The sequence below is a fragment of the Pseudomonas protegens genome (genome assembly GCF_013407925.2).
GTDB classification, from domain to species: Bacteria; Pseudomonadota; Gammaproteobacteria; order Pseudomonadales; family Pseudomonadaceae; genus Aquipseudomonas; species Aquipseudomonas fluorescens_AP.
Genome location: NZ_CP060201.1, coordinates 2,362,663 through 2,476,940, shown reverse-complemented (window position 1 = coordinate 2,476,940; position 114,278 = coordinate 2,362,663). Strand labels below are relative to the sequence as shown.

The 114,278-nt window shown below is 62.6% G+C and carries 95 protein-coding genes, 2 tRNA genes, 3 rRNA genes and 4 pseudogenes (2 of these 104 only partly in view); 54 read left to right on the top strand and 50 right to left on the bottom strand.

The window, feature by feature from the left end; translation table 11 throughout:
- Positions 1–2,253, bottom strand: the 5' portion of a protein-coding gene (locus tag GGI48_RS11540) for a PAS domain-containing sensor histidine kinase (protein WP_179598388.1). The gene continues 513 nt to the left of window position 1, outside the view; only the first 2,253 of its 2,766 coding nucleotides appear in the window; its start codon is at positions 2,251–2,253; its stop codon lies off the left edge, out of view.
- A complete protein-coding gene (locus GGI48_RS11535) occupies positions 2,250–2,699 on the bottom strand; it encodes a TadE/TadG family type IV pilus assembly protein (protein WP_016964318.1) in 450 nt (149 codons plus the stop codon). The genes GGI48_RS11540 and GGI48_RS11535 overlap by 4 nt, the downstream gene beginning before the upstream one ends.
- Positions 2,700–2,772: 73 nt before the next feature.
- Between GGI48_RS11535 and GGI48_RS11530 the strand changes: the two genes are divergently transcribed.
- Both GGI48_RS11530 and GGI48_RS11525 read left to right on the top strand, forming a co-directional pair.
- Positions 2,773–3,243 carry a prepilin peptidase gene (locus tag GGI48_RS11530; RefSeq protein WP_179598386.1) on the top strand — a complete coding sequence of 157 codons (471 nt, stop codon included), beginning with the start codon at positions 2,773–2,775 and terminating at the stop codon, positions 3,241–3,243.
- A gap of 125 nt (positions 3,244–3,368) precedes the next feature.
- Complete coding sequence (locus tag GGI48_RS11525; RefSeq protein ID WP_016964316.1) at positions 3,369–4,160, top strand: response regulator transcription factor; 792 nt, start codon at positions 3,369–3,371, stop codon at positions 4,158–4,160.
- 59 nt (positions 4,161–4,219) lie between these two features.
- On the opposite strand, the gene GGI48_RS11520 is transcribed toward GGI48_RS11525, so the two are convergent.
- From GGI48_RS11520 to cpaB, 5 genes are read right to left on the bottom strand one after another with little or no spacing between them, the layout of a single operon-like run.
- A complete protein-coding gene (locus GGI48_RS11520; protein WP_179598384.1) occupies positions 4,220–5,104 on the bottom strand; it encodes a type II secretion system F family protein in 885 nt (294 codons plus the stop codon).
- 1 nt (position 5,105) lies between these two features.
- Positions 5,106–5,987 (bottom strand): type II secretion system F family protein, encoded by an 882-nt coding sequence (locus GGI48_RS11515; protein ID WP_016964314.1) that lies wholly within the window; start codon positions 5,985–5,987, stop codon positions 5,106–5,108.
- Positions 5,988–6,003: 16 nt separating this feature from the next.
- Positions 6,004–7,278: a CpaF family protein gene (locus tag GGI48_RS11510; protein ID WP_047301489.1), complete on the bottom strand. Its 1,275-nt coding sequence runs from the start codon at positions 7,276–7,278 to the stop codon at positions 6,004–6,006.
- Positions 7,275–8,462, bottom strand: coding sequence for a CpaE family protein (locus GGI48_RS11505; RefSeq protein ID WP_047301491.1), 1,188 nt, complete (start codon positions 8,460–8,462; stop codon positions 7,275–7,277). The genes GGI48_RS11510 and GGI48_RS11505 overlap by 4 nt, the downstream gene beginning before the upstream one ends.
- A 39-nt stretch (positions 8,463–8,501) precedes the next feature.
- Positions 8,502–9,440, bottom strand: coding sequence for a Flp pilus assembly protein CpaB (cpaB, locus tag GGI48_RS11500; protein ID WP_047301493.1), 939 nt, complete (start codon positions 9,438–9,440; stop codon positions 8,502–8,504).
- A gap of 330 nt (positions 9,441–9,770) precedes the next feature.
- Between cpaB and GGI48_RS11495 the strand changes: the two genes are divergently transcribed.
- The 3 genes from GGI48_RS11495 to GGI48_RS11485 are packed head-to-tail and all read left to right on the top strand — an operon-like array spanning position 9,771 to position 10,711.
- On the top strand, positions 9,771–9,977 hold the full coding sequence (locus GGI48_RS11495) for a Flp family type IVb pilin (RefSeq protein ID WP_047301495.1): 207 nt from the start codon (positions 9,771–9,773) through the stop codon (positions 9,975–9,977).
- Between the two features lie 57 nt (positions 9,978–10,034).
- Positions 10,035–10,241: a Flp family type IVb pilin gene (locus GGI48_RS11490; RefSeq protein WP_047301497.1), complete on the top strand. Its 207-nt coding sequence runs from the start codon at positions 10,035–10,037 to the stop codon at positions 10,239–10,241.
- A 56-nt stretch (positions 10,242–10,297) separates the two neighbouring features.
- A complete protein-coding gene (locus GGI48_RS11485) occupies positions 10,298–10,711 on the top strand; it encodes a response regulator (RefSeq protein ID WP_042941133.1) in 414 nt (137 codons plus the stop codon).
- A gap of 157 nt (positions 10,712–10,868) precedes the next feature.
- Here GGI48_RS11485 and GGI48_RS11480 read toward each other — a convergent pair whose 3' ends face one another.
- Positions 10,869–12,545 (bottom strand): ShlB/FhaC/HecB family hemolysin secretion/activation protein, encoded by a 1,677-nt coding sequence (locus tag GGI48_RS11480; protein ID WP_179598382.1) that lies wholly within the window; start codon positions 12,543–12,545, stop codon positions 10,869–10,871.
- A gap of 190 nt (positions 12,546–12,735) precedes the next feature.
- Positions 12,736–14,307 (bottom strand): collagen-like triple helix repeat-containing protein, encoded by a 1,572-nt coding sequence (locus tag GGI48_RS11475; protein ID WP_179598381.1) that lies wholly within the window; start codon positions 14,305–14,307, stop codon positions 12,736–12,738.
- 414 nt (positions 14,308–14,721) lie between these two features.
- On the opposite strand from GGI48_RS11475, the gene GGI48_RS11470 reads away from it, so the two are divergent.
- Positions 14,722–15,171 (top strand): DMT family transporter, encoded by a 450-nt coding sequence (locus GGI48_RS11470; protein ID WP_047301502.1) that lies wholly within the window; start codon positions 14,722–14,724, stop codon positions 15,169–15,171.
- 7 nt (positions 15,172–15,178) lie between these two features.
- On the opposite strand, the gene GGI48_RS11465 is transcribed toward GGI48_RS11470, so the two are convergent.
- Positions 15,179–16,033: a MaoC family dehydratase gene (locus tag GGI48_RS11465; RefSeq protein ID WP_179598379.1), complete on the bottom strand. Its 855-nt coding sequence runs from the start codon at positions 16,031–16,033 to the stop codon at positions 15,179–15,181.
- A gap of 2 nt (positions 16,034–16,035) precedes the next feature.
- Positions 16,036–17,388, bottom strand: coding sequence for a 3-oxoacyl-ACP reductase (locus GGI48_RS11460; RefSeq protein ID WP_179598377.1), 1,353 nt, complete (start codon positions 17,386–17,388; stop codon positions 16,036–16,038).
- A 133-nt stretch (positions 17,389–17,521) separates the two neighbouring features.
- On the opposite strand from GGI48_RS11460, the gene GGI48_RS11455 reads away from it, so the two are divergent.
- Positions 17,522–18,799 carry an acetyl-CoA C-acetyltransferase gene (locus GGI48_RS11455; RefSeq protein WP_179598375.1) on the top strand — a complete coding sequence of 426 codons (1,278 nt, stop codon included), beginning with the start codon at positions 17,522–17,524 and terminating at the stop codon, positions 18,797–18,799.
- A gap of 83 nt (positions 18,800–18,882) precedes the next feature.
- Here the strand turns inward: GGI48_RS11455 and GGI48_RS31460 are convergent.
- Positions 18,883–19,479: pseudogene (locus GGI48_RS31460) on the bottom strand (methyl-accepting chemotaxis protein); the annotation flags it as partial.
- A gap of 309 nt (positions 19,480–19,788) precedes the next feature.
- Positions 19,789–20,673 (bottom strand): annotated as a pseudogene (locus GGI48_RS31455) (cache domain-containing protein); the annotation flags it as partial.
- A 612-nt stretch (positions 20,674–21,285) separates the two neighbouring features.
- Between GGI48_RS31455 and GGI48_RS11445 the strand changes: the two are divergent.
- Entirely contained in the window at positions 21,286–22,182 is an 897-nt protein-coding gene (locus GGI48_RS11445) for a PA4780 family RIO1-like protein kinase (protein WP_179598371.1), read from the top strand.
- Positions 22,183–22,421: 239 nt separating this feature from the next.
- On the opposite strand, the gene cueR is transcribed toward GGI48_RS11445, so the two are convergent.
- From cueR to GGI48_RS11430, 3 genes are all read right to left on the bottom strand, one after another.
- Positions 22,422–22,826 carry a Cu(I)-responsive transcriptional regulator gene (gene cueR, locus GGI48_RS11440; protein WP_016965893.1) on the bottom strand — a complete coding sequence of 135 codons (405 nt, stop codon included), beginning with the start codon at positions 22,824–22,826 and terminating at the stop codon, positions 22,422–22,424.
- Positions 22,823–25,219 (bottom strand): heavy metal translocating P-type ATPase, encoded by a 2,397-nt coding sequence (locus GGI48_RS11435; RefSeq protein WP_179598369.1) that lies wholly within the window; start codon positions 25,217–25,219, stop codon positions 22,823–22,825. The genes cueR and GGI48_RS11435 overlap by 4 nt, the downstream gene beginning before the upstream one ends.
- 152 nt (positions 25,220–25,371) lie before the next feature.
- Entirely contained in the window at positions 25,372–25,755 is a 384-nt protein-coding gene (locus GGI48_RS11430; protein WP_016966707.1) for a hypothetical protein, read from the bottom strand.
- Positions 25,756–25,900: 145 nt separating this feature from the next.
- Between GGI48_RS11430 and GGI48_RS11425 the strand changes: the two genes are divergently transcribed.
- Together GGI48_RS11425 and GGI48_RS11420 are read left to right on the top strand one after the other, a co-directional pair.
- On the top strand, positions 25,901–26,098 hold the full coding sequence (locus GGI48_RS11425; protein WP_016966706.1) for a heavy-metal-associated domain-containing protein: 198 nt from the start codon (positions 25,901–25,903) through the stop codon (positions 26,096–26,098).
- 92 nt (positions 26,099–26,190) lie between these two features.
- Complete coding sequence (locus GGI48_RS11420; RefSeq protein WP_179598367.1) at positions 26,191–27,387, top strand: multidrug effflux MFS transporter; 1,197 nt, start codon at positions 26,191–26,193, stop codon at positions 27,385–27,387.
- A 1-nt stretch (position 27,388) separates the two neighbouring features.
- On the opposite strand, the gene GGI48_RS11415 is transcribed toward GGI48_RS11420, so the two are convergent.
- The 3 genes from GGI48_RS11415 to GGI48_RS11405 form a co-directional block, all read right to left on the bottom strand.
- Positions 27,389–27,565 carry a hypothetical protein gene (locus GGI48_RS11415; protein ID WP_177435160.1) on the bottom strand — a complete coding sequence of 59 codons (177 nt, stop codon included), beginning with the start codon at positions 27,563–27,565 and terminating at the stop codon, positions 27,389–27,391.
- A 144-nt stretch (positions 27,566–27,709) separates the two neighbouring features.
- Positions 27,710–28,723 (bottom strand): zinc-binding alcohol dehydrogenase family protein, encoded by a 1,014-nt coding sequence (locus tag GGI48_RS11410; RefSeq protein ID WP_179598365.1) that lies wholly within the window; start codon positions 28,721–28,723, stop codon positions 27,710–27,712.
- A 30-nt stretch (positions 28,724–28,753) separates the two neighbouring features.
- Positions 28,754–29,047 (bottom strand): putative quinol monooxygenase, encoded by a 294-nt coding sequence (locus tag GGI48_RS11405; RefSeq protein ID WP_179598363.1) that lies wholly within the window; start codon positions 29,045–29,047, stop codon positions 28,754–28,756.
- Positions 29,048–29,166: 119 nt separating this feature from the next.
- Here GGI48_RS11405 and GGI48_RS11400 point away from each other — a divergent pair, with 119 nt between their 5' ends.
- Positions 29,167–30,075 (top strand): LysR family transcriptional regulator, encoded by a 909-nt coding sequence (locus GGI48_RS11400; protein ID WP_103741427.1) that lies wholly within the window; start codon positions 29,167–29,169, stop codon positions 30,073–30,075.
- Positions 30,076–30,210: 135 nt separating this feature from the next.
- The gene (locus GGI48_RS11395) at positions 30,211–31,587 is read left to right on the top strand and encodes an MFS transporter (RefSeq protein WP_179598361.1); all 1,377 of its coding nucleotides are present in this window, start codon (positions 30,211–30,213) and stop codon (positions 31,585–31,587) included.
- A 61-nt stretch (positions 31,588–31,648) separates the two neighbouring features.
- Here the strand turns inward: GGI48_RS11395 and GGI48_RS11390 are convergent, their stop codons facing one another.
- The 3 genes from GGI48_RS11390 to GGI48_RS11380 all read right to left on the bottom strand — a co-directional run bounded on the left by GGI48_RS11390 (position 31,649) and on the right by GGI48_RS11380 (position 34,895).
- Entirely contained in the window at positions 31,649–32,602 is a 954-nt protein-coding gene (locus GGI48_RS11390; RefSeq protein ID WP_016966700.1) for an adenosine deaminase, read from the bottom strand.
- A gap of 179 nt (positions 32,603–32,781) precedes the next feature.
- Positions 32,782–33,747 (bottom strand): 2-oxoglutarate and iron-dependent oxygenase domain-containing protein, encoded by a 966-nt coding sequence (locus GGI48_RS11385; protein ID WP_047301523.1) that lies wholly within the window; start codon positions 33,745–33,747, stop codon positions 32,782–32,784.
- Between the two features lie 65 nt (positions 33,748–33,812).
- Positions 33,813–34,895, bottom strand: coding sequence for a BMP family ABC transporter substrate-binding protein (locus GGI48_RS11380; protein WP_179598359.1), 1,083 nt, complete (start codon positions 34,893–34,895; stop codon positions 33,813–33,815).
- A 326-nt stretch (positions 34,896–35,221) separates the two neighbouring features.
- Here GGI48_RS11380 and GGI48_RS11375 point away from each other — a divergent pair, with 326 nt between their 5' ends.
- Entirely contained in the window at positions 35,222–36,310 is a 1,089-nt protein-coding gene (locus tag GGI48_RS11375) for a calcium:proton antiporter (protein ID WP_047301529.1), read from the top strand.
- On the opposite strand, the gene GGI48_RS11370 is transcribed toward GGI48_RS11375, so the two are convergent.
- The 3 genes from GGI48_RS11370 to GGI48_RS11360 all read right to left on the bottom strand — a co-directional run bounded on the left by GGI48_RS11370 (position 36,307) and on the right by GGI48_RS11360 (position 39,675).
- Positions 36,307–37,314 carry a formylglycine-generating enzyme family protein gene (locus GGI48_RS11370; protein ID WP_047301530.1) on the bottom strand — a complete coding sequence of 336 codons (1,008 nt, stop codon included), beginning with the start codon at positions 37,312–37,314 and terminating at the stop codon, positions 36,307–36,309. The two genes, GGI48_RS11375 and GGI48_RS11370, sit on opposite strands and share 4 nt — an antisense overlap.
- A gap of 114 nt (positions 37,315–37,428) precedes the next feature.
- Positions 37,429–38,787, bottom strand: a complete 1,359-nt coding sequence (locus GGI48_RS11365) for an 8-oxoguanine deaminase (protein ID WP_179598357.1) — start codon at positions 38,785–38,787, stop codon at positions 37,429–37,431.
- A gap of 204 nt (positions 38,788–38,991) precedes the next feature.
- Positions 38,992–39,675: an SDR family oxidoreductase gene (locus GGI48_RS11360; protein WP_179598355.1), complete on the bottom strand. Its 684-nt coding sequence runs from the start codon at positions 39,673–39,675 to the stop codon at positions 38,992–38,994.
- Positions 39,676–39,860: 185 nt separating this feature from the next.
- Between GGI48_RS11360 and GGI48_RS11355 the strand changes: the two genes are divergently transcribed.
- Positions 39,861–40,298 carry a hypothetical protein gene (locus tag GGI48_RS11355; RefSeq protein WP_179598353.1) on the top strand — a complete coding sequence of 146 codons (438 nt, stop codon included), beginning with the start codon at positions 39,861–39,863 and terminating at the stop codon, positions 40,296–40,298.
- On the opposite strand, the gene GGI48_RS11350 is transcribed toward GGI48_RS11355, so the two are convergent.
- The 7 genes from GGI48_RS11350 to GGI48_RS11320 all read right to left on the bottom strand — a co-directional run bounded on the left by GGI48_RS11350 (position 40,295) and on the right by GGI48_RS11320 (position 48,224).
- Positions 40,295–41,221: an ABC transporter permease gene (locus GGI48_RS11350; protein ID WP_016966692.1), complete on the bottom strand. Its 927-nt coding sequence runs from the start codon at positions 41,219–41,221 to the stop codon at positions 40,295–40,297. The genes GGI48_RS11355 and GGI48_RS11350 overlap by 4 nt on opposite strands.
- A complete protein-coding gene (locus GGI48_RS11345) occupies positions 41,221–42,327 on the bottom strand; it encodes an ABC transporter permease (protein ID WP_179598351.1) in 1,107 nt (368 codons plus the stop codon). The genes GGI48_RS11350 and GGI48_RS11345 overlap by 1 nt, the downstream gene beginning before the upstream one ends.
- Positions 42,328–42,338: 11 nt before the next feature.
- Positions 42,339–43,904 (bottom strand): ABC transporter ATP-binding protein, encoded by a 1,566-nt coding sequence (locus GGI48_RS11340; protein WP_179598349.1) that lies wholly within the window; start codon positions 43,902–43,904, stop codon positions 42,339–42,341.
- Between the two features lie 531 nt (positions 43,905–44,435).
- A complete protein-coding gene (locus GGI48_RS11335; protein WP_047301538.1) occupies positions 44,436–45,017 on the bottom strand; it encodes an IMPACT family protein in 582 nt (193 codons plus the stop codon).
- 5 nt (positions 45,018–45,022) lie between these two features.
- The gene (locus GGI48_RS11330; RefSeq protein WP_016966688.1) at positions 45,023–45,691 is read right to left on the bottom strand and encodes a TetR/AcrR family transcriptional regulator; all 669 of its coding nucleotides are present in this window, start codon (positions 45,689–45,691) and stop codon (positions 45,023–45,025) included.
- Positions 45,692–45,778: 87 nt separating this feature from the next.
- Positions 45,779–47,173, bottom strand: coding sequence for a uracil-xanthine permease family protein (locus tag GGI48_RS11325; protein ID WP_179598347.1), 1,395 nt, complete (start codon positions 47,171–47,173; stop codon positions 45,779–45,781).
- 130 nt (positions 47,174–47,303) lie between these two features.
- Entirely contained in the window at positions 47,304–48,224 is a 921-nt protein-coding gene (locus GGI48_RS11320; RefSeq protein ID WP_016968696.1) for a LysR family transcriptional regulator, read from the bottom strand.
- A 124-nt stretch (positions 48,225–48,348) separates the two neighbouring features.
- Between GGI48_RS11320 and GGI48_RS11315 the strand changes: the two genes are divergently transcribed.
- From GGI48_RS11315 to GGI48_RS11255, 13 genes are all read left to right on the top strand, one after another.
- On the top strand, positions 48,349–49,698 hold the full coding sequence (locus GGI48_RS11315; protein WP_016968695.1) for an aspartate aminotransferase family protein: 1,350 nt from the start codon (positions 48,349–48,351) through the stop codon (positions 49,696–49,698).
- Positions 49,699–49,771: 73 nt separating this feature from the next.
- Positions 49,772–51,265 (top strand): CoA-acylating methylmalonate-semialdehyde dehydrogenase, encoded by a 1,494-nt coding sequence (locus tag GGI48_RS11310; RefSeq protein WP_016968694.1) that lies wholly within the window; start codon positions 49,772–49,774, stop codon positions 51,263–51,265.
- A gap of 626 nt (positions 51,266–51,891) precedes the next feature.
- Positions 51,892–53,430: ribosomal RNA gene (locus tag GGI48_RS11305) — 16S ribosomal RNA — on the top strand.
- 123 nt (positions 53,431–53,553) lie between these two features.
- Positions 53,554–53,630: transfer RNA gene (locus GGI48_RS11300), tRNA-Ile, on the top strand.
- A 10-nt stretch (positions 53,631–53,640) separates the two neighbouring features.
- A tRNA-Ala gene (locus GGI48_RS11295) sits at positions 53,641–53,716 on the top strand.
- A 230-nt stretch (positions 53,717–53,946) separates the two neighbouring features.
- A 23S ribosomal RNA gene (locus tag GGI48_RS11290) occupies positions 53,947–56,838 on the top strand.
- Positions 56,839–56,993: 155 nt separating this feature from the next.
- A 5S ribosomal RNA gene (gene rrf / locus GGI48_RS11285) occupies positions 56,994–57,109 on the top strand.
- The 16S, 23S and 5S rRNA genes sit together here with 2 tRNA genes alongside, the layout of an rRNA operon.
- A 164-nt stretch (positions 57,110–57,273) precedes the next feature.
- On the top strand, positions 57,274–60,726 hold the full coding sequence (recC, locus tag GGI48_RS11280) for an exodeoxyribonuclease V subunit gamma (RefSeq protein ID WP_179598345.1): 3,453 nt from the start codon (positions 57,274–57,276) through the stop codon (positions 60,724–60,726).
- Positions 60,723–64,415 carry an exodeoxyribonuclease V subunit beta gene (recB, locus tag GGI48_RS11275; protein ID WP_179598343.1) on the top strand — a complete coding sequence of 1,231 codons (3,693 nt, stop codon included), beginning with the start codon at positions 60,723–60,725 and terminating at the stop codon, positions 64,413–64,415. The genes recC and recB overlap by 4 nt, the downstream gene beginning before the upstream one ends.
- A complete protein-coding gene (recD, locus tag GGI48_RS11270; RefSeq protein WP_179598341.1) occupies positions 64,412–66,493 on the top strand; it encodes an exodeoxyribonuclease V subunit alpha in 2,082 nt (693 codons plus the stop codon). Before recB ends, recD begins: the two co-directional genes overlap by 4 nt.
- Before the next feature lie 116 nt (positions 66,494–66,609).
- Positions 66,610–67,191: a YfiR family protein gene (locus GGI48_RS11265; protein WP_042941317.1), complete on the top strand. Its 582-nt coding sequence runs from the start codon at positions 66,610–66,612 to the stop codon at positions 67,189–67,191.
- Positions 67,188–68,456 carry a diguanylate cyclase domain-containing protein gene (locus GGI48_RS11260; protein ID WP_103742428.1) on the top strand — a complete coding sequence of 423 codons (1,269 nt, stop codon included), beginning with the start codon at positions 67,188–67,190 and terminating at the stop codon, positions 68,454–68,456. Before GGI48_RS11265 ends, GGI48_RS11260 begins: the two co-directional genes overlap by 4 nt.
- A 14-nt stretch (positions 68,457–68,470) precedes the next feature.
- A complete protein-coding gene (locus GGI48_RS11255) occupies positions 68,471–68,965 on the top strand; it encodes an OmpA family protein (RefSeq protein WP_042941316.1) in 495 nt (164 codons plus the stop codon).
- A 37-nt stretch (positions 68,966–69,002) separates the two neighbouring features.
- Here GGI48_RS11255 and GGI48_RS11250 read toward each other — a convergent pair whose 3' ends face one another.
- Together GGI48_RS11250 and GGI48_RS11245 are read right to left on the bottom strand one after the other, a co-directional pair.
- Positions 69,003–69,440 (bottom strand): hypothetical protein, encoded by a 438-nt coding sequence (locus tag GGI48_RS11250; RefSeq protein WP_041115802.1) that lies wholly within the window; start codon positions 69,438–69,440, stop codon positions 69,003–69,005.
- Positions 69,441–69,478: 38 nt separating this feature from the next.
- Positions 69,479–69,619, bottom strand: a pseudogene (locus GGI48_RS11245) (LysR family transcriptional regulator); the annotation flags it as partial.
- A 239-nt stretch (positions 69,620–69,858) separates the two neighbouring features.
- Between GGI48_RS11245 and GGI48_RS11240 the strand changes: the two are divergent.
- The 5 genes from GGI48_RS11240 to GGI48_RS11220 all read left to right on the top strand — a co-directional run bounded on the left by GGI48_RS11240 (position 69,859) and on the right by GGI48_RS11220 (position 73,175).
- On the top strand, positions 69,859–71,046 hold the full coding sequence (locus GGI48_RS11240; RefSeq protein ID WP_179598339.1) for a tyrosine-type recombinase/integrase: 1,188 nt from the start codon (positions 69,859–69,861) through the stop codon (positions 71,044–71,046).
- A 29-nt stretch (positions 71,047–71,075) separates the two neighbouring features.
- On the top strand, positions 71,076–71,297 hold the full coding sequence (locus GGI48_RS11235; protein ID WP_313771309.1) for a type II toxin-antitoxin system MqsA family antitoxin: 222 nt from the start codon (positions 71,076–71,078) through the stop codon (positions 71,295–71,297).
- A gap of 5 nt (positions 71,298–71,302) precedes the next feature.
- Positions 71,303–71,998, top strand: coding sequence for a DUF2815 family protein (locus GGI48_RS11230; RefSeq protein ID WP_179598338.1), 696 nt, complete (start codon positions 71,303–71,305; stop codon positions 71,996–71,998).
- A 355-nt stretch (positions 71,999–72,353) separates the two neighbouring features.
- Complete coding sequence (locus GGI48_RS11225; protein ID WP_179598336.1) at positions 72,354–72,707, top strand: hypothetical protein; 354 nt, start codon at positions 72,354–72,356, stop codon at positions 72,705–72,707.
- Between the two features lie 138 nt (positions 72,708–72,845).
- Positions 72,846–73,175, top strand: a complete 330-nt coding sequence (locus GGI48_RS11220; protein ID WP_179598334.1) for a hypothetical protein — start codon at positions 72,846–72,848, stop codon at positions 73,173–73,175.
- A 90-nt stretch (positions 73,176–73,265) separates the two neighbouring features.
- Here the strand turns inward: GGI48_RS11220 and GGI48_RS11215 are convergent, their stop codons facing one another.
- Positions 73,266–74,336, bottom strand: coding sequence for a ParA family protein (locus tag GGI48_RS11215; protein WP_179598332.1), 1,071 nt, complete (start codon positions 74,334–74,336; stop codon positions 73,266–73,268).
- Between the two features lie 89 nt (positions 74,337–74,425).
- Here GGI48_RS11215 and GGI48_RS11210 point away from each other — a divergent pair, with 89 nt between their 5' ends.
- From GGI48_RS11210 to GGI48_RS31445, 6 genes are all read left to right on the top strand, one after another.
- Positions 74,426–74,989, top strand: coding sequence for a Bro-N domain-containing protein (locus GGI48_RS11210; protein ID WP_179598330.1), 564 nt, complete (start codon positions 74,426–74,428; stop codon positions 74,987–74,989).
- A 59-nt stretch (positions 74,990–75,048) separates the two neighbouring features.
- Positions 75,049–75,552, top strand: coding sequence for an HNH endonuclease (locus tag GGI48_RS31450; RefSeq protein WP_179598328.1), 504 nt, complete (start codon positions 75,049–75,051; stop codon positions 75,550–75,552).
- 53 nt (positions 75,553–75,605) lie between these two features.
- Entirely contained in the window at positions 75,606–76,046 is a 441-nt protein-coding gene (locus tag GGI48_RS11200; protein WP_179598327.1) for a phage protein Gp13 family protein, read from the top strand.
- Positions 76,047–76,098: 52 nt separating this feature from the next.
- A complete protein-coding gene (locus tag GGI48_RS11195) occupies positions 76,099–76,653 on the top strand; it encodes a hypothetical protein (protein ID WP_218872809.1) in 555 nt (184 codons plus the stop codon).
- A gap of 144 nt (positions 76,654–76,797) precedes the next feature.
- The gene (locus GGI48_RS11190) at positions 76,798–80,838 is read left to right on the top strand and encodes a transglycosylase SLT domain-containing protein (protein WP_179598323.1); all 4,041 of its coding nucleotides are present in this window, start codon (positions 76,798–76,800) and stop codon (positions 80,836–80,838) included.
- A gap of 232 nt (positions 80,839–81,070) precedes the next feature.
- Positions 81,071–81,244 carry a gp19.5 family protein gene (locus tag GGI48_RS31445; protein WP_221302624.1) on the top strand — a complete coding sequence of 58 codons (174 nt, stop codon included), beginning with the start codon at positions 81,071–81,073 and terminating at the stop codon, positions 81,242–81,244.
- A 32-nt stretch (positions 81,245–81,276) separates the two neighbouring features.
- On the opposite strand, the gene GGI48_RS11185 is transcribed toward GGI48_RS31445, so the two are convergent.
- Both GGI48_RS11185 and GGI48_RS11180 read right to left on the bottom strand, forming a co-directional pair.
- Entirely contained in the window at positions 81,277–82,050 is a 774-nt protein-coding gene (locus GGI48_RS11185) for an MltR family transcriptional regulator (protein ID WP_218872810.1), read from the bottom strand.
- A 287-nt stretch (positions 82,051–82,337) separates the two neighbouring features.
- Positions 82,338–83,288: a LysR family transcriptional regulator gene (locus tag GGI48_RS11180; RefSeq protein ID WP_179598320.1), complete on the bottom strand. Its 951-nt coding sequence runs from the start codon at positions 83,286–83,288 to the stop codon at positions 82,338–82,340.
- A gap of 148 nt (positions 83,289–83,436) precedes the next feature.
- Here GGI48_RS11180 and GGI48_RS11175 point away from each other — a divergent pair, with 148 nt between their 5' ends.
- On the top strand, positions 83,437–84,963 hold the full coding sequence (locus GGI48_RS11175) for a CoA-acylating methylmalonate-semialdehyde dehydrogenase (RefSeq protein ID WP_016965435.1): 1,527 nt from the start codon (positions 83,437–83,439) through the stop codon (positions 84,961–84,963).
- Positions 84,964–84,973: 10 nt separating this feature from the next.
- Positions 84,974–85,861 (top strand): 3-hydroxyisobutyrate dehydrogenase, encoded by an 888-nt coding sequence (mmsB, locus tag GGI48_RS11170; RefSeq protein WP_047301578.1) that lies wholly within the window; start codon positions 84,974–84,976, stop codon positions 85,859–85,861.
- 151 nt (positions 85,862–86,012) lie between these two features.
- Here mmsB and GGI48_RS11165 read toward each other — a convergent pair whose 3' ends face one another.
- The 3 genes from GGI48_RS11165 to GGI48_RS11155 form a co-directional block, all read right to left on the bottom strand.
- Positions 86,013–86,531, bottom strand: coding sequence for an RES family NAD+ phosphorylase (locus GGI48_RS11165; RefSeq protein WP_179598318.1), 519 nt, complete (start codon positions 86,529–86,531; stop codon positions 86,013–86,015).
- Positions 86,528–87,013, bottom strand: coding sequence for an antitoxin Xre/MbcA/ParS toxin-binding domain-containing protein (locus tag GGI48_RS11160; protein WP_103742427.1), 486 nt, complete (start codon positions 87,011–87,013; stop codon positions 86,528–86,530). Before GGI48_RS11160 ends, GGI48_RS11165 begins: the two co-directional genes overlap by 4 nt.
- A 125-nt stretch (positions 87,014–87,138) precedes the next feature.
- Positions 87,139–87,483, bottom strand: coding sequence for a cupin domain-containing protein (locus GGI48_RS11155; RefSeq protein ID WP_016965439.1), 345 nt, complete (start codon positions 87,481–87,483; stop codon positions 87,139–87,141).
- Positions 87,484–87,779: 296 nt separating this feature from the next.
- Here GGI48_RS11155 and kynB point away from each other — a divergent pair, with 296 nt between their 5' ends.
- From kynB to GGI48_RS11140, 3 genes are all read left to right on the top strand, one after another.
- Positions 87,780–88,421 (top strand): arylformamidase, encoded by a 642-nt coding sequence (gene kynB / locus GGI48_RS11150; protein WP_016965440.1) that lies wholly within the window; start codon positions 87,780–87,782, stop codon positions 88,419–88,421.
- Between the two features lie 106 nt (positions 88,422–88,527).
- Positions 88,528–89,379: a tryptophan 2,3-dioxygenase gene (gene kynA, locus GGI48_RS11145; protein WP_016965441.1), complete on the top strand. Its 852-nt coding sequence runs from the start codon at positions 88,528–88,530 to the stop codon at positions 89,377–89,379.
- Between the two features lie 317 nt (positions 89,380–89,696).
- Positions 89,697–91,196 (top strand): PLP-dependent aminotransferase family protein, encoded by a 1,500-nt coding sequence (locus GGI48_RS11140; RefSeq protein ID WP_179598316.1) that lies wholly within the window; start codon positions 89,697–89,699, stop codon positions 91,194–91,196.
- Between the two features lie 14 nt (positions 91,197–91,210).
- Here GGI48_RS11140 and GGI48_RS11135 read toward each other — a convergent pair whose 3' ends face one another.
- The 5 genes from GGI48_RS11135 to antA all read right to left on the bottom strand — a co-directional run bounded on the left by GGI48_RS11135 (position 91,211) and on the right by antA (position 97,005).
- Positions 91,211–92,419, bottom strand: a complete 1,209-nt coding sequence (locus GGI48_RS11135; protein WP_179598314.1) for a benzoate/H(+) symporter BenE family transporter — start codon at positions 92,417–92,419, stop codon at positions 91,211–91,213.
- A 182-nt stretch (positions 92,420–92,601) separates the two neighbouring features.
- A complete protein-coding gene (locus tag GGI48_RS11130; protein ID WP_016964421.1) occupies positions 92,602–94,002 on the bottom strand; it encodes an amino acid permease in 1,401 nt (466 codons plus the stop codon).
- Between the two features lie 79 nt (positions 94,003–94,081).
- Positions 94,082–95,104 carry an anthranilate 1,2-dioxygenase electron transfer component AntC gene (antC, locus tag GGI48_RS11125; RefSeq protein ID WP_179598312.1) on the bottom strand — a complete coding sequence of 341 codons (1,023 nt, stop codon included), beginning with the start codon at positions 95,102–95,104 and terminating at the stop codon, positions 94,082–94,084.
- An 18-nt stretch (positions 95,105–95,122) separates the two neighbouring features.
- A complete protein-coding gene (gene antB, locus GGI48_RS11120) occupies positions 95,123–95,614 on the bottom strand; it encodes an anthranilate 1,2-dioxygenase small subunit (RefSeq protein ID WP_179598310.1) in 492 nt (163 codons plus the stop codon).
- Positions 95,615–95,616: 2 nt separating this feature from the next.
- The gene (gene antA, locus GGI48_RS11115; RefSeq protein WP_016964418.1) at positions 95,617–97,005 is read right to left on the bottom strand and encodes an anthranilate 1,2-dioxygenase large subunit; all 1,389 of its coding nucleotides are present in this window, start codon (positions 97,003–97,005) and stop codon (positions 95,617–95,619) included.
- Between the two features lie 338 nt (positions 97,006–97,343).
- Between antA and GGI48_RS11110 the strand changes: the two genes are divergently transcribed.
- Complete coding sequence (locus tag GGI48_RS11110; RefSeq protein ID WP_016964417.1) at positions 97,344–98,357, top strand: AraC family transcriptional regulator; 1,014 nt, start codon at positions 97,344–97,346, stop codon at positions 98,355–98,357.
- Positions 98,358–98,363: 6 nt separating this feature from the next.
- Here GGI48_RS11110 and GGI48_RS11105 read toward each other — a convergent pair whose 3' ends face one another.
- The gene (locus GGI48_RS11105) at positions 98,364–98,837 is read right to left on the bottom strand and encodes an Lrp/AsnC family transcriptional regulator (protein ID WP_016964416.1); all 474 of its coding nucleotides are present in this window, start codon (positions 98,835–98,837) and stop codon (positions 98,364–98,366) included.
- Positions 98,838–99,025: 188 nt separating this feature from the next.
- Here GGI48_RS11105 and kynU point away from each other — a divergent pair, with 188 nt between their 5' ends.
- Complete coding sequence (gene kynU, locus GGI48_RS11100) at positions 99,026–100,276, top strand: kynureninase (RefSeq protein ID WP_179598308.1); 1,251 nt, start codon at positions 99,026–99,028, stop codon at positions 100,274–100,276.
- 110 nt (positions 100,277–100,386) lie between these two features.
- A pseudogene (locus GGI48_RS11095) lies at positions 100,387–101,800 on the top strand (amino acid permease); the annotation flags it as partial.
- Positions 101,801–101,810: 10 nt separating this feature from the next.
- Here GGI48_RS11095 and GGI48_RS11090 read toward each other — a convergent pair.
- From GGI48_RS11090 to GGI48_RS11080, 3 genes are all read right to left on the bottom strand, one after another.
- Positions 101,811–102,182, bottom strand: a complete 372-nt coding sequence (locus tag GGI48_RS11090) for a MerR family DNA-binding protein (protein WP_179598306.1) — start codon at positions 102,180–102,182, stop codon at positions 101,811–101,813.
- Between the two features lie 64 nt (positions 102,183–102,246).
- On the bottom strand, positions 102,247–102,822 hold the full coding sequence (locus GGI48_RS11085; protein WP_179598304.1) for an NAD(P)H-dependent oxidoreductase: 576 nt from the start codon (positions 102,820–102,822) through the stop codon (positions 102,247–102,249).
- Positions 102,823–102,878: 56 nt separating this feature from the next.
- Positions 102,879–103,760 (bottom strand): LysR substrate-binding domain-containing protein, encoded by an 882-nt coding sequence (locus GGI48_RS11080; protein ID WP_179598302.1) that lies wholly within the window; start codon positions 103,758–103,760, stop codon positions 102,879–102,881.
- Between the two features lie 239 nt (positions 103,761–103,999).
- Between GGI48_RS11080 and GGI48_RS11075 the strand changes: the two genes are divergently transcribed.
- Positions 104,000–104,764 (top strand): sulfite exporter TauE/SafE family protein, encoded by a 765-nt coding sequence (locus GGI48_RS11075; RefSeq protein WP_179598300.1) that lies wholly within the window; start codon positions 104,000–104,002, stop codon positions 104,762–104,764.
- A 9-nt stretch (positions 104,765–104,773) separates the two neighbouring features.
- On the opposite strand, the gene GGI48_RS11070 is transcribed toward GGI48_RS11075, so the two are convergent.
- Positions 104,774–105,088: a putative quinol monooxygenase gene (locus GGI48_RS11070; RefSeq protein ID WP_179598298.1), complete on the bottom strand. Its 315-nt coding sequence runs from the start codon at positions 105,086–105,088 to the stop codon at positions 104,774–104,776.
- Between the two features lie 203 nt (positions 105,089–105,291).
- On the opposite strand from GGI48_RS11070, the gene GGI48_RS11065 reads away from it, so the two are divergent.
- From GGI48_RS11065 to GGI48_RS11035, 7 genes are all read left to right on the top strand, one after another.
- A complete protein-coding gene (locus GGI48_RS11065) occupies positions 105,292–105,882 on the top strand; it encodes an NAD(P)H-dependent oxidoreductase (RefSeq protein WP_060837426.1) in 591 nt (196 codons plus the stop codon).
- A 74-nt stretch (positions 105,883–105,956) separates the two neighbouring features.
- Complete coding sequence (locus tag GGI48_RS11060; RefSeq protein ID WP_179598296.1) at positions 105,957–106,868, top strand: LysR family transcriptional regulator; 912 nt, start codon at positions 105,957–105,959, stop codon at positions 106,866–106,868.
- A gap of 246 nt (positions 106,869–107,114) precedes the next feature.
- Positions 107,115–108,782, top strand: a complete 1,668-nt coding sequence (ggt, locus tag GGI48_RS11055) for a gamma-glutamyltransferase (RefSeq protein ID WP_179598294.1) — start codon at positions 107,115–107,117, stop codon at positions 108,780–108,782.
- Between the two features lie 212 nt (positions 108,783–108,994).
- The gene (locus tag GGI48_RS11050) at positions 108,995–110,440 is read left to right on the top strand and encodes a SulP family inorganic anion transporter (protein ID WP_179598292.1); all 1,446 of its coding nucleotides are present in this window, start codon (positions 108,995–108,997) and stop codon (positions 110,438–110,440) included.
- Positions 110,441–110,655: 215 nt separating this feature from the next.
- On the top strand, positions 110,656–112,005 hold the full coding sequence (locus GGI48_RS11045; protein ID WP_103740536.1) for a gluconate:H+ symporter: 1,350 nt from the start codon (positions 110,656–110,658) through the stop codon (positions 112,003–112,005).
- Positions 112,006–112,866 carry a MurR/RpiR family transcriptional regulator gene (locus GGI48_RS11040; RefSeq protein ID WP_047301610.1) on the top strand — a complete coding sequence of 287 codons (861 nt, stop codon included), beginning with the start codon at positions 112,006–112,008 and terminating at the stop codon, positions 112,864–112,866.
- Between the two features lies 1 nt (position 112,867).
- Positions 112,868–114,278: the 5' portion of an N-acyl-D-amino-acid deacylase family protein gene (locus GGI48_RS11035; RefSeq protein WP_179598290.1), read on the top strand. 56 nt of this gene lie beyond the right edge of the window; the window shows 1,411 of its 1,467 coding nt (coding positions 1–1,411); its start codon is at positions 112,868–112,870; the stop codon falls past the right edge of the window.

Here is a 114,278-nt window from a genome sequence, read left to right as displayed (position 1 = left end):
CCGCATGTGATCCACCACCCGGGCGGCTCGCTGCACCTGGGTGTCGAGACGATGCAGTTTGTCGGTGAGGTAGTCGACCTGGATCTCACCGCTGTTCAGGCGCTTGAGCACATTGACGATGGCCATGCGCATCACGTTCAGCGGTTGATTGATTTCGTGGGCCAGGCCGGTGGCCATTTCCCCCAGGGTGGCCATTTTCGCGCTCTGCATGAGCTGCTGCTGGGCACGTCGGACTTCGGTGTTGTCACGGCCCACGGCCTGGATCTCCAGCAACTGTCCCTGCTCATCGAAGACCCCGCGATCGGACCAGACCCACCAGGCGTGTTCACGCCCCGGCAACTGCAGGCAGATCTCGGCGGTGCTGACTGGAAACTCCGGGCTCAGCCGCTGGATCCGTCGCTCGAAACCTTCGCGCTGTTCGGCGGACAGCCATTGCCCAAGGTCGCTACCCGGCAGCTCCTCGGCGGGGCATTCCAGGTAAGTTGCCAGCGGCCGGTTGCCGAAGGTCAGGGTCAGGTCCGGGCGGTAGCGACAGATCATCGCCGGTGAGTCTTCCACCAGAATCCGGTAGCGCTCCTCGCTCTGGCGCATCTGCTCGGCGGCCAGGGTTGCCTCGGTGACGTCCAGCCACAGGCCGACGGCCTCCACCGGCAGGCCCAGGTCGTCGCGCAGCAGCTTGGCTTCATCCATGACCCAGTGGTAAGCCCCGTGGCGGTCGCGCAGGCGGTAGCGGGCGTGGACGCTGCCTTCGCGCAACAACTGGCGGCAGCGCTGGAAATACAGGTCGTGGTCCTCGGGGTGCACCCAGTCCGCCAGGCCGGCCGTGGTGCAGTCCTCCAGGCTCCAGCCCAGTAGCGGTTGCAGGCTGGCGCTGAAAAAGCTCGGTTGCAGGGCGCCTTCCAGGTAGCGCTGGACATAGATCACCGCCGGCGAGCTGGCAATCAGATTGTCCAGGCGCGCGTGGGCCGCAGCCGCCTGTTGCTGCTGGTTCTTGATATCGCTGATGTCCAGCATGAAGCCCAGGAACCGCTGTTGTTCCCCTCGTCCCAGGGACTGGCCCTGCAAGCGGTACCAGCGTGGCGGCAGGCTCGGGTCCGGCTCGGACAGGCGCGCGCAGACCAGCAGTGGCTTGCCCAGGGTCAGGGCGTGCAGGCGGCTGGCCAGTTCGCTGCGGTCGGCGGGGTGAATCAGTTCCAGCCAGTCCTGGACCGCCAGCCTGCTGCGCGCGTCGGGCAACTGCAGACTGGCGGCCAGCTGGCTGGCCAGTTGGATCTCGGCAGTCTCCGGACACAATTCCCACCAGCCGGCGCCCAACAGACCCTGCAGGGCTTCCAGGCGTTCCAGGTGCAGGTGATCGCGTTGTTCGCGCAGGCGGCCGAGCAAGGGCTCGGCCAGGGCGGCGGTGAGCATCAGCCAGTCGCGTTCCAGCAGGTGCGGTGCCTGCTGCTGCACGGCATAGCAGCCGCACAGCAACCAGGCGGCGACGCCGTGCGCGTCCCGATAGGGCACCAGGAAACCTTCGCGATGACCGAAGATCCCTTGCAGGCGCGGGTGCTCGTTCAGGCCCTGGATATGATTCAGGTGCAGCGGAGCATTGCCGCTCAAGCTGTCCAGGCCGCTGCCCAGAACCTGGCCGTCCTGCCACAGCCGGGGAGCGTCGTGGGCGCTGTAGCCACTGTGCAGCACCCAGGTTTGTTCCTCGTCGTCGAGCAAGGCCAGGCCCACGCAAGGGATGTGGCAGTAGCGGGCCAGGTCGGCGAGCTGGTCGTGCAGCACCTCCGCCAGCCGGCTCAGGGTGCACAGGCGGATCTGCTCGTTGATCAGCGTGGCGAAGATCTGGCATTGCTCGCGGCTCAGGGCCTGCTGGCGCTGTTGGATCAGGTCGCCGATGTCCAGCAGTTGCAGCAGCCACTGGTTGCCACAGCTCTGGACCCAGCCGCGCAGGTGCAGGGTCTTGCCGCCCAGCCCGCGCAGGTCCAGATCCAGCACCTGCGCGCTCCAGTCGGCGGGGTGCCCCTCCAGGGCCAGAGCGCAGCCGGGCAGGGCGTAGTCCAGCAGATGGTGGGGCTCGGGCGAGGGTGGCAACTGCGCCAGCGCATGGCGCAGCGGTCCGCTGCTGGTGAGGATCCGCCCCTTCGGGTCCAGCACCAGTTGCAAACCGACTGCCTGGGCCGGCAACTGGGCCTGGGCTTCGTCGGCCGGTGCTGGCTGGCGGCCCAGCAGGCGCCCGAACAGCTTGTCGCTGGCGTTCAAAATTGCACGCTCGAAAGGGCGGACAGGGTCGTGGGCAAGTTGGGGACCGGGCCGACCACCGGCAACACCAGGCGGGGGAGCACCTGGGTGAGCTTCGAGGTGGGGTAGTCGATCCGCACGGTGAGCACGCCATTGGCGTACACCGAGCTGTAGTCGGTGGCGGCGAAGTTGAAGAGCGACGGAATCCACAGGGTCTGGGCCTGCACCACGCTGTTGGCCAGGTTCTGCACCGTGGTGGCGTAGTTGGCGCTGTTGGGATCGACCGCCACGGCCCGGCGCACGGCCTCGGCGGTGGCCTGGTTGAAGGACTGCATCATCAACAGCGGCAGGCTGTAGCTGACCAGACCGTAAAACACCGCGAAGAAGATCACGAACACCGCCGCGAACTCGATCGCTGCAGCGCCCTTTTGCTTGCTGGGGTGCTTGCTGGGGAGGCCCGGTTTCATGAGTGCGTCTACCCTGACAGTCACTATGTCCATTGAGCATAGAATCAATCCGCTAAAAGGAATTTTTTAGCTCATGCATTTCTGGGTTTTGTGGATCTGGCTGGTGCTGTGCGCGCTGCAGGATCTGTGTCAACGGCATATTGCCAACACCTTGACGCTGGGCGCCGCGCTGCTGGCGAGCGGCTATCTGCTGTGGACCGGCAGTACCTGGCTGGGCGCTGCGGCTGCCCAGGGCGCCTGGGCCCTGTTGCTGGCCCTGCTGCTCACGCTGCCCGGGTATGCCATGGGGCGGATGGGGGCGGGGGACGTCAAATTGATGGCCGCCCTGGGGCTGGCCTCCGATCCCGAGCATCTGCTGGGGGCGTTCATTGGCGCCGGGTTCTGCAGCCTGCTGTGGCTGCTGATCGTCCCCAGGCTCCTTTCTGCGCCGAGACAGGGGCTTGCGCCACAAGGCGAGGCGCAAGCCATGGGCCTGTCAAAAAAATACCCGTTCGCCCCTTTTGTCCTGGCTGGAATGGTCTTAACTGTGAGCGTGATCCACTAGTCGCCGAGCCGATTAATGCTATGTACATAGTCGGAAAGTAGGTCTAGGTTTTAAGTCGTGGCTGCCCGGAACCTGCGGGCGGGGCAGGAGTGGTCAATCGGCGATTGGCCCGCACGGAGTCGCACGTGAACAAGCTCACTTCTCAGATGAAAGTGCTCGTGGTTGATGATCAGCCGCTGATTGTCGAAGAACTTTGCGAGTTTCTTGAAAACAGCGGTTACCGTTGTGTTCCTTGCGAGTCCGCCCGCCAGGCGGTGGACTGCTTCAACAGGGACCCGGACATTGCCCTGGTGCTCTGCGATCTGCACATGCCCGATATGGACGGGATCCAACTGGTGCAGGAGCTGCAGCGTCTGGCCGGCAAGCAGCGGGTATTCGAAGCCATCCTGCTCACCGGGCAGTCCGACAAGCAGGATGTGATCAAGGCCATGCGTGCCGGCATTGCCGACTACTATCAGAAACCCATCGACCTGGATGAACTCCTAGAAGGCCTGCAACGTCAGGAAGTCGCCTTGCAGGAACGGCAGAAGAACCTGCACCTGGGGCACCTGAACCAGAAGCTGCAGTTTCTCTCCGAATCCATCGACGACCTGTACCAGGATCTGGACAAGGTCCGGCGCACGCCAGCGGCCAGTCGCAGCGAGGAGTCCGCGGAGGACGGCAGTGGCGACGCCGACCCGTTCGAGGTGCCGGCGATCTTCAACCAGCTGTCGCCACGGCAGCTGGATGTGGCGCGACTGGTGGGCAAGGGGCAGACCAACTACCAGATCGCCTGTGAACTGGGCATCACCGAAAACACCGTCAAGCTCTACGTGTCCCAGGTCCTGCGCCTGACCCACATGCATAACCGCACGCAACTGGCCCTGGCCTTGTCGCCGAGCAACTCGGGACTGCGCCAGCGAGTCACCGCCCACTGATGCCGTCGGCATCCCGGCGGCGAGCCACTCGCCGCCGGCCGCGACACTCCTGTTCTGTTTTAGTAGGTAAAGGCTCGGGCAATGGCGGTGAAGCCGGGCCCGGCCAGCACGATCAACAGCGCGGGGAACAGAAACAGCATCATCACCACCGACATCTTCGCCGACATTTTCGAGATGTATTCCTGCAGGCGGGTCAGGCGCCGGTCGTCCAGCAATTGCTTGAGGGCCTGCAGGGATTTCATCGCGCCGCCGCCCTGCAGGATCAGTTGCTGGAGAATCACGCAGGTGTCGGTGAACTCGTCCACCGCCAGCAGGGTCGCGGTCTGATGCAGTTCCTGGCCCAGTTCCAGGCCTGAATCCACCCGCGCCAGGATCAGGCGCAGTTCATGGGTCAGTTCCGGCAGCAGTTTCCCGGCCTCGTTGCTCAGGACCCGCAGCGCCTGCTCCACCGCCATGCCCGACTCGAACAGGATGCGCAGCAAGGGAATGAAGGTGGAGATCTCCAGGGCGATGTGTTTTTGCCGGCGTTGGGCGGCGTAGGCCAACACCCGCTTGGGCAGCAGGTAGCCGGCGCCGGCGGCGAGCTGGGGCGTCAGCCAGTGGCTCTGGGCTTGGGGAAACGCCACCTCCTCAATGAAGATCACCAGGCACACCGCCAGCACCGGGGTGCCGATCTGGCAGGCCGCGAACAGCGAACGCTGGGTGGAGCGACGCCAGCCCAGGCGGTTGAGCAGGGTCTGGGTTTCGCTGTCCATGTTCACCGCGCGTTGGCCGAAACGACTGTCGCCCAGCAGTCGCAGCCAACTGCCCAGGCGGTTGTCGCGGGTCATGTGGCCGTGCAGCCGCTGGGCAATCTGGCGCTCGCGCCGGCGTTGCGTCAGCAGGCCGTTGCTGAGCAGCAGCAAGGCCCCGAGAAACAACAGCGCAGCAGCCAGCAGAAGCATTTCAGATACTCCTCAACATGCGCCACAGGGCCAGGCAACCGAAGATCTGCAGGCACACCGCGGTGATCAGCATGGCCTGGCCGGAAGGGTCGTGCCACATGCCCAGCATGTAGCCCGGATTGGTGAGCATGAAGTAGCTCACCAGCAGCAGCGGCAGGCTGCCCAGGACCCAGGCGGTCATGCGGGTTTCCCCGGTCATTGCGCGCAGCTGCCGGGCCCCTTGCTCGCGCTCGCGGATCAGCTTGATCAGGTTCTCCAGCAACTCGCTGGCGTTGCCGCCGTAACGGTGATTGACCTTCAGGCCCAGGGCGAACATGCGCAGCTCATCCTGTTGGTAGAACTCGGCAAAGTCACTGACCGCGTCCGGCAGGTTGACCCCCAACTGCACGTTGCGCTGGACGCGTCCCATGGCTTGCTTGAGCGGGTCGTTGCTGGCTTCGATGGCGCCCAGCACGGCATCGGCCAGGGTGCGTCCGGATTTCAGGCTGCGCACGCTGTGATCCAGCAGCGCGGGCAGTTGTTCGATCATGCGCTTGAGCCGGCGCTGATACAGCCAGGCAATGGACAGGCGCAACAACAGTGGTGGCACCAGCACGCCAGCCAGCAGGCCAAGCCAGTCTCCCAACAGGTAACCCAGCAGTGTCAGTGCCGCCCACGCCGTCAGCCACAGGCCCAGGCGTTCATTGGGCTGGCCCAGGCCGGCGCGGGCGAAGGCCTGTTCCAGGCCGGTCCAGGCATGGCGCGGCGGGTTCAGCTCGGGTTGTCCCTGAGCCAGCCGGTTGAGCACCCGCTCGCGTTCGGTCTTGCGCACGCCGTGGTAGAACAGCCAACCGGAAAGCCCCAGTAGCAGCAGGCAGATCAAGGTAAGCAGCAGGCCGATCATGGGCCACCTCGGCGGTTCAGTTGATGCCCAGTCCGCTCTCGCGGCGCAGTTTGTCGCCCGCCGGGTTCAGCGCCTCGCGCTCAAAACCCAGGCCGTTGCGGCGGTTCAGGCGAAACAGCGTATTGGTGACGTAGATGTCGTCGCGGATGCCCACCACCTCCACCACTTCACTGACGCAGCGGCGGCCGTCGGGCAGGCGGGTCAGTTGGATCACCACGTCCAGGGCCGCGCAGATCATCTGCCGCAGGGTGCGTTCGGCCACCTGGCGCCCGGTCAGGCCCACCAGGGTTTCCAGGCGCAGCAGGGCGTCCTGGGCGTTGTTGGCGTGCACCGTGCTCATGGAACCGTCGTGGCCGGTGTTCATGGCGGTCAGAACATCCAGCACTTCGACGCCGCGGATCTCGCCGAGGATGATCCGGTCCGGGCGCATCCGCAGGGCGTTGCGGATCAGGTCGCTGGCCTTGACCTCGCCGTGCCCTTCGGCATTGGGCGGACGGGTTTCCAGGCGCACCACGTGGGGATGCCCCAGTTGCAGCTCGGCCACGTCTTCGATGGTGACCAGGCGCTCATAGGGGTTGATCAACTGGCTGAGAATATTCAGCAGGGTGGTCTTGCCGGTGCCGGTGCCGCCGCTGATGAGAATGTTGCAGCGCTTGCCCACGGCGTCCTGGAGGAACTCGAAGATCGCCAGGTCGATGGTCTGCATGGCGATCAGGTCGCTGCTCTTGAGCATGTCCTTGCGAAACTTGCGAATCGACAGGCAGGGGCCGTCCAGGGCGATGGGCGGAATGATCGCGTTGACCCGGCTGCCGTCGGGCAGGCGCGCATCGACCATCGGCGAGGACTCGTCCAGGCGCCGGCCCAGGGGCGCCAGAATCCGTTGCATGACCCGCTCCACATGGTGCGCGTCGATAAAGCGCAAGTCGCTCTGGTGCAGCACGCCTTCGCGTTCGACGAACACCCGGTGCGGGCCGTTGACCAGAATCTCGGTGACGGCCTGATCGCGCAGCAAGACTTCCAGCGGGCCGAAGCCGGTGAGTTCATCGACGATTTCCTCGGCCAGGCGCTCCATTTCATAGCGGGAAATCGCCAGGTGCATGCGCGCGATGTACTCCGCCACCTTGTCGGTGACGAACTGCGAGAGGTTCTGCCGGGAGCTTTCCAGCAGGTTTTTACCCGACTCTTCGATGGCATCGATGATGTAGCGATGCAGCACCAGTTTCAGGCCTTCGTGGTCGCTGTTGCCCGGCACCGTGCGGGTCGAGGCGCCGAAGAGTTTTTCTCCGCTCATTTGCCCCCCATGATTCGATTGAGCCAGCCGCCCTTGGGTCGGGCCAGTCCTTCGGAGCGCTTGGCCAGGCGCTCGCCGAGGGTTTTCAGGCTTTGCGTCAAGGCTTCGCGGGGGGCCATTTCAAACAGGGTGACGCCCTGGTTCTTGGCATTCAGGCGCACCTCCGGGCTGTAGGCCAGCACCGCGATCACTTCCAGGCCGAAGGTTTTGCCCAGGGTTTCGGAGTCCGGCGCGACGGCTTTCAGGTAGCGGTCCACCAGCAGGCGTGCGTGATCGAGTTTCAGGCCCTTTTCGCGCCAGTGGTTGAGCACCGCCAGGTTGCGCCGGCAGTCGAGGACGTTCTGGTCGGTGCACCAGATCAGCTTGTCGCAATGGCTGACAAAGGTGCGCAGCGCCTCGCTGTCCGACTGCCCCACCAGGTTCACCACGATGTGCTGGAAGTGCTGGCGCAGGGCACTGAGCAACATGTACAGCTCGGCGGCGCTGGTGTGCTCCAGAGGCTCGTCGTGGGGGGCGTAGGCGAGAATCCGCAAGCCGGCCTCGGCGCTGGTGAAGGCGCTGTCGATCAGGGTCGCATCCAGACGCCGCAGGTGACGCAGGGCATCGCCGAAGTGGAAGGAACTCTCCAGCCCGAGCAAGGCCAGGCTGTCGCCACGGGGCAGGCCCAGGTCCAGCAGCAGGGTCTGCTGGCCGCTCTTTTGCACCACCAGGGCCATGTGCCCGGCCAGCAGTGCGCCGTCACCGTCGCCCTGGACCCCGTAGAGCACCGTCAGGCCCCCCAGCTGGGTGTTGGGTGTGACCGCCGGCAGGCGCTTGCTCAAGCGCCGGACCAGCCCGGCGACTTCGCTGGAGCGTGAGCCGTAGGCGACGAAATCCCGAGCCCCGGCGCGCATCGCGTTGAGTACCAGCTGATTGTCCATGCCATCGCCGAGGGCGACGATCGCCAGCATCGGCTTGGCTTCCAGGGCGCCTTCGATCAGCGCGGCCTGGGCCACCACGTGCTCGCGGTCGAGGCCGACGAACACCAGGTTGGCGAAGGTCACGTCCACCAGCGCCAGCAGTTCGTCGAGGCTGCCATCGGCGCCCACCACCTGGCCCAGGGGCGCGAGGGCGCCTTGCAGCCACTCCAGATCGGTGCTGTTGCGGGTGATGGCAAGAAAGGTCTGGTTCAGGCTTTGACTCATGGTGATAGCCCGCTGCGCATGTCGTGAACCCTCGCCTGATCAGGGCGTTTGTTGAGTGATCTGGTTGCCACGAATCACCTCCACCGCCGGGCGCGGCGCGCCGTTTTGCTGGGCGACCTGATTGCGTGGGGCATTGCCAAGCGCCAACTGGGTGAACTGAAACAGATTGCTGTTGGCCACATTGAGATGGCTGGCCGCGCTCTTGTCGCCAGCCCAGTACTGGGCCAGGCGCTGTTCCTCGCTGCTGCGAACCGCCAGGCGCAGCACGCCGACCTGGGTCGCGAGCATCAGGCGGCTCAGGAGTTGTTCGGGCACGGCCAGGACCACGGTGCGGGCGGCGATCCGACGCTGGTCCTGCTTGAGCTTTTCTTCGTTGCTCAGCGCGGGGCTGGCGGGCTTTCCGTCGTTGGTCAGGCCCAACTGTTCACCGACCGCCAGCACCCGCATGGCGGGGACCGCAATCTGCGCCGATTGCTGCAGATTGGTGGTGTCCTGGCGCAGGAACAGCAGCACGTCGACATAGTCCCCCGGGCTCAGTTGCCCGGCGGCGCCGATCACTTCATCCACGGCCACCGCCAGCGCGCGCTCGTCGGGGTGAATCATCCGCGCCAGGGCCCCGCCGCTGTCGAAGCTCTGGGCATTGAGCCAGGTCCCGGCACTCAGTTGCCGCCAGGGTATGCGCCCCACCGCCTGATCGATCGCACTGAGGCTGCCAGCCGGTGCGGTGCGCAGTTTTTCCAGCGCCAGATCGGCGGCGCTGAGGGGCACGAAAGGAGGCACATCGCGCACCAGCACCACCACTGGTTGGCGGGTCTGGTCTTCGGCGCTGGCGGTGGTTTTTTCAACAACGCTCGGGGCTGCCGGCGCAGGGGTGGTGGCGGGCGCGGGCGGGCGGCTGAGTACCAGCCCCCAGTAACCGAAAAACACCGCACCTAGCAGCAGAAGTCCAGCCAGACCCATGGTGACGCGACTGTTCATAAAGGCTCTCCCTATCCTGCTGCTTCACCAGTCGGCGCTTGCAAACGAGTCAACTTCGCAACTAGGCAGCTATGAACATGCAACTATTTCGCTATGTGAAGGTAGTAGAGCTAGGACGAAATGCCATTAACTCGCGGAAAAATTGCACACAACAGTAGGCGGCTCTCAGTTGGGGGTGAGCTTTCGGCGTCAAGCATTCAATTAATACTTAGTGATTAATCCGTTCTTACAGTTGCTGGTCGCTGCTTTGTTGACAATGCTCAAGTTGCACCGGGGAACTCTGTTCCGGTGTGCTTGCATCGGCGCCGTCTGGCGCACAGGAGAACTAGGATGATCCTTCAATATTTGTGGCTCAGGGCACGCCTGTTTTTTGACCGTACCGAGGGCGCTTCGGCGATCGAGTACGCGATTGTGGTGGCCATGGTTGCGGTTGTGGTGGTGGCGTTCGTGACCCCTCTGGGCAATCGGGTACTGGCCATCTTCAACAACGTTCTGGTGGCCCTGGGAGGCGCGACGGTCACTCGTCCAGTGCCTTGATCCGACGCATGAGTGCTTCGCCGGCTGTGGTTGCGATCGATACATCGGAGGTGCTTCATGCTGCTGGACTACCTGCTGCTTCGCGCGCGTCTGTTCCTGGCCAGAACTCACGGTGCCTCGGCCATCGAGTATGCGATCGTGGTGGCCATGGTTGCCGTGGTCGTGGTGGTGTTCGTGACGCCGATGGGTGATCGGGTCCTGGCCATCTTCAACAACATCCTGGTTGCCATGGGAGGTGCCACGGTGACTCGTCCCGTGCCTTGAGAGCGGCGATTGCTCTTGCTGTGAAGGCGTCGGACAGTCAGCCCAAGGTCATGTCGATGAATAGTGCTTCCCCCCAACGCCAGCAACTGCTTCTGGTCGACGATGAAGAAGACGCACTGCTGGAACTCGCCGAATGGCTGGAAGGTGAGGGCTTCTGTTGCTTCACCGCAACCTCGGTGAAGCAGGCCCTGGAGCACCTCACCCACCATCCGGACATTGCGCTGGTCATCACCGACCTGCGCATGCCGGAGGAGAGCGGCCTGTCATTGATCAAGCGCCTGCGTGAACACACCTCGCGCCAGCATCTGCCGGTCATCGTCATGTCCGGTCATGCCGATATGGACGACGTCAGCGATCTGCTGCGCCTGCAGGTGCTGGACCTGTTCCGCAAGCCGATCTATCACGAGCGCCTGCTGGAAACCCTCAACAATCTGTTTCCCGAACCCCGGCTGCATATAGTCGGCCCCTGAACGCCAACGGCGGTCCCGGTTCAAGCCCTTCGGCTTGCCGGGGCGCTGGCGGCGCCTGTTGCAACCCCCCCTCAAACCCCTGCGTCCTGAGCCCTTTGACTGATGCGTCGTGCGGGCAGAAAAAGGCCTGCGATAGCAGGCCTCGGTAGTGCAGGGCTCAGAGTTGGTAGCTGAAGCTCAGGGTGTAGCGCGGTCGGCGGTTGTAGGTGTCCAGGGCTTCATCGGACATCGGCTTGGCCGCCTCCAGGGCGATGTTGTAGTGCTTGGCATCGCCGAAACGCACCCCCACCGCGGCCGACGACAGATCGCTGCCCTTGACCTGCAACTGGTTGAACCAGGTCTTGGAGCGGTCCAGTACCACGTAGGGCTGCAGCACCCGCACCCAGGGGCCCTCGCGGTTGAAGCTGTAGTTCACCTCGTAGGCGACGCCCCAGCCCTTGTCGCCAGTGGCCTGGTCATCAGGGTAACCGCGGGCAAAGTTCTGGCCGCCGAAGCTGGCTCGTTCACTGTCGGGCAGGTTGTCCGCGCTCCAGTACAAGGCACCGGAAAGCACCCCTTGCCAGTTGTCGAAGAAGCGGTCGCTTTGTACCCCCGCCAGGCGCAGACGGAAGAAGTCCAGGTCATAGAGTTCGTTGTTGGTCTTGGCCCCCATGCTGTCCAGGCCACGGTACAGGCCGGCGCTGAGAATCCGCAGTTGCCGTGGATCGGATTTGCTCCAGTCGCCTTCCAGCGCCAGGGCGCGGATATCGGTTTTTTCTTCCAGGGTCAGCGGGCTGTTGCTGACCCGGTAGCGGGTCTTGTCGTTGACCGCGTACAGGCGCGTACCGACGGTGAGCATCTCATTGGGCGAGGCCAGCAAGGGATGGCTGACGCCGATGGAAAAGCGGTCGTTCTCGCGATGGGGTTCAAGCTCCAGGCCGTTGCTCAATTGCACATTGCTTCGCGGATCACTGCGGTAGCGTGCGCCGTAGAGATTCAGTTGCGTGCCTTCCGAGCCCAGCAACTGGCTGTAGTCCAGGCGGTAGTAGTGCTCCTTGTCCTTGCCCGGCGGGAACAGGCCGCTGAGGCTGAGCTGTTCGCCCCAGGCGGTTTGCGAGTTGCTGACGATGCCCACCAGGGCCTGCAGACCGTTGCGGTTGTCATCGGTGCTGTTGAGGGTGGTGGTGATGGATTTGCGACTGGCCACCGCCACCAGCCGGGTCGCGCCGTCCGTGGTTCCGGGCGGCGGCACCACCGCTTGCAGGGTCACCCCGGGTACCCGGCTCATCAGGGTGGTGTAGCGCTCGAAGGTCTTGCGGGTCAGTGGGCGCTCGGCCTTGAGCTTGCTCACCAGTTTGTCCAGGTAGGCCGACACCGGGCCGATATCGCCCTGCAACTGGTAGTCCTTGATATAGCCTTCGACCAGCACCACCCGCAGCACGCCCTGATCGAAGTTCTGTTGCGGCATGAAGGCGTAGGACAGCAGGTAGCCGTCGTTCTGGTAGCGCCGGGTGATGTTGCGAGTGGCTTCGATCAATTGACTGAAGCTGGTTTCGTGACCGATCAGCGGCTGGTAGATGGCCGCCAGTTCTTCCAGGGGATAGACGCTGCCGCCTTCGATCTGCACCTGGCGCACCGTGACCTTGGTGCCCATCATCAGGGGCTGCTGCCCCTGGGGCGCGGCGGGTTGCTCGGGCATCTGCAACTGCGGAGTGGCCGGACGATAGGCGTCCACCGGCAAGTTGGGCTGGGGCAGGTTATTGATGCTGTCGTTGCTGTTGAGAAAGCGGGGAAGGGGGTCGGCGTAAGCGGAGGTGCAGCATCCAATCAACAACAAACTGGCCAATGTGCGCATAGGACACTCCATGGTCAAACTGCGGTGGCGCTAATAGTCCTCATACCCTGCGTTGTTCAAGGTCTTGGCCTTGAATCGGACGCCGGGATGCCATGCTGTGGATAAAAAAAGCGAGAGATTCTTCTGAATCCCTCGCTCTCAACCAAGCGTAGGCGCTGTAGGTAAGGCCGTCGAATCGGCCAGGTGCAATTTATTTCCGGGTGCCGCCCAGGGCACCGGTCAGGCCGCCCAATACGCCACCCAGGCTGCCGTTGACACTGGTTCCGGCCGAAGCGCTGCCGTTGGCGCTGGCTCCGACATTCAAGCCACCGAGCAGGCCGCCGCTGGGGGCGGTACCGCCGTTGACCAGGCCACCGACCGAAGTCACTACGCCGCCTACTGCACCTAGAGTCCCGCCCAGTGCGCCCCCGACCTGATTGCCACCGGCGCTGCTGGTGACGCCAGTACCTGCGGTGCTGATTGCGCTGCCAACTTGACCTATTGCACCGCTTGCCGAAGCACCAAGGCCTGTAGTTGCACCTATTTGTTGAGTTAGGCCCGTGACCGAGTTGGTGACCGGATTCAAGGCCGAGCCCAGGTTCACTCCAACGCTGGCCAATGGAGCGCTGACCACTAGATTGGGGGTGCCAGTGCCGCCCAGGACGCCGCCGACCGAGGCGACCAAACCGCCGACTGTGCCTCCGGCAACGCCTACCGTACTGACGGTACCATTGGTGTTTCCGGTGTTCAGACCGTTGCTAAGGTTGGCCACCGCGCCCCCGACGGTTTCCAAAAGACCACTGTTGGTTGAACCGGCGCCTCCGGTGCCACTACCTGAACCGCTCACGTACCCGCCAGCGCTGGCTACGACGCCGCCTGCATTGTTCAGGGCGTTGCCCAAGAGACTAGTCACCGGATTGCCATTACCTGCATTACTGACGTTGCTGCCGGCGCTGCCGACACCACCGGCTACGCCGGATATCAGTCCATTGATCGGCGCGCCAAGACCGGTTTTGGTACCTACATTTTTGGTAAGGCTCTCTGCCATGGAGACCACCGGAACCAGAACGTTGTTGCCCACGCCGTTGGTCAGGCTACCCACTGGGCCGCTGCTGGTGACGGTATTCAGTGTATTGCCAAGCATAGTTACTTGAGTGCCGACGTCTCCAAGGACCGGCGCCACTCGGGTGACTACGCCTCCCACTACAGGAATGCTCTGAGTGGTAGTGGTCAGCTTCCCGCTGAGATCGGTTACCCCCGCTCCCACATCGCCGACTACGTTGCCGACGGTTGCAGTGGTATTGCTAAGTGCGTTGGGATTGGAACCCAACTTGCCAAGACCATTTGTCAGGCCTTCTCCTACGCTGTTTACCACATTCCCGGCGGTATCAACGGCACTTTTGGTCACGCTACCGACGAGGGGAACAGAACCCAGAGAGTTGCCCAGGCTGCTAACACTGTCTCCGACATTGCTCACCGTAGTGCCCAGGCCGGAAACCACATTCGAAGTAACCAGCGTGCCGGTTCCACCCGTTGTTCCGCCAGTGCCACCGGTTCCGCCCGTTGTTCCGCCAGTGCCACCGGTTCCGCCTGTTGTTCCGCCAGTGCCACCGGTTCCGCCTGTTGTCCCGCCAGTTCCTCCGGTTTCACCGCTGGTGCTGCTGGGAGATGAGCTGCTGCTACCTCCGCTCTTGTGACCGCCACCGCCGCTGCAGCCTGTCAGGCCGAGGGTCAGGATCAAGGCCAGTGCGGTACATGCTTTCCATCCAATCTGAGTGTTCATGATAGTTATCCCTGCACCTGTTACAACGTTTGTTGTCCTCGAGAGTTCTCCAGTTCTTGTGCTGGAGATACTTTCGTCCGTTGCATACATAAGAGGCGCAAGAAGAAACTTGAACAATTATGAACTTGGTATTAATGACTTGTATTTCGCTGTTTTTCTCCTGATAAGTAGTTAGTCTTAAAGTATGGGGTGCAGGGATTTTTTGTTTGAAAAAATGTTTTTAATCAAGGATTTGTAATTTTTGGTTGAGTGTTTTTGTCGGGCGTTAAACTAAAGTTATATATATACAATTAATGGGTTTTATTTGAGCGGACGGCCAGGGTTCTGCAGTTTTTTTGCTGCTTAGTTGGCTTGGCAGACTTCCAGTTTGAGCTTGGCCTATAATGCGCGGCCGACATTTCCTTGGAGTCTGTGATGCCTGGTCCAGTCTGGTGGTTGCTGTGCCTGCCGTTCTTTGCCGGAGCCTTTCTGGCCCTGCAAGCCGGGATCAACGGTCAGTTGGCCAAGCAGGTCGGCGGGGTGCTGGGCGCCGCGTTGATTTCATTTTTCGTAGGCACCCTGGCCTTGTTGATACTGGTGCTGGCGCAGCGCGAGATGCCCTCGCTGAGCGCCCTGAGGGGCCTGACCTGGTGGCACTGGTGCGGCGGTTTGCTGGGGGTGTTCTTCATCACCACCGCCGCATTTGCCGGGCCGCGGATCGGTGCCTTGCTGTTCATGGCACTGGTGCTGGCCGGCCAGTTGAGCATGGCCCTGGCCCTGGATCATTTTGGCTGGGTGGGGTTTCGCGAGGCACCGATCAGCCTCGGCAAGCTCGCCGGACTGCTGCTGATCGTCATTGGCGTGGTGCTGATTCGTCGAGGCTGAGCGCGCCTCAGGCGATCGGTTGCCAGCCGCCCTGCATGTGCAGCAGATCGCCGTTGCCCAGTAGTTGTAGCTCACCGCTGGAGCCCGCCGCGCTGGCCAGCAAGCGCACTTCACCGGGCAGCAGCAACGGTTTGATGAATTGCACCGTCACCTCGATGTTGGCGGCCGGCAAGGTGTCGCTCAGGGCCGCCAGGGTTCGCGCCTTGTTCCACAGGCCATGGGCGATGGCTCTGGGGAAGCCGAACAGGCGGGCGCTCCAGGCGCTGAGATGAATCGGGTTGTAATCGCCGCAAACCCGGGCGTAGCGCCGGCCGATATCGCTCTCGGCTCGCCAGCGGCTGACTTCGTTCAGGCCCACCCCGGAAATCGACGGCGGGACGCCGGGCTCGCCCGGTACGTGCGCGCCACGGCAGAGCATGCGGCTCTCGGCTTCCCAGAGGGGCCCCAGCTGATCGTCGACCGTGGTCAAAAGATCGAACACCGCGCCCTTGGCGTGAGGTTGCAGGTTGCCCACCCGGACGGCGACTCGCACGCGGCTGACATTGCCCATGGGGCGCAGAATGCGGATCCGGTTGGCCAGGTGAATCAGCCCCAAGAGGGGGAAAGGAAACGCCGGGTCGGTGAGCAACTGCATCTGCAACGGGAAGGCCAGCACATGGGGATAAGTGGCGGGCAGCAGACCGTTGTCGAGGTAACCGCACACCTGGCGGTAGGCCTCCAGCCGGCGCGGCTCCAGGCTGATCCAGCAGCGCAGGCCCTGCTCGGGCAATGGCGTGTTCTTGATCCCGTGTCGCAAGGCGGCCTTGAGAAACAGCGGCGCCAGGGAGGCGGGCAGGTTCAGTTCGTGCCAGTGGTTGCTCATTTTCAGGCTCCCAGGACGCTTTGGCCGCAGACCCGCAAGGCTTGTCCGCTGATCGCGCCACTGCCCGGCTGGGCCAGCCAGGCCACCGCCTCGGCGACATCCTGGGGCAGGCCGCCCTGGCCCAGGGAGCTCATGCGCCGCCCGGCCTCGCGCAGGGCGAAGGGCACCCTGGCGGTCATCTGCGTCTCGATGAAGCCCGGGGCCACGGCATTGATGCTGATGTCCCGCGGTTGCAGCGATGGCGCCCAGGACTGGGCCAGGCCGATCAGCCCGGCCTTGCTGGCGGCGTAGTTGGTCTGTCCGCGGTTGCCGGCAATGCCGCTGATGGAGGCCAGCAGGATCACCCTGCCGTGGTCGTGCAGGCGGCCGCTGTCGAGCAAGGCCTGGGTCAGCACCTGCGGGGCGTTGAGATTCACCGCCAGCACCGCATCCCAGAATTCCGCGGTCATGTTGGCCAGGGTCTTGTCCCGGGTGATGCCGGCGTTGTGCACCAGGATGTCGAGGCCGTCCGGCAGTTGTTCGAGCAACTGCGCCGGGGCGTCCGCGGCACAGATATCCAGGGTGATGGCCTGTCCGCCAAGTCGCGCGGCCAGGGCTTCCAGGTCGCTCTTGGCCTGGGGCACATCCAGCAGCAGCACCTGGGCGCCGTCACGGGCCAGGGTTTCGGCGATGGCCGCGCCAATGCCCCGGGCGGCGCCGGTGACCAGGGCCCTGCGCCCGGCCAGCGGGCGGCTCCAGTCCTGGACCTGGACGGCGCAGGGCTGCAAGCGCAGGACCTGTCCGCAGACGAACGCGCTCTTGGGCGACAGAAAGAAGCGCAGCGCCCCCTCCAACTGTTCCTCTGCACCCTGGCTGACATACAGCAATTGCAGGGTGGCGCCGTTGCGCAGCTCCTTGGCCAGGGAGCGGCTGAAACCTTCCAGGGCCCGCTGGGCGCTGGCGGCGAAGGGCGTATCGAGGGTTTCCGGGGCTCGTCCGAGGATCAGCAGGTGGGCGCAGGGCTCAAGGCTTCTCAGCAGCGGCTGGAAGAACTCCCGCAGTTGCTTGAGCTGATCGGTGTGGCGCAGTTCGCTGGCATCGAACACCACCGCCTTGAGCCGGGGGCCGTGGCCGGGAATCCACGGCGTGGCCAGGGCCGGATCGCAGCCGTAGCTGTAGATCGAGTCGGTCAGGCGCGGGGCCAGGCGGCTCACCTGCTGCGCCAGGGGACCGCCGCCCACCAGCAAGGCGCCCTCGATGGGGCGCAGGCGTCCGGCCTGCCAGCGTTCCAGGCGGACCGGCGACGGCAGGCCAAGGGCGCCCACCAGGCGATGGCCGATGGATGAATTGGCGAAGTCGATATAACGGTCGGACATGGAACGCACTCCATTGGCTGGGGTTCAAAGTGTGGACCATGAATGGCTCCGAGTCGTTCGATCAGCCAGAAGCCTCCTACGCTAGAGGCGGACCTACTCAGCGCAGTCGCACTTACAGCACAGGGAGCTTTCCATGACACAACGGCATCGCGTGGCGATTATCGGCGGTAACCGCATCCCCTTTGCCCGTTCCAACGGGCCCTATGCCACGGCCAGCAACCAGGCCATGCTCACCGCCACCCTCGAAGGCCTGATCGAGCGCTACAACCTGCACGGCCTGCGTATCGGCGAAGTGGTGGCCGGGGCCGTGCTCAAGCACTCCCGGGATTTCAACCTGACCCGCGAATGCGTGCTGGGCTCGCGGCTGGCGCCCACCACCCCGGCCTACGACATCCAGCAAGCCTGTGGCACCGGCCTGGAAGCGGCGTTGCTGGTGGCCAACAAGATTGCCCTGGGGCAGATCGATTGCGGCATCGCCGGTGGCGTCGACACCACTTCGGACGCACCGATCGGGGTCAACGAGGGGCTGCGCCAGATCCTGCTGCAAGCCAACCGGGCCAGGAGCGTCGGCGACAAGCTGAAGAGCCTCCTGCAACTGCGACCCCATCACCTCAAGCCGGAACTGCCGCGCAATGGCGAACCGCGCACCGGCCTGTCCATGGGCGAGCACTGTGAACAGATGGCCAAGACCTGGAGCATCGGCCGTGGCGAGCAGGACCAGCTGGCCCTGGAAAGCCACCAGAAAATGGCCGCGGCCTATGCCGAAGGCTGGCATGACGATCTGCTTACCCCCTTTCTCGGCCTGACCCGGGACAACAACCTGCGCCCGGACCTGAGCCTGGAAAAACTCGCCAGCCTCAAGCCGGCCTTCGACCACAGCGGTCAGGGCACCCTCACCGCCGGCAACTCCACGCCGTTGACCGATGGCGCCTCCCTGGTGCTGCTGGGCAGTGAGCAATGGGCCCAGGAGCGCGGTCTGCCGATCCTGGCCTACCTGCGCGACGGCGAGGCGGCGGCGGTGGACTTCGTCCAGGGCGCCGAAGGGCTGTTGATGGCGCCGGTGTACGCCGTGCCGCGCTTGCTGGCGCGCAATGGCCTGAGCCTGCAGGACTTCGATTACTACGAAATCCACGAAGCCTTTGCCGCCCAGGTGCTGTGCACCCTCAAGGCCTGGGAGGACGCGGATTACTGCAAGACCCGCCTGGGCCTGGAGGCGCCCCTGGGGCCCATCGATCGCGCCCGGCTCAACGTCAAAGGCAGCTCCCTGGCGGCGGGGCACCCGTTTGCCGCCACTGGCGGGCGCATTGTCGCCAACCTGGCGAAGTTGCTGAGTGTGGCGGGGCAGGGCCGCGGCTTGATTTCCATCTGCGCGGCGGGCGGGCAGGGCGTGACGGCGATCATCGAACGCTGAAGTTCGTGGCATTCGCCGGCAAGCCGGCTCCTACAGAGAAAGACCTCCAAACCGTAGGAGCCGGCTTGCCGGCGAAAGGGCCCTCAAGTCTTGAAGCGGCGCACCAGGGCGTCCAGTTCATTGGACAACCCCGCCAGGCTCTGGGAATCCAGGCGCGCCGAGTTGGCCAATTCGGCCACCAACTGCGCATCGCCATGGATCTGGCTGATGTGCCGGTTGATGTCTTCCGCCACCTGATGCTGTTCTTCGGCGGCGGTGGCGATCTGGGTGTTCATGTCGCGGATCACGTCCACCGATTCGCGGATCTGCCCGAAGCTGTTGCGCGCCAGGCCGATGCGGTTCACCGACTGCTGGGACACTTCCAGGCTGGCGTGCATCTGCTGGGTCACGGCGCTGGTGCGCTTGGCCAGGTTGCCCAGCAGCCCGTCGATCTCGGCGGTGGAGTCCGCGGTGCGCTTGGCCAGGGCCCGTACTTCATCGGCCACCACGGCAAAACCGCGACCCTGCTCGCCGGCCCGGGCGGCCTCGATGGCGGCGTTGAGGGCCAGCAGGTTGGTCTGCTCGGCGATCGAGCGGATGGTGCCGAGGATCGACTGGATATCGGTGCTGTCGCGTTCCAGCTGTTGCATCGATTGCGCCGACTGTTCGATCTCCTGGCTCAGGCGGTCGACGCTGTGCACCGCGTCGTCGATCTGTTGCTGGCCTTCCCGGGCCTGGCGCTGGCCACTGTCCGCCGACTCGGCGGCCTGGCTGCAGGAACGGGCCACTTCGTTGGCCGTGGCGACCATTTCGTGGAACGCGGTGGACACCATGTCCACGGCTTCGCGCTGGCGTCCGGCGGCTTCGGCCATGTCGCTGGAGACCCGGGTCGAGGACTGGGAGGTGGCGAGAATCTTCTGCGCCGCCTGGCCAATGTGCTGGATCAGGCTGCGGATCGCCGACAGGAACTGGTTGAACCAGTTGGCCAGCTGCGCGGTTTCGTCGTTGCCGCGGATGTTCAGGTTCTGGGTCAGGTCGCCTTCGCCCTGGGCAATGCCTTCCAGGCCGCTGGCCACGCCGCGGATCGGGCGCACGATGAGGCTGGCGAAGCTGGCGCCGAACACCGCGAACAGCAGCGCCAGGACCCCGGCGATCACGGCGATGATCCAGGTCAGCTGGGTCGCCGAGCCCATGACTTCGCTCTGCTTGATCAGGCCGATGAAGGTCCAGCCCAGTTGCTCGGAAGGCCAGACGTTGGCCATGTAGTGCTCGCCGCCCAGCTCCACTTGCACCAGGCCCTTGCCGGTCTTGGCCAATTGCTCGTATCCGCCGCCGAGGCTGGCCAGGGCCTTGAAGTTGTGCTCCGGCTGCTTGGGATCGACCAGCACCGTGCCGTTGTTTTCCATCAGCATCAGGTAGCCGGATTCGCCCAGCTTGATCTGCTTGACGATTTCGGTGAGCTGCTTGAGCGAAACGTCGACCGCGACCACGCCGCCCTGTGGGCCCAACTGGTTGGCCAGGGAACGCACGGTGCTGACCAGCACCGCATCGTCCGGGGCCCAGTAGTAGGCATCGGTGCGCAGGGTCTTGCCCGGGCTGGCCAGCGCGGCTTTGTACCAGGGGCGCACGCGGGGATCGTAGTTGGCCAGCTTCAGGTCGGCGGGCCAGGAGACGTAGCCGCCGTTGCTCACGCCATAGGACACATAGGCATAGGCCGGGTGGCTGGCGGCCATGGCGGCGAACAGGTCGAAGATGCGTTTGTCCTGCTCGCCTTCCGGAACCTTGGCGGCATCGGCGCTCATCCAGGTCTTGAGGTTGTCACCGGCCTGGGTCAGCAACGGTTGCGCCGCCAGGTAATCGATGTTCTGGCTGATGCCTTCGAAGAACAGCTGCATGGCGTTGGCCACTTGGCGGATCTCGCGGCCGCTGCCGTCGACGAAAGTGTGTTGCGCTTCGCTGCGCAGGTTGATCACCACCAGCGTGGCTACCAGCACCACGGGCAGGCAGGCAATGACGGCGAAGGCCCAGGTCAGTTTCTGTTTGATATTCATCCGCGCTCCAGTTTTTTGTATGACCACGATGTGCAGGCGACTCGCGGACTATTGGCAGCTTGTGAGGTGGCGCTGATTGTCGTCCCTGTGGCTGATGTCGAACCGCGGGCAATCGAACCTTGGCCGGCGGCTGACGTCTTTATTGGATTGTCGGACAAGCTCCCTGTCTCTCTGAGGGCTTCGGCTGGCGCCGAGCAATATTGAGCCTACGGCGGAAAAAAACTTGTCGTGGCGGACCGGCGGCGAGGGTGGGCCAAGACGCGGGTTCAATGCCGCTGCCGAACGCTGGCCGCTGCAGTCTTGGCTATGATCGTTGGCGGCGTCGATGGATTGATCTGGCACATTGAGTGCATTGCTGTCGCTCGGTGCTCGGCGGCCCTTTCCCGTGGTGGGAGGATTGCCGTATAACGAGTGACTTTCGCGTGTTTGGTAACAAGGGACCCACAATAAAAGCTGATGAAGACTCCAAAACGCATTGAACCCCTGATCGAAGACGGTCTGGTAGACGAGGTGCTGCGCCCACTCATGAGTGGTAAAGAGGCAGCTGTGTATGTGGTGCGCTGCGGCAACGAGCTACGTTGCGCCAAGGTCTACAAGGAGGCGAATAAACGCAGTTTCCGTCAGGCGGCGGAGTATCAGGAAGGGCGCAAGGTGCGCAACAGCCGTCAGGCTCGGGCCATGGCCAAGGGCTCGAAGTTCGGGCGCAAGGAGACCGAAGACGCTTGGCAGAACGCCGAAGTGGCGGCGCTGTTCCGCCTGGCCAACGCCGGGGTGCGGGTGCCCAAGCCGTTCGACTTTCTCGAAGGCGTGCTGCTGATGGAACTGGTGGCCGACGAGTACGGCGATGCGGCGCCGCGGCTCAACGATGTGGTGCTGGAACCGGACCAGGCCCGTGAATATCACGCCTTCCTGATTTCCCAGATCGTGCTGATGTTGTGTACCGGGCTGGTGCACGGTGACCTGTCCGAGTTCAACGTGCTGCTGACGCCGGATGGTCCGGTGATCATCGACCTGCCCCAGGCGGTGGACGCGGCGGGCAACAACCACGCGTTCAGCATGCTGGAGCGGGACGTGGGCAACATGGCGTCCTACTTCGGGCGTTTTGCCCCGGAACTCAAGCACACCCGTTATGCCAAGGAAATGTGGGCCTTGTACGAGGCCGGCACCTTGCACCCGGGCAGTCTGCTGACCGGCGAGTTTGACGACCCCGAGGAGTTGGCGGATGTCGGCAGCGTGATCCGCGAGATCGAAGCGGCACGTCTCGACGAAGAGCGCCGGCAGGCCGTGCGGGCGGCGGACGATGCGCCGCCCGGCCAATCCGCAGAACCACCGCCTCCGCCCTGGATGCAGTGATGGAATAAAAAAATCCGGCCTTGGCCGGATTTTTTATTCCTGCAAACTACCAGGCACCCCGGCACCCCGGCACCCCGGCACCTTGTAGCCGCTGCCGCAGGCTGCGCACGGCCCGAAGGGACGCAGGAATCTTGAGGGCGCCGAGGCTTTGCAAGGGCTCGCCAAGCAAGGCCCTGCGGGCCTTTTCGCAGCCTCGCCAGGGCTCGGCAGCGGCTACAGAGATCGCTTCTTGCAAATACTCAGGACCCGCAACAACTGCCCGAAGCCAGCTCCTTGAGGATCGGACAGTCCGGACGCTGGTCGCCGTGACAGTGCTCCACCAGGTCTTGCAGAGTGTCGCGCAACCCCGCCAGCTCGCGGATCTTGCGGTTCAGCTCATCGATATGCTGGCGCGCCAGGGCCTTTACATCGGCGCTGGCCCGCTGCCGGTCCTGCCACAGGGTCAGCAGCTTGCCCACTTCCTCCAGGGAAAAGCCCAGGTCGCGAGAGCGCTTGATGAAGGCCAGGCTGTGCAGGTCTTCCTCGCCATACAGGCGATAGCCGCTGTCACTGCGGTGGGCCGGCTTGAGCAGGCCGATGGACTCGTAGTAACGGATCATCTTGGCGCTCAGGCCGCTCTTGCGCGCCGCTTGGCCGATGTTCATTCGGCGTTCTCCAGGTCTTTGGGTTTCCAGGTTTTCAACAGTAGCGCATTGCTCACCACGCTGACGCTGGACAGGGCCATGGCCGCCCCGGCCAGCACCGGGTTGAGCAGGCCGAAGGCCGCCAGCGGGATGCCGATCAGGTTGTAGACGAAGGCCCAGAACAGGTTCTGGCGGATCTTCGCGTAGGTCTTGCGGCTGATCTCCAGGGCCGCCGGGATCAAGCGTGGGTCGCCGCGCATCAGGGTGATGCCCGCTGCGTGCATGGCCACGTCGGTGCCGCCGCCCATGGCAATGCCGATGTCGGCCGCGGCCAGGGCCGGGGCGTCGTTGATGCCGTCGCCGACCATGGCCACCACGCCGGTCCTTTTCAGCGCCGTCACCGTGGCGGCCTTGTCCGCCGGCAGCACTTCGGCGTGCACATCGTCGATGCCCAGGGCATCGGCTACGACCTTGGCGCTGCCACGGTTGTCGCCGGTCAGCAGGTGGCTGCTGATCTGCCGCGCGCGCAGTTGCTGCACCGCTTGCAAGGCGCCGGGCTTGAGGGTGTCACCAAAGGCGAACAGGCCCAGCACCCGGGCTTGCGGGCTCTGTTCGATCAGCCAGGACAGGGTCCGGCCCTGGTGCTCCCAGTCCTTGGCCACCTGGGCCAGGCCGCCCGGGTTCAGGCCGCATTCTTCCAGCAGGCGGCGGTTGCCCAGGGCCAGTTGGCGGCCGTCCAGGGTGCCGGCGATGCCGCGCCCGGTCAGGGACTGGCTGGCGCTGACATCGGCCACCGGCAGTTGGCGTTCCTGGCACAGGTCCAGCACCGCCTTGGCCAGGGGATGTTCACTGCCGCGCTGCAGGGCGCCGGCCAGTTGCAGCAGGCTGTTGTCGTCGCCTTCCACCGCCTGCATATGGGCGATGCGTGGGGTGCCGGAAGTCAGGGTGCCGGTCTTGTCGAAGACCACCGCGCTGACCTCGTGGGCCCGCTCCAGGGCTTCGGCATCCTTGATCAGGATGCCGTGGCGAGCGGCCACGCCGGTGCCGGCCATGATCGCCGTGGGCGTGGCCAGGCCCAGGGCGCAAGGGCAGGCGATCACCAGCACCGCCACCGCATTGATCACCGCGGTTTCCAGGGGCGCGCCGTACAGCCACCAGCCCACCAGGGTGATCAGCGCCAGCACCAGCACGGTGGGCACGAACACCTGGCTGACCTTGTCCACCAGTTTCTGGATCGGCGCCTTGCCGGCCTGGGCGTCTTCCACCAGGCGAATGATCCGCGCCAGCACGGTTTCCGCGCCCAGGGCCAGGGTGCGCACCAGCAGGCGGCCTTCGCCGTTGATGGCGCCACCGGTGACCTTGTCCCCGGGCTGCTTGGGCACCGGCAGGCTTTCACCGCTGATCAGCGCTTCGTCGGCGTGGCTCTGGCCTTCGATGACTTCGCCGTCCACCGGGAAGCGCTCGCCGGGCTTGACCAGTACCAGGTCGCCCAGGCGCAGGGCGCTGATGGCGACTTCCTGCTCGCGCCCATCGATGACCTGGATTGCCCGCTCCGGACGCAGGGCCTCCAGGGCGCGGATGGCGCTGGCGGTCTGGCGCTTGGCGCGGCTCTCCAGGTACTTGCCCAGCAGCACCAGGGCGATCACCACCGCCGAGGCTTCGAAGTACAGGTGCGGCATGCTGCCCGCGGCGGCCGTGGCCCATTCATACAGGCTCAGGCCATAACCGGCGCTGGTGCCCAGGGCCACCAGCAGGTCCATGTTGCCGCTGCCGGCGCGCACGGCTTTCCAGGCGGCGACATAGAAGCGCGCGCCGAAGATGAACTGCACCGGGGTGGCCAGGGCGAACTGGGCCCAGGCCGGGAGCATCCAGTGCAGGCCAAAGGGTTGCACCAGCATCGGCAGCACCAGGGGCAGGGCCAGGAGGATCGCCAGCGCCAGGCTCCAGCGTTCGCGGCGCAGCTGCTGTTGTTGCTCGTCGCCCTGCTTCTGCTCGGCCTGCCACAGACTGGCGCAGTAGCCGGCCTGGGTCACGGCGTTGATCAGCAGCGCCGGGTCGACCTGACCCAGCAGCTCGACGTGGGCGCGCTCGGTGGCCAGGTTGACGCTGGCGCTGCGCACCCCGGCAACCTTGTTCAAGGCGCGCTCGACGCGACCGGCGCAGGTCGCGCAGGTCATGCCGCCGATGGTCAATTCGACGGTGTGCACCGGCACGCTGTAACCGGCATTTTCCACCGCTTGCAGCAGCGCCGGCAGGCTGTCCCCGGGGGCCTCGACTCGGGCCTGTTCCGTGGCCAGGTTGACGCTCACCGCACGGATACCGGCGACCTTGCCCAGGGCTCGCTCGACACGACCGGCGCAGCTGGCGCAGGTCATGCCGGCAATCGGCAGGTCGAAGGTGGTTGATTCAGGCATGGCTGATACTCCCTGTAAATGTGCCCCACAGGATCAACCTTGCCATGCAGGCAAGGTCAAGCGGGCATTGCCAGGGTGCTTCATTTTGTCCCAGGGGGCGGTTGCAGCACGCCTTGCGCGGTCCGGCGCAAGGCATGGCGGGAGGCGGGGTGTCAGTATTCCAGGGCGGCGGGCTTGAGGTACATGCCCGAGGCATTGCTGGCGATGCGGAACTTCAGCACATCGCCGGCCCGCAGGCTGATGTCCTGGGAACCCGGGGCCAGCATGCCGGGGTTGCAGCCCGGCGCCTGGCCCGGCAGCAGTTTCAGGCGCACCGACACCTTGCCCGGCGGCAGGTTGAAGGAGGCACTCTGCTCCTGGAACAGCCGGCCGGCGAGCTGGTCCTGAAGGTACAGACCGATCTCGCAGGAGGTGGCGACTTCCAGCCGCTCCCGGGAAATGATCAGGACGCCGTAGTCTTCTCCGGCGGCCAGGGCCGGCGGCGCTGCCGCGAACAGACCAAGGAGGCCGACGAGGCTGAAAGTGGACCAGCGCATGGCTGAATCTCCTGCTGTGATGTCGTAAGACGTGCAGCTTGGCGGAGCGCGGCGCCGATTTCCAGCCCGGCAGATCAATCCGCAACTTGACCTTGCCACCGTGGCAAGGACAAGACTGCGTGCACCTCAACACAGGAGAAGCGTGATGCAAGTATTCAACGTTCAAGGCATGTCCTGCGGTCACTGCGTGCGGGCCATCACTCAGGCCTTGCAAAGCAAGGATCCGGCGGCCACGGTGCGGGTCGATCTGGCGGCCAAGGAAGTGGGGGTCGAGAGTCGCCTGTCCAACGAAGAGGTGATCAGCCTGATCAGTGAGGAAGGCTATGCGGTCCAGGTTGCCTGAGTCTTTTTAATAGTTAGCGACCTATCGGAATGTTCAAGGCGTCCAAGCGCGGCTAGACTGTGCGCCCGCTGACTTACGCTCGCCTGGATGCCATGAACCTGCGCACAATCCTGATTCTCGGTGCCTTGAGTGCCTTCGGCCCTCTGGCCATCGACTTCTATCTGCCGGCCTTTCCCTCGATGGCCCTGGCTTTCGGCACCGATGAAAAACACGTCCAACTGACCCTGGCAGCCTATTTCCTCGGCCTGTCCATCGGTCAGTTGGCCTATGGCCCGGTGGCCGACCGCTTTGGCCGGCGCCTGCCGCTGCTGGCGGGGGTTGGCCTGTTCACCCTGGCGTCGCTGGCCTGCGCCTATGCGCCGAACCTGGAATGGCTGATCGGCGCGCGCTTCGTCCAGGCCCTGGGCGGTTGCGCCGGGATGGTGATTTCCCGCGCGGTGGTCAGCGACAAATGTGACGCGGTGGGCTCGGCCAAGGTGTTCTCCCAACTGATGCTGGTGATGGGCCTGGCGCCGATTCTGGCGCCGATGCTCGGCGGCTTGCTGGTCAATCTGTACGGCTGGCAGTCGATCTTCATCATGCTCACGGTGTTCAGCGCCCTGTCGGGATTGGCGGTGGCCCTGGGCCTGCCGGAAAGCATGCCGGCCACGCGCCCGCGCCTGCCCTTGTCCGGGGCGCTGCGGCAGTACGGCCTGCTGCTGGCGGACCGGGTCTTTCTCGGTCATGCCCTGACCGGCGGCATCGCCATTGCCGGAATGTTTTCCTACATCGCCGGTTCACCCTTTGTCTTTATCAAGCTCTACGGCGTGCCGGCGGAGCACTTCGGCTGGTTCTTCGGGATCAATGCCGGGGGCTTCATCCTGGTGGCGCAGGTCAATGCGCGCCTGCTGGCCAAGCGCGGCCCGGCCTTCCTGCTGGCCCGCACGGTATGGATCTACCTGGCCGCGGGCCTGACCCTGCTGGGCATCAGTGCCTTGCACACCAGCGCGCTCTGGCCGCTGCTACTGCCGTTGTTCGTGTGTATCGCCAGCCTGGGCTGCATCATTCCCAACGCCGCGGCCTGCGCCATGAACGGCCAGGGCGCGCGGGCCGGCAGCGCCTCGGCGATGCTCGGTTGCCTGCAGTTCAGCGTCGCTGCGGGCGCTGCCTATCTGGTGGGTGTGTTGCACGATGGCAGCGCCATGCCGATGGCCATGGTCATCTGCCTGTGCGGTGTTCTGGCGGTGAGCATGGCGGTCATGACCCGGCGTTTGCAGAATGCCCGGGCCTTGAAAGCCGCCGAGCTCTGAGTCAGCCGACGGCGCGCTGACTCTGGGGAATCTGGTGAGGGGCTTGCAAGCGGGCTTGCAGGGTCTGGGTAAAAGCCCGGGCCTCGGCTTCACTGCGGAACGTCACCGCGTGCTGGTCGAGACGGACCTGCCATTGGGAGCCTTGAGGGTGTGCCAATTCTTTTATCAGGATCTTCATTGCTGACCTCCTAGCGCTAAAAGAGTGCGGTGCAAGGGTTGGCAGTGTAGACCCGAATACGGTCACAAATATGACCGAAATCAACTCTCGGACTGACGGCGGCCATCGGGCTTTTGTGCGCGATGGCCGCCGTGCGTTCAGCCCTTAGAAACCTTCCAGAACGATCTTGCCCTTGGCTGTGCCGCTTTCCAGCAAGGCATGGGCGCGGCGCAGGTTGGCCGCGTTGATCTGGCCGAAATGCTCGCCCAGCGTGGTCTTCAAGGTGCCGGCATCGATCAGCTCGGCGACCTTGTTGAGCAGTACGTGCTGCTCTTGCATGTCGGCGGTTTCGAACAGCGAGCGGGTGTACATGAACTCCCAGTGCAGCGACAGGCTCTTGCGCTTGAGCTTGGTCACGTCGAGGCTTTTCGGGTCGTCGATCAAGGCCAGCTTGCCCTGGGGCGCCAGGGCTTCCACCAACTCATCGAGATGGGCGTCGGTCTGGGTCAGGCTGGCGACGTGGGTCACCTGATTGATGCCGATGCGCTTGAGCTCGGCGCTCAGGGGCTGGCTGTGATCCACCACCGCGTGGGCGCCCAGATCGCGGACCCAGGCCTGGGTCTGTTCGCGCGAGGCACTGCCGATCACCTTGAGGCCGGTGAGTTGCCGGGCCAGTTGGGTGAGGATCGAACCGACCCCGCCGGCGGCGCCGACGATCAGCAGGCTCTGGCCCTTGTCAGCGGCTTCCTGGCTGATCTGCAGGCGTTCGAACAGCAGCTCCCAGGCGGTGATCGCGGTCAGTGGCAGGGCTGCGGCGGCGGCGAAATCCAGGCTCTTGGGCATATGGCCGACGATCCGTTCATCCACCGTGTGCAGCTCGCTGTTGCCCCCGGCCCGGGCGATGGAGCCGGCGTAGAACACCCGGTCGCCAACCTTGAACAGGCTGACCTCGCTGCCCACGGCCTTGACCACCCCGGCCACGTCCCAGCCCAGCACCTTGGCGGCGCCGCCTTCGGGCTGGACGTTCTGGCGCACCTTGGTGTCCACCGGGTTGACCGAGATGGCCTTGACCTGAACCAGCAGGTCGCGGGGGCCGGCGATCGGCTCCGGCAGCTCGATGTCTTGCAGGGACTTGGGGTCGTCGATCGGCAGGGATGTGTAGTAGGCGATGGCTTTCATGCTGAATTCCTGTTGAGTGCAGAGAGAGGGTCAGACGATCAGTTGCAGGCGCTTGAGTTCGAAGTGCTCGATCGCCTCGCGGGTCTGGGCGATGAAGTGCTGGAAATGCGCGGTGTTGTTGTGAAACTCCAGGGCGGCTTCATCGTCCCAGCGCTCCAGCACGTGGAAGGTGCCCGGCTGCGCGGCGTCCTCATGCAGCTGGTAGTACTGGCAGCCGGCTTCGGCGCGGCTGGGCAGGACCAGGGCGCTGAGTTCGCGCTTGAGAACGTCTTGCTGCTGGGGCTTGGCGATCAGCGTCGCAATCGCGGTAAAGGCTTGGGACATGGGGTTTACCTCAGGGGAGTCAGGCGACGGGGCAAATAATTGGCTATTTATCCTGAAGATAAAACCGGCTAAAAGAGCAGTCTCTTTCAATATTTTTTTGATAATCCGGAAATACACCCATGCTGCGATTCGATGACCTGCAGTTGTTCGTGCGTGCCGCCGATCTGGGCAGCCTGTCGGCGGCGGCCCGGGTCATGGACCTGTCGCCGGCGGTGGCCAGTGCCGCCCTCAAGCGCATTGAAGAACACCTGGGCGCGCGCCTGCTGGCCCGTTCGACCCGCAGCCTGCGCCTGACCGCCGAGGGCGAGGGCTTTCTGGAATACGCCCGCGCCGCCTTGAGCAACCTGGATGAAGGACGGCGCCTGTTGGCCAGCGGCCAGGATCAGGTCAGCGGGGTGTTGCAACTGTCGGCGCCTTCGGACTTTGGCCGCAACCTGCTGCTGCCCTGGCTCGACGAGTTTCAGCGCGCCTACCCCAAGCTCAGCGTGCGCCTGCTGCTGGGGGACCGCATCGCCGACCTGTTCCGCCAGCCGGTGGACATCGCCCTGCGTTACGGCGAGCCGGAAGATTCGAGCCTGGTGGCGCTGCCGATCGCCCCGGACAACCGCCGGGTGCTGTGCGCCGCTCCCAGCTACCTGGCCCGGCACGGCGAGCCGCGCCAGCTGGAACAACTGGCCCAGCACAACTGCCTGCTGTACATGCTCGACAGCCGGGCCCACGACCTCTGGAGCTTTTTTGACGGCAAGCGCGAGGTGAGCCTGACCGTCAGTGGCGACCGCTTGAGCGACGATGCCGATGTGGTGCGGCGCTGGGCGGTGGCCGGCGAGGGGATTGCCTACAAGTCCTGGCTGGACGTGGCCGGCGATGTGCTCGCCGGTCGCCTGCAGATCCTGCTGCCGGAGCTGCGCTGCGAAGGCGCGTCGCTGAATCTGCTGTGCACCCATCGTGCGCACCTGAGCAAACCGGTGAAACTGCTGCGCGATTTGCTGCAGGAGCGTTGTGCCCAGATCAGCGCCCGCCGGCCCTAGGCGCGGGCCCGCCGGCTAACCCCGGCGCCGCGTCTGCGGCGTCGCTGCCTGACCCGAACAGGTCGCCCTCAGCCATCCGTCCCGGCCTCGATCCCGCACACTCGGGCGGTCCAGCATTCAACCGGGGGAACGGGCATGGCCATACAGGGATACAGCGCCGCTGAGCGCCTGGAACGATTACCCATCAGCGGTTATCACCGCGTGATCTTCATCATCATCGCCCTGGCGTTTTTCTTCGACTCCATGGACCTGGCGATGATGACCTTCCTCCTCGGCTCGATCAAAACCGAGTTCGGCCTGAGTTCGGCCCAGGCGGGTCTTTTGGCCAGCTCCAGCTTCTTCGGCATGGTGCTCGGCGCCTCGCTGTCGGGCATGCTCGCCGACCGCTTCGGGCGCAAGCCGGTGTTCCAGTGGAGCATCGTGCTCTGGGGCGTGGCCAGCTACCTGTGTTCCACCGCCCAGAGCGTGGACAGCCTGACCCTGTTCCGGGTGTTGCTGGGGATCGGCATGGGCATGGAGTTTCCCATCGCCCAATCGATGCTTTCGGAGATGATTCCGGCGCAGCGCCGTGGGCGCTACATCGCCTTGATGGACGGCTTCTGGCCCCTGGGTTTCGTGGCGGCCGGGGTGCTGTCGTACTTTCTGTTGCCGCTGATCAGCTGGCGCGACATCTTCCTGGTGCTGGCGATTCCGGCGGTGTTCGTGCTGGTGATCCGCTTCTTCATTCCCGAGTCGCCGCGCTGGCTGGAACAGGCCGGGCGGCATGCCGATGCCGACCGCGTGCTGGGTGAAATCGAGAACAAGGTGCGGGCTTCCCTGGGCGGTGCTGCGTTGCCGGAGCCGGTGCGCCTGCCACGCATCGACAGTGCACCGGGGCATTTTTTCTCCGCGCTGAAACAGATCTGGTCGCCCCTGTACCGCCAGCGCACGATGATGATCTGGAGCCTGTGGTTCTTCGCCCTGCTGGGGTTCTACGGGCTGACTTCGTGGCTCAGCGCCTTGCTGCAAACATCCGGTTTTGCGGTGACCCAGTCGGTGTACTACACCGTGCTGATTTCCCTGGGCGGGATTCCCGGCTTCCTCATGGCCGCCTGGCTGGTGGAGCGTTGGGGACGCAAGCCGATGTGCATCGTGACCCTGCTTGGGGGCGGGATCATGGCGTTTTTCTATGGGCAGAGCGCGGTGTTTGGCGGCAACGTCGGGCTGCTGATCGGCACTGGCCTGCTGATGCAGTTCTTCCTGTTCGGCATGTGGGCGGTGCTCTACACCTACACGCCCGAGCTGTACCCGACGTCGGCCCGGGCCACGGGTTCGGGTTTTGCTTCGGCCGTGGGCCGGATCGGTTCGCTGCTGGGGCCTTTGGTGACCGGATTGGTGTTTCCCATCACCGGGCAGGGCGGGGTGTTTGCCTTGGGGGCGGCGTGCTTTGTGATGGCGGCGGGAGTGGTCTGGTTGTTCGGGATGGAGACCCGGGGCAAGACGCTGGAGGCCTTGAGCGAGGCGGGAGCTTGAGCTTCGCCGGCAAGCCGGCTCCTACACGCACCTGTAGGAGCCGGCTTGCCAGCGAAGGCCGTTACGGCTTGACCAGTCGCGCATCCAGGCTGTTCTGCGCCAGGCGCCGGGCCTGGTCCTGGGTCATGCCCAGGTCGGTGTACAGGGCGTGGAAGTTCTCGGTGACGTAGCCGCCGAAGTAGGCCGGGTCATCGGAGTTGACCGTGACCTTCACCCCGCGCTCGAGCATTTGCAGGATGTTGTGCTGGGACATGTGGTCGAACACGCAGAGCTTGGTGTTGGACAACGGGCACACGGTCAGCGGGATCTGCTCGTCGATGATCCGCTGCATCAGCCGCTCGTCTTCGAAGGCGCGCACGCCGTGGTCGATGCGCTGGATCTTCAACAGGTCCAGGGCTTCCCAGATGTACTCCGGCGGGCCTTCCTCGCCAGCGTGGGCGACGGTGAGGAAGCCTTCGCTGCGGGCGCGGTCGAATACCCGCTGGAACTTGCTCGGCGGGTGGCCCATTTCCGAGCTGTCCAGGCCCACGGCGACGAAGGCATCGCGAAACGGCAGCGCCTGGTCGAGGGTCTTCTGCGCTTCTTCTTCGCTCAAGTGGCGCAAGAAGCTGAGGATCAGGCCGCTGGTGATGCCCAGTTGCTGCTCGCCGTCTTTCAGCGCGGCGGCGATGCCGTTGAGCACCACTTCGAACGGGATGCCACGGTCGGTGTGGGTCTGCGGATCGAAGAACGGCTCGGTGTGGATCACGTTCTGCTCTTTGCAGCGCAGCAGGTAGGCCCAGGTCAGGTCGTAGAAGTCCTGAGAGGTGCGCAGCACGTCCGCGCCCTGGTAATACAGGTCGAGAAATTCCTGCAGGTTGTTGAAGGCGTAGGCCTTGCGCAGGGTTTCGACATCGCTCCAGGGCAGGGCGATCTTGTTGCGTTCGGCCAGGGCGAACAGCAGTTCCGGTTCCAGGGAACCTTCCAGGTGCAGGTGCAACTCGGCCTTGGGCAAGGCGTTCAGCCAGTCATACATGGTGTTGTCTCATCAGGTGCAGGCGGGCGCTGCGAAGTGTGATGCGCTGCCGGGGCCGTGCCCTTCTCTGGGGAACTGGCGGCGGTTGCGGCGATCGCCAGGTTTTCACCGGGCCCGAAAAAGCCGCCATTCTACATCTGGCGGCGCCATTGTTCGGCAAAACCTGACCGAATGGGCGATCAGGCCTGTTCCTGCTCGCGGCGATAGGCGTAGGTATCGGCGAAGCGCGAGAGCAGGAATTGGGCGCAGGTGGTCACCGGGTACTTGGCCGGGTGCTCCGCGTCCTGGCAGCCGGGCAGGCATTCGATGCGGGTGTCCGGGTGCGGCTCGGCGAAAAACGGCATCGAGTAGCGGTCCACCCCCAGCGGGCTGATGACCCGGTGCGGAGTCGACAGGTAACGGTCGTTGCTCCAGCGCGCCATCATGTCGCCGAGGTTGACAACGAAGCTGCCTTCAATGGGCGGCGCGTCGATCCACTGCCCCTGGACGTTGCGCACCTGCAGGCCACCGGCGGCGTCCTGGTAGAGCAGGGTGATGCAGCCATAGTCGGTATGGGCGCCGGCGCCTTGCTGTTCCTCGCTGCTGGCGGTGTGGCGTGGCGGGTAGTGGATCAGCCGCAGCACGCTGACCGGGTCGTGGAAGCGGCGGTCGAAGAAGTCGCGCTCGATGCCCAGGGCCAGGGTCATGGCCCGCAGCAGGGTCTGGGCCAGGGCCTGCATGTCCTGGTAGTGCTGCTCCATCAGGGCTTGCCAGCCGGGCAGGTCGGGGTGGCGGTTGGGGCCGCGCAGGGGCTTGTCCGCCAGCACCTCGGGATGCTCGGCGGGCAGGTGCAGGCCCATGTCGAAGGTTTCCTTGAGGTCGCTGGGCTTGCTCGGGTCCAGTTGCTCGGTGGCGATGGCGCCGTAGCCGCGATGGTGGCGGCTCTGGGTGATGTCGATCTTGAGTTTCTCGGCGCTGGGCAGGGCGAAGAAGTGCTTGGCCATGGCCAGCAATTGTTCGATGCGTTGCGCGCTGATCGGGTGGCCCTTGATGTAGAAGAAGCCCCACTCGCGACAGGCGCGGTCGATCTGCTGGGCGACGCTGTCCCAGCCTGGCTGCTCATCCTGATACAGCGGGCTGATGTCGATGATCGGCAGTTGATGCATGAAAAGGCTCCCATCCGGTTGGCGGTCCGTCGTCGCTGGCGGATGCTCCGGCAGCGACGACCAGCTTATTTCGGGAGGTCCGCCCGCAGGCCTTCGACGTAGTAGTTCATCGAGGCCAGTTCGGCGTTGCTGGCGCTGACCCCCGCGGCGATTTTTTCGACCCCGGCCTGGTCCTTGATCGGGCCGGTGAACGGGTGGAACTCGCCGCTCTTGATGCTGGCGATGATCTGCTCGGCTTCGGTTTTCACCGGGGCCGGCAGCAGGTCGCTGAGGGGCAGCTCAACCGTACCTTCTTTCAGACCGCCCCAGTAGTCCTGGGATGTCCAGCTGTGGTCCAGCACCCCTTGGGTGGCCTGGATGTAATGGGGTGCCCAGTTGTTGACGATGGAAGTCAGCACCGCCTTGGGGCCGAAGTGGGCCATGTCCGAGGCGTAGCCCACCGCATAAACGCCGCGGCGTTCCGCGGCCTGGATCGGCGCCGGGCTGTCGGTGTGCTGGAAGATCACGTCGGCGCCCTGGTCGATCAGGGCGTTGGCGGCGTCGGCTTCCTTGCCCGGGTCGAACCAGGAGTTGACCCACACCACCTTGATCTCAGTGCCCGGGTTGTATTTGTTCAAGGCCAGCTGGATGGCGTTGATGTCGCGGATCACTTCCGGGATCGGGAACGAGGCGACGTAGCCGATCTTCTTGCTCTTGGTCATCTTCGCCGCGAGGAAGCCACCCACATAGCGCCCCTCGTAAGTACGCGCCAGGTAGGTGCCGAGGTTCTTGTCCTGCTTGTAGCCGGTGGCGTGTTCGAAGGTCACCTTGGGGAACTGCCTGGCGACTTTCAGGGTGGGGTTCATGTAGCCGAAGGAGGTGGTGAAGATCAGATCGTAGTTGTCCTTGGCCATGTTGCGGATCACCCGCTCGGCGTCGGCGCCCTCGGCCACGTTCTCGACGGAGTTGGTCTTGATCTGCTCGCCGAACTTGTCCGCCAGGGCCTTGCGTCCCTGTTCATGCTGATAGGTCCAGCCGTGATCACCAATGGGACCGATGTAGACGAAGCCGACCTTCAGCGGATCGGCGGCACTGGCGGCGAGGCTGGCGCTCAGGCCGACGGCGGCGGCCAGGGCGCAGAGCAGCTTGTGCAACGGGCGTGTATGCATGAATTGAAGCTCCATCTTGTTGTCGGGGTTGGCTGGGTCGGCAAGCGCTGGAGGGCAATGCAAATAGCTGACCAAGAGGACAACAAAGATGCCGGTTGCGCCGGCGAGGCGGTTTCTACGGGGGCTTTAGGGCGCGTTGTTCGCGGGCAAGCCAGCGTCGACAGGCACGGGTGTAGGAGCCGGCTGGCCGGCGAAGGGCTGTTCAAGATCCATCCCGGTGCGCAGCGCCTGAGGCTGGTGCACTAACATGTAACGAAACGTTAGTGACTCGAAACAGTCTTTCACTCATCTCCTGTACTGGTTTTTACTCCCGTCAAAGGACTGCAATGCTCACTTCCCTCAAGCAAGAACAGTTTCTACTGCTTGCGCTCTTGGCTGCCGTGGCCGCCTATCCCCTGGAACACCTGTTGCTCAATAGCGGCCAAGGCATCGCCCTGGGCGCCGGATTGGTGCTGATCGGCTTTATCGTCATCGCCTCGATGCGCGTTGCCCATCACGCCGAACTGCTGGCGGAAAAGGTCGGCGACCCCTACGGCACCATGATCCTGACCCTGGCCGCGGTGCTGGTGGAGGTGGTGATCCTGGCCATCATGATGAGCAACGAAGCCTCGCCGACCCTGGTGCGCGACACCATCTATTCGGCGGTGATGCTGGACATCAACGGTATCCTTGGCCTGGCCGCGCTGATGGGCGGCATCAAGCATGGCGAGCAGCCCTATAACGACGACTCGGCGCGCACCTACAGCGTGATGATCCTCACCGCCATGGGCGTGTCGATGGTGGTGCCGGAGTTCATCCCCGAAGCCGATTGGAAGGTCTACTCGGCCTTCACCATCGGCGCCATGGTGGTGCTCTACACCCTGTTCCTGCGCATGCAGGTCGGGCCCCACAGTTACTTCTTCAGCTACAGCTACCCGGAAAAGCGCCGTAGCAAAGAGCCCCAGGAACAGCCCCACGCCGTCAACCTGGCCTGGAGCATCGGCATCCTGGTGTTCGGCGTGGTGGTGATCGGCGCCCTGGCCGAGGTGATGTCCAAGACCCTGGACCTGGGCCTGGAAGGCACGGGGGCACCGCCGGTGATCACGGCGATCCTGGTGGCGGCCATCTCCGCCGCGCCGGAGATTCTCACCGCCCTGCGCGCGGCCCTGGCCAACCGCATGCAGTCGGTGGTCAACGTGGCCCTGGGCGCCTCCCTGTCGACGGTGATCCTCACGGTGCCGGTGATGGAGGCCATGGCCTTGTACACCGGCCAGCCGTTCCAGATGGCCATGACCCCGGTGCAGACGGTGATGGTGTTCATCACCTTGATCGTCAGCGCGATCAATCTCAATGACGGTGAAACCAACGCCATCGAGGGCATGACTCACTTCGTGCTGTTTGCCACCTTCATCATGCTGTCGCTGCTCGGTCTTTAAAGCGGCCGGGCTGACTGGATGGCGCAACGAAAGCTGACACCAGGGGCATTCCAGGCCGCGAGTGCGCCCCAACGCCAACGGCGCACGGTGCTGGCCGAAGGCGAAAAGGTCGGGTCGTTGGCAAACTTGTTGTTGGCACCCCGTCGCGCCCGATAAATGCCTGTTTCAGGCCCTTGCGGGTTCTCCACGGGAGATTCGCGGTAGTAGTGTTCGTCGTACCAGTCGTTGACCCATTCGCTGGCATTGCCGGTGAGGTTGTAGAGGCCCAGCGGATTAGGCACAAACCTGTCCACGGCGAAGGTTTCGTTGTCGTCAGGCGCCGGAAAGTTGCGGCCGTAGTCCAGATTGCCGTTGTCGGTGGCGAACATCACCGGCTGGCCACGGTTGCGCGCCGCATATTCCCATTGGGCCTCGGTCGGAAGATCCACGGCATAGCCGCTGAGGTCTGCCAGCCAGCCACAATAATCCTTGGCCTCTTGCCATTTTCGAGACGCCGGGGCGGGCAGGTTTTCCTGGTAGAGGTGTTTCATGTCTTCGCGTTTGCGCAGTGCCGCGTCGAATTGCGGCCTGCCTTGGGCCAGGAAGAACAGATCGAAATCGCCCAAGGTGGTTTGCAGCGAGGACAGGTAGTAGCTGCTCAATTTGACCGGGTGAACGAAGTCGTCATCGATGTCGAGGCTGATCCGCTCCATGTTGGCCGGGTCCACGCCACAGGGCCATTGGCACAAGGCCTGTGGGTCGAAGCCACGGGGCCAGCCGAAATCGCCCATCTGGAATTCGCCCCCTTCGATCAACACCATGTTGTCCATCGAGCGCACGACGGTGTTGAGCACCGCATCGCGGATTTGTGGTGACAGGTCCGGGTATCTGCGGCTGATGGTCGAAGCAATGTCGGCAACTTTTTCAGGTGAGAGCACTTTGCTGGCGGGGCCTACAGCCTCCTGTTTCCCACAGCCCGAAATCAGTAGCGCGACGCAGAGCGCCAGTCCGTGCTTTTGTTTCACGTAATGTCCTTTTAACGGCTCGTTGGAGGGGGTGGGAAACTAACATGTTTCCTTGAGCCGATTGCGCTCAACGCGCAGGCGAGGGATGTGCTCCCTCGCCGTTGGAGTCAACGATCAGGTGCCGGCAATCAGTTGCCGGGCCGCCTGGCTGTGATCGGCGATCAGGTTTTTCAGGTCCAGCCCTTCGACCTGGCCATCAATCACCCGCCACTTGCCGCCGATCATGACCCGGTCCGCCCGATCCGCGCCGCACAACAGCAGCGCTGAAACCGGATCATGGCTGCCCGAGAAGCGCAGCTCATCGAGTTTGAACAACGCCAGGTCCGCCTGCTTGCCCAGCGCCAGCTCACCGATGTCGGTGCGCCCCAGCAGGCTCGCCGAACCCCGGGTGGCCCAGCCCAGGACCCGCTCCGGGGTGATCTTCTCGGCGCCGTAACGCAGGCGCTGGATGTACAGCGCCTGGCGCGCCTCGAGGATCATGTTCGACGCATCGTTGGACGCCGAACCGTCCACCCCCAAGCCCAGGGGCGCCCCGGCGTCGGTCAGCTCGATGCTGGGGCAGATGCCGGAGGCCAGGCGCATGTTCGAACTCGGGCAATGGCAGATGCCGGTGCCGGCCGCGCCCAGGCGGGCGATTTCATCCGGGTTGAAGTGGATGCCGTGGGCCAGCCAGGTGCGCGGGCCGAGCCAGCCGACGCTGTCCAGGTAATCCACGGTGCGCAGGCCGAAACGCTGCAGGCAGAAGTCTTCTTCGTCGAGGGTCTCGGCGAGGTGCGTGTGCAGGCGCACATCGAGCCCGTTGGCCAGTTCGGCGCTGGCCGACATGATTTCCGGAGTCACCGAGAACGGCGAGCACGGTGCCAGGGCGATCTGGATCTGCGCGCCGTCGCCGCGCTCGTGGTACTGCCGAATCAGGCGCTGACTGTCGTCGAGAATCACCTGGCCTTCCTGCACCGTCTGTTGCGGCGGCAGGCCGCCGTCCTTTTCGCCCAGGCTCATCGAACCGCGGGTGAGCATGGCGCGCATGCCCAGTTCACGCACGCTTTCGACCTGCACGTCGATGGCGTTTTCCAGGCCGTCGGGGAACAGGTAGTGATGGTCGGCGGCGGTGGTGCAACCCGACAGCAGCAATTCGGCCAGGGCCACTTTGGTGGCCAGGGCGAGTTTTTCCGGGGTCAGCCGCGCCCACACCGGGTACAGGGTCTTGAGCCAGGGGAACAGTGGCTGGTTGACCACCGGCGCCCAGGCGCGGGTCAGGGTTTGATAGAAGTGATGGTGGGTGTTGATCAGGCCCGGCAGCAGTACGTGCTCGCGGGCGTCGAAGACCAGTTGGCAAGGGCTTGCGGGCTGTTGGCCGAGGCCCAGGACTTCAACGATCAGACCTTCTTGCACGACCAGGCCGCCACGGGCGTCGAGGGCATTGCCGGTGAAGATGGCCAGGGGATTTTTTAACCAGGTACGGGTCGCAGGCATGGTGGCCGGCTCCTCTGAAAGTGGGTTCAGGTTAGCCAGCTCAGTGTTGCCCTGTCTGCTGATCCAGGGTCGCCGCCAGGGGCGAGGTGCGCAGTCTAGCGAAAGATTTGCCGGGGGACAAAACTTGCGGTTTGCCCCCCGTTGCAGAGCCTTGGCCGCGGGGTGCAAGCGCTGCCCGGGGCACTGGTTGCAGAGGTTGCGGGCTTACCAGGGGATGGTTTCGCCCTTGTAGTTGACGAAGTGATGCCCGCCCTTGCCGGTGTAGGCATTGACCTGGGCGATCAGCCCGCGGGTGCTGGTTTGCACGTCGATGTCGGCGCCTTCGCCGCCCATGTCGGTCTTCACCCAGCCCGGGTGCAGCGAGAGCACGGTCAGCTTCTGTTGCAGCTGGCTCACGAAGCTGTTGGTCATGGAGTTCAGCGCCGCCTTGCTGGCCTTGTACAGCGCCAGCTCTGGAGCGTCCGGCATGGTCACGCTGCCCAGCACCGAACTCATGAACGCCAGCACGCCGCTGTCCTTGCGGATCTGCCCGACAAAACGCTGGGCCAGGTTGATCGGCGCCACGGCGTTGGTGAAGAACAGCTGGCCGACTTCGGCCAGGGTCGCGTGGCCCGGCAGTTGGTTGTCCGGGCCCTTGACCCCGGCATTGACGAACAGCAGGTCGAACACCTGATCCTTGAGCTTGTGGCTGAGGGTGATCACCGCTTGCTGATCGTCCATGTCCAGCTGTTCGATCTGCACCTTGCCCAGGGCTTGCAGGGCCTCGGCCTTGTGCGGGTTGCGGACGGTGGCAGTGACCTGCCAGCCGTCTTCGAGCAGGCGCTGGACCAGGCCGAGGCCCAGGCCCCGGGAAGCGCCAATGATCAGAGCGGTTTTTGCCGTGGACATGAGGAGGTTCCTTGAGAAATGAGGATCACGGATTCGATGGACAGGCTTGTCCCAGCCGCAGTTGCAGCGCGGGGCGCAACTGACTCGGTTCTCCGATGCGCATGCATGGGGCTCGAAAGGGCTTGACCCTGGAGCATACTCCAGGCTTTAGCCTGCGCGCTCCTTGAATCGATGGAGCGACATCTATGTGGACGACTGAGCAGTATCGGACCTTGGTCCGGGCCAGCGGCTGGTATGACTTGCTGGTAACCCTGGCCTTTGTCACCCCCTGGAGTTTCCTGGCTTTGCACGGGTTGCTGCAGGACACGGCCCAGGCCTTGCACCTGGCGGGCAGCCTGCCGCCTTTCGAGCCGACACACCTGTTGATGGCCAACCTGATGGGCTCGATTGTCTGCGTGTGGGCGGTGCTGCGGATTCGCGATCCGCAGCCGGTGTTTGGCCGTTATGACGCGGTGGCACGCATCCTTTTCGCCAGCTGGCAGTTTTATGCCCTGGTGCACGGCGCCACCGCGTTGATCGGGGTGATCCTACTGTTCGAGCTGGCCTGGTGCGTGGCGCAGCTGCTGCCGCTCAAAGACGGCGTCGGCAAGTTGGCTCCGGCCGGGCGTGCGCCGCTCATTTAATGCCCCGCCTGCCATGGCTGGCCCAGGGACACCGGTGCGTACAGGCGCGTGCGCAAGGCGTCCCGGGACAGCAGCACCAGCACCAGGATGGTCGCGGCATAGGGCAGCATGGCCAGCAGGTTGGCCGGAATCGCCAGTCCCAGGCCCTGGGCCACCAGGTGCAGGATGCTGGCGAGGCCAAACAGGTAGGCGCCGAGCAACAGGCGCCACACCCGCCAGCTGGCGAACACCACCAGGGCCAGGGCGATCCAGCCACGCCCGGCGCTCATGTTCTCGGCCCACATCGGCGTATAGGCCAGGGACAGGTAGGCCCCGGCCAGCCCAGCCATGGCGCCGCCGAACAGCACCGCGAGCGTGCGCACCCGCAGCACCGGCAGGCCCATGGCACTGGCGGCGTCGGGGTTTTCGCCGACGGCCTGGATGATCAGGCCGACCCGGCTCTTGAGGATGACCCAGGCCACCAGGGCGAACAGGACGAAGGACAGGTACACCAGCGGATCCTGGGCGAACAGCATGCGGCCGATCAGCGGGATCTCGCTGAGCAACGGCAGTGCCAGGGGCTCGAATCCGGCCAGGGGCTTGCCGACCCAGGCCGCGCCGACAAAGCTCGACAGGCCGACGCCGAAAATGCTCAGGGCCAGTCCGGTGGCCACCTGATTGGCGTTGAACACCAGGGCCACTAGGGCGAACAGCGCCGACAACAGCATGCCCGCCGCCATCGCCAGCAGCACCCCGAGCCACAGTTGCCCGCTGTTGAGGGCGACGATAAACCCCACCACCGCGCCGAACAGCATCATGCCTTCCTGGCCGAGGTTGAGAACCCCGCTTTTTTCACAGATCAGTTCCCCCAGGGCCACCAGCAGCAGGGGCGTGCCGCAGCGGACCATGGCGTAGAGGATGTTGCTCAGCAGATCGATGTCCATCACAGGGCTCCGGCGGTTGCGCTGAGGGGCGTGTCGCGGCGTGCCCAGCGCAGGTTCAGGCGCGGCCGGTAGAGGATCAGTACGTCGCAGGCCAGGAGGAAGAACAGCATCATGCCCTGGAACAGCTGGGTGATGGCCTGGGGCAGGTTGAGGCTCATCTGCGCGCTTTCGCCACCGATGTACAGCAGCGCCATGAGCAGGCTGGAGAACAGGATGCCGACCGGGTTCAGGCGCCCGAGGAAGGCCACGGTGATCGCCGCATAGCCATAGCCGGGGGAGACTTGCGGCACCAGCTGGCCGATGGGGCCGCTGACTTCGCAGACCCCGGCCAACCCGGCCAGGGCGCCGCTGATCAACAGCACCAGCCAGATCAGGCGCTTGTGGCGAAAGCCGACGAAACCGGCGGCGCGCGCATCCAGGCCCAGCACCTTGATCTGGAAACCGACAAAGCTTTTCTGCAGCAGCACCCAGACCGCCACCAGGGCCAGCAGGGCGAAATACACCCCGGCGTGGACCCGGCCGTCTTCCATCAGCAGCGGCAGGCGGCTGGCGTCGCCGAACATCGCCGACTCGGGAAAGTTGAACCCGGCAGGGTCCTTCAACGGGCCGTGCACGCCATACAGCAAAAGGTTCAGGGCGATGTAGTTGAGCATGATGCTGGTGAGGATTTCATTGGCGTTGAAGCGCGTGCGCAACCAGGCGGTGAGCCCGGCCCAGGCGGCCCCGGCCAGGGTGCCGGTGAGCAGGATCAGCACCAGCGCCCAACGGCTGTGCAGCTCGATCAGGTTGACCGCCAGGGCACTGCCGGCCAGTGCCCCGAGCAGCAGTTGGCCTTCGGCGCCGATGTTCCAGATGCGGGCCCGGTAGGCCACGGCCAGGCCCAGGGCGCAGAGCAGGATCGGCAGCGCCTTGACCAGCCATTCGGAGAGGCCATACAGGTCGCTGATCGGGGCGATCAGCAAGGTGTGCAAGGTCAGTATCGGGTCCTGTCCCAGGACCATGAACAGCAGGGCGCCACAGCCCAGGGTCAGCAGCGCGGCCAGCAGGGGCGAGCAGACAAGCATCAGGCGCGATTGCCGTCCGCGGGGTTCGAGTGAAAGCAGCATGGACGACTCCGTTACAGGGCCAAGGCGGGGGCGCAAGGGGATGGGGTGAAATCGCCGGCCATCCAGCCGCCGATTTCCACCAGTGAGGTGTCCGCGCAGTCCTTCAACGCCGACAGACGACCGCCGCACAGGGCGCCGATCCGATCGCTGATCTGCAGCAGTTCATCCAGGTCTTCGGAGATCACCAGGATCGCTGCACCGGCGTCGCGCAGGGCGATCAGTGCCTGGTGAATGCTGGCCGCTGCGCCCACGTCCACGCCCCAGGTCGGGTGCGCGGCGATCAGCAGGCGTGGTTGCTGGAGGATTTCGCGGCCGAGGATGAATTTCTGCAGGTTGCCGCCGGACAGGCTGCGGGCCGGGCTTTGCGCGTCGCCGGTCTTGACCCCGAAGCGCTGGATGATCTGCTCGGCCAGGGCCCGGACCCTGGATCGTCGAATCAGGCCGTGGCGCACCAGTCCCTGCCCAAAGGCGCTGAGCAGGGCGTTGTCTTCCAGGCTCAGCTCCGGCACGGCACCGTGACCCAGGCGTTCGGCGGGAACAAAGGCCAGGCCCTTCCGGCGCCGCGCATCCGGATACAGATGGCCCACGGCCTGGCCGGCAAAACTGATGCGTCGGGCCTCGCCGGGTGCCAGGCGCTGCTCGCCGCTGAGCAGGGCCAGCAGCTCGTCCTGGCCGTTGCCGGCGACCCCGGCGATGCCGACGATCTCGCCGCTGCGCAGGGTCAGGTCGATGGCCCGAAGGGAGCAGCCGAACGGGTCGGGGCTGTGCCAGCTGAGGTGGTCGATGCGCAGAAAATCATGGCCGCCGCGAGCTTTGCGGTGGTCGGTGATCATCGCCGCTGCGTCGCCCACCATCAGCTGCGCCAGTTGCGGGTCCGAGCATTGCGCGGGAATGCAGTGCCCGGCCACCCGGCCTGCGCGCAGCACGGTGGCGCTGTGGCACAGGGCGCGCACCTCGGCCAGCTTGTGGCTGATGAACAGGATGCTGCAGCCTTCGGCGGCCAGCCGGCGCAGGGTCATGAACAGATCCTCGGCCTCCCGGGGCGTCAGGACCGAGGTCGGTTCGTCGAGGATCAGCAGCCGGATGTCCTGCATCAGGCAGCGCACGATCTCCACCCGCTGGCGCTCGCCGATGGACAGGCTGTGCACCAGGCGCTGGGGTTCCAGGGGCATGCCGTAGCGTTGGGAAACCTCGCGGATCCTGCTTTCCAGCTGGTTCGGCGTGCCCTCGCCACGGCCCATGGCCAGGGCGATGTTCTGCGCCACGCTGAGGGTTTCGAACAAGGAGAAATGCTGGAACACCATGCCGATGCCCAGGCGGCGGGCCTGGGCCGGACTCGCGATGGACTGACGGCGCCCTTGCCAGAGCAGTTCCCCGGAATCGGCCTGGATCACCCCGTAGATGATCTTCATCAAGGTGCTTTTGCCGGCGCCGTTCTCCCCCAGCAAGGCATGGATTTCCCCGGGGGCGATGCTCAGGTCGATGGCGTCGTTGGCCAGGCAACCGGGGTAGCCTTTGCTGATCTGGCGCAGTTGCAGGCGCGGTGTGGGTCCAAGGGGCGCGGCGGAATTGGGCATGGCTGGCTCGACGGCTGGGCGGTGTGCCTGTGGATAAAGCAATTTCCTGGCCAGGGGGTCAGAAAAACCTGGAGGACGCCCAGGCGTGCACCTTGGGCGATGAGCCCAGCCCCTGGGCGAGCACCAGTTCGGGGCAAAGTGCTTGAAATGGCTCCTTTTTTGTCCGCTGGCGGGTGAGCGAAAAATGATCAGTTGCCTGCAGGCCCTGTGGCGTCAGGGGCTGGAGCAGCCTTGCACGGGTTATCCACAGCTTGCTCCACAGTAATTGTGTGCAAGCCGCCGGCTTGGGCATAAGCCGGGGACGGTTGTTTCCGAACCGCGATAAAGCGCTCTAAGCGGCTGTTTTAGCGTACAAAAAGCCTGGCTCCGGGACCTTTGGACAAAAAATGAGCAACGCCCGCAAAGCCACGTTGCAGAAGGGTTACAGCGCTATGTGCTCAGGTTATCCACAGTCGGGTGCACAGCAGATGTGGGCAACTGCGCCCGGGGCGCCCAGGTTATGCACAAGGCGCTCGGGCCGGCGTGGTGCGTTCAGCGCTGCAAGAGGATGCGTCCGCGGCTGAGGTCGGCCAGTTGCTGTTGCAGGGTGTCGATCAGCGCTTCACCCAGGGCCAGTTGCAGTTCCACGCCGTTGGCGGTGAACGCTTCATCCACCAGTAATCCGCCCAGTTCGGCGATGCGCAGTTTGACCAGGGCCAGCTCGCTGAAACTGCAGGCGCAGCGCAGTGGCACCCGGTTGACCAGGGCAATGCGCTCGGCGCCTTGCAGGCATTTGTTGGCGCCGCCGCCATAGGCTCGGGCCAGGCCGCCGGTGCCCAACTGGATGCCGCCGTACCAGCGGATCACCAGCACCGCCACCTGATCGCAGTCCTGGGCTTCGATGGCCGCGAGGATCGGTCGCCCGGCGGTGCCGCCGGGCTCGCCGTCGTCGTTGCTGCGGTACTGGTCGCCCAGTTTCCATGCCCAGCAGTTATGTGAGGCGTTGAGGTCACTGTGCTGCTGGATGAAGGCTTGGGCCTCGGCCGCGCTGCCGATGGGCGCGGCGAAGGTGATGAAGCGGCTTTTGCGAATCTCCTCGCGGTATTCGCACGGGCCGGCCAGGGTAAAGGGCATGGGCGTCAGTCTTTCTGGGCGGGCGTCAGGCCACAGCCTTTGAGAATGATGCGGATCAGGTTGTTGCCGGCCGCTTCGAAGTCCTGCTTGGTCAGGCGGCTGCGGCCGGTGACGCGGCAGATCTGGGTGGCGAAGTCGGCGTAGTGCTGGGTGCTGCCCCAGAGCAGGAAGATCAGGTGCACCGGATCGACCGGGTCCATCTTGCCGGCGTCGATCCAGGCCTGGAACACCGCGGCGCGGCCCTGGAACCAGGCGCGGTAGTCCTGGCTGAAGTATTCGCTGAGGCATTCGCCGCCGCTGATGATCTCCATGGCGAAGATCCGCGAGGCCTGGGGCTGGCGACGGGAAAACTCCATCTTGGCGCGAATGTAGCGGGTCAGGGCCTCGGCCGGGTCGTCCTCGGCGGTGAGGGTGTTGAAGGTGCTGTCCCAGAGTTCGAGGATGTTGCTCAGCACCGCGATATACAGCCCCAGCTTGTTGGTGAAGTAGTAGTGCAGGTTGGCCTTGGGCAGCCCGGCGTTCTGCGCGATGGTGTTCATGCTGGTGCCTTTGAAGCCGTGACGGGCGAACTCGTCCTCGGCGGCCTGGATGATGGCCTCTTCATTCTTCTGCCGAATGCGGCTGGCGGGTTTGCCTGGGTGAGGAGTGCTGTGGGCGGGGACTTCAAAGGTCATGGGGGTTTCCGAGCCTGTCTGTGGGTGCAACCTGTGCGTTGATAGCGCACCCACGTGGATCAGACAAGCCTTGGCGCGACAAAAGCTTCAGTGGGCCTCCAGGCCGGGTTTTTCCGGCGCCGGATTTATGTCGTTCGGCAGGCTTTTGCCCTCCGGCAGCAGCAGGCACATGAGCAGGGCGGTGAGGCTGCCGCTGGTGATCGCCGAGTCGAACAGGGTCTGCACCACCTGGGGCAACTGGTGCAGCAGGTTCGGTTGTGCGGCGATGCCCAGGCCGACGCCGAAGGAGGTGGCGATGATCAGCATGCTGCGCCGGTCCAGGGGCGCCTGGGCGAGAATGCGCACCCCGGCGGCGGCGACACTGCCGAACATCACCAGGGTCGCGCCACCGAGCACCGGCTTGGGGATCTGTTGCAGCAATGCGCCGATCAGGGGGAACAGGCCCAGGCAAAACAGGATCAGGCCGATGTACAGGCCGACGAAGCGGCTGGCCACGCCGGTCAGCTGAATCACCCCGTTGTTCTGGGCGAAGGTGGTGTTGGGAAAGGCGCTGAAGCTGGCGGCGATCAGGCAACTGACGCCGTCCCCCAGGACCCCGCCCTTGAGCCGGCTTATATAGGAAGGGCCGCTGATGGGCTGGCGCGCCAGCATGCAGTTGGCGGTGAGGTCGCCGACGGTTTCCAGGGTGCTGATCAGGTAGATCAGGGCCACGGGAACAAAGGCGCTCCAGTCGAAACTGAAACCGTACTTGAAGGGTTGCGGCAGGCTGATCAGCGGCAGGTCGGGCAGGGGCTGGGGCACCAGCTTGCCGCTGAGCCAGGCCACCAGGCTGCCCAGCGCCAGGCCGATGATGATGGCGCTGAGGCGGATCCACGGGGTGTTGCTGCGGTTGAGCACAATGATGCTCAGCAGCACCAGCAGGCCCAGGCCGAGATTGCCCGGGGCGCCGAAGTCCGGGGCATTGAAGCCGCCTCCCAGATCGGTGATGCCGACCTTGATCAGGCTGATGCCGATCAGGGTGATGACGATGCCGGTGACCAGCGGGGTGATGACCCTGCGCAGTTGCCCGATAAAGCGGCTGAGGACGATCTGCACCAGGGCGCCGAAGAAGCACACACCGAAGATCATTGCCAGGATGTCTTCCGGGCTGCCGCCCCTTTGCTTGACCAGGAACCCCGCCGCCAACACCGCGCCCAGGAAGGCGAAACTGGTGCCTTGCAGGCAGATCATCCCGGCGCCGATGCCCCAGGGGCGACGCGCCTGGATAAAGGTGCCGACCCCGGACACCATCAGCGCCATGCTGATCAGGTAGGGCAGGTGGTTCGACAGGCCCAGGGCCGAGCCGATGATCAGTGGCGGGGTAATGATGCCGACAAAACTGGCCAGCACATGCTGCAGGGCGGCCAGCAGCGCGGCTGGGGGCCGCGGGCGGTCGTTGAGGCCGTAGATCAGTTCAGTGGGGCGCGAAGGGACGGACGACATGACAGGGAACTCGGGCTGAGGGTTCTGGATACCCTGGCCTGTGCAAAAAGCTGTCCAAGTGATCAGTTTATTCCTGCGAATATTGCTCCGGGCCTTTTAACTCGCGGCTTTGCCAGGGCCTGACGGCTGTTCAGCGGGTCGCCGCCAGGCTCTCCAGAAAGCTCTCCAGCACCAAGTGGGGGCGCCGCCCCTTGCGCGTGACCGAAGACAGGCTCAGGTCATAGAAGCGCGACTTGGGCTTGAGGGCGCGCAAGCGGCCCTGTTGCACCCAGAGCGCGGCGTAGTGGTCGGGCAGGTAGCCGATGTAGCGTCCGGTGAGGATCAGGAAGGCCATGCCTTCGCGGTCGGATGCACTGGCGGTGCAGTTCAGCGCCTGGTACTGGGCCTGGATCTCCGCTGGCAGGCGGAAGGTCGGGGCGATGGCGTCCTGGTCGTTGAGACGCTGATCGTCCAGTTGCTTGTCGTCGACATAGAACAGCGGGTGGCCCACCGCGCAGTACAGCAACGAGCGCTCGTCATACAGCGGCTGATACTCCAGTCCGGACAGGGCGCTGGCCTGGGGCACGACGCCGACGTGCAGGCGGCCGTCAAGTACCCCTTGCTCGACTTCGCTGGGGGCGATCATGCGGATCTGGATCTGCACATCCGGCCCTCGCTCCTTCAATTGCGCCAGGGCGTGGGTGATGCGCATGTGGGGCAGGGTCACCAGGTTGTCGGTGAGGCCGATGATCAATTCGCCCCGCAGATGGTGGTGCAGGCCGTTGACCTCGGTGCGAAAGCTTTCCAGGGCGCTGAGCAGTTGCAGGGTCGATTGATAGACCTCGCGGCCTTCTTCGGTCAGGGAAAAACCGGCGCGTCCGCGTTGGCACAGGCGCAGGCCGACGCGCTGCTCCAGGTCGCTCATCTGTTGGCTGATGGCCGAGCGGCCGATGCCGAGTACGGTTTCCGCGGCCGAGAAGCCGCCGCATTCCACCACGCTGCGAAAGATCCGCAGCAGGCGGATATCAAAGTCGCTGACTTGTGCCAGCGGGTCGGCTCGACGGCTGCTCATAGTTTAGTGGGGGCCAGACTGAAGGTTATTAAAGTTGGATTTCACCGACTTTATAGCCGTGGCAACTTAGTCGCAACAACGCTTTTGTTCCTACGCCGCTTCATTGCCTTGCGAGGTTTTGCTCATGAACATGCCGGAAACCGCTCCTCAGTCCCTGGCCAGTCAGCTCAAGCTTGACGCTCACTGGATGCCCTACACCGCCAACCGCAACTTCCAACGCGACCCGCGCCTGATCGTCGGCGCCGAAGGCAGCTGGCTGGTGGATGACAAGGGCCGCAAGGTCTATGACTCGCTGTCCGGTCTGTGGACCTGCGGCGCTGGTCACTCGCGCAAGGAGATTCAGGAGGCGGTATCCAAGCAGCTGGGCACCCTGGATTACTCGCCAGGCTTCCAGTTCGGCCATCCGCTGTCGTTCAAGTTGGCGGAGAAGATCACTGACCTGACTCCGGGCAACCTGAACCACGTGTTTTTCACCGATTCCGGCTCCGAGTGCGCTGATACCGCGGTGAAGATGGTGCGTGCCTACTGGCGCCTGAAAGGCCAGGCGACCAAGACCAAGATGATCGGCCGTGCCCGTGGCTACCACGGGGTGAACATCGCCGGCACCAGCCTGGGCGGGGTCAACGGCAACCGTAAGCTGTTCGGTCAGGCGATGATGGATGTCGACCATCTGCCGCACACACTGTTGGCCAGTAACGCGTTTTCCCGGGGCATGCCGGAGCAGGGCGGTATCGCCCTGGCCGACGAACTGCTGAAACTGATCGAATTGCACGACGCGTCCAACATTGCTGCGGTCTTCGTCGAGCCGATGGCCGGTTCCGCGGGCGTGCTGGTGCCTCCACAGGGCTACCTCAAGCGTCTGCGGGAAATCTGCGACCAGCACAATATCCTGCTGGTGTTCGACGAAGTGATCACCGGCTTTGGCCGTACCGGCTCGATGTTCGGTGCCGACAGCTTCGGCGTGACTCCGGACCTGATGTGCGTGGCCAAGCAGGTCACCAACGGCGCCATTCCTATGGGCGCGGTGATTGCCAGCTCCGAGATCTATCAGACCTTCATGAATCAGGCGACTCCCGAGTACGCGGTGGAATTCCCTCACGGCTACACCTACTCGGCGCACCCGGTTGCTTGTGCGGCGGGCCTGGCGGCACTGGATCTGCTGCAGAAGGAAAACCTGGTGCAGAGCGTGGCTGAAGTGGCTCCGCATTTCGAGAATGCGCTGCACGGCATCAAGGGCGCGAAGAACGTGATCGATATCCGTAACTACGGTCTGGCCGGCGCGATCCAGATTGCCCCGCGTGACGGCGACGCGATTGTGCGCCCGTTCGAGGCCGGCATGGCTTTGTGGAAAGCCGGTTTCTATGTGCGCTTCGGCGGCGACACCCTGCAGTTCGGCCCAACCTTCAACAGCAAGCCGCAAGACCTTGATCGTCTGTTCGATGCGGTCGGCGAAGTGCTGAACAAGCTCGACTGATTCGATCCTTCTTATATAGAGGCAGGCATGAAGCGTTTCGTGCCTGCGCCTTCCCCTTTTCAGGAGTCCCCGCATGAGTTTGATTCAACACCTGATCCACGGCGAACTGGTCAGCGACAACGGCCGTAGCAGCGACGTGTTCAATCCGTCCACTGGCAAGGCGATTCATAAAGTGCCGTTGGCCAGCCGTGAAACCATCCAGCAAGCCATCGACTCTGCCAAGTCCGCGTTCCCGGCCTGGCGCAATACGCCACCGGCCAAGCGCGCCCAGGTGATGTTCCGCTTCAAGCAACTGCTGGAGCAGAACGAGGCACGCATTGCCCAACTGATCAGTGAAGAGCACGGCAAGACGCTGGAGGACGCGGCTGGTGAATTGAAGCGCGGTATCGAGAACGTCGAATATGCCTGTGCCGCGCCGGAAGTCCTCAAAGGCGAGTACAGCCGTAACGTGGGGCCGAACATCGATGCCTGGTCGGACTTTCAACCGCTGGGTGTGGTGGCTGGTATCACCCCGTTCAACTTCCCGGCCATGGTTCCGCTGTGGATGTACCCGCTGGCGATCGTTTGCGGTAACTGCTTTATCCTCAAGCCGTCCGAGCGCGATCCAAGTTCCACCCTGTTGATCGCCGAGCTGCTGCATGAAGCCGGTCTGCCCAAGGGCGTGTTGAACGTGGTGCACGGTGACAAGGCTGCAGTGGATGCGCTGATCGAGGCGCCGGAAGTCAAGGCGCTGAGTTTTGTCGGGTCGACGCCGATTGCCGAGTACATCTATGCCGAAGGCACCAAGCGCGGCAAACGCGTCCAGGCACTGGGCGGGGCGAAGAACCACGCGGTGCTGATGCCCGATGCCGATCTGGATAACGCCGTCAGTGCTCTGATGGGCGCCGCCTACGGTTCCTGTGGTGAGCGTTGCATGGCGATCTCGGTGGCCGTGTGTGTGGGTGACCAGGTCGCTGACGCCCTGGTTGCCAAGCTGGTGCCACAGATCAAGGCGCTGAAGATTGGTGCCGGCACTTCCTGCGGCCTGGACATGGGGCCGCTGGTTACCGCGCAGGCGCGTGACAAGGTCAGTGGCTATGTCGAAGACGGTGTTGCTGCGGGCGCGCAACTGGTGGTGGACGGTCGTGGTCTGAGCGTGGCCGGTCACGAAGAGGGTTTCTTCCTCGGTGGCTGCCTGTTCGACCGTGTTACTCCAGAGATGCGCATCTATAAGGAAGAGATCTTTGGGCCAGTGCTGTGCATCGTCCGGGTCAACAGCCTGGAAGAGGCCATGCAACTGATCAACGATCATGAGTACGGCAACGGCACCTGCATCTTTACCCGTGACGGTGAAGCAGCGCGTCTGTTCTGCGACGAGATCGAAGTGGGCATGGTGGGCGTCAACGTGCCGCTGCCGGTGCCGGTGGCCTATCACAGCTTCGGCGGCTGGAAGCGTTCGCTGTTTGGTGACCTGCATGCTTATGGTCCTGATGGCGTGCGTTTCTACACGCGTCGCAAGGCCATTACTCAGCGCTGGCCGCAGCGCGCCAGTCATGAAGCGTCGCAGTTCGCTTTCCCTAGCTTGTAAGTAGTGAGGCGACAAAGGCCGGCCCTGATGGGCCGGCCTTTGCTTTTATGGGGTTTCTGACCGATATGACAGATTTATGAAAATAGGTGTTGACGGCGAATTATATGTCTCTATAATTCGCCCCACTTCCGGCGCAGTCGAAGCGGAAAACTCCTTGAGATTCAACGAGTTACCAAGTTTTCGGCAGCGGTTACGCTTCAGTTCATTGAAGCCAGAAGCAGTTGATAAGGCAGTGTGTTGTCGCTTTGTTAACCATTCGATCGTCTCGGTCGAAAGCGGTTGAAAAGAGGTGTTGACAGCAGCGTGTAACGCTGTAGAATTCGCCTCCCGCTAACGAGGGATCGGAAGCGCAAGTGGTTGAAGTTGTTGAGAAAATCTTCGAAAACTTCTTAAAAAATCGCTTGACAGTAAATGAGGCTGCTGTAGAATGCGCGCCTCGGTTGAGACGAAAGATCTTAACCAATCGCTCTTTAACAACTGAATCAAGCAATTCGTGTGGGTGCTTGTGGAGTCAGACTGATAGTCAAAAAGATTATCAGCATCACAAGTTACTCCGCGAGAAATCAAAGATGTAACCAACGATTGCTGAGCCAAGTTTAGGGTTTTCTCAAAACCCAAAGATGTTTGAACTGAAGAGTTTGATCATGGCTCAGATTGAACGCTGGCGGCAGGCCTAACACATGCAAGTCGAGCGGCAGCACGGGTACTTGTACCTGGTGGCGAGCGGCGGACGGGTGAGTAATGCCTAGGAATCTGCCTGGTAGTGGGGGATAACGTCCGGAAACGGGCGCTAATACCGCATACGTCCTACGGGAGAAAGTGGGGGATCTTCGGACCTCACGCTATCAGATGAGCCTAGGTCGGATTAGCTAGTTGGTGAGGTAATGGCTCACCAAGGCGACGATCCGTAACTGGTCTGAGAGGATGATCAGTCACACTGGAACTGAGACACGGTCCAGACTCCTACGGGAGGCAGCAGTGGGGAATATTGGACAATGGGCGAAAGCCTGATCCAGCCATGCCGCGTGTGTGAAGAAGGTCTTCGGATTGTAAAGCACTTTAAGTTGGGAGGAAGGGCAGTTACCTAATACGTGATTGTTTTGACGTTACCGACAGAATAAGCACCGGCTAACTCTGTGCCAGCAGCCGCGGTAATACAGAGGGTGCAAGCGTTAATCGGAATTACTGGGCGTAAAGCGCGCGTAGGTGGTTTGTTAAGTTGGATGTGAAAGCCCCGGGCTCAACCTGGGAACTGCATCCAAAACTGGCAAGCTAGAGTATGGTAGAGGGTGGTGGAATTTCCTGTGTAGCGGTGAAATGCGTAGATATAGGAAGGAACACCAGTGGCGAAGGCGACCACCTGGACTGATACTGACACTGAGGTGCGAAAGCGTGGGGAGCAAACAGGATTAGATACCCTGGTAGTCCACGCCGTAAACGATGTCAACTAGCCGTTGGGAGCCTTGAGCTCTTAGTGGCGCAGCTAACGCATTAAGTTGACCGCCTGGGGAGTACGGCCGCAAGGTTAAAACTCAAATGAATTGACGGGGGCCCGCACAAGCGGTGGAGCATGTGGTTTAATTCGAAGCAACGCGAAGAACCTTACCAGGCCTTGACATCCAATGAACTTTCCAGAGATGGATTGGTGCCTTCGGGAACATTGAGACAGGTGCTGCATGGCTGTCGTCAGCTCGTGTCGTGAGATGTTGGGTTAAGTCCCGTAACGAGCGCAACCCTTGTCCTTAGTTACCAGCACGTTATGGTGGGCACTCTAAGGAGACTGCCGGTGACAAACCGGAGGAAGGTGGGGATGACGTCAAGTCATCATGGCCCTTACGGCCTGGGCTACACACGTGCTACAATGGTCGGTACAAAGGGTTGCCAAGCCGCGAGGTGGAGCTAATCCCATAAAACCGATCGTAGTCCGGATCGCAGTCTGCAACTCGACTGCGTGAAGTCGGAATCGCTAGTAATCGCGAATCAGAATGTCGCGGTGAATACGTTCCCGGGCCTTGTACACACCGCCCGTCACACCATGGGAGTGGGTTGCACCAGAAGTAGCTAGTCTAACCTTCGGGGGGACGGTTACCACGGTGTGATTCATGACTGGGGTGAAGTCGTAACAAGGTAGCCGTAGGGGAACCTGCGGCTGGATCACCTCCTTAATCGACGACATCAGCTGCTTCATAAGCTCCCACACGAATTGCTTGATTCATTGAAGAAGACGATAGAAGCAGCTTTAAGCTCCAAGCTGATAGCTCCAAGCTAACAGTTACAAGCTCTAAATTGGGTCTGTAGCTCAGTTGGTTAGAGCGCACCCCTGATAAGGGTGAGGTCGGCAGTTCGAATCTGCCCAGACCCACCAATTTTGTTATGGGGCCATAGCTCAGCTGGGAGAGCGCCTGCCTTGCACGCAGGAGGTCAGCGGTTCGATCCCGCTTGGCTCCACCATAAACTGCTTCTGAAAGCTTAGAAATGAGCATTCACATTGAATGTTGATTTCTAGTCTTTTGATTAGATCGTTCTTTAAAAATTTGGGTATGTGATAGAAAGATAGACTGAACGTTACTTTCACTGGTAACGGATCAGGCTAAGGTAAAATTTGTGAGTACTCTTAAGAGTTTTGCGAATTTTCGGCGAATGTCGTCTTCATAGTATAACCAGATTGCTTGGGGTTATATGGTCAAGTGAAGAAGCGCATACGGTGGATGCCTTGGCAGTCAGAGGCGATGAAAGACGTGGTAGCCTGCGATAAGCTTCGGGGAGTCGGCAAACAGACTTTGATCCGGAGATCTCTGAATGGGGGAACCCAGCCATCATAAGATGGTTATCTTGTACTGAATACATAGGTGCAAGAGGCGAACCAGGGGAACTGAAACATCTAAGTACCCTGAGGAAAAGAAATCAACCGAGATTCCCTTAGTAGTGGCGAGCGAACGGGGACTAGCCCTTAAGTGGCTTTGAGATTAGCGGAACGCTCTGGAAAGTGCGGCCATAGTGGGTGATAGCCCTGTACGCGAAAATCTCTTAGTCATGAAATCGAGTAGGACGGGGCACGAGAAACCTTGTCTGAATATGGGGGGACCATCCTCCAAGGCTAAATACTACTGACTGACCGATAGTGAACTAGTACCGTGAGGGAAAGGCGAAAAGAACCCCGGAGAGGGGAGTGAAATAGATCCTGAAACCGTATGCGTACAAGCAGTGGGAGCAGACTTTGTTCTGTGACTGCGTACCTTTTGTATAATGGGTCAGCGACTTATTTTCAGTGGCGAGCTTAACCGAATAGGGGAGGCGTAGCGAAAGCGAGTCTTAATAGGGCGTCTAGTCGCTGGGAATAGACCCGAAACCGGGCGATCTATCCATGGGCAGGTTGAAGGTTAGGTAACACTGACTGGAGGACCGAACCGACTACCGTTGAAAAGTTAGCGGATGACCTGTGGATCGGAGTGAAAGGCTAATCAAGCTCGGAGATAGCTGGTTCTCCTCGAAAGCTATTTAGGTAGCGCCTCATGTATCACTGTAGGGGGTAGAGCACTGTTTCGGCTAGGGGGTCATCCCGACTTACCAAACCGATGCAAACTCCGAATACCTACAAGTGCCGAGCATGGGAGACACACGGCGGGTGCTAACGTCCGTCGTGAAAAGGGAAACAACCCAGACCGTCAGCTAAGGTCCCAAAGTTATGGTTAAGTGGGAAACGATGTGGGAAGGCTTAGACAGCTAGGAGGTTGGCTTAGAAGCAGCCACCCTTTAAAGAAAGCGTAATAGCTCACTAGTCGAGTCGGCCTGCGCGGAAGATGTAACGGGGCTCAAACCATACACCGAAGCTACGGGTATCACGTAAGTGATGCGGTAGAGGAGCGTTCTGTAAGCCTGTGAAGGTGAGTTGAGAAGCTTGCTGGAGGTATCAGAAGTGCGAATGCTGACATGAGTAACGACAATGGGTGTGAAAAACACCCACGCCGAAAGACCAAGGTTTCCTGCGCAACGTTAATCGACGCAGGGTTAGTCGGTCCCTAAGGCGAGGCTGAAAAGCGTAGTCGATGGAAAACAGGTTAATATTCCTGTACTTCTAGTTATTGCGATGGAGGGACGGAGAAGGCTAGGCCAGCTTGGCGTTGGTTGTCCAAGTTTAAGGTGGTAGGCTGGAATCTTAGGTAAATCCGGGGTTCTAAGGCCGAGAGCTGATGACGAGTTACCTTTTAGGTGACGAAGTGGTTGATGCCATGCTTCCAAGAAAAGCTTCTAAGCTTCAGATAACTAGGAACCGTACCCCAAACCGACACAGGTGGTTGGGTAGAGAATACCAAGGCGCTTGAGAGAACTCGGGTGAAGGAACTAGGCAAAATGGCACCGTAACTTCGGGAGAAGGTGCGCCGGTGAGGGTGAAGGACTTGCTCCGTAAGCTCATGCCGGTCGAAGATACCAGGCCGCTGCGACTGTTTATTAAAAACACAGCACTCTGCAAACACGAAAGTGGACGTATAGGGTGTGACGCCTGCCCGGTGCCGGAAGGTTAATTGATGGGGTTAGCTAACGCGAAGCTCTTGATCGAAGCCCCGGTAAACGGCGGCCGTAACTATAACGGTCCTAAGGTAGCGAAATTCCTTGTCGGGTAAGTTCCGACCTGCACGAATGGCGTAACGATGGCGGCGCTGTCTCCACCCGAGACTCAGTGAAATTGAAATCGCTGTGAAGATGCAGTGTATCCGCGGCTAGACGGAAAGACCCCGTGAACCTTTACTATAGCTTTGCACTGGACTTTGAATTTGCTTGTGTAGGATAGGTGGGAGGCTTTGAAGCGTGAACGCCAGTTTGCGTGGAGCCATCCTTGAAATACCACCCTGGCAACTTTGAGGTTCTAACTCAGGTCCGTTATCCGGATCGAGGACAGTGTATGGTGGGTAGTTTGACTGGGGCGGTCTCCTCCTAAAGAGTAACGGAGGAGTACGAAGGTGCGCTCAGACCGGTCGGAAATCGGTCGTAGAGTATAAAGGCAAAAGCGCGCTTGACTGCGAGACAGACACGTCGAGCAGGTACGAAAGTAGGTCTTAGTGATCCGGTGGTTCTGTATGGAAGGGCCATCGCTCAACGGATAAAAGGTACTCCGGGGATAACAGGCTGATACCGCCCAAGAGTTCATATCGACGGCGGTGTTTGGCACCTCGATGTCGGCTCATCACATCCTGGGGCTGAAGCCGGTCCCAAGGGTATGGCTGTTCGCCATTTAAAGTGGTACGCGAGCTGGGTTTAGAACGTCGTGAGACAGTTCGGTCCCTATCTGCCGTGGACGTTTGAGATTTGAGAGGGGCTGCTCCTAGTACGAGAGGACCGGAGTGGACGAACCTCTGGTGTTCCGGTTGTCACGCCAGTGGCATTGCCGGGTAGCTATGTTCGGAAAAGATAACCGCTGAAAGCATCTAAGCGGGAAACTTGCCTCAAGATGAGATCTCACTGGAACCTTGAGTTCCCTAAAGGGCCGTCGAAGACTACGACGTTGATAGGTTGGGTGTGTAAGCGCTGTGAGGCGTTGAGCTAACCAATACTAATTGCCCGTGAGGCTTGACCATATAACACCCAAGCAATTTGCGAACTCGAAAGAGACCAGATTGCGGTGTGTGAAGACGAAACGAACCGAAAGTTTGCATGGCTCACAAAACACCAAAATCTATTACATACCCATTCGCTGGCACGTTGCACATGCAACGGACTGGCTACCGAATTTCTTGACGACCATAGAGCGTTGGAACCACCTGATCCCATCCCGAACTCAGAAGTGAAACGATGCATCGCCGATGGTAGTGTGGGGTTTCCCCATGTGAGAGTAGGTCATCGTCAAGATTAAATTCCGAAACCCCAATTGCGAAAGCAGTTGGGGTTTTGTTTTGCCCCACAGAAAAGCTGCGCTGCTGGCTCAGGCGACGGCCACACGACTGCGGCTGCCAGCGCCCCGCGACAGTGCTAAGGTTCCGGCCTAGCTTTTTGCATTCTCCAAGGAAGCCTTTATGCCGGACGCCTCGTCCCTCACCCCCGGTTTTATGGTGGTTCACGGTAACCGCCTGGACGAGTTGCGCAGCCTGGTGGTGAGCTGGATGCGGCGTTACCCGCTGGCTCCCTTGGAAAATGAAATCGCCCTGGTGCAGAGCAATGGCATCGCCCAATGGTTGAAGCTGGCCCTGGCCGAAGATCCCGAAGAGGACGACTCCGGCGGCTGTGGTATTGCCGCGGCGATCGATGTGCAATTGCCCGGCAGCTTCATGTGGCAGCTCTACCGTCTGGTCCTGGGTCGAGACGAAATCCCGCCCAAATCCCTGCTGGATAAAGCCCCGCTGACCTGGCGCCTGATGCGCTTGCTGCCGGAGCTGATCGACGAGCCCCATTTCGAACCCCTGCAACGCTTTTTGACCCACGACAGCGATCTGCGTAAGCGCTATCAACTGGCGGAGCGCCTGGCGGACCTGTTCGACCAATATCAGGTCTATCGAGCCGACTGGCTGGAAGACTGGTCAGCAGGGCGCCATCAATTGCGCAACGTTCGCGGCGAAGCCAAGGCCCTGACCCCAGCCAACTGCTGGCAAGCCGAACTGTGGCGTGCCCTGCTTGTGGATGTTGGCACCGAGGGCATGGCCCAGAGTCGAGCCGGAGTCCACCAGCGCTTTATCGAACGGATCAACAGCCTGGACCAGCCCCCCGCTGGCTTGCCATCCCGGGTGATCGTTTTCGGCATTTCTTCATTGCCGGCCCAGGCCCTGGAAGCCTTGGCCGGACTGGCACGTTTCAGCCAGGTCCTGCTCTGCGTGCACAACCCCTGTCGCCATCACTGGGCGGACATCGTTGCCGACAAGGATCTGCTGCGCCATCAATACAAACGTCAGGCGCGCAAAGCCGGCATGCCCCTGGCCCTGGATCCGCAAACCCTGCACCAGCACGCCCATCCGCTACTGGCCGCCTGGGGCAAACAGGGCCGCGACTACATCAATCTGCTGGACAGCTACGACGATCCCAACAGTTACCGCGCGGCTTTTCGCGATGGGCGCATCGACCTGTTCAGCGAGAGCGAACCGCGCACCATGCTCCAGCAGTTGCAAGACGACATCCTCGAACTGCGCCCCCTCAACGAAACCCGTGAACGTTGGCCCGCCGTCGATTTGCAGCAGGATCAGTCGATCCGTTTTCACATTGCCCACAGCGCGCAACGGGAAGTGGAAATCCTCCACGACCAGCTGTTGGCGCGCTTCAGTGCCGAACCCGACCTGCGGCCACGCGATGTGATCGTCATGGTCCCCGACATCGACAGCTACGCCCCGCACATCCGCGCGGTATTCGGCCAACTGGAACGTGATGACCGCCGCTTCATCCCCTTCACCCTCACCGACCAGGGCCAGCGTGGCCGCGACCCGCTGCTGATTGCCGTTGAGCACCTGCTGAAACTGCCGGACAGCCGCTTTCCGGTCAGCGAGATCCTCGATCTGCTCGACGTCCCTGCGCTGCGCGCCCGTTTTGGTGTCGACGAAGCCGACCTGCCGACCCTGCATCGCTGGATCGAAGGGGCCGGTATCCGCTGGGGCATGAATGCCCAGCAGCGGGCGGAGTTGGGGCTGCCCGAGGAACTGGAGCAAAACAGCTGGCGTTTCGGGCTGCGGCGCATGCTCCTGGGGTACGCCGTCGGCCGCTCCGATGCCTGCGACGGCATCGAGCCCTATGACGAGATCGGCGGCCTGGATGCGGCGCTGATCGGTCCCTTGGTGGCGCTGCTGGATGCCTTGCAGATGGCCTATCAGCAACTCACCGAGCCGGCGGTGCCGGCGCAATGGGGCGAGCGCCTGCAGCAATTGCTGGAGCAGTTCTTCCTGGCCGCCACCGAACACGACGACTACCTGCTGGGCCAGTTGGAAGACCTGCGGGAAACCTGGCTGGAAACCTGCGAATCCGTCGGCCTGCAAGATCAGTTGCCCCTGACCGTGGTGCGTGAAGCCTGGCTGGCCGGCCTGGATCAGGGCCGCCTGTCCCAGCGCTTTCTCGCCGGCGCGGTGAACTTCTGCACGCTGATGCCGATGCGGGCCATCCCCTTCAAGCTGGTGTGTCTGCTGGGCATGAACGACGGCGATTACCCACGGGCCCAGCCGCCATTGGACTTCGACCTGATGGGCAGCGACTACCGCCCCGGCGACCGCTCACGGCGCGAGGATGACCGCTACCTGCTGCTCGAAGCCCTGCTCTCGGCCCGGGACCAGCTGTACATCAGTTGGGTCGGCCGCAGTATTCGCGACAACAGCGAACGGCCCGCCTCGGTGCTGATCGGCCAACTGCGCGATCACCTGGCCGGCGGCTGGCGACTGGCGGACGAACAGGCATCGTTGCTCGAAGCCCTGACCCAGGAGCACCCGCTGCAACCTTTCAGTGCCCGCTACTTCCATGACAGCGACACACTGTTCAGCTATGCCCGGGAATGGCAGGTCCTGCACCAGGCTCACGCGCCCAGCATGAGCGTCCAGCCGCTTGAACCCTATGTCCAGGATGAAGCCCTGAGCCTGGCTCAGTTGCAGGACTTTCTGCGGCACCCGGTACGGCACTTCTTCAGCCAACGCCTCAAGGTGTTTTTCGAAGCCATGGACGCGCCGCTGGCGGACGAGGAGCCCTTCGTTCTCGATGCCCTGCAACGCTACAGCCTCAGCGACAGTCTGCTGGAAGCGGCACTGAGCGATGCCGCGCATCCGGAGCAGGCCCTACAGGCCCAGGCGCAGCGCCTGCAAGCCAGCGGCCTGCTGCCCATGGCCGGTTTTGGCGAGTGCCTGCAACGCGAGCTCATGGAGCCGTTGCCGGACCTGTTGCAGCGCTACCGGCAACTGCTGGACCTGTGGCCGACACCGCTGACCAGCGCCTTGCCGGTCAGCCTGGAACTCCAGGGCGTGCGCGTGGAAGGCTGGTTGAGCAGCCTGCATGAGCGGGCAGATGGCGGGCTGTTGGCGGTGACCACCATCGCCAACGGCATCGGCTCGATCAAGACCCGCAAATGGCACCGCCTGATCAAACCCTGGATCAACCACCTGCTGGCCTGTGCCAGCGGCTACTCCCTGACCACCGCGCTGGTGGCCAGCGATGACAGCCTGTTGCTGGCGCCGCTGGAGCAGCAACAGGCCCGGGCGATTCTCGGCAACCTGCTGCTGGCCTGGCAGACGGGCATGCGCCAGCCGCTGCCGGTGGCGGTCAAGACCGCCTTTGCCTGGCTCGGGCAGAGCGATCCGGACAAAGCCGCCGCCGCGGCCCGCAAGGCTTACGATGGCGACGGTCAGAACAGCGAGGGCGAGCGCCGGGAGACTCCGGCCCTGGCCCGGCAATTTGCCGATTACAACGCGCTGATCGCCGATGAGACGTTCAGCGGCTGGGCCGAAACGCTCTATCGCCCCCTGCTGGACGCCCCCTGGCGTTCCGCCCTTGGCGAGGAGGCTGTGCAATGAGTCAACAAGCCCCTCTGGCCCTGGCCTTTCCCCTGCGCGGCAGCCAATTGATCGAAGCCAGCGCCGGCACCGGCAAGACCTTCACCATCTCCGCGCTGTACCTGCGCCTGGTGCTGGGCCACGGCGGCGAGTCCGCAGGCTTTGGCCGCGAACTGCTGCCGCCGCAGATTCTGGTGGTGACCTTCACCGACGCCGCGACCAAGGAACTGCGCGAGCGCATCCGTACCCGCCTGGCGGAGGCCGCGCGTTTCTTCCGCGACGAGATCAGCGCCCCCGACAGCCTGATCGTCGAGCTGCGCGCGCAATACCCCGCCGAACAGTGGGCCGCCTGCGCCAATCGCCTGGACATCGCCGCGCAGTGGATGGACGAGGCCGCCGTCTCCACCATCCACAGCTGGTGCCAGCGCATGCTCCGCGAGCACGCCTTCGACAGCGGCAGCCTGTTCACCCAGACCCTGGAAACCGACCACAGCGATCTGCTGGGGCAGGTGCTGCGCGATTACTGGCGGCTGTTCTGCTACCCGATGCAGGGCGATGCGCTGAACTGGGTACGCGCCAACTGGGTCGGCCCGGCCCAACTGCTGCCGCGGGTTCGCGCGCTGTTCGGCGGCGAGCAGCGTCAGCCCTCGGTGCAGACGCCCAGCGAGTTGATCGAGGCCTGCCTGCAGGAGCGCCGGGAAGCCCTGGTGCAACTCAAGGCACCCTGGCGGCTGTGGGCGGGGGAGCTGCGCGACATCTGCCTGCAAGGCGTGGCCAGCAAGAGCGTCGACGGCCGCAAGCTGCAGGCGCGCTTCTTCGAACCCTGGTTTGAAAAGATCAGCGCCTGGGCCGAAGACGCGTCCGTTGAGGCGTTGGACATCGGCACCGGCTTCACCCGCCTGACCCCGGACGGCATGAGCGAAGCCTGGAAGGGAGAGGCGCCGCAGCATCCGGCGCTTGAGGCCATGGCCGGGCTCAAGGCCAGCCTCGAGGCGTTGCCCAGCCCCGACGCCGCGGTCCTGCAGCACGCCGCGCAGTGGGTCGGCGAGCGCTTTGAAGAAGAGAAGCGCCGTCGTGCCGAGATGGGCTTTGACGACATGCTGCTGCGTCTGGACAGCGCCCTGCACAGCGATGGCGGTGAGCGCCTGGCGACCCTGATTCGCGAGCAGTTCCCGGTGGCCCTGATCGACGAGTTCCAGGACACCGACCCGGTGCAATACCGGATCTTCGAAAGCATCTACCGCATCGAGGTCAACGACCCCGAGACCGGACTGTTTCTGATCGGCGACCCCAAGCAGGCGATCTACGCCTTCCGTGGCGCCGATATCTACACCTACCTGCGGGCCCGCCAGGCCACCACCGGGCGCCTGCACACCCTGGGCACCAACTTCCGTTCCAGCCAGGCCATGGTCCGCGCGGTCAACCATGTGTTCCTGCAGGCCGAACAGCGCCCGCAGGGGCGCGGGGCCTTTCTGTTTCGCGAAGACGACGGCCGGAACCCGGTGCCGTTCCTGGCGGTGGCGGCCCAGGGGCGCAAGGAGCAGTTGCAGGTCGACGGTCAAGCGCTGCCGGCGCTGAACTTCTGGCATCTGCCTGCCGAGCAGCCGCTGTCCGGGGCTCAGTATCGTCAGCAGCAGGCGGCGGCTTGTGCCAGTGCGATTGTCGAGCTGCTCGTTGGCGGTCAGCAGGGCCGCAGCGGTTTTGTCCGCGACCAGCAGGCCCTCAAAGGGCTGTTGCCGGCGGATATCGCCATCCTGGTCCGCGATGGCAAGGAGGCCCAGGCGGTGCGTGGTGAGCTGGCGGCTCGTGGGGTGCGCAGTGTGTACCTGTCGGACAAGGACTCGGTGTTCGCCGCCCAGGAAGCCCGGGACCTGCTGGTGTGGCTCAAGGCCTGCGCCGAGCCGGATGTGGAGCGTCCGCTGCGAGCGGCCCTGGCCTCCCTGACCCTGAACCTGTCCCTGCTGGAACTGGAGCGGCTGAACCAGGACGAGCTGGCCTGGGAAGCCCGGGTCATGCAGTTTCGCGGATACCGGGCGATCTGGCGCAGCCAGGGCGTGCTGCCGATGCTGCGCCGCCTGCTCCACGACTTCCAGCTGCCCCAGGCGTTGATGGCCCGCAGCGATGGCGAGCGGGTGCTGACTAACCTGTTGCACCTGTCCGAACTGTTGCAGCAGAACGCCGCGGAGCTGGACGGCGAGCAAGCCTTGATCCGCCATCTGGCCGAGCACCTGGCGCTGTCCGGGCAGGCCGCGGAGGAGCAGATCCTGCGCCTGGAAAGCGACGAGCAGCTGGTCAAGGTGGTGACCATCCACAAGTCCAAGGGCCTGGAATACCCCTTGGTGTTCCTGCCCTTTATCTGCTCCACCAAGCCGGTGGATGGCAGCCGCCTACCCCTGCATTACCACGATGCGGCGGGCAAGCCCCAGGTCAGCCTGCGACCGACCCCGGAGCTGATCGCGCAAGCGGACGAAGAACGCCTGGCGGAAGACCTGCGGCTGCTCTACGTGGCCCTGACCCGGGCCCAGCATGCCTGCTGGCTGGGGGTGGCCGACCTCAAGCGCGGCAATCACAACAGCTCGGTGCTGCACCTCTCGGCCCTGGGCTACCTGCTGGGCGGTGGTGCCCGGCTCGACGAGTCCAAGGGGTTGCTGCGCTGGCTGCTGGATTTGCAGCAAGGCTGTGATGCCATCGGCGTGGGCGAACTGCCGGTCGCCAATGAGCAGCGTTTTCATCCGCCGCGCAACAACGCCAGCCTGCTGGAGCCGCTGATCCCGGTTCGACGCGCGGCGGAGAACTGGTGGATCGCCTCCTACAGCGCCCTGCGCATCAGCGACACCCTGGGCGCCGGCAGCACCGAAGCCCCGGAAAACCCCCAGGCGCAGAAACTCTTCGATGATGAGCGGCTCGATCCCGAAGCCCCGCGTGAAGTTGCCGCCAGTGGTGGCGATATCCACCGCTTTCCCCGGGGACCGAACCCCGGCACCTTCCTTCATGGTCTGCTGGAGTGGGCGGGGGAGGAGGGCTTTACCGCAACCCCGGGGCAGATCGGCGACGCCATCGCCCGCCGTTGCAATCGCCGCGGCTGGCAGGGCTGGATCCCGACCCTCAGTGACTGGCTGCAGCACCTGCTGCAAGTTCCCTTGCCGCTGGGAGACGGACAGCCGCCGGTGGTACTGGGGCAACTGACCCAGTACCGAGTCGAAATGGAGTTCTGGTTCGCCAGCCACAAGGTCGACGTGCTCAAGCTGGACCAATGGGTGCGTGAGCAGACCCACCAGGGCGCGGCGCGGGTCACCGCCGAGCCGGTGCTGCTCAACGGCATGTTCAAGGGCTTTATCGACCTGACGTTCGAACATCAGGGCCGCTATTACGTGGCCGACTACAAATCCAACTGGCTGGGCGCGGACGACGCCGCCTACACCGAGCAGGCCATGGAACAATCGATTCTCGACAACCGCTACGACCTGCAATATGTGCTGTACCTGCTGGCCCTGCACCGCCAGCTCAAGGCCCGGCTGGCGGACTACGACTACGACCGGCACATCGGCGGTGCCCTGTACCTGTTCCTGCGCGGCAGTCGCTCGGCGAGCCGGGGCGCGTATTTCGCCCGGCCGCCACGGCAGTTGATCGAGCGCCTGGACCGCATGTTCCAGGGCCAGCCCGAGCCGCCCAAGGCCGAGCCCGCCTGGGAGCAGGGAGTGCTGCTATGACCCCGGATCTGTTCGCTCCCCTGACCGAGACGCCCGATGCGCCGTTCGAGCTGGCCCCCCTGACCCGTGCCCAGGACCTGCTGCTGTTGCTCGAGCGCTGGGTCGAGCGCGGCTGGCTGCGTTCCCTGGACAAGGCCTTTGTCGGCTTTCTGCATGAGCTGGACCCGGGCTGCGATCCGCTGGTGCTGATGGCCGCGGCCCTGACCAGTCACCAGCTGGGGCATGGGCATGTCTGCCTGGATCTGTTCGAAACCCTCAAGGAGCCGGATTTCGCCCTGTCCCTGCCCCCGGAAGGGGATTCGCCAAGCGGCGCCCCGGTGCTGCCCTCCCAGGTCCTGGCGGGGCTCGAAGGCGCCCAGTGGTGCAAGGTCCTGGCCGGCAGCCGGCTGGTGGCCCTGGCGGCGGATCACGGCGACGCGTCCCGCCAGCGGCCGCTGGTGCTGTCCGGCAAGCGCCTGTACCTGCGGCGCTACTGGGCCTATGAACGGCGTATCGACAACGCCCTGCGCCAACGCCTGGCGTTGACCGAGGCCACCCCGGAAAACCTCGCGCAGCGCCTCGACGGACTGTTCGGTCCGGCCAAGGCGGCGGGGCCCATCGACTGGCAGAAACTCGCCTGCGCCCTGGCCACCCGTGGCGCGTTCAGCATCATCACCGGCGGCCCCGGCACCGGCAAGACCACCACGGTGGTGCGCCTGCTGGCCCTGCTCCAGGGCCCGGCGGTGGACGCCCGCAAACCGCTGCGCATTCGTCTGGCGGCGCCCACCGGCAAGGCCGCGGCGCGCCTTACCGAGTCCATCAGCCTGCAGGTGCGCTCCCTGTCGGTGGCCGATGAAGTGCGCGAGAAGATCCCCAGTGAAGTGACCACGGTGCACCGTTTGCTGGGCAATCGTCCGGGCACCCGGCATTTCCGCCATCACGCCGGCAACCCTCTGCCGCTGGATGTGCTGGTGGTGGACGAAGCGTCGATGATCGATCTGGAAATGATGGCCAATCTGCTGGATGCCTTGCCCATCCACGCGCGTCTGGTGCTGCTGGGGGACAAGGACCAGCTGGCCTCGGTGGAGGCGGGTGCCGTGCTCGGGGACCTGTGCCGCGATGCCGAGGCCGGCTGGTACAACCCGCAGACGCGCGCCTGGCTGGAAGCGGTCAGCGGCGAACACCTCGGTGCCAGCGGCCTGCAGGAGGACAGCGGGCACCAGCATCCCCTGGCGCAGCAGGTGGTGATGCTGCGTCACTCCCGGCGTTTCGGCGAAGGCAGCGGCATTGGCCAGCTGGCGCGTTGGGTCAACCAGCAACAGGCCGACGAGGCCCGGCGCCTGCTGGCGGCCCGCAGCCATGCCGACCTGTATGGCCTGAGCCTCAAGGGCGAGCAGGACCGGGCGCTGGAGCGTCTGCTGCTGGAGGGCCATGGCGAGGGACCGCAAGGTTACCGGCACTACTTGCAAGTGCTGCGCAGCCAGCGTCCCGCCGCCGACACGCCCCTGGAAGACCGGCGTTGGACCGAATGGGCGCGCAATGTGTTGCTGGCCTTCGACCGTTTCCAGTTGCTCTGCGCGGTGCGCAAGGGGCCCTGGGGCGTCGAAGGCCTGAACCTGCGCATCACTCAGGCGCTGTTCAAGGCCCGGCTGATCGACAGCGACCAGCTGTGGTACGAAGGCCGCCCGGTGCTGATGACCCGCAACGACTATGGCCTGGGGCTGATGAACGGTGATATCGGCATCGCCCTGAAACTGCCGGAAGCCGAGGGCCAGGAGCCGGGGCGGCAGGTGCTGCGGGTTGCCTTCCCGCGTAACGATGGCCAGGGCGGGGTGCGCCTGGTGCTGCCGAGCCGGCTCAATGATGTGGAGACGGTCTATGCCATGACGGTGCACAAGTCCCAGGGCTCGGAGTTCGCCCATACCGCGCTGATCCTGCCTGATGCCCTGAACCCGGTGCTGACCAAGGAGTTGATCTATACGGGCATCACTCGGGCCAAGGACTGGTTCAGCCTGATCGAGCCCCGCGCCGGGGTGTTCGAAGAGGCGGTGCGGCGCAAGGTCAAGCGCCTCAGCGGGTTGATGCTGGAGCTGGACTGACGCCGATGTCCGAGTCTGGAGCCCGGCACCGTTTCGGGGCGCTGGCCTCGCTGCATTTTCCCGGGCTGTGCTATCGTTGCGGCATCATTTCCGTGAAATTCAACGAGAATCCCTGCATGGACGTGGCTGTCTTGAGGACAGAGCGCAGTTTGCGGTGGAGACAGTTTGTGCTGTCGACCATGCTTTGCCTGTTCAGTCTGTGCGCCGTGGCGCAGTCAGAGCCTTCAACCCCGACCAGCCTGGCCGAGCAGCGGGCCAAGGCGGTGACGCAAGTGGTGCTGGGGATCCTCAGCTACGCGCGCTGGCCGGTGGAACCCGCAGAGCTGCGGTTGTGCGTGGTGGGTCCCACCGAATACACCGATGACCTGCTCAAGGGCACGACACAGGCCACCGGTCGCCCCGTGCTGGTGCGCCGGTTGCTGGCCAGCAGCCCGGCCCTGGCCAGTGAGTGCGACTCGGTGTACGTCGGCAAATTGAGCACAGAAGAGCGTAACCGGCTGTTCAACTCGCTGATCGGCCAACCCGTGCTGAGCATCAGCGAGGGTGGCGACCAGTGCACCGTGGGCAGCCTGTTCTGCCTGCGGGTCAGCGACAATCAGGTGTCGTTCGAGGTCAATCTGGACTCGGTGGCCCGCAGCGGGGTGAAGATTCATCCCAGCGTGCTGCAATTGTCTCGTCGTCGTCCGGCGGCCCCATGAAGTGGTTCAAGCCCAAGGCCCGCCCCACCCTGCGGTCGGTCATAGGTCGCGGCCACCTGATCGTCGCGCTGTTGGCGATCTGCATGGCCAGCCTGTCCCTGACCTTTCTCGGGGTCCTGGCGTTGCGGGTCTATGCCGATCACAACCTGCACCTGATCGCCCGGTCCATCAGCTACACCGTGGAAGCCGCAGTGGTGTTCAACGACAGTGTGGTGGCCACCGAGGCCCTGGCCCTGATCGCCTCCACCGAAGAGGTGGCCGATGCCAAGGTCTATGACATCCAGGGCCGCCTGCTGGCCAGTTGGCAACGTCCGGAGAGCGGCCTGCTGACCAACCTGGAGATGCACGTCGCCAGCGCGTTCCTGGAAAAGCCCATCAGCTTGCCGATCCTGCATCAGAACCGCGAAGTCGGCACGGTCAATGTCACCGGCCATGGCGGCAGCCTGTTGCGCTTTCTGTTCAGCGGTCTGGTGGGCATCGTGCTGTGCACCGCGCTGAGTGCCTGGGTGTCGCTGTACCTGGCGCGGCGGCAACTGCGGGGCATCACCGGCCCCTTGCGCAGCCTGGCGGAAGTGGCTCACGCGGCCCGGCGCGAGCGGGCCTTCGATCAGCGGGTGCCGCCGGCGCAGATCGCCGAGCTGGACAACCTGGGCAACGACTTCAATGCCCTGCTCGATGAGCTGGAAGCCTGGCAGACCCATCTGCAAAGCGAGAATGAAACCCTGGCGCATCAGGCCAGTCACGACAGCCTGACCGGTCTGCCCAACCGGGCGTTTTTCGAGGGCCGGCTGATCCGCGCACTGCGCAGCGCCAGCAAGCTCAACGAGCGCATGGCGGTGCTGTTTCTCGACAGCGACCGCTTCAAGGAGATCAACGACAACTTCGGTCATGCCGCCGGCGATGCGGTGCTGGTGGCGGTGGCCACGCGGATTCGCGCGCAACTGCGTGAGGAGGATCTGGTCGCGCGTCTGGGCGGGGATGAATTCGCCGTGCTGCTGACGCCGCTGCACCGGGTCGAAGACGCCCAGCGCATTGCCGACAAAATCATCAACAGCATGGAAATGCCGATCCAGCTGCCTGGCAACCTGTCGATCATGACGTCGCTGAGCATCGGCATTGCCCTGTACCCGGATCATGGCCTGACGCCCGGCAGCCTGTTGAACGCCGCCGACGAGGCCATGTACCAAGCCAAGCGCGGTTCGCGAGGCGGGCAACACACAGTGGGGGCGGAGCCCCCAATCGTTCAGGTTCAAAACAGGAGCTAATTCCCTTGTTCTCAATGACGCAACGTTCGGTTCGACTGTTCAGTACCCTGGTATTCATGGCCCTGCTGGCCCTGGCTGGCTGCCAGAGCGTGCCGCCCAAAGGTCTGACCCCGAAACAGATCGCGGTTCTGAAACAGGAGGGCTTCGAACTGACGGATGAAGGCTGGGCCTTCGGCCTGTCGGGCAAGGTGCTGTTTGGCAGCGATGTGGAAACTCTGAACCAGGCCAGCACCGAGATCGTCCAGCGCATCGGCAAGGCCTTGCTCAGCGTGGATATCCAGAAGGTCCGGGTCGATGGCCACACCGACGCCTCGGGCAAGGAACCCTACAACGTGCAGCTGTCCGTGCGTCGGGCCAAGAGCGTGGTCAAGGTGCTGACCCAGGTCGGCATGCGTGAAGAAAACATCCAGTTGCGCGGCCTGGGCAGCAGCGAGCCGGTGGCCTCCAACAGCACCGCCGCCGGACGCACCGAAAACCGCCGGGTGTCGATCGTAGTGATCGCCGACTGATTGGCATTGCCCGGCTGGCGGCTACCCCCGGCAGCCGCTAGCGCCCTTTGGCCGGCTGGTCGCCGATGCAATCCGGCGCGTTGGGGCCGATGTCGATCATGGCCGCGGACACCCGCGGGTCTCCTTTCATGCCCCACTGCAAGGGCCCCCCGTCGACGACCAGGTCATAGATCTGGCTGTCGCCAAGCCATTGGCCATTGCGCTGGTCATACAAACGGAAAAACGCCGGCAGCTCCCAGTGCGGGTTCTCGTTGGGAGCCTGCTCCGGGTCCGGGTGGTACTGGGTGTGGAATCTGCCGGGCAGGACCCAGAACGGCCTGAATACCTGAACCCTGTAGCACCCGTTGGGGCTGATGCGGGGGGCGCCGCGGGCCGTCGCCAGGCCCTTTTCCCACCATTGCGAAGCGGGCCACAGCGAGGCGCCGAGAACCACTGCGCCAAGGGTGAGCGAGCCGCGCCGGCTGAGTTTTTTCATCTTCGGGTATCCAGTTCGATCCATGAGCAGGTAAAGCGTCAGGGGGCGGCGAACAGCATGCTGCGGCTGTCCCCCATGAGCAGAGGGCGATTCTGCTCCGTCACCTCGCGGATGTAATCCCACAACAGGGTGATCCGCTTCAACTTCCTGAGATCCTCCCGGCAGTACATCCAGAATTGCAAGGCATTCAGGTTTTTCCCAATGTTTACGGGGTTAAACCTTTATGAGTCGCCTTTTAGAATGCTCTGCTGTTACAAGTCCTGTCACAAGTCGTTCTGGTTCCTCAAAGCCGACTACGAGGCTCGCCAAGCCTTATCACTACAGACGCAACGGTATTTACTACATGCGTCTAAGGGCGACAGGCAGCACCACAGAGGCCGTTTCGGTGTCCCTCAAGACAAGCAGTCGTAGAGATGCTATGGACGCTTCAGAACTCCTTTCGGGTGTCGTTCGGGCGTTCCATCTGGAAACACCGGATGCTACATGGCAGGAGCTTAAAGAACGATTTCGGGCTGTCTCGGTGGAGGTCTTGGCAGGTGGTGATACGGCGCAGCTCTGGGGTAGCCTGCATACGGTCGCATACGGTCGAGTCGATAGCCTCGTTAGACCTCAGCGGTTCGCAGGGACTGTTTCCGCGTCTCAATCTGTATTGGGCTTGTCTCCGTCTCAATCTGGACAGGCGCTAACTTTTGAGACCCTTTCAGCTCTGTACTTGAAGGACCGTTCAGGGGGGCAAAAGGCGTCCACGCTGAGCACTACCAAGTTCACTCATGGGGTTCTCATTGAGCTGTTGGGTGAGTTGGATATGCGAAACCACACGCGGGCTGACCTTGTGGGTCTTCGAGATGCCCTTGCAGCGACCCGTAAGCCTTCGACGGTTAACCAGATGCTCATGAAGCTATCTGCTGTCCTGAACTGGGCTGTGGAGAATGGTCATCTCGAAAAGTCTTACGATAAGAAACTGAAGTTCACGAAAGGCATTGAGTCGACCCGTAAGGCATTCTCACAGGATCAGGTAGGCAAGCTCGTCGCCTACGCTAATACGTTCCCAGAGACCTCTTGGAAGCGCTGGTTGCTAAGCCTTGGGGCGATCACAGGCGCGCGACTCAATGAAATCTCGCAGTTGACCGTAACTGACATTCAGACCCTTGGGTCAGGAGTCACGGCGATCCACATCAATGAGGCAGGTGAAGGGAAATCCATCAAGAACAAGCGTAGTGAACGTATGGTGCCACTGACAGATGGGGCTTATGGTTTTGACCTCGCAGCGTTCTTGCGGTACGTAGATTCATGTAGGTTTAGCGGAACTGAAGCTTTGGCGCAGATTGGGTATAGACCCGCTGGTGAATGGGCCAACCAGCAGGCAATCCCTGAAGCGCTTGGTGGCTCGTACCAGCGGGGATTAGTGTTCCATTCATTACGGCATTCACTGGTATCCCTGATGCAGGAGCGTGGCGTTCCCACAACACACGCCCAGGCAGTAATGGGGCATGCAACAAGAACGATAACCTTCGATGTCTACGGCTCTGGGGTTATCGTTGAGACTGTCGCGGAGATGCTAAAGGGAGTCTTTACGCCTACTGAGACACTTCAGGGCCAACAGTAAAGGGGTCCCCGCTTGGAGAAAGTCGAGCTATGAACACTATGAAATGCCCTGTTTGTGGCGCTGCGGGTTTGGTCCATGACACCCGCGACCTACCCTATGAGTACAGGGGGGCAACGACTGTGATTAAGGACGTGACGGGTGATTTCTGCCCGTCCTGTTCTGAGTCCATTTTAGATATGGTCGAGTCCGAACGAGTCCTTGAGGAGATGCGCGCATTCTCCAAGCGGATAGTGTCATTGAGGCAGCCATAACTAATATGGGGAACCTCCGAGTATTCCATTTCACCCCACGCGGCACCGCTGAGCCTTACTGCGCAATCCAAAAGCCAGACTATGGCAACCCTGAAAAGGGTTTCGGTAATCCGCGAGGCGTCTACAAAGTTGACCTCACTGTCCCAAGTAAGGACGCTCAAGCGCTGATCAACAAGATCAACAAACTTCACGAGGCGAACTACGCCGAAATCTGCGAGAAGTTCGAAGCGGAACGCCCAGAGCTGCTTAAGAAACTGGCTCGCGGTAAGAAACTGCTGGAACCCTACGAGGGCAACATGCCGTACTTCATCAACGACGACGGTACGGTGACCTTCAAGTTCAGCTCTTACGCTTCCTACGTGGACAAGAAAACCGAAGAGCTGAAGCCGCTGGTCCTGAAGGTCGTGGACTCCAAGGGCAAGCGCATCAACAACGTTCCGGCCATCTCTGGCGGCTCTGAGCTGAAGGCTCGTTTCTCCATGTTCGCCTATGGCTTCTCGGCGGTCGCTGGTGCGTCCGTCAAGCTTCAGTTGGACTCCGTAATGCTGTTGAAGCTGGTCGAGTTCGGCGGTGGTGATGATGAATGGGGCGACGAAGCCGAAGAGGGCTATGTGGCTGACGAGGTTGGTTGTTCTCCTTCGAGCGCCATGGTGGCGAGCTTACCCCGTTTCAAGTCGGTTTCTGGCGGCGGAATCGAGTGAATTACAGTAGATATGTGAATACTATTCGTTGACATCTGTGTCGCATGCCCGTAAATTTCGGCTTGCAGATGTGTGAGCGCTGTTCACATGTCTTTGGTGTGAGGCGTTCTCATACGGGCATCAAGACCTTCCAGTACGAGCTTTAGCTGTTGGCCATTTGGTGGTTTTGATATTTATAGATGAGTTGATGGGAGTGTTATTTTTACTCTTAGAATTAGTCGATATTTATATTATACATCAGGTCTTTACTTTAAGTTTTGGGTTTTGCGGACGTCTTTAGGATGTTCCTGGTGAAAGGGGTGTGTAGGTTTATAAGGTTTTTAGCACTTAATTATATTTTGATGAGGTTTGTATTTTGGACTCTGTTAGTGAATTAGATGTTCAAGCTCAAGAAAGCATTGTAAGTGTGACCGACTCCCCAGCAATATTTATTTCGCAGGTGGTTACGGATGATTTTGATGGAGATTCTAAGGGGGGTAGTAAGATGGTGGCTAAGCGTTCTTGGCGATCAGAATATGGCGAGGTTTTTACAGAGATTTTCGAGACAGCTTTTACTAATGATGCAGCTCTAACTGCCTGTGAACGTGCGGAGTTGCCGTGGCGTACTGTGGATTACATGATAAAATCTCTTATTCGCGGTAAAGACCACAAATATGCAGTATCACGCACTGATGGCTTCCCAAGCTGGGTAGCGGTGCGTATCGAGTAACTCAGGAACTTGTCAGGCATAGTGTAAGGCGTTGCACCTGCGTGCAGGTAGTTGCAGCTATGTGAGTAAGAGTTGTTGACATGTGTGGGCAGGGTTCGTATACCTTGGCAGTACTCATTTGCCTATAGGTTTATCGTTATGCCGCGCCCTCGCTTTGTAATTGATAGTCTTGCTATTGCCAACGCTACTCCTAAACGCCGTCACGTGGACCTCAGAGCAAGTCTTACCGCTGCCCTGAATGAATTTGTTGAGCTTGGAATATTTCAATGTGAAGAAAGAGTGGAGGGGTTGTCTATATGGAAATTTACAGATGGAACTATCGTGGCCCAAGAAGACTTTTACGAAGATGCGGTGAATCGTAGATTTATATTTACTCAGTTGACAAAAGATGCTGCGTTGGGGGTGATATTACGAGCTCGTCATGCGGGGGATCGTGCAGCAATTGCTAAGGCAATTATTAGATATTAGTAAGGGGTATTACTGTTGTAAGCCTCATCGCTATTCTTAATTTAATTTTGCGATGAGGCTGTGCATGTCTGATTTTTACCGGGTGTTTAGTTAAATCATTGCCATTAAACTATCTACGGCTCTTTGGCATTCTGCGACCCTCTCACTATTAACTTGAATGCTATGTCCATGAACTAAGTGGTATCCGCCGTTCAACTGGGAAAGAGGACGCCCTAAGTGCGCGGCGACGACGCCGGCTGTATTGAAGTCGCGGAGGGCTACAGAGTAAGTTTGGCGGAAGTCATTGATGTTTGTTGGATGAAAACCCTTGTTGGTGAAGTACGAGGGGGTAGAGCAGTAAGCGTGGAATAAAGTGTCCGCCGTAGCATCTGAAAGTGCGCTGAACGCACCCGCTGCGCCCTCGTATTGAGTTAGTCGATTTCCGACAATGACGTGAATTTGTGGAATAATCATTCCATAGCTGGCTGCTTTTGCAGCATAAGTCCATGATCCGTAAATTGGATGTGGTGGCACTTGTCCATGCAGCAATATGAAGAGCGCGTTTGTTGCTACGCGCGACGAGTCGTCAGCATTGACAGGAACTATAAGTTTGTCACCGGCTGATATAGCCAGTTCAGTATATATTGAAAAGCTCGGATTGGTGTCGATAAATACTGTGATGTCATTATTTGGGAATTGTGAAGCAAATGACCCTATCATCTCCCTGAAAATCTGATGTACCCATTTCCAAGGTTGCATGGTTGGAGTTAACGACGGGGCATTTGCTGCGCCAGTAACAGCCGGTGCCATTGGCTCTAAATTGCCGTCACCGCACATAAGGAGAAGGTTTTCAGGTATTGCAGGGTTTACGCTGCTAATCTGAGATATAAATTTAAGTGGGTCTGGTAAAGCCGCGCCAGCACCGTTTGCAATTACGGTGCTTAAGTATCCTACTACTGTTTGTGGTGTGGGTAAGGTGCAAAGACTTAGCACGTGATGCTCGCCTATCGTCCCGCCTCCCAATAACATCATGCTTGAATTTGATTGTGGGCACAAATCTACGACAAGAACTTTTTTGTCTGGATTTAGCTCTGCGTATCGAGTTGCCGCATGAAAGGTTATAGTGCTTTTTCCTACCCCGCCTTTGTTGTTCCAGATGGCGTATCTATCAATTTTTTGCATATCTATTTCCCTGTGATAATGCCAGTGTAAGAATTTTATTTTTTAATATCAGAAAAATGCTTCTATTGCGACTCCTTTGTGGCGCGTGAGTGCAATTTGAGAAGCGCAACTTCATGGGCGTAGAGCTGGACGTACTGACCGGCCATCCTGAACACGAGCTGCTTTTTGTAGCTACTCAGGTGGCCCGTGCGGCTGGCCTGAAGGACCCGCATAACCAAGTGTCCCTGGTCGCGGAAAAACTGGCGGGATACCGCGTGGTGTCTCTTGGGGAAATTCCAAGGGACGGGCGAGTGATCAAGTCCAACTCTTGGATGTTTACCGAGGGAGCGGTCTACCAGATGCTCCTACGGGGACACGCTCCGGCCTCTGAGCCATTCCGCAAGTGGGGCACTGAGGAAGTCCTCCCGACCATCCGCAAGACCGGGAAGTACAACGCCGAGGACTCCACCAACCCAATCGCACAGAGCCTCATGGACGAACTGAAGACCCTTAGAGGCGGCGTTGCGGAACTCAAAGCCCTCCTTATAGGGATGAACTTTACACGGCCCTTAAATTCCATGGCGCCGCCAAATCCGCACATTGGGACCGAGGCCACAACGGTTCCTTTCCATTATCAGAAGGCCCTCGGACGGGAGCTAATGGACCTTGCTTGATGCGGGAGCGTGCCAAAAGTCCTCACTATTAGGAACAGCTAATCAGTAGGAGGAAAAGCATGAAAGCATCCCCGATGCCTCCCTTGGAGGACCTTCAAAAATTCTACGTAATTGACTCAGCGTCTCCCTCAGGGATCACTCGTATCAAAGCCGCAAGGGGGCGTAATGCACGAGTAGGTCCAGTGATATCAATCGGATCAGACGGCTACTACAGAATGAAGTTTCGAGGGATACACTATAGATGCCATCGCGTGATTTATTTTATGGCAAAAGAAAATGACCCCGGGGACTTGGTTGTTGATCATATCGATGGGGATCGGCTAAATAATAAAGTAGACAATCTACGAGCCTGTACCCAAGCTCAGAATATGTGCAACACAAAAGTGCGCCAGAATAAGAAGGGATTGCCGAAAGGGATTCGCAAGCTGTCGGAAAAAGTGTATCAGGCTCAGCTCTCAATCAATGGGGAGGTTCATGTATCAGTTTTCGAAAATATAAGAGCGGCTATTAATTATTCGAAGTGTCTCCGGGCAAGGTATCACGGAGAGTTTGCGCGCCCCTGAAGCATGTTGTTGACTGTCTTGGGGTATGGTTTTTAATAAATTCATGGAGGCATATGTTCAAAGTAAAGGCAACGCAGGGTGACTTGCTTGAAGCTGCGAAGAATCTTTCTCGTGGTGATCTTAAGGAGTTTCATTCACTTCAATCAGGAAGGGACCCTCTCGACGTTTTTCCGAGCTATCTTGACGAAACTACTAATGTCATTAAGTCTGGGGGAGTAGTTTTGGCTGTCGGTGGACACGCCAAAGGTGCAATCTGGTTTGTGACGACCAATGTTGTGGATAGCCTTTCAGTGGCCGAGCGATTTCGGTTTTATAGGATTCTTAAAGATCATTTGAAGTCTATCCAAACCGATACAAAGGGGCTTGTTCTAACGAACGTTGTTTCGCTTGAGAATCGTGCCCATATTCGGCTATTACGGTCTCTTGGTGCGACCTTCCATTCTGATTATGTGCTGAGTCCAGCAGGGTTTAAATTTCGTCAATTTTGGCTATAGGAGTTAATTTAAAATGTGCGGACCACTTGTAATCCCGATGGTAATGGCAGCAATGGCTGCGAGTAGTGCCGCTATGGGGGCATCTGAACAGGCAAAGGCTAAAGGCGCTGCAACCGATGCTCAGCGAAAGAACCAGCAAGAAATCATCAAGGCAGCAAACGCCGCAGATGCGGATTCAAAGCTTGAGACCGTGGATAAGGCCGACGAGGCCCGGCGCCAGTTGACCGAAGTGAACCTTCAAGCGTTGCGCAACAAGGGGACCATTAACGCCGCAATTGGCGAGGCGGGTTTCTCTGGGAACTCAGCGGATCGACTACGCCGCTCGGTGGATAACGAAGCTTCAGCCGAGAAAATGAACATCCTCGACAACTACGAGCGCGACTATGCGGCCCTCTTTCAGAACCGTATCGGCGCCGCTGAGAACGCTCGTTCGGCTGTTCGTGGCGGTGGTGGTCAGGGGATGAAGATCAACAACGTAGCCAACGCGCTAAACATTGCTTCGGCTGGCTTCGGCGGGTACGCCGCAGGGGAAAGCTTATCGGCTTCTAAGGCTCCTCAGGGGGCAGGTACTGCAAAAGGAGCTGGATCGCAGGGCAAGCCTAAATAAGATAAATCAGTACCTTCCTTCCTCTCTCTGCATTCCTCCAGATCCATTCCTATCTACTTAGCTGGCCCAAACTGGTCGGTTTTTGTGTGCGTGTGGATTAGCTGCAAGAGGTGCCCGCAAACAGTAAATAACTAAAGGAGACCTATGAACACTAAAGATGAATATGCCCAGGTACTGGCAAACGGCACCCCTTATGACGGTCTAATCCGCCAAGAGGCAGACCGCCAAGGCGTCCCCTATGAGTACGCCCATAAGCTGATCTTCAACGAGTCCCGGTTCCAACCCCGAGCCAAGAGTAAAAACGGTCCGCTGGGCCTCGGTCAGTTCACAGAGGCGACTGGTAAGGCTTACGGCCTTATGACCCCTGAGGACCGTATGGACCCTAATAAGGCAGTCCCTGCGGTGCTTCGGGCTATCAAGGACCTGTCCAGCGCTTACGGCGGGGACCTTCTCAAAGCTGGCCTTGCGTACAACCAAGGGAACGGTCGGTTAGGCCGCCCACAGCTCGAAGCCCTGGACCGTGGGGACTTCTCCAAGATCTCCCCCGAGGGTCAGAACTACATGCGCAACTTGCTGGACGTGTCCGGCGATAGCCCTTCACGCAAATACTTCGATGCCTTGGAGGTGACCGACCCAGGTATTCACCCAAAGGCTAAGGCTGTGTCCTTTGAGGAGGCCACCAGAGGAACCACAGCCACCAATCCGATACACGTAGGGGAGGGCTTGCCGGACCTCGGCGCAATGGGCCTCAAGGGTGGCGAAGCTCCCCAGACTCAACAGGACTTCATTACCCTCTCTAACCGTATCGGCAAGCCCGAGCGCGGTATTTTTGATGGCACCTGGGAGGCCACCAAGGCATCCGTCGCAACCTCTCCCGTGCCCTCCATTGCTCGCTATGTGACTCAGGAAGACGTTGATCCGCTTGAGTGGGTTAAACCACAGGATACGTCCGCATGGGGTCGGGAGGACTTCGAGAACATCGCCAAGGAAGGTGTTGACCCTCAGTATTTCAGCTTCATCGTTGATTATTCCAAGGGCAAGCGCGAGAACCTCCCCCAGGCTATCGCTATGGCTCTCGAAAACATGGCATACGACCGCCGTATCTCCCAGACAGGGGCCGGTGCGCAAATCGTTGGCGGACTGATCTCCGCAGGCGTGGACCCTATGACCTATGCGCCCATTCCGGGTACTGGCGGGGCTCGCTTGGTCTCTCGCGCTGCACAAGGGGCAATGTACGGTGCTGCTGGTGCTGTGGCCTCTGAGGGGCTCCGTGAGATGGCTACGGGAATCGACGGGCACTATTCAACGGCAATCGTTGGAGGCGCTCTGTTCGGCGCTGGGGCATCTGCATTGTTCGATCGGGCAGCAGCAAGGGCGGTGCCTCAACGGGTAGACATGGACGACGCACAGCTGGCAAAGATTCTTGAGCTTCACGGAGAATCGGCCTTGCCTAATGAGTTGATCCCACTTCACCCCGATATGATGCCGGACGGGAACGACTACTTCCCGACAGCTACCCGCCTGGAGGCCCGAGAGACTGCCAGACAGACAGGCCAAGAAGACCCGAGCCGTTTCCCTTGGCAGCCTGGGGAGGAGCCCCAAGAAGCCTTTGGGGTCCCCTACGTCGATCATCCGAACGAGCCGGGAGCTGTACGCCTTCAAGACGGTTCGATCCTTTCGGCCAACAACCCGTTAAACCCCAGGACTCTTCAAGAGGCGGCTCAGTACATGCCCAGTGAGCGAGCCGCTAAAGGGGGCTCTATGGGAGGTTTTACCGAGATCGGCTACACGCTGTTGCGCTCTGAGAATGAAGCTGTTCGGGATATTGGCGGACAGTTGTTTCGATCTCCAACAGGGGCCCAATCAGGTTCCAACGGGAGGTTTGGGGCCACCGCTTCGGACATCATTGAGCGCATCCAGGGCGGGGACCATCTGACCTACAACAAGATGTCGGAACAGCTCTTAGAGGCCATCAAAGACCCCCAGTACGCTATGGGGTCAGGAGGTCGTCAAGCCGCTATGGACTTGGTGCAACGCCGGGTAGCTGAAGCCATTGAAGACCAGACAGGCCGCAAGTGGTCTCAGCTCAGCCGCAAGGAACAAGCCTACGGGGAAACAGTGCGTGGGCATTACGACAGAAAGGCGGACATGCTGGAATTCCCGAGCCAGTTCGGCAACCACAGGGCAACCGCGATTCTCCCAGAGACCCGACACGCGGGCTCCTATATCCCTAACGTCTACTCGACCGCCTCCAAGGCCCTGCATATTCAGCGCTTCGGTGATGAAGAGGGGCTTCAGACTGCAATCAAGGATAGCTGGCTGGCTTCCTACCAAAGCCGCCCTCATGTGAAGGCCCGAGTGGACAGGTTCCTTACGGAGCAAGCGGCCAGGGAAGGGCGCACCTTGGACGCGGCACAGTTGGAAGCAGCAGTTCACAAGTACGCCAACGATAAAGCCTACGGCATCGCGAAGACCGACGACCTAATGAGTCCAAACCTCTACGACAACGCGGACGGCTTGACGGGTGCTGAGAACAACAACTTCCTTGAGGGCCGTCACCTGTTCGATTCAGACCTGTCCATTACGATGGCTGACGGTGCAGACTTTGCGGTCAATGACCTGCGGGAGTTTGATCTTTCCAGACTGACCCCAAGCTATGACCGGCGTGTTAATGGCGATATCGGGATCATGGGGGCAACCGGCCAGACCACCGAGGCACTCAAGGAGCAAATCCGAGCGATCAACACCAAGAGCCCCTTGGAGCGCAAAGCTCTGGAGGACTCCCTAAACATTCTCACAGGTCGGGCCCGGAGAGATCCCGAGGGGGCCCTGGCGACAGCTTCACGGGCCCTCACGGACATGAGTTTCTTCGCAAAGAACGCCTACATGGGCGTGCAGTCCATCACAGAGGTTGCCGGTATGGTCACTAAAGGGCATACCCGAATGCTCCTCAACGGTGTGCCGCTCCTACGCGATATCGTGAATTATGGGTCAGCTATTAAGCCTAAGGATCTCGCTGAGCTGCATTCGTTGGTGTTTGGCCGTGAACTGGACAACTCCATACGGCCACGGCGGACTGACATCGTGAACCGCTTGAGAGATCAGGCGCAGGTATCTCCATTGACGGCCCAGGTGGTCGGGTCATTGAAGTACGCCACAGGTGAGCTATCGGCGTGGTCCCCGTTCACCAAGTTCCTAACGGAGTCCTCTAACTACATCATGGATGCGGGCCGTTCGGGCGTCTTATCGGACCTTGTCAATCATGTACTGACCGGGAAGCCTTCGCGGCTCTTTGAGCCTGAGCGTCTTCGCTCCATGTCGATCACCCCGGAGCAATTCGAGGGGATCAAGGCGGTTATCTCTCAGCACATCACAAAGAAGCGGGGAGGGGGCTACAAGATCACCGACAAGGAAGCCTTCCAGCGTGACCCTCGGGTTATGGACTTGTGGCGGATGGGGGACAAGATTGCCGATGAAGCAATTCTTCGACCACATAAGTTCTCGTCGGTCGATACGGAGTCCTACGGTGCAGGCATCAAGCTCGCTATGCAGTTCAAGAACTTCACGATGCGCTCGGTTAACTCCAGGCTGGTCCGAGGGTTCCATGATGCGACGAAGAACGGGCGGTACATTGATCAGACGATGCAGGCCGTTTTGTCCTCAGGACTGGCTCTGTCCATTTATGCAGCCATGAAATACACCCAGGCGGCGGGGATGCCAAAGGACCAGCGCGAGAAGTTCCTTAAGGCTTCTCTTGATGAAAAGATGCTTGCCTATGCCGCGCTGTCCCGTAGCTCTCACATTGGCGCCCCGTTGGGCCTGCTGAACATCGTAGCGGCTCCTTTCGGATTCGATCAGGGGGCTATGGTGCGCTCGTCGATCTTGCCTCGTGGGCCCAAGGAGAAGCCCCAGGACGGAGCTATGAAGTACTCCGCAACCAAGTCAGACGACTTTACGGGGTTCCTTGGCCGTGTTGCCGAACAGGTGCCCGCAATGGGCGTCTTAGCGAGCGGCTATCAGGTTGGATACAACGCTTTCGGGGCTGCTGGTACAGATTCCCGTAGAGCTGACCAGGAGTACATGACCGGGGTCTTTAACGGGCTCCGGGGGCTTGTGCCTAATGATCCAATCTCTCAGAAGCTCCTGTTGATGATCATGGAATCTCAGGGCGTAGAGATTCGCTAAGCAGCCAACCATTCACGTCAACTTTTGGGTCCGAAAGGGCCCTTTATTTCGTCTGTTGGTTGCTTTTTGACCACCCTGGAGGCCTTGCAGGTCGGGGCCTCCAAAAGAACTCACTATTAGGATAGGGGCGTAAAGATACTCCTCTTAAAGACCATCTTTAAGACCCTCAGAGGTTGGTGATTAATGCTGATAAGCATCACCTCCCAAGGGGCATACATAGGAGCATCTTGGAATGAAGGAAAGACTTAAGGCCGTTTGGCCAACCCTTCGGCTCCCGCTGACCCACCGTGTCACCTATCGATTTCTTGGTCTGCTCGTTGTGGCTCTCGGAGTCAGTCAAGGTGCTGCACTGTCAGAAGCCCTTGGGGATGTCCTTTGCGTTTTACTCGGTGGCTGTGACGAGTGAGACATTAGCCGTAATATTTGAACGTTGGCGTATCACGACGTTAACTGAGCAACCCGCTGATTCAGTTGGCTAATGAGAGCAGCAGCCTCTTGATGGGATGCTTTATGCACGGGCTGCCTGTTAATAACGCCCAGTCTGTCAGCCCAGACCTGTAGCCTTGAAATGTAGAACAGGCGCTCATCGTCTTTAGCGGTCAAAAGATTTTTCTCCACGGCGTCGATTTCGGCTTTTGCTGTTTCGAGCTGTTGGGGGCCGTCTTCGCCTTTTATACCGATTATCAGCTCACTCCCAATTAGCTTAGCCGATCGCTGTTCCTCAAAGACTCTGTTGGTGATCACCTGTAGTTCAAGGAGGAGCGCGGGTAGCGCACTGCGTAATTTCAGAAGGGGAGTGGTCGGGTACACATCATCCATGCTGCTGAAGTGGATCGCTTTAACGTGCCCTGCGACAGATGGGGCATCAAGGCTGATAGGTTTCCAAGTGTGCGAAAAGGAGTTTCTGATTTTCCGCAGGTGCTCAAGATCATTGAATTGACCCTTCGTTATTAGGCCGAGAGCGTAGGTCGCCTTTATACGTGAGGAAAAGGTTCCAAGGGGGGCGTTGAAACCTGCAAGCAATTGATGAGACGCATCATGTGGTAAAAAAAATGCGCCCAGTAAGCTTCCCAACGTGTCTTCTGCAAATGCAGCGACTGTAAGGATTAATGCGCGCGCGTCCAGCTCTGAGAGAGACGCATTCATTTCGTTGTAGTCTGAAAAAACGTCAGGTTGATCGGTTTCGTTCCTTCTTCGACTGACTTTTATCATCTCGTTCCTGAGCGCGCGGCGTTTGGATCAAGCATAGCCTGATGATAGGCCTTTGAGAATCTGACAGAAAAATCTGAATGACCACCTCAACCCTTGAGCCCGCCCAGGTCCCCCCGTGGGGGCTCTCCTGGGGTCCTTATCGCGTGTATACGCGCCTCTGTAAGTTGGTTGTTCAGGTTGATTGGAGACCTTTCGGGGCGTCACAAGTCGTGTACTAATTCCTGTCACAAATCACTGGCGAAGACTCCCTGACCTCGTTAGGATCTTCCCACCTGAGTCCTTGCAAACTACGGCGCGGCGAACAGCATGCTGCGGCTTTCCCCCATGAGCAGAGGGCGATTCTGCTCCGTCACTTCGCGGATGTAATCCCACAACAGGGTGATCCGCTTCAACTTCCTGAGATCCTCCCGGCAGTACATCCAGAATTGCCGGGTCAGGTTGATCTCCTTGGGCAGCACTGGCAGCAGCCGCGGGTCCTGGGCCGCCAGGAAGCACGGCAGGATCGCCAGCGAGCGGCCCTGCTGCGCCGCCACGTACTGGGCGATGACGCTGGTGCTGCGCAGGTTGGCGCTGGCCCCGGGCACCACATTGGCCAGGTACAGCAGCTCGGAACTGAACGCCAGGTCATCCACATAGCTGATGAATTGATGCTCCCCCAGGTCGCTCGGGCGGCGGATCGGCGGGTGGCGGTCGAGGTATTCCTGGGTGGCGTACAACTGCAGGCGGTAGTCGCACAGCTTGCAGCACACGTAGGGGCCGTGTTCCGGGCGCTCCAGGGCGATGACGATGTCCGCCTCGCGCTTGGACAGGCTGATGAAGTGCGGCAGCGGCAGGATATCCACCGAGATCGCCGGGTAGGCATCGAGGAAATGGCTCAACTGCGGGGTGACGAAGAAGCTGCCGAAGCCTTCGGTGCAGCCCATGCGCACATGCCCGGACAACGCCACCCCGGAGCCCGAAACCTGCTCGCAGGCCATGTGCAGGGTGCTCTCGATCGACTCGGCATACCCCAACAGGCGCTGGCCCTCGGCGGTCAGAACAAAACCGTTGGTGCGGGACTTTTCGAACAGCAGGGTGCCCAGGGCGGTTTCCAGCGAACCGATGCGCCGCGACACCGTGGTGTAGTCCACCGCCAGGCGCTTGGCCGCGCTGCTGGCCTTGCGGGTGCGCGCCACTTCGAGGAAAAACTTCAGGTCGTCCCAGTTCAGGGTGCTTAGCGAGGTGATGTTTTTTTGCATGTTGGACCGGATTTTATGTGCGTTCTTATTAGGAATTTGCACATCTATACTCCAAAAACCGTCCGACACCAACTCGTGACAGCCCCTCTTTCAAGGCGCTTGCCCGCCTTGGTTCCCTGCATAAGAACTCAAGAAGTCAGGAGACCCCATGAACGCATCCCTCAAGCCCGACGGCACCACCCTGCAACAGGTCAAATTGCTGATCGACGGTGAATGGGTCCAGTCCCAGAGCCAGGAATGGCATGACATCGTCAACCCGGCGACCCAGGAAGTGCTGGCCAAGGTGCCCTTTGCCACGGCCGCTGAAGTCGACGCCGCGATCGCCGCCGCCCAGCGTGCCTTCCAGACCTGGAAACTGACCCCGATCGGCGCGCGGATGCGCATCATGCTCAAGCTCCAGGCCTTGATCCGTGAGCATTCCAAACGCATTGCCGCAGTCCTCAGCGCCGAACAGGGCAAGACCCTCGCCGACGCCGAGGGCGACATCTTCCGCGGCCTGGAAGTGGTGGAACATGCCTGCTCCATCGGCACCCTGCAGATGGGCGAATTCGCCGAGAACGTTGCCGGCGGCGTGGACACCTACACCCTGCGCCAGCCGATCGGCGTGTGCGCCGGGATCACCCCGTTCAACTTCCCGGCGATGATCCCGCTGTGGATGTTCCCGATGGCCATCGCCTGCGGCAACACCTTCGTCCTCAAGCCGTCCGAGCAGGACCCGCTGTCCACCATGCTGCTGGTGGAGCTGGCGGTGGAAGCCGGTGTCCCGGCCGGCGTGCTCAACGTGGTGCACGGTGGCAAGGACGTGGTGGATGCGCTGTGCACCCACAAGGACATCAAGGCCGTGTCCTTCGTCGGTTCGACCGCGGTCGGCACCCACGTCTATGACCTGGCGGGCAAGCACGGCAAGCGCGTGCAATCGATGATGGGCGCCAAGAACCACGCCGTGGTGCTGCCCGACGCCAACCGCGAACAGACCCTCAATGCCCTGGTGGGCGCCGGCTTCGGCGCGGCCGGTCAGCGGTGCATGGCCACCTCGGTGGTGGTGCTGGTGGGCGCGGCGAAACAATGGCTGCCGGACCTCAAGGCCCTGGCGCAGAAGCTCAAGGTCAACGCCGGCAGCGAGCCGGGCACCGATGTCGGCCCGGTGGTGTCCAAGCGCGCCAAGGCGCGGATTCTGGAGTTGATCGAAAGCGGCGTGAAAGAAGGCGCCAAGCTGGAGCTCGATGGCCGCGACATCCAGGTCCCGGGCTACGAGCAAGGCAACTTCATCGGTCCGACCCTGTTCTCCGGGGTAACCACCGACATGCAGATCTACACCCAGGAAATCTTCGGCCCGGTGCTGGTGGTGCTGGAGGTCGACACCCTGGATCAGGCCATCGCCCTGGTCAACGCCAACCCCTTCGGCAACGGCACTGGCCTGTTCACCCAGAGCGGCGCGGCGGCGCGCAAGTTCCAGAGCGAAATCGACGTCGGCCAGGTCGGCATCAACATCCCGATTCCGGTGCCGGTGCCGTTCTTCAGCTTCACCGGCTCCCGCGGCTCCAAGCTCGGCGACCTGGGCCCTTACGGCAAGCAAGTGGTGCAGTTCTACACTCAGACCAAGACCGTCACCGCCCGCTGGTTCGACGACGACAGCGTCAACGACGGTGTGAACACCACCATCAGCCTGCGTTGAGGAGCCTGACATGAACATTGCATTTATCGGCCTGGGCAACATGGGCGCGCCCATGGCCCGCAACCTGATCAAGGCTGGCCACCAGTTGAACCTGTTCGACCTCAACCAGAGCGTGCTGGCGGAGCTGGCGCAATTGGGCGGGCGCATCAGTGCCTCGCCCAAGGCCGCCGCCGAAGGCGCCGAACTGGTGATCAGCATGCTCCCCGCAGCGGCCCATGTGCGCAGTGTGTGGCTGGGTGAAGACGGGGTGCTGGCGGGAATCGCCAGCGGCGTGCCGGCAGTGGACTGCAGCACCATCGACCCGCAGACCGCTCGTGAAGTGGCCGCTGTGGCTGCCAAGCAAGGCGTGGCCATGGCCGATGCGCCGGTGTCCGGCGGCACCGGTGGCGCCCAGGCCGGCACCCTGACCTTCATGGTCGGCGCCAGCGCCGAGCTGTTCGCCACCCTGCAACCGGTGCTGGCGCAGATGGGGCGCAACATCGTGCATTGCGGCGAAGTAGGCACCGGGCAGATCGCCAAGATCTGCAACAACCTGCTGCTGGGCATCTCGATGATCGGCGTCAGCGAAGCCATGGCCCTGGGCGATGCCCTGGGCATCGACACCCAGGTGCTGGCGGGGATCATCAACAGCTCCACCGGCCGTTGCTGGAGTTCCGATACCTACAACCCCTGGCCGGGGGTGATTGAAACCGCCCCGGCATCCCGCGGCTACACCGGCGGCTTTGGTGCCGAGCTGATGCTCAAGGACCTGGGGCTGGCCACCGAGGCCGCGCGCCAGGCGCATCAGCCGGTGGTGCTCGGCGCCGTGGCCCAGCAGCTGTACCAGGCCATGAGCCTGCGCGGGGAAGGGGGCAAGGACTTCTCGGCCATCGTCAACAGCTACCGCAAGCCGCAGTAAGGCAAAGATTGTGTAGCCGCTGCCGCAGGCTGCGAACGGCCCGAAGGGCCGCAGCGATTCCGAGTCTGGCGAAGCTTGGTATTGAACGCAGCCCCTTCAGCCGGGGCGTTTGCGGGGACCTGCGTCGGGCAGGTTCCCGCTTTTTTTCGCCTCAGTTCGGGCGGCCGGCCATGCTGCGCGGGGGAGGGTTGAGACGGGTGTCGAGGCCGAAGCGTTCCTGGATCACCACCTGGTACAGCCCTTTGGCCAGCAACGGATTGATCAGCATGTTCCAGCTGTGGCGCGACACCGAGGAAGGCACCAGCACGAACGGATGCTCGGCCAGCAACTGGTCGGCAAACTTCTGCTGACCGGCGCTGGGAATGCCCGGCACCAGCCAGTTGGGATTGGGAATGCTGTGCTCATCGATCCGGTAGATGGCCGACGGGTCCTGGATCAGGGCGCCGGTGAGCACATGGGGCACGTTGTCCAGGGCGGCAAAGCCCTTGTGCACCGCCACTTCGAGAATCGCCGTGGCCGGATCGGCGCTGCCGTACACGGCCTTGACCCCTTTGGAGTTCCAGCGACCGCCGCACAGCTCGGCGCCGATGCCACTGTCCCAGCTGTCGGCGTGGCGGGCGGCGTCCAGTCGCCAGAAGTGAATCGCACTGCTGCCGGGCGCACTGATCACTGATAGACCCCGTATTCCAGGCGGGTGAGGAACTCGTCCACCAGTTCGAAGCCGATGGGGTTGGTCAGCAGGTCCACCGGTTTGTGGCCATCGAGGCCCATCACCGGCTTGGCCATCCACTCCTGGGCCTCTTCACTGCTGCCGAAGATCTCCTGGGCCTTGGCCAGCACCTGGGCAAAACGCACCGCGCGGGCGCTCTGCTCCGGGTTCAGGGGCTCGTCCGGGGTTTTCAGGCGGCGGTGCAGGGTGCGTTCGGAGAGGCCGATGATCTTGGCCAGGACCTGTTCGTCCTTGAGCATGGGCACCGAGGAGACGAACTTGATGATCGCCGTCAGCGGGATGCCTTCCTCGGTCAGGCGATAGATCGAGATGCGGTCGTCAAAGCGTGCCCGGCCACCCAGGAGGATGTCCGAAGACTGTTCTTTCAATACCAGCTTGCCCCGCCGCTTGGGGGACAGGCCGGTGTCTGTCAGCGCAACCATGAGTGCTGCTCCTGCCTTTGCCATTTGGCAGGGATTATATAGACATTTGGCGGGGTGCGTTGAGTTGAATGGTCGCCGTGGCCAAGGAGCCCGGATTGCGCGGGCTCCTGGCGGGTGTGCAGGGGTCAGGCGAAGACGAAGTACTTGCGCACGGTTTCCAGCACTTCCCAGGTGCCTTTCATTCCGGGTTCCACCACGAAGATATCGCCGGCACGCAGGTGGATGGGATCGCGGCCGTCCGGGGTGATCACGCAGTAGCCTTCCTGGAAATGGCAGTACTCCCACTTTTCATAGGCCACTCGCCACTTGCCTGGGGTGCAGATCCAGGTGCCCATGATCTTGCTGCCGTCCTCGCTGGTGTAGGCGTTGAGGTTGACGGTGTGCGGATCGCCTTCGAGTTTTTCCCACTTGCAGGCGTCGAGAACGGGCAGCGGATGGGTATCGCGCAGAACGGTGATGGGTTGCGACATGCTGTGCTCCTAGCGGGCAGAGAACTGAAGACGCACCCTATAGCGCCTGGCATGGCGCGGGATGTCTGTTCTCGACCTCGGGGTATCCAGAAGCGCTACCGTCCTCTGCGGTGGCTGTCGCGCGGGTTGCTGCCGGTGCGGCCCGAAAGGGGCTGAAGGGGTTGCAAGATTCGGTTGGCGAAGCTCGCTTTATTAGCAGGATTTGCGAAATATCTGACGAGAGCCGAGTTATTTCGCAAGAAACTTCAGTGGTATCGCTCGTATCATTCAGTCCGGAGTGACCGAGAGCCGCACGAATGGAAAAGACACCACGCTGGTGGGATATCAGCCCGCCCTTGAGTACCGCGACCCCGACCTGGCCGGGAGATACACCCTTCCAGGAGGAGCGCGTCTGGCAGTTCGGGCCCGAGTGCCCGGTGAATGTCGGGCGGGTGACCCTGTCGCCCCACACCGGCGCCCATGTCGATGCGCCCCTGCATTACCGGCCGGACGGCCTGCCCATCGGCGACGTGCCGCTGGATGTCTACATGGGCCCGTGCCGGGTCCTGCATTGCCTGGGCAGCGGCGTCCTGGTGCAGCCCGAAGCCTTGCTTGGGCGCCTGGACAACGTGCCTGCGCGAGTCTTGCTGCGCACTTATCCACAGGCGCCACTGAGCACCTGGGATCCGGACTTCACCGCCGTCGCCCCGGCCACCGTCGAGCTGCTGGCGAGCCTTGGCGTGCGCCTGATCGGCATCGACACCCCGTCCCTCGACCCGCAGCAGTCCAAGACCATGGAGGCCCACAACGCCGTGGCTCGCCACGGCATGGCGATCCTTGAGGGGATAGTCCTGGATGAGGTGGCCGAAGGTGACTACGAACTGATTGCCCTGCCACTGCGCTTCGCTCACCTGGACGCCAGTCCGGTGCGGGCGATCCTGCGCCCCCTGGCCGATTGATTCCTACAATAAATACACAGCTGGCCGCCCGCGCCGTTGTGCGCCCCGAGTCCGGGGTGCGCAGCCTGCGGGCGGCAACCGCTGCCTGAGGCGAGGAGCCCACGCCATGAGCCAATGTCCTTTTTCAAGCAACCCACCGGATGAATGGCATAACGCCGAGCTGAATTTCTCCGACTCCATGAGCTACGGCGACTACCTGGACCTGGGGCGCATCCTCAGTGCCCAGCACCCGCTGTCGCCGGACCACAACGAGATGCTGTTCATCATCCAGCACCAGACCTCGGAGCTGTGGATGAAGCTGATGCTGCACGAGCTCAAGGCCGCCCGCGAGCAGGTGCGCCAGGGCCAGCTGCCACCGGCGTTCAAGATGCTGGCGCGGGTCTCGCGGATCTTCGACCAACTGGTGCACGCCTGGGCCGTGCTGGCGACCATGACGCCGTCCGAGTACAAGTCGATCCGCCCGTACCTGGGCCAGTCCTCGGGCTTCCAGTCGTTCCAGTACCGGGAAATCGAATTCATCCTCGGCAACAAGAGCGCGGCCCTGCTGCGGCCCCACGCCCATCGCCCCGAGCTGCTGCAATCCCTGGAGGAGTCGATTGCCACCCCGTCGATGTATGACGAGGCGATCGCCCTGATGGCCCGCAGCGGCTTGAGCATCGACCCCGCGCGCCTGGCGTTGCAGAGCACCACCACGACCCAGCATGACCCGTCGGTGGAGGCCGCCTGGCGCGAGGTATACGCCAACCCTTCGGCCTATTGGGACCTGTATCAGTTGGCGGAAAAGTTCATCGACCTGGAGGACTCGTTCCGCCAGTGGCGCTTCCGCCACGTGACCACCGTGGAGCGCATCATCGGCTTCCAGCCCGGCACCGGCGGCACCGAAGGCGTCGGCTATTTGCGCAAGATGCTCGACACCGTGCTGTTCCCTGAACTGTGGCGGGTGCGCTCCTCGCTCTGATCGCCCTGTTCACTTAACAAAAAACGGCGCGTCCTCATCTTGGGGCCGCGCCGTTTTTATTGGGCTTGTCCATTGCCCTGTGGCGAGGGAGCTTGCTCCCGCTGGGGTGCGCAGCGCCCCCACCCACGGCCTGTGAAGGTCCTAAGGCATCCCGCGCCAGCAGGCTTTGCGATTGCTGCGCAATCGAACGGGAGCAAGCTCCCTCGCCACATTTTTCGTTCGCCGGCAGCGAAGGTTGCAACAGCTGACGCGAGGGCCGCTGTGCAGCTAAAGTGGTCGCCCCTTGTGCGCCACTTTCATTTGAACAGGCAGACCACATGTCCCGGACCTTCGAGCTTGAAACCCTCAAGATGCGCCTCAGCGACCCTGAGTTCCGCCCGCTGGACCTGCACCAGCGCATTCAGCGGGCCTTGCGTGGCCTGATCCTCGATGGCGCCCTGTGGCCTGGGGTCAAGCTGCCGGCCAGTCGGGCCCTGGCCAAGTCGCTGGCAGTCTCCCGGGACACCGTGGAAAACGCCTATGTGCAGTTGCAGCGCGACGGATTTATCCAGCGTCGCGAGGGCTCGGGGAGTTATGTGTGTGAAACCATCGGCGCCCAGCTGCGCGGCTCGGCCCGCCGCCGCCAGCAGTTGCAGGGCCAGCCGGGGAAGAGTCGAGCGCCCGGTGCGGGCTTGAGCCGGCGTGGCGCGCTGCTGCTGCAAAGGGGCGGCGTCAGCGATCAGCAGGCCGTCACCGCCTTTGCCACCGGGCTGCCGGAAACCCGCAGCTTCCCGCTGGATGTCTGGGAGCGCCTGCAACGCCAGGCCTCGAAGGATTACCGCGCCAATGTACTGCTGCATGGCGATCCCCAGGGCGCGCTGCCCCTGCGCAAGGCGATTGCCGCCTACCTGAACCTGGAACGCGGAGCCAAGGTGCAGGCCGAGCAGGTCCTGGTGCTGAGCAGTACCCGCCAGGCGCTGTTTCTGTGCGCGCAACTGCTGGTGGACGCCGGTAAGCCGATCCTGTTGGAGAACCCGGGCTACTTCGGCGCGCGCAAGGCATTCGAGGCCGCCGAGGCGCGGATCGTGCCCATCGATGTCGACAGCCAGGGCATTCGCACCGACTTGCTGCGCGCCGACCGCAGTGGCGCCCGCTGTGTCTATGTGACGCCGTCCCATCAGTACCCCACGGGCGCGACCCTGTCCCTGGAGCGCCGGCTGGAGTTGACCCGCTGGGCCGCCGAGCAGGAGAAGTGGATCATCGAGGACGACTACGACAGCGAGTTCCACTACGACGGTTTGCCCACCGCCTGTGTCCAGGGCCTGGACCCGTATCAGCGCACCCTTTACATCGGCACCTTCAGCAAGACCCTCTATCCGGGCCTGCGCATGGGCTACATGGCCCTGCCCAGCGAGCTGGTGAGCGCCTTCAGCGCGGCCCGCAGCATCATGGACGGGCACACGCCGCAGATCCTTCAGCTGACCCTGGCGCGGTTCATGGAGGAGGGGCACTACAACGCCCATGTGCGGGCCATGCGCAAGCTCTACGCCGAGCGTCGGCAAGCCATGCTCGATGCCATAGGCCGGCATTTGCAGGGCATTGCCGTGGCCTTGCCGCCACCGGGCGGGTTGCAGATTCCTTGCCTGCTGGAGCCCGGCTGGAGCGAAGCCTTGACCCAGCAACGAGCCGCCAGGGTCGGCATCCAGTTACCAGGGCTCAGCCGGCTGTATGCCGGGGAGCACAAGCAGCCAGGCTGGTTGCTGGGCTACGCCTCGCTCAGCGCCCATGAAATCGAAACGACCATGGCGCGCCTGGCCCAGGCCCTGCGAAAGTCCTAGCCAGGCGCTGGTCTTCAGGGTTTGACGGCAGGGGCGGTCAACAGAGTGGCCCGGCCATGGATCAGCAGGTGCGCGGTCAAGCCGGCCACCAGCCCCCAGAAGGCACCGCCGACCCCGAGCAGGGTGACGTTGGCCGCGGTGGCGAGGAAGGTGATCAGCGCAGTTTCCCGGGTCGCCGCGTCGGCCATGGCATTGGCCAGGCTGCCGCCGATGGCCCCCAATAGCGCCAGGCCCGCCAGTGTGCTGACAAAGGTCTTGGGCAGCACCATGAACAGGCTGGCCAGGGTTACGCCGAAGGTGCCCACGAGGATGTAGAAAAGCCCGCAGGCAATACCGGCGATGTAGCGTTTTTTCGGGTCAGGATGGGCGTCCTTGCCGGTACAGATCGCCGCGGTAATCGCCGCCACGTTGAAGGCGTGGGCGCCGAACGGTGCCATCAGCAGCGAACCCAGCCCGGTGACCGTGAGCAGCGGGTTGGCGCTGGTGCTGTAGCCGTCATTGCGCAACACCAGCATGCCGGGCATGTACTGGCCGGTGAGGGTGATGACGAACAGCGGCAGCGCCACTCCGAGCAAGGCCTGCAGGGAGAACTGCGGCGCGGTGAATACCGGCACCGCCAGGCTCAAGTGCACTGCAGAAAAGTCGATCCGCTGCTGAGCGATGAGCAGCCCCAGGCCGATGACCAGGATGCCCACCACGGCAAAGCGCGAAGTGAAACGCCGCAGCAAGGCGTAGGCCACCAGCAGCACGATCACCAGCAGCGGATCGGCGCTGGCGCCGCCAAAGGCATTGATCCCGAACTGCAACAGAATGCCCGCCAGCAGGCCGGCGGCAATGCCCTTGGGGATCATCCGCACCAGTTTGTCGAAGGCCCCGGAGCCGCCGAGGATGATGAACCCCAGGGCCGAGATCAGGTAGGCGCCGATCACCTCGGCGTAGGGCGTGAACGGCATCACCGTGGCCAGAAAGGCCGCGCCGGGGGTGGACCAGGCCGTGATGATCGGCGCCTTGTAACGCAGGCTCAGCCACAGCCCGGTCAGGCCGACACCGACCGACACCGCCCAGACCCAGGACGCGGTCTGGGCCGCTGACAGCCGCGCCAGCTCGGCGGCCTGGAACACCAGGACAAAGGTCCCGCCGTAGTTCACCAGCACTGAAATCAGCGCCGCCACGGTGGGCGAGAAAACATCGGTCCAGCGCAGGCTTGTCGCCGTTCTGTTCATCAGCCGCTCTCCATCCAGAAACAGGCTCCCAGGCTCAGGTGCCGGGAGGGAGTCGATTCTAGGAAGAAAGCGGACTGTTATTTCAGGCCACATTGACCAGTGTTGGCAGACCGCTTGACGGCCGTCGACAAAAAAGCCCGGCCTTGATTCAGGCCGGGCTTCGGGGGCTGCAAGCGCGTGGCTTAGTGCAGGGCGGGCTGCCCGGCCTTGCGTGCATGACTCAAGCGGTAGAAGCCCCAGATCACCAGGACCCACACCGGAATCGCATACACCGAGGCGCGGATGCCCGGGATCATCCACATCACGCCGACGATCATCAGCATGAACGCCAGGCACAGGTAGTTGCTCAATGGCGACCAGAAGGCCTTGAACGACGGCACCACGTTTTGCTCGGCCATGGCCTTGCGAAAGCGCAGGTGGGTCAGGCTGATCAGTGCCCAGTTGATCATCAGCGCAGCCACCACCAGGGCGAACAGCAACTCCAGCGCTTCATGGGGCGCCAGGTAGTTGACCAGTACGCAGAGCAGGGTGATGAGGGCGGAGATGCCCAGGGCCAGGATCGGCACGCCCTGCTTGTTGAGCTTCATCAGCGCCTTGGGTGCGTCGCCTTGTTCGGCCAGGCCGAAGAGCATGCGGCTGTTGCAGTACACGCCGCTGTTGTACACCGACAGCGCCGCGGTCAGGACCACGAAGTTGAGGATCTGCGCCGCCGCATCACTGCCGATCAGCGAGAAGATCTTCACGAAGGGGCTGCTGCTGTAGGCGTCGCCGCCGGCGTTCAGGCTCACCAGCAGTTCGTCCCACGGGTACAGCGACAGCAGCACCGCCAGGGCGCCGACGTAGAAGATCAGCACCCGGTACACCACCTGGTTGATGGCCTTGGGAATCACTTTGCGCGGCTCGGCGGCTTCGGCAGCGGTGATGCCTACCAGTTCCAGGCCGCCGAAGGAGAACATGATGAAGGCCATGGCCATCAGCAGGCCGGTGCCGCCGTTGGGGAAGAAACCGCCGTGGGACCAGAGGTTGCTCACCGACGCCTGGCTGCCGCCGCTGCCGCTGAACAGCATGTAGCAGCCGAGGACGATCATGCCGACGATGGCCACCACCTTGATGATGGCGAACCAGAACTCGGCCTCGCCGAAGAACTTCACGTTCATCATGTTGATCAGGTTGACCAGTACGAAGAACACCGCCGCACTGACCCAGGTGGGGATTTCCGGCCACCAGAACTGCACGTACTTGCCCACCGCGGTGAGCTCGGCCATGCCCACCAGGACATACAGCACCCAGTAGTTCCAGCCGGCGAGAAAGCCGAAATAGCCGCCCCAGTACTTGTGGGCGAAGTGGCTGAAGGAGCCGGCCACCGGCTCCTCGACGATCATTTCCCCCAACTGGCGCATGATCAGGAAGGCAATGAACCCGGCAATCGCATAGCCGAGGATCATCGAGGGGCCGGCGGACTTGAGTACCCCGGCCGAGCCGAGGAAGAGTCCGGTGCCGATCGCCCCGCCCAGGGCGATCAACTGAATATGGCGATTCTTCAAGCCACGCTTGAGTTCACCTTGTTGCAAGGTTTGATCCACTAATGTGCGCTCTCTTCTAGTTGTTATCAGGACCGATCCCAGGGTGAACGGGACCGATCGCGGCTCAATGCTGACGGGATCAGATATTACTCTCGGTGAACCGCTCGTAATACAGCTGAACGCGGTTAAGTTGCTGTTCTTGCAGCCAGATTCGGATCGAATCGACCATCGGTGGCGGTCCGCAGACATACAAGTCGGTGTCGTTGTCCCGCAGTTCGCTGCTGTCGAAGTGTTCAGTGATGTAGCCGCGCTTGCCCGACCAGTCCGGGTCGGGGTCGCTGATCACCGGGGTGAAGCGGAACCCCGGCAGGCGCTGGCCCAGGGCCTGGATGCGCTCCACTTCGCACAGATCGGCACTCTGGCGCACGCCGTAATACAGGTGCACCGGTTGCTGGCAGCCCTGCTCGACGATCTGTTCGAGCATCGCCAGCAGCGCCGACAGCCCGGTGCCGCCGGCCACCAGCAGCAGCGGCCGGCTGATCTGGCGCAGATAGAAGGCCCCCAGCGGCGCCTCCAGCTCGATGCTGTCGCCCACCAGGCAACGCTCGCGAATGTAGTTGCTCATCACCCCGTCGGGCAGCAGGCGGATCAGGAACAGCAACTGGTTGTCCGCCCCCGGCCGGTTGGCGAAGGAGTAGGCGCGGCTGCTGTCGGTGCCGGGAATCCGCAGGCGCGCGTACTGGCCGGGGAGAAACTCCAGCGGCGCCTCGCTGCTGCCCAGGTCCAGGTGCAGGATCGCGGTGCTGTCCGACACCTGGCGCACGTCGATCACCGAGCCGGTGCGCCGCAGCGGATCGGCGCTGTGGCACAGGCTGGAATCGAAGTCGAAGTAGAACGCCGCGTCCGACTGCACCCGGGTCTGGCAGGTGAGCATCTTGCGTTGCTCCAGGTCCTGGGGCGAGAGGGCTTCCTCGTCCACATAGTCCTGGCTGTACAGGCCCGACTCGCAACGGCCCTGGCAGGTGCCGCAGACTCCTTCGCGGCAGTCCAGGGGGATCTTGATGCCGTTGCGCAGGGCGGCGTCGAGCAGTATTTCATTGGCCTTGACCGGGAAGAACAGGGTCTTGCCGTCGGCAAAGCTGAACGCGACCTTGTGCGTCATGAAGAGATGTCCGTGGAGTCAGAGGTGGTAGAAGTCGAGCACCGAGTTGATCGTGTCGTTGAGCAGCAGCACGTGCTTGCGCTGGATCAGCCAACTGTCGCCATGGGGCTTGAGGTCGTAGGTGGCGTGACCGTAGAAGTCCTCGGAGGTGGCCAGGCGGTAGAACAGCGTGTGCCAGTTCAGGCGCACCTGCAGCAGCCCGTTGTCGCCCTCGGCGATGCGCAGGTTGCTGACCATGTGCAGGGTGCGCGGCATGGGAATGGTCGAGGCCGCCTTGCCGGTGCGCAGGCGGAACACCCGGTCTTCCAGCCCCGAACGGTTGGCGTAGTAGATCAGCGACATCTCGCGTTTCGGGTCCCGGGTGTAGACGTGTTCCGAGTCCCATTGCGGCAGGTGGAACTCGCTGTCCACGGCGAACAGCTGCAGGTAGGCGTCCCAGTCCTGGCCGTCGCAGAGTTCGCACTTGCGATAGAAGAATTGCTCGATCTGGTACTGCAATTGCGCATTCATGTTCATACCTCACGCAGTTTCAGGGACTGGCGCTGCAGGCCGTCGAGGAGGAATTTCTGCCAGTTGCGGTGCTGGTTGACGTACAGCCCCTCGTGGGTGATCTCGGTGCCGGTCATGGCCGGCTGGATGCCCAGGTTCTCGCTGTTGGCGGTGGGGCCGGTGGCCCAGCGGTGATGGCCGCGCGAGACATCGCTCCAGCGCTCCAGGCGCCCTTGGAAGCCGCGCTGGGCCTCGCGGAACTCCACCAGGTCGTCCGGCGTGCCCATGCCCGAGACGTTGAAGAAATCCTCGAACTGGCGGATGCGGTTTTCCCGGTCGGCGTCGCTCTCGCCCTTGACCCCGATGCACTGGCTGATGATCTCGGTCTTGTTCCAGGCGATGGGGCGGATGATCCGCAGCTGGGAGCTGATCTGGTCGAGGAAGAACAGGCTGGGGTAGATGTTCAGGTTGCGCAGGCGGTGCATCATCCACTCGGCCTTGGCCTGGCCGTGCTCCTGTACCAGGCGCGGCATGATGCTGGCGTAGCCGGAACGCACCGCCGGGTTGGGCATCTCGCTGAACAGCACGCTGTGGCCGTTCTCGAAGGCGAACCAGCCGTCGTCGGTGCTGGCGTCGCCGGCGCCGAGCTTGCTGTAGTCCAGGGTGGCGCTGCTGCCGGTGCCGTTGTCACGGTTGACCTGCTGGCGGTGCTGCACCGTGGCCACGTAGTTGTAGTGCACGGTGCTGACGTGATAACCGTCCAGGCCGTTCTCGTTCTGCAGCTTCCAGTTGCCGTCGTAGGTGTAGGCGGACTTGCCCGGCAGCACCTCCAGCTCACCGTTGGGCGACTGGGCGACCATCATGTCGAAGAAAATCCGCGCATCGCCGAGGAAGTCTTCCAGGCTGTTGTCGGCGGCCACGTCCAGGCTGATGAAGACAAAGCCCTTGTAGCTGTCGATGCGGGCCTTTTTAAGGCCGCGGGTGGCCTTGTCGAAGCCTTCGTCGTATTCCCCCGGCGCCTTGACCTTCACCAGGCGCCCGTCGCTCTTGTAGCACCAGGCGTGGAACGGGCAGGTGAAGGTCGACTGGTTGCCCTTGCCGACCCGGGTCAGGGTGGTGCCGCGGTGCTGGCAGGCGTTGATCAGGGCATTGAGCCGGCCCTCGCCGTCGCGGGTGATGATCATCGGCTGGCGCCCGGCGCGCATAGTGATGAAGTCGTGGTTGTTGGGCAGTTCGCTTTCGTGACAGGCGTAGATCCAGTTCTTCTCGAAGATCAGTTCCATCTCCAGATCGAACAGCTCGGGTTCGGTGAACATCTCCCGGGCGATCCGGAACACCCCGTCCGCGGGGCGGAAATCCAGGCAGCCGTGGATGAAGTCTTGCCACTGCTCGACGCTTCTTGCACCACTCATGAGTCGGTACCTTTTTTATTCAGGTCAATCGGGTGCAGTCATTAGAGAGAGTGCGGGGCGCCGGTGGCTATCCGCTTAGTCGGCCAAGGCCATCCATAAAATTGCCTGGGTAGTTGCGACCCACCTTTGCGCGAATCGGCGATCGACGGCTGCATCCCGGGGCGCCGATCGGCTACTGTGAGCCCAGCCGGATGAGGACGATGGGGTCGGGTTATCCACTTAGTGGGCGATTGCTATCCACTGGGTTGGCAGCGTTGCCGGCTGGCGCAAAACTTGCCCTGTCACACAAGACGCGCCGTCAGAGCGCGCTGAATAACAATTGCCGTGGGTGCGCCGTGATGAATAGCAAGGCTGATGGGCTGTTTCGCGAGATTCGTATCGATCGCTATGACCTCGAAGGGGCCAGGAGCTGGATGTCGGGTATCTGTGGACCGCACCGCCTGGAAACCGCGACCCCCGAGCGGATCCGTTTTCACCACAGTGCCAACGTGCTCAGGTCGCGCTCCACGACCCTGGGCATCATCGAGTACGGCACCGATGTGATCGTCGATATCGAGGACACCGAGCGCTTCAGCAGCTACAGCCTGAGCCTGCCCCTGTGCGGCGAACAGGAACTGAGCAAGGACGGTCGGCTGCTGCGTTCGGACCCTGACCAGGGGGTGATCATTGCCCCCAACGAAAGCCAGGTGCTGGCCATCTCCGGCGACTGTCGCAAGCTGCAGGTGGTGATTTCCCGGCCGGCCATGAGCGAAGCCCTGGAGGCCCTGCTGCAACGCCCGGTGGAGCAGCCGCTGCGCTTCGAAGCGGCGATGGACGCGCGCCAGGGGGCCACCGCGGCCTGGTGGCGCATGGCCCAGCACTTTATCGGCGAACTGACCCAGGGCAACGAGCTCTATGAACAGCTGGCCTTTACCCGGGAAATCGAAAGCTCGCTGATCAAGGGCCTGATCCTGGCCCAGCCCAACAACTATTCCAGCGAGCTGCGGGCGATGCTCGGGGTCAAGCTGCCGCACTACCTGGTGCGAGCCCGCCAGTACCTGCACGAGCATGCCCGTGAAGCGGTGCACCTGGAGGACCTGGAAGCCGCCGCCGGGGTCTCGCGCTTCAAGCTGTTCGAGGCCTTTCGCAAATACTTCGCCCTGTCGCCCATGGCCTATCTCAAGCGCCATCGGCTCAACGGCGTGCGCCAGGAAATTCTCGAACACGGCGCGGCGCGCAATATCTCCGAGATCGCCCTGGGCTGGGGTTTCACTCACCTGGGGCGTTTTTCCGCCGAGTACCGCAAGCTGTTCGACGAGGCGCCCAGCGCCACCGCGCAGCGCCATCCGGCACGGCGCCCGGTGGGTTTCTAGGGCGGACTACTTGCGCAGCACCAGGTCCAGCAGACCGTCCTGCTCCTTGATCTTCTGCAGGACGATTTCCGAGCGGATGTCGGTGACCCCCGACGCGCGGTTCAGGTGATTGACGATGAAATCCGAGAAGTGCTTGAGGTTGCGCGCCTGCACCCGCAGCACGTAGTTGCTGGCGCCGGTGATCACGTAGGCGGCCACCACTTCCGGCCATTGCTGGACCTTGCCGATAAACGTCTCGTGCCAGCCTTCGACGTCCTGGCGCAGGGACACGTGGACGATGGCTTCCAGTTCGATCCCCAGGCGCTCGGCATTGAGCTGGGCGCGGTAGCCGCTGATGATCCCGTCGCCTTCGAGCATGCGCAGGCGGCGCAGGCAGGCCGAGGGCGAGAGGGCGACTTTCTCCGCCAGTTCCTGGTTGCTGATACGTCCATCCTGTTGCAGGAAGTAGAGGATGCGCAGGTCGGTGGAGTCGAGGGTCATGGCTGGCATAAATCCGCGTTTTTTATTGAAGGATTAGAATTTTATTCGAGATTAGTACGGTAGCGCGCTGCACTTTGCACGAAAATTCTAGCTGGCTTCGTCCATTATTTCTTGGGTTTGCGGGTCGCCCAGACCCCGTGCCCGGCCCGTGCCAGGCGTACATGACCTTGACCAAGACAGGACTTCCAATGATCGATAAAAACCACTGCCTGCGTCTCGATGAACAGGACCCACTGGCGCCGCTGCGCCAACAGTTCGCCTTGCCCGAGGGGGTGATCTACCTCGATGGCAACTCCCTGGGTGCGCGCCCCGTGGCCGCCCTGGAACGGGCCCGGCAAGTGATCGAGCAGGAGTGGGGCGACGGCCTGATTCGCAGCTGGAACAGCGCCGGCTGGCGCGACCTGCCGCAGCGCCTGGGGGACCGCCTGGCCCCGCTGATCGGCGCCGGCAGCGGCGAAGTGGTGATCACCGACACCACCTCCATCAACCTGTTCAAGGTGCTCAGCGCGGCCTTGCGGGTGCAGGCCGAACGCGCCCCCGAGCGGCGGGTGATCGTTTCCGAAAGCAGCAACTTCCCTTCCGACCTGTACATCGCCGAGGGCCTGACCCAGATGCTTGAGCAGGGCTATTCCCTGCGCCTGGTGGACAGCCCGGACCAACTGCCGGCGGCGATCGACCAGGACACGGCGGTGGTGATGCTCACTCACGTCAACTACAAGACCGGCTACATGCACGACATGCAGGCCGTCACCTCGCTGATCCACGAAGCCGGCGCCCTGAGTATCTGGGACCTGGCCCACTCGGCCGGCGCGGTGCCGGTGGAGCTGACTCGCAGCGGCGCCGACTACGCCATCGGCTGCACCTACAAGTACCTCAATGGCGGCCCTGGTTCGCAAGCCTTCGCCTGGGTCGCACCAGCCCTGTGCAATCTGGTGACCCAGCCACTGTCCGGCTGGTTCGGCCATGCCCGGCAGTTCGACATGGCCACCCGCTACGAAGCCGCCAGCGGTATCGCGCGCTACCTGTGCGGCACCCAGCCGATCACCTCGCTGGCCATGGTCGAGTGCGGCCTGGAAGTCTTCGAACAGACCGACATGCAGAGCCTGCGGCGCAAGTCCCTGGCCCTCACCGACCTGTTCATCGAGCTGGTGGAGCAGCGCTGCGCCGGTCACGACCTGAAGCTGGTGACCCCGCGTGACCACGCCAAGCGCGGCAGCCACGTGAGCTTCGAACACCCCGAAGGCTACGCGGTGATCCAGGCCCTGATTGCCCGTGGCGTGATCGGCGATTATCGCGAACCGCGGATCATGCGTTTCGGCTTTACCCCGCTGTACACCCGCTTCAGCGAAGTCTGGGACGCGGTGCAGATTCTCGGTGAAATCCTTGATCAGAAAACCTGGGCCCAGGCGCAGTTCCAGGTGCGTCACAGCGTGACCTGAGACGCGCATCACCTCCTGGTTGCCGCCCTGTGCGGCGGCCAGGCCAGCGGCACAAGGACGGGCCGTCACAACGATTCATACGTGCACACAACAATAAAGAGGCACTCAAAGTGACCACCTCCAACAAGGGTTTCGAAGCGATTTCCAATCGCGAGCACGGCCTCAGGCGCCAGCTGACCGCTGGCCAGATGAGCATGATCGCCATCGGCGGGGCCATCGGCACCGGGCTGTTCATGGGCAGCGCCTATGCCATCGGCTATGCCGGCCCCAGCGTGCTGCTGAGCTACGCCATCGGCGCGCTGATCACCCTGATCCTCATGGGCTGCCTGGCGGAAATGACCGTGGCCCATTCCACCTCCGGTTCCTTCGGCGCCTATGCCGAGTTCTACGTCAGCCCGCTGGCCGGTTTCCTGGTGCGCTACGCCTATTGGGCGGCCATCGTCCTGGCGGTGGGCGCCGAAGTCACGGCCATCGCCATGTACATGAAGTACTGGTTCGCCAACGTTCCTGAATGGGTGTGGATCATCTCCTTCTCCAGCGTGCTGATCCTGCTCAACGCCATCAGCGTGAAGACCTTCGGCAACTTCGAATATTGGTTCTCCACCATCAAGATCGCCGCCATCGTCGGCTTCATCATCCTTGCGGTGTACGTGGTGTTCGGCTCCGGCAACCCGGATTACGGGCTGCACAACTACAGCGCCCACGGCGGCTTCTTCCCCAATGGCTTCGAAGGCATGTGGATCGCGGTGATCGTGTCGATCTTCAGTTACCTGAGCGTGGAAATGATCGCGGTGGCGGCGGGGGAGGCCAAGGACCCGCAGCGCGCGGTGAAGCAGGCGTTTCGCGCGACCATCGTGCGCCTGGTGGTGTTCTACCTGCTGACCCTGGCGCTGATGCTGGCCATCGTGCCCTGGGTCCAGGCCGGCAAGGCCCAGAGCCCGTTCGTCACGGTGATGCAGACCATCGGCATTCCCGGGGCCACCGGGGTGATGAACTTCGTGATCCTGATCGCCGCGCTGTCGGCGATGAACAGCCAGCTCTACATCACCACGCGGATGATGTTCAGCCTGTCCCGCGCCGGTTACGCACCCAAGTCCATGGGCGCCCTGAGCAAGAGCGGGATTCCGCTCAATGCCCTGCTGCTGTCCAGCTCCGGCATCGCCCTGGCGACCCTGGTCAACGTGCTGTACCCGGAAAGCTCGTTCACCCTGATGATGGCGATCTCGATGTTCGGCGCGATCTTCACCTGGTTCATGATCTTCCTCACCCACTACTGCTTCCGCCGCTATCACCAGCGCCACGGCGAGCAGCAGCTGTCGTTCCGCATGCGCCTGTTTCCCTACAGCACCCTGCTGGGGCTGGTGCTGATGGGGGCGGTGATGATCACCACCTTCTTCACCGAGGCGTTCAAGATGACCCTGGTGTTCGGCGTGCCCTTCCTGCTGTTGCTGACTCTGGTCTACTACCTGTGCTTCCGTAAGCCGAGGACGGTGGCCGGGTTGTCCGAGGTCTGAGGCCGTGCCCCCGGGTCGCCCTAGAGGCTGTCCAGGGGGCATTCCTCGCGGGCCTGTTGCAGGCGGGTTTCGAAGACTTCGAGCCGGCCCTGCAACTGCTGCAAATCATCGATCTGCTGTTGCAGCTCGCGCCTCTTTTGCGCCAGGGCAGCCTGCGCGAGATCCCAGGGAAAGGCCTGGCCCTGGTGCGTGGCGAACACCTGCTGCAATTCCTTGAGCTTGAAACCCAACTGCTGCGCGCACTTGATGAACATCAGCTGCTCGACGCTTTGCGCGTCATACAGGCGGTAGCGCCCCTGGCGTGGCGCTTCGGGCAACAGGCCGATGGCTTCGTAGTGACGGATGCTCTTGACCGTGGTTCCGGACAGTTGCGCGGCTTGGCCGATGTACATGAAGGCTCCTTTTCCAGTACCGGGCCGTCGGGCGGTGGACGGCGTTGCGCATTATCCGGCGCTTTCACTGCCTGGCAAGGTACTGCGCCTGCAGTAGCCAATCGGCCTTGCGTTCTTCGCTGGCGTCCAGCACTGGGCCAAAGGTCAGGGTGCGCAACGGCTTGATGCCGCAGAAGGCCAGGGTGGTGCGGCGCATCTGCTGCAAGCCGGGCATGCGGTAGAACCAGCGGAAATACCAGGGCGGGGTGTCCATGGTCACCATCAGGTGGGCGGTGCGGCCCTTGAGCAGTTGCTCGGGAAAGGCCTTGCCGGGGCGGTACTTGAAGGCGAAGCCCGGCAGCAGCACACGGTCGAGAAAACCCTTCATCAGCGCCGGAATCCCGCCCCACCAGATGGGGAAGACCCAGGTCAGGTGCTCGGCCCAGAGGATGTCGGCCTGGGCTTGGCGCAGGTCTTCTTCCAGGGGCTGGATCTGCCGGTAGCCTTCGCGCAGCACCGGATCGAAGCGCAGGTCGCCGAGCCTGAGCTGGCGCACCTCATGCCCGGCCTCCTGCGCCGCCTTTACGTAGCGCTCGCTCAATGCCGCGCACAGGCTGTTGTGCGAGGGGTGGCCGAGAATCACCAGGATGCGTTTGCTCATTGCCGTGGTCCTTGAGGAATAAACCCCAAGGCTAAAGTCTGCCCCTAAGGGGAGAGTCAAGGCGGCAGCAGTGCCGCGCACAAACCTTGGGCATACAGCGGCAGCGTTGCGAAGTCACGGGCGCACAACAGCAACCGGCGCCGGGCCCAGGCTTCGCTCAGCGGGCGGGACTGCAACGGCAGGTGACGGTTGCGCTGCAGGGCGGCCAGGGGCACCAGCGCCAGCCCGGCGCCACGGGCGACCATGCGCAGCAGGGCGTCGAAGCCTTCGGCGCGGATGCGCAATTGCATGCGTCGTCCCAGGTGCAGGGCCTGTTCCTCCAGATACACCGCCAGGGCGCTATGGCTGGCCAGGCCAACGTAGTCGTGGGCCAGGGTGTCGTTGAAGCTGGGGTTGGGCTGCAGGCTCAGCGGGTGATCCTGGGGCATCACCAGGACCAGCGGATCATCACGGAAAGGCCGGGTCATCAGGCCCTGTGTGTCGACCGCGTCGGAGACGATCCCCAGGTCCGCCGCGCCCTGGCGCAGGGCGTGGGTGATGCGCTGGCTGGGCAGTTCCTGCAACTCGATATCGACCTGCGGATGGCTGTGCAGGAAGTCCGCCAGCAGCTCCGGCAGGTACTCGCTGAGGGCCGTGGTGTTGCACAACAGGCGCACCTGGCCCTTGATTCCCTTGGCGTATTCGGCGAGGTCCTGTTGCAGGTGTTCGGCGTACAGCAACAGCGTCCGGGCATGTTGGGCCAGGGCTTTGCCCGCGGCCGTCGGGCGGATGCCGCGGCGCCCGCGTTCGAGGAACTCGATGCCCAGCGAGGCCTCCATGGCGCGGATCCGAGCGCTGGCGGCGGCCAGGGACAAGTGGCTGCGAGCGGCGCCGGCGGTGATATTGCCGGCTTCCAGAATATTCAGGTACAGGCGCAGGTCGATCAGATCGAAGTGCATGGGGCATCCCTCGGCGAACGGGGTCTCCTGCGGAGGCCGTGCAGATGTTTTTGTAGGAGCCGGCTTGCCGGCGAAGCGGCCTCAGGATTTTGCATCGGGCCTGAGCGCGCCTTCGCTGGCAAGCCAGCGCCTACGGCGGTGGCGGGCAATAGGTTTTTGCATGTGCCTATTGCCTGGCAAGAGGCTGGCTCAGTATATGGCAGATTTTCAGCACGGCGGGCAGGGCGCAGGATAGGCCCATGAACAGCTCTCTCGCGTTTTACCAGAATCTCGGAATGACCCTTTCGTTGCTGGTCATCGGCACATTCCTGCTGGCCGGCATGGTCAAGGGGGTGATCGGCCTCGGCCTGCCCACCATCGCCATGGGGCTGCTGGGGCTGGCTATGGCTCCGGCGCAGGCAGCGGCTTTGCTGATCATTCCGGCGACCCTGACCAATCTCTGGCAACTGGCCTTTGGCGGGCACCTGCCGGCCTTGCTCAAGCGCCTGTGGCCGATGTTGCTGGCGATCTTCGTCGGCACGGCCGCCGGTTCATTGTGGCTGGGCATCGAGGGCGGGCATTGGGTGGTGCGGGGGTTGGGCGCGGCGTTGCTGCTGTATGCCCTGAGCGGCCTGCTGTTGCCGACCCTGCGCGTGTCGCCGGCCCAGGAGCGTTGGTTGGCGCCGCTGTGCGGGCTGGTCACCGGGGTCATCACTTCGGCCACCGGGGTGTTCGTGATCCCGGCGGTGCCTTATCTGCAGGCCCTGGGCTTGAACAGGGATCAGTTGGTGCAGGCCCTGGGCCTGTCGTTCACCGTGTCGACCCTGGCCCTGGCCGCCGGCCTGCTGTGGCGCGGCGCCCTGGGTGGCGCCGAGCTGGGGGCTTCCTTGCTGACCCTGGCCCCGGCGCTGTTGGGCCTGTGGCTGGGGCAATGGTTGCGCCAGCGCATCAGCGCCTTGCTGTTCAAGCGGGCGTTCTTTATCGGCCTGGGGCTGTTGGGCGGGCACCTGCTGATCAGCGGCTAGACCTTTTGCTCAGCGGCCAGCCGCGGCCGGGCTGAGCATGTCGATGGCGCGGATCTCGAAGTCGCGCTCCAGGTAGTCCATGCGCGCGTCGAGAAACTGCCGCATGTGCGGCAGGCCGGAGTGGATATCCAGCGCCTCTTGAGAGGCCCAGACCTCATAGAAGATGAACAGGCTCGGGTCTTCCCGGTCCCGCAGCATGTGGTATTCGATGCAGCCGGCTTCGGCGCGGCTGGCGGCGACATGGCTCAGGAAGAACGCCTGGAAGGCGTCGGCGCGCTCGGGACGGGTCTTGGCGTGAAGGATAAAGGCCTGGGGCGTGGACATGCGCAAAACACTCATTGACGGGGACGGTGCTGAAAATCCTAAGGCAAAGATCGGCTGTCGATTCGTGCGTTTTAGTCAAATGTATTTTGAGCAACCCGGGCTTATTCTCCGGCCCCGGCCTGATTAACCTGCCGCCATCGTTTGCAACCTGCACAGCCCGCCGCTGCCGATGCGCGATGGGTTGTCCCCGATGAGGCCGGATCATGAAAAAAGTACTGCTGCTCAATGGCGCCAAACAGTTCGCCCACTCCGATGGCCGCTACAACGCCACCCTGCACGACACCGCCCTGGCGGTGCTGGATCGTGGTGGCCTGGAGGTCAAGGTCACCCATATCGACGAGGGGTATGACATCCAGGAAGAAGTGGCGAAGTTTCTCTGGGCCGACGTGATCATCTACCAGATGCCCGGCTGGTGGATGGGCGCGCCGTGGATCGTCAAGAAGTACATCGACGAAGTCTTCACCGAAGGCCATGGCAGCCTCTACGCCAGCGATGGCCGGACCCGTTCCGACGCCTCGCAGAAATACGGCAGCGGCGGCCTGATCCAGGGCAAGCAATACATGCTGTCGCTGACCTGGAACGCGCCGCAGCAGGCCTTTGACGACCCGACCGACTTCTTCGAAGCCAAGGGCGTGGACGCGGTGTACTTCCCGTTCCATAAGGCCAACCAGTTCCTCGGCATGAGCGGTTTGCCGACCTTCCTCTGTGTCGACGTGATGAAGCGCCCGAACATCGAAGGCGATGTGCAGCGTTATGCGCAGCACCTCAAGGCGGTGTTCAATCTCCAGGGCTGAATCCGGCTACTATTGAGCGCCTTGAGGCCGGCCTCTGGTTTTGCGGGGGCCACCACCGCTGATAAAGGACTCCCGTGAAAGCCCGATCCGACGAGTTGCAAGTGTTCGTCTGCGTCATCGAGTGTGGTTCGATTTCCGCCGCCGCCGAGCAATTGGCCCAGACCCCTTCTGCCGTCAGCCGCACCTTGTCGCGGCTGGAGGCCAAGCTCGACACTACGCTGATCAACCGCACCACGCGGCGCATGGACCTGACCGAGGAAGGGCGCTACTTCTTCGAGCAGGCCAAGCTGATTCTCGACCAGATGGACGAGCTCGAAGAGCGCCTGTCCTCGCGCCAGCGCACCCCGTCCGGGCGTTTGCGGATCAACGCAGCATCGCCTTTCATGCTGCACGCCATCGTTCCCCATGTGGCCGAGTTCCGTCGCCTGTACCCGGACATCCAGCTGGAACTCAACAGCAACGATTTGATCATCGACCTGCTGGAGCAAAGCACCGACATCGCCATCCGCATCGGCGTGCTGGCAGACTCGACCCTGCATGCCCGCTCCCTGGGCTGCAGCCCGCTGCACATTCTGGCCAGCCCCGACTACCTGGCCCGCCACGGCACCCCGCAGAGCGTGGCCGATCTGGCCGATCACACCTTGCTCGGCTTCACCCAGACCGAAACCCTCAACCATTGGCCGCTGCGCCATGTGCACGGCGACCGCTGGCAGATCCAGCCGGGCATCAGCGCCTCCAGCGGCGAGACCCTGCGCCACCTGGCGCTGGAGGGCCAGGGGATTGCCTGCCTGTCGCATTTCATGACCGTCGACGACATCCGCGCCGGGCGCCTGCAACCGGTACTGGCCTCGTTCAACAGCGGCTATCGCCAGCCGATCAACGCGGTGTACTACCGCAACTCGCAACTGGCCCTGCGCATCCAGTGCTTCCTGGATTTCATCCAGGGCAAGCTGGCCGATTACGCCCACCCCGAGTTCCAGGGCTGAAGGCCCCGCGCCGATGCCCCGGTTGCATCGGCTCCGCCTGGCAACCTATCCCTTGTAGGAGCCGGCTTGCCGGCGAAGGGGCCCCCAGGTTTTGCACAAGTCTTGAAATCGCCTTCGCTGGCAAGCCAGCTCCTACGGTCATTTATGTCTGTGGGTTGGTACGGGCGTACTGCAATTGACGATTGCTCAAACCGCGATCCCGGGCCTATGTTCTTGCCGTTCGATAACAAGAAAAGGAAGGACCTTATGCGCATTCTGTTGTTCAAGACCCTGGCCCTGACGGCCGCCATCGCCGCCAGCAGTTCGGCCTTGGCCGTGACCCTGGAAGGCGGCGCGGTGGCCGCGCCCAACCAGTACGGCGCCGATGTCGCGGCGCAAATCCTGAAGAAAGGCGGCAACGCCGTGGACGCCGCGGTGGCCACCGCGTTCACCCTGGCGGTGACCTACCCCGAGGCCGGCAATATCGGCGGCGGCGGGTTCATGACGATGTACATCGACGGCAAGCCGTACTTCCTCGACTACCGGGAAACCGCGCCCAAGGCCGCGACCCGGGACATGTACCTGAATGAAAAGGGCGAGGTGATCGAGAACCTGAGCCTGGTGGGCGCCCGCGCCGCCGGGGTGCCGGGCACGGTGATGGGCCTGTGGGAGGCGCACCAGAAGTTCGGCAAGTTGCCCTGGAGCGAGCTGATCACCCCGGCCGTGGGTTATGCCAAGAACGGCTTCAAGGTGGCCGACAAGCAGTACCAGTACCGCGAGGATGCGTTGAAGCTGTTCAACGGCAGCACCAACTTCGGCGACTACTTCGGCAGCATGAAACCCGGCGAGACCTTCCGCCAGCTGGAGCTGGCCGCGACCCTGGAACGCATCGCCGACCAGGGCGCCAAGGAGTTCTACAGCGGCAAGACCGCCGACTTGCTGGTGGCGCAGATGCAGGCCGACAAGGGCCTGATCACCAAGCAGGACCTGCAGGACTACAAGGTCCAGTGGCGCCAGCCGCTGCAAGTGACCTTCCGTGGCAACACCCTGTACACCGCGCCGCCACCCAGCTCCGGCGGGGTGGCTCTGGCGCAGCTGATCAGCATCAAGGAAGAACGCGCGGCGGACTTCAAGGGCGTCGAACTGAACTCGGCCAAGTACATTCACCTGCTGGCGGAAATCGAAAAACGCGTGTTCGCCGACCGCGCCGACTACCTGGGCGATCCGGCGTTCTCCGAGGTGCCGGTCAAGCAGCTGACCGACCCGGCCTATCTGAAAAAGCGCGCCGCCGAGGTCAACCCGAATGCCATCTCGGCCACCGAGAAGGTGCGTCCCGGGCTTGAGCGGCACCAGACCACCCACTTCTCCATCGTCGATGCCCAGGGCAACGCGGTGAGCAACACCTACACCCTGAACTGGGATTACGGCAGTGGCGTGGTGGTCAAGGGCGCGGGCTTCCTGCTCAACGATGAGATGGATGACTTCAGTGCCAAACCCGGCGTGGCCAACGCCTTCGGCGTGGTGGGTGGCGATGCCAACGCCATCGCCCCGGGCAAGCGCATGCTGTCGTCCATGAGCCCGAGCCTGGTGACCCGCGATGGCAAGGTCACCCTGGTGCTGGGCACCCCCGGTGGTTCGCGGATTTTCACCTCGATCTTCCAGGTGCTGAACAACCTCTATGACTACCACCTGCCTCTGGAAAAGGCCGTGGCCGCGCAGCGCGTGCATCACCAGTTGCTGCCCAAGGACACGATCTACTACGACGCCTATGCGCCGCTCACCGGCAAGGTCGCCGACGAGCTCAAAGCCATGGGCTACACCCTGGAAGACCAGGGCTGGGAGATGGGCGATATCCAGGCGATCCGGGTCAATGGCACCGCGCTTGAAACCGCTTCCGACCCCCGTGGCCGTGGTGTCGGCAAGGTCGTCAAATAACCGCAGCCCCCGGTAGGAGCCGGCTTGCCGGCGAAGAGGCCTCCGGGTCTTGCGCCAGCCGCGAAGGCGCCTTCGCTGGCAAGCCAGCTCCTACATTCGTTGTGCAGGCGCCGACGGCCGGCTGGTCGGCGGCGCCTCGATTCCGTAACATTCCCCGCCTTCTTTCCGCTCTTCCCAGGGCCGCGCCTGCCGGTCCGTCTATCAGGTCAATCATGAAAGCAAAACGTCTGCGCGCCGATGTCCTGGCCGGACTCACTACCTCCTTTGCCTTGCTCCCCGAATGCATCGCCTTCGCCCTGGTGGCCCATCTCAACCCGTTGATGGGCCTGTACGGCGCCTTCTTCATCTGCACCCTGACCGCGCTGTTCGGCGGGCGGCCGGGCATGGTTTCCGGCGCGGCCGGCTCCATGGCGGTGGTGATCGTCGCCCTGGTGGTGCAGCACGGCGTGCAGTACCTGCTGGCCACAGTGCTGCTGGGCGGGCTGGTCATGGTGGTGTTTGGCCTGCTGCGCCTGGGCAAGCTGGTGCGCATGGTGCCGTACCCGGTGATGCTGGGCTTCGTCAACGGCCTGGCGATCGTCATCGCCCTGGCTCAGCTGGAGCATTTCAAGAGCGGCGAACACTGGCTCAGCGGCCAGCCGCTGTACCTGATGGCCGGCCTGGTGGCGCTGACCATGGCCATCGTCTATCTGCTGCCGCGCCTGACCCGCGCGGTGCCGCCGGCGCTGGTGGCGATCCTCGGCGTCGGTTTGCTGGTGTACCTGCTGGACCTGCCGACCCGCACCCTGGGCGACATGGCCCACATCGCCGGCGGCCTGCCGCGCCTGGCCTTGCCCCAGGTGCCGTGGAGCCTGGAGACGCTTTCGATCGTCACGCCCTACGCGCTGCTGATGGCCATGGTCGGCCTGCTGGAAACCCTGCTGACCCTCAACCTCACCGATGAAATCACCGAGAGCCGCGGCCATCCGGACCGTGAATGCGTGGCCCTGGGGGCGGCCAACATGGTGTCGGGGATGTTCGGCGGCATGGGCGGCTGCGCAATGATCGGGCAGACCGTGATCAACCTCAGTTCCGGCGGTCGCGGGCGCTTGTCCGGGGTGGTGGCCGGCGGGCTGATCCTGCTGTTCGTGCTGTTTCTTTCACCGCTGATCGAGCGCATTCCCCTGGCGGCGCTGGTGGGGGTGATGTTCGTGGTGTCACAGCAGACCTTTGCCTGGGCCTCGTTGCGGGTGATCCGCAAGGTGCCGCTCAACGACGTGCTGGTGATCTTCGCGGTGAGCGTGATCACGGTGTTCACCGACCTGGCCATGGCGGTGTTCTGCGGCATTGTGATCGCGGCGCTGAACTTTGCCTGGCAGCAGGCCCGCGAGCTGTACGCCGATGCTCACCTGGAGGCCGATGGCAGCAAGCGCTATCAGCTGCATGGCACCTTGTTCTTCGCCTCCACCACGCCGTTTCTCAACCAGTTCGACCCGGCGGGCGATCCGCAGCAGGTGACCATCGACTGTCGTCACCTGAGCTTTGTCGACTACTCGGCCATCGCCGCGCTGAAGACCTTGCGCGAACGTTATGCCAAGGCCGGCAAGCAGTTGCGGGTGCTGCACCTGTCGGAGCGGTGCAAGACGCTACTGAAACGAGCCCGGGTGCAACACGACTGAGGCCAGTGGGCGAGCGCCAACGCTCGCCCGTTTTTCAGTGAGCAGGGATGAAAATACCCACTACCGATTTTCATCGCTCGCGCTTTTGCTTAGCTGTTCACGACAAAGCCTGTCTCTTTACGAAAATGAGTTTCACTGGGTTTGAAACCCGCCTCCTTAAGTGATTAAAGCGTTTCACAACCATTCGAAGTGACGCTGTCTTCAAGGAGGGTCCCATGGCTCCCGCATCGGGTTTTTGGCTGCTGGGCTACGCCGCAGTCGCCATCATTGCGTTGATCGTGTTGATCGCCCGCTACCGGCTCAACCCCTTTATTGTCATCACCCTGGTGTCCATCGGCCTGGCGCTGATGGCCGGCATGCCGCCGTCCGGCGTGGTGGGCGCTTATGAAGCCGGGGTCGGCAAGACTCTGGGCCACATCGCCCTGGTGGTGGCCCTGGGCACCATGCTCGGCAAGTTGATGGCCGAATCCGGCGGCGCCGAACAGGTGGCGCGGACCCTGATCGATCGTTTCGGCGAGCGCAACGCGCACTGGGCCATGGTGTGCATTGCCTTCCTGGTGGGCCTGCCGTTGTTTTTCGAAGTGGGCTTTGTGTTGCTTATCCCCATCGCCTTCACCGTGGCCCGCCGAGTCGGGGTTTCGTTGCTGATGGTGGGCCTGCCCATGGTCGCCGGGCTGTCGGTGGTCCACGCCCTGGTGCCGCCGCACCCGGGAGCGATGCTGGCGGTGCAGGCCTATCAGGCGTCGGTGGGGCAGACCCTGCTGTACGCGATCCTGATCGGCGTGCCCACGGCCATCCTCGCCGGTCCGGTGTATGCCCGGTTTATCGTGCCGCACATCCACCTGCCAGCGGAGAACCCCCTGGAGCGTCAGTTCATCGCCCGCGAGCCTCGCCCGCGCCTGCCGAGTTTCCGCCTGACCATGGCGACCATTCTGTTGCCGGTGGTGCTGATGCTGATCGGCGGCTGGGCCAACCTGCTGGCCGAGCCGGGCACCGGGCTCAATCAGTTCCTGCTGTTTATCGGCAACTCGGTGATCGCCCTGCTGGTGGCGACCCTGGTGAGTTTCTGGACCCTGGGGCTGGCCCAGGGCATCAATCGCGAATCGATCCTCAAGTTCACCAACGAATGCCTGGCGCCCACGGCCAGCATCACCCTGCTGGTGGGGGCCGGCGGCGGCCTCAATCGGATTCTGATCGACTCCGGGGTCACCGAGCAGATCGTCGGCCTGGCCCATGAATTCCAGCTGTCGCCGCTGTGGATGGGCTGGCTGTTCGCGGTGCTGATGCGGGTCGCCACCGGTTCCGCCACCGTGGCCCTGACCACCGCGTCGGGGGTGGTGGCGCCGGTGGCCGTCGGCCTGGGCTACCCGCACCCGGAATTGCTGGTGATCGCCACCGGCGCCGGCTCGGTGATTCTGTCCCACGTCAACGACGGTGGCTTCTGGCTGGTGAAGGAATACTTCAATATGACCGTCACTCAAACCTTCAAGACCTGGACCGTGCTGGAGACGCTGATTTCGCTGATCGCCTTCGGCCTGACCCTGGGCCTCGCGGAGCTGCTGTAGATGGACATTCTTTACAAGATCCGTGCGGGGCTGAACGACTTCAGCGCCGGGGAGCGACGGATCGCCCGTCTGCTGCTGGACGACGTCGGCTTTGGCGCCTCCGCCAGCCTCGACGAGCTGGCCCAACGCGCCGAAGTCAGCGCCGCCACCCTGTCGCGGTTTGCCCGCAGCGTCGGTTGCCGCGACCTGCGCCAACTGCGCCTGCAACTGGCTCAGGCCAGCGGCGTTGGCAGTCGCTTTCTCGACCCGGGCAGTACGCCGGAACAGTCCGGTTTCTACCGGCAGATCGTCGGTGACATCGAGTCGGTGCTGCATCGGCACCTGGCCGGTTTCACCCAGGCGCAGTTCGCCGACGCGGTGCGCCTGCTGGGGCGGGCGCGGATGATTCACGCCTTCGGCAGCGGCGGCTGCTCGACCCTGTGCAGTGATGAACTGCAGGTGCGCCTGGTGCGCCTGGGCTACCCCATCGCCGCTTGTCACGACCCGGTGATGATGCGGGTCACCGCCGCCGCCCTGGGGCCACAAAACGCGGTGATCGCCTGTTCCCTGACCGGCATCACCCCCGAGTTGCTGGAGGCGGTGACCCTGGCGCGCACCTACGGCGCGAGCATCCTGGCCATCACCTTGCCCGACTCGCCCCTGGCGCAACTGGCGGATGTGCTGCTGCCCCTGCACAGCGCCGAAACCCCGTTCATCTATAAACCCACCGCCGCCCGCTACGGCATGCTGCTGGCCATCGACGTGCTGGCCACCGAGCTGGCCCTGGCCCAGCCGGACGACAACCAGGAACGCCTGCGGCGGATCAAACTGGCCCTGGACCATTACCGTGGCGGCGAAGACTGCCTGCCCCTGGGAGACTGACATGCGCTACGACACGCTGATCCGCAACGCCCTGATCATCGACGGCAGCGACCGCCCGGGTTACCCCGCCGACCTGGCGATCCTCGACGGCCGCATCGCCTGTGTGGGCGATCTGTCCACGGCCACGGCCGAGGTCGATATCGATGCCGCCGGGCGCGTGCTGGCCCCGGGTTTCATCGACGTGCACACCCACGACGACACGGTGGTGATTCGCCAGCCGCAGATGCTGCCCAAACTCAGCCAGGGGGTGACCACGGTGATCGTCGGTAACTGCGGGATCAGCGCCGCGCCGGTGAGCCTCAAGGGTGACCCGCCGGATCCGATGAACCTGCTGGGCGAGCGCGGCATGTTTGTCTATCCGCGTTTTCGCGATTACCGCGCGGCGGTGGATGAGGCGCGTCCGGCGGTGAACGTCGCGGCCCTGGTGGGGCACACGGCGCTGCGCAGCAATCAGCTTGCGGACCTTTATCGCACCGCCAGCGCCGCCGAGATCTCGGCCATGCGCGAGCAACTGCGCGACAGCCTGGAAGACGGCGCCCTCGGCCTGTCCAGCGGGCTGGCCTACGCCAGCGCGTTTTGCGCCGACACCGATGAAGTGCTGCAACTGGCCCAGGAACTGACGGCCTTCGGCGCGGTGTACACCACCCACCTGCGCAGCGAGTTCGAGCCGGTGCTGGAGGCCATGGACGAGGCCTTCCGGATCGGTCGCGCGGCCCGGGCGCCGGTGATCGTCTCCCACCTCAAATGCGCCGGGGCCGGCAACTGGGGGCGCAGCCCGCAACTGCTGGCGGCTCTGGAGCAGGCGGCCCAGGACCACCCGGTGGGCTGCGACTGCTACCCCTACGCCGCCAGCTCCTCGACCCTGGACCTCAAGCAGGTCACCGATGCCTATCCCATCACCATCACCTGGTCGACGCCGCACCCGGAGCAGGGCGGGCGTGATCTGGGCGCAATCGCCAGCGAGTGGGGCGTCAGCCTGCTGGCCGCCGCCGAGCGCCTGCAACCGGCGGGGGCGGTGTACTACGGCATGGATGAAAGCGATGTGCGGCGCATCCTCGCCCATCCGTTGTCGATGATCGGCTCCGATGGCCTGCCGGAAGACCCGTTTCCCCATCCGCGTCTGTGGGGCGCCTTTCCCCGGGTGCTGGGCCACTTCAGCCGCGACTTGGGCCTGTTCCCGCTGCACACCGCGGTGCACAAGATGACCGGGCTTTCCGCCGCGCGTTTCGGCCTGCAGCAGCGCGGCGAGATCCGCGCAGGGCATTGGGCCGATCTGGTGCTGTTCGACCCGGCGCGAGTGCGCGACGTCGCCGATTTCAAGCACCCGCAGCAAGCGGCGCAAGGGATCGATGGAGTGTGGGTCAATGGGGTGCGCAGCTACACCGATGGCCAGGCCAACGGTCAACGCTCGG

Bases quoted from the DNA above. Each gene is read 5' to 3' on its own strand.
- GGI48_RS11465 (WP_179598379.1), bottom strand. From the start codon at position 16,033: ATGAGCAACCACTGGCACGAACTGAACCTGCCCGCCTCCCTGGCGCCG.
- GGI48_RS11160 (WP_103742427.1), bottom strand. From the start codon at position 87,013: ATGGTTGCGCTGACAGACACCGGCCTGTCCCCCAAGCGGCGGGGCAAG.
- GGI48_RS11510 (WP_047301489.1), bottom strand. From the start codon at position 7,278: ATGAGCGGAGAAAAACTCTTCGGCGCCTCGACCCGCACGGTGCCGGGC.
- cueR (WP_016965893.1), bottom strand. From the start codon at position 22,826: ATGAACATCGGCCAAGCGGCGCGCAAGAGCGGCCTGAGCGCCAAGATG.
- GGI48_RS11405 (WP_179598363.1), bottom strand. From the start codon at position 29,047: ATGTCCCAAGCCTTTACCGCGATTGCGACGCTGATCGCCAAGCCCCAG.
- mmsB (WP_047301578.1), top strand. From the start codon at position 84,974: ATGAACATTGCATTTATCGGCCTGGGCAACATGGGCGCGCCCATGGCC.
- GGI48_RS11495 (WP_047301495.1), top strand. From the start codon at position 9,771: ATGATCCTTCAATATTTGTGGCTCAGGGCACGCCTGTTTTTTGACCGT.
- GGI48_RS11505 (WP_047301491.1), bottom strand. From the start codon at position 8,462: ATGAGTCAAAGCCTGAACCAGACCTTTCTTGCCATCACCCGCAACAGC.
- GGI48_RS11105 (WP_016964416.1), bottom strand. From the start codon at position 98,837: ATGACCCTCGACTCCACCGACCTGCGCATCCTCTACTTCCTGCAACAG.
- GGI48_RS11195 (WP_218872809.1), top strand. From the start codon at position 76,099: ATGGCTGCGAGTAGTGCCGCTATGGGGGCATCTGAACAGGCAAAGGCT.
- GGI48_RS11230 (WP_179598338.1), top strand. From the start codon at position 71,303: ATGGGGAACCTCCGAGTATTCCATTTCACCCCACGCGGCACCGCTGAG.
- GGI48_RS11335 (WP_047301538.1), bottom strand. From the start codon at position 45,017: ATGCCCTTTACCCTGGCCGGCCCGTGCGAATACCGCGAGGAGATTCGC.
- GGI48_RS11135 (WP_179598314.1), bottom strand. From the start codon at position 92,419: ATGAACAGAACGGCGACAAGCCTGCGCTGGACCGATGTTTTCTCGCCC.
- GGI48_RS11315 (WP_016968695.1), top strand. From the start codon at position 48,349: ATGAACATGCCGGAAACCGCTCCTCAGTCCCTGGCCAGTCAGCTCAAG.
- GGI48_RS11185 (WP_218872810.1), bottom strand. From the start codon at position 82,050: ATGATAAAAGTCAGTCGAAGAAGGAACGAAACCGATCAACCTGACGTT.
- GGI48_RS11085 (WP_179598304.1), bottom strand. From the start codon at position 102,822: ATGAGCAAACGCATCCTGGTGATTCTCGGCCACCCCTCGCACAACAGC.
- kynA (WP_016965441.1), top strand. From the start codon at position 88,528: ATGAGCCAATGTCCTTTTTCAAGCAACCCACCGGATGAATGGCATAAC.
- GGI48_RS11255 (WP_042941316.1), top strand. From the start codon at position 68,471: ATGACGCAACGTTCGGTTCGACTGTTCAGTACCCTGGTATTCATGGCC.
- GGI48_RS11480 (WP_179598382.1), bottom strand. From the start codon at position 12,545: ATGCGCACATTGGCCAGTTTGTTGTTGATTGGATGCTGCACCTCCGCT.
- GGI48_RS11385 (WP_047301523.1), bottom strand. From the start codon at position 33,747: ATGCATCAACTGCCGATCATCGACATCAGCCCGCTGTATCAGGATGAG.
- GGI48_RS11215 (WP_179598332.1), bottom strand. From the start codon at position 74,336: ATGCAAAAAATTGATAGATACGCCATCTGGAACAACAAAGGCGGGGTA.
- GGI48_RS11425 (WP_016966706.1), top strand. From the start codon at position 25,901: ATGCAAGTATTCAACGTTCAAGGCATGTCCTGCGGTCACTGCGTGCGG.
- GGI48_RS11470 (WP_047301502.1), top strand. From the start codon at position 14,722: ATGCCTGGTCCAGTCTGGTGGTTGCTGTGCCTGCCGTTCTTTGCCGGA.
- antB (WP_179598310.1), bottom strand. From the start codon at position 95,614: ATGAATGCGCAATTGCAGTACCAGATCGAGCAATTCTTCTATCGCAAG.
- GGI48_RS11330 (WP_016966688.1), bottom strand. From the start codon at position 45,691: ATGACCTTTGAAGTCCCCGCCCACAGCACTCCTCACCCAGGCAAACCC.
- GGI48_RS11380 (WP_179598359.1), bottom strand. From the start codon at position 34,895: ATGCATACACGCCCGTTGCACAAGCTGCTCTGCGCCCTGGCCGCCGCC.
- GGI48_RS11190 (WP_179598323.1), top strand. From the start codon at position 76,798: ATGAACACTAAAGATGAATATGCCCAGGTACTGGCAAACGGCACCCCT.
- GGI48_RS11065 (WP_060837426.1), top strand. From the start codon at position 105,292: ATGAAAAAAGTACTGCTGCTCAATGGCGCCAAACAGTTCGCCCACTCC.
- GGI48_RS11355 (WP_179598353.1), top strand. From the start codon at position 39,861: ATGTGGACGACTGAGCAGTATCGGACCTTGGTCCGGGCCAGCGGCTGG.
- GGI48_RS11180 (WP_179598320.1), bottom strand. From the start codon at position 83,288: ATGCAAAAAAACATCACCTCGCTAAGCACCCTGAACTGGGACGACCTG.
- GGI48_RS11455 (WP_179598375.1), top strand. From the start codon at position 17,522: ATGACACAACGGCATCGCGTGGCGATTATCGGCGGTAACCGCATCCCC.
- recC (WP_179598345.1), top strand. From the start codon at position 57,274: ATGCCGGACGCCTCGTCCCTCACCCCCGGTTTTATGGTGGTTCACGGT.
- GGI48_RS11155 (WP_016965439.1), bottom strand. From the start codon at position 87,483: ATGTCGCAACCCATCACCGTTCTGCGCGATACCCATCCGCTGCCCGTT.
- GGI48_RS11410 (WP_179598365.1), bottom strand. From the start codon at position 28,723: ATGAAAGCCATCGCCTACTACACATCCCTGCCGATCGACGACCCCAAG.
- GGI48_RS31450 (WP_179598328.1), top strand. From the start codon at position 75,049: ATGAAAGCATCCCCGATGCCTCCCTTGGAGGACCTTCAAAAATTCTAC.
- GGI48_RS11200 (WP_179598327.1), top strand. From the start codon at position 75,606: ATGTTCAAAGTAAAGGCAACGCAGGGTGACTTGCTTGAAGCTGCGAAG.
- GGI48_RS31445 (WP_221302624.1), top strand. From the start codon at position 81,071: ATGAAGGAAAGACTTAAGGCCGTTTGGCCAACCCTTCGGCTCCCGCTG.
- GGI48_RS11310 (WP_016968694.1), top strand. From the start codon at position 49,772: ATGAGTTTGATTCAACACCTGATCCACGGCGAACTGGTCAGCGACAAC.
- kynB (WP_016965440.1), top strand. From the start codon at position 87,780: ATGGAAAAGACACCACGCTGGTGGGATATCAGCCCGCCCTTGAGTACC.
- GGI48_RS11485 (WP_042941133.1), top strand. From the start codon at position 10,298: ATGAATAGTGCTTCCCCCCAACGCCAGCAACTGCTTCTGGTCGACGAT.
- GGI48_RS11240 (WP_179598339.1), top strand. From the start codon at position 69,859: ATGGACGCTTCAGAACTCCTTTCGGGTGTCGTTCGGGCGTTCCATCTG.
- GGI48_RS11535 (WP_016964318.1), bottom strand. From the start codon at position 2,699: ATGAAACCGGGCCTCCCCAGCAAGCACCCCAGCAAGCAAAAGGGCGCT.
- GGI48_RS11045 (WP_103740536.1), top strand. From the start codon at position 110,656: ATGGCTCCCGCATCGGGTTTTTGGCTGCTGGGCTACGCCGCAGTCGCC.
- GGI48_RS11520 (WP_179598384.1), bottom strand. From the start codon at position 5,104: ATGCTTCTGCTGGCTGCTGCGCTGTTGTTTCTCGGGGCCTTGCTGCTG.
- GGI48_RS11415 (WP_177435160.1), bottom strand. From the start codon at position 27,565: ATGAAGATCCTGATAAAAGAATTGGCACACCCTCAAGGCTCCCAATGG.
- GGI48_RS11080 (WP_179598302.1), bottom strand. From the start codon at position 103,760: ATGCACTTCGATCTGATCGACCTGCGCCTGTACCTGAATATTCTGGAA.
- GGI48_RS11250 (WP_041115802.1), bottom strand. From the start codon at position 69,440: ATGAAAAAACTCAGCCGGCGCGGCTCGCTCACCCTTGGCGCAGTGGTT.
- antA (WP_016964418.1), bottom strand. From the start codon at position 97,005: ATGAGTGGTGCAAGAAGCGTCGAGCAGTGGCAAGACTTCATCCACGGC.
- GGI48_RS11050 (WP_179598292.1), top strand. From the start codon at position 108,995: ATGAAAGCAAAACGTCTGCGCGCCGATGTCCTGGCCGGACTCACTACC.
- GGI48_RS11390 (WP_016966700.1), bottom strand. From the start codon at position 32,602: ATGTATGACTGGCTGAACGCCTTGCCCAAGGCCGAGTTGCACCTGCAC.
- GGI48_RS11350 (WP_016966692.1), bottom strand. From the start codon at position 41,221: ATGGACATCGATCTGCTGAGCAACATCCTCTACGCCATGGTCCGCTGC.
- GGI48_RS11320 (WP_016968696.1), bottom strand. From the start codon at position 48,224: ATGAGCAGCCGTCGAGCCGACCCGCTGGCACAAGTCAGCGACTTTGAT.
- GGI48_RS11490 (WP_047301497.1), top strand. From the start codon at position 10,035: ATGCTGCTGGACTACCTGCTGCTTCGCGCGCGTCTGTTCCTGGCCAGA.
- GGI48_RS11515 (WP_016964314.1), bottom strand. From the start codon at position 5,987: ATGATCGGCCTGCTGCTTACCTTGATCTGCCTGCTGCTACTGGGGCTT.
- GGI48_RS11325 (WP_179598347.1), bottom strand. From the start codon at position 47,173: ATGTCGTCCGTCCCTTCGCGCCCCACTGAACTGATCTACGGCCTCAAC.
- GGI48_RS11460 (WP_179598377.1), bottom strand. From the start codon at position 17,388: ATGTCCGACCGTTATATCGACTTCGCCAATTCATCCATCGGCCATCGC.
- GGI48_RS11345 (WP_179598351.1), bottom strand. From the start codon at position 42,327: ATGCTGCTTTCACTCGAACCCCGCGGACGGCAATCGCGCCTGATGCTT.
- GGI48_RS11075 (WP_179598300.1), top strand. From the start codon at position 104,000: ATGAACAGCTCTCTCGCGTTTTACCAGAATCTCGGAATGACCCTTTCG.
- GGI48_RS11110 (WP_016964417.1), top strand. From the start codon at position 97,344: ATGAATAGCAAGGCTGATGGGCTGTTTCGCGAGATTCGTATCGATCGC.
- GGI48_RS11420 (WP_179598367.1), top strand. From the start codon at position 26,191: ATGAACCTGCGCACAATCCTGATTCTCGGTGCCTTGAGTGCCTTCGGC.
- GGI48_RS11365 (WP_179598357.1), bottom strand. From the start codon at position 38,787: ATGCCTGCGACCCGTACCTGGTTAAAAAATCCCCTGGCCATCTTCACC.
- GGI48_RS11375 (WP_047301529.1), top strand. From the start codon at position 35,222: ATGCTCACTTCCCTCAAGCAAGAACAGTTTCTACTGCTTGCGCTCTTG.
- GGI48_RS11220 (WP_179598334.1), top strand. From the start codon at position 72,846: ATGCCGCGCCCTCGCTTTGTAATTGATAGTCTTGCTATTGCCAACGCT.
- GGI48_RS11340 (WP_179598349.1), bottom strand. From the start codon at position 43,904: ATGCCCAATTCCGCCGCGCCCCTTGGACCCACACCGCGCCTGCAACTG.
- recD (WP_179598341.1), top strand. From the start codon at position 64,412: ATGACCCCGGATCTGTTCGCTCCCCTGACCGAGACGCCCGATGCGCCG.
- cpaB (WP_047301493.1), bottom strand. From the start codon at position 9,440: ATGAACAGTCGCGTCACCATGGGTCTGGCTGGACTTCTGCTGCTAGGT.
- GGI48_RS11090 (WP_179598306.1), bottom strand. From the start codon at position 102,182: ATGTACATCGGCCAAGCCGCGCAACTGTCCGGAACCACGGTCAAGAGC.
- antC (WP_179598312.1), bottom strand. From the start codon at position 95,104: ATGACGCACAAGGTCGCGTTCAGCTTTGCCGACGGCAAGACCCTGTTC.
- GGI48_RS11360 (WP_179598355.1), bottom strand. From the start codon at position 39,675: ATGTCCACGGCAAAAACCGCTCTGATCATTGGCGCTTCCCGGGGCCTG.
- GGI48_RS11070 (WP_179598298.1), bottom strand. From the start codon at position 105,088: ATGTCCACGCCCCAGGCCTTTATCCTTCACGCCAAGACCCGTCCCGAG.
- GGI48_RS11445 (WP_179598371.1), top strand. From the start codon at position 21,286: ATGAAGACTCCAAAACGCATTGAACCCCTGATCGAAGACGGTCTGGTA.
- GGI48_RS11265 (WP_042941317.1), top strand. From the start codon at position 66,610: ATGGACGTGGCTGTCTTGAGGACAGAGCGCAGTTTGCGGTGGAGACAG.
- GGI48_RS11475 (WP_179598381.1), bottom strand. From the start codon at position 14,307: ATGAACACTCAGATTGGATGGAAAGCATGTACCGCACTGGCCTTGATC.
- GGI48_RS11235 (WP_313771309.1), top strand. From the start codon at position 71,076: ATGAACACTATGAAATGCCCTGTTTGTGGCGCTGCGGGTTTGGTCCAT.
- GGI48_RS11175 (WP_016965435.1), top strand. From the start codon at position 83,437: ATGAACGCATCCCTCAAGCCCGACGGCACCACCCTGCAACAGGTCAAA.
- GGI48_RS11040 (WP_047301610.1), top strand. From the start codon at position 112,006: ATGGACATTCTTTACAAGATCCGTGCGGGGCTGAACGACTTCAGCGCC.
- GGI48_RS11395 (WP_179598361.1), top strand. From the start codon at position 30,211: ATGGCCATACAGGGATACAGCGCCGCTGAGCGCCTGGAACGATTACCC.
- GGI48_RS11140 (WP_179598316.1), top strand. From the start codon at position 89,697: ATGTCCCGGACCTTCGAGCTTGAAACCCTCAAGATGCGCCTCAGCGAC.
- GGI48_RS11400 (WP_103741427.1), top strand. From the start codon at position 29,167: ATGCTGCGATTCGATGACCTGCAGTTGTTCGTGCGTGCCGCCGATCTG.
- GGI48_RS11260 (WP_103742428.1), top strand. From the start codon at position 67,188: ATGAAGTGGTTCAAGCCCAAGGCCCGCCCCACCCTGCGGTCGGTCATA.
- ggt (WP_179598294.1), top strand. From the start codon at position 107,115: ATGCGCATTCTGTTGTTCAAGACCCTGGCCCTGACGGCCGCCATCGCC.
- GGI48_RS11435 (WP_179598369.1), bottom strand. From the start codon at position 25,219: ATGCCTGAATCAACCACCTTCGACCTGCCGATTGCCGGCATGACCTGC.
- GGI48_RS11430 (WP_016966707.1), bottom strand. From the start codon at position 25,755: ATGCGCTGGTCCACTTTCAGCCTCGTCGGCCTCCTTGGTCTGTTCGCG.
- kynU (WP_179598308.1), top strand. From the start codon at position 99,026: ATGATCGATAAAAACCACTGCCTGCGTCTCGATGAACAGGACCCACTG.
- recB (WP_179598343.1), top strand. From the start codon at position 60,723: ATGAGTCAACAAGCCCCTCTGGCCCTGGCCTTTCCCCTGCGCGGCAGC.
- GGI48_RS11530 (WP_179598386.1), top strand. From the start codon at position 2,773: ATGCATTTCTGGGTTTTGTGGATCTGGCTGGTGCTGTGCGCGCTGCAG.